The 115343-nt window shown below is 62.6% G+C and carries 99 protein-coding genes and 4 pseudogenes (2 of these 103 cut by a window edge); 66 read left to right on the top strand and 37 right to left on the bottom strand.

Features of this window, described 5'->3' with window-relative positions:
• Window positions 1–3967, bottom strand: the 5' portion of a protein-coding gene (locus tag ACYPXD_RS08950; protein WP_459709910.1) for a CheR family methyltransferase. 146 nt of this gene lie to the left of the window's left edge; 3967 of the gene's 4113 nt are visible here — the first part of the coding sequence; it begins with the start codon at window positions 3965–3967; its stop codon lies off the left edge, out of view.
• A 210-nt stretch (window positions 3968–4177) separates the two neighbouring features.
• On the opposite strand from ACYPXD_RS08950, the gene ACYPXD_RS08945 reads away from it, so the two are divergent.
• From ACYPXD_RS08945 to ACYPXD_RS08935, 3 genes are all read left to right on the top strand, one after another.
• A complete protein-coding gene (locus ACYPXD_RS08945; protein WP_459709907.1) occupies window positions 4178–5206 on the top strand; it encodes a chemotaxis protein CheB in 1029 nt (342 codons plus the stop codon).
• A gap of 74 nt (window positions 5207–5280) precedes the next feature.
• The gene (locus ACYPXD_RS08940) at window positions 5281–5880 is read left to right on the top strand and encodes a helix-turn-helix domain-containing protein (RefSeq protein ID WP_459709905.1); all 600 of its coding nucleotides are present in this window, start codon (window positions 5281–5283) and stop codon (window positions 5878–5880) included.
• Between the two features lie 157 nt (window positions 5881–6037).
• Window positions 6038–6721, top strand: coding sequence for a hypothetical protein (locus ACYPXD_RS08935; RefSeq protein WP_459709903.1), 684 nt, complete (start codon window positions 6038–6040; stop codon window positions 6719–6721).
• A gap of 435 nt (window positions 6722–7156) precedes the next feature.
• On the opposite strand, the gene ACYPXD_RS08930 is transcribed toward ACYPXD_RS08935, so the two are convergent.
• On the bottom strand, window positions 7157–7954 hold the full coding sequence (locus ACYPXD_RS08930; protein WP_459709901.1) for an EAL domain-containing protein: 798 nt from the start codon (window positions 7952–7954) through the stop codon (window positions 7157–7159).
• A 999-nt stretch (window positions 7955–8953) separates the two neighbouring features.
• Between ACYPXD_RS08930 and ACYPXD_RS08925 the strand changes: the two genes are divergently transcribed.
• The 3 genes from ACYPXD_RS08925 to tcuC all read left to right on the top strand — a co-directional run bounded on the left by ACYPXD_RS08925 (window position 8954) and on the right by tcuC (window position 13223).
• Window positions 8954–10546: a sensor histidine kinase gene (locus tag ACYPXD_RS08925; protein ID WP_459709899.1), complete on the top strand. Its 1593-nt coding sequence runs from the start codon at window positions 8954–8956 to the stop codon at window positions 10544–10546.
• Between the two features lie 241 nt (window positions 10547–10787).
• Window positions 10788–11501: a response regulator transcription factor gene (locus ACYPXD_RS08920; RefSeq protein ID WP_459709896.1), complete on the top strand. Its 714-nt coding sequence runs from the start codon at window positions 10788–10790 to the stop codon at window positions 11499–11501.
• 396 nt (window positions 11502–11897) lie between these two features.
• Window positions 11898–13223: a tricarballylate/proton symporter TcuC gene (tcuC, locus tag ACYPXD_RS08915; protein WP_459709893.1), complete on the top strand. Its 1326-nt coding sequence runs from the start codon at window positions 11898–11900 to the stop codon at window positions 13221–13223.
• A gap of 25 nt (window positions 13224–13248) precedes the next feature.
• On the opposite strand, the gene ACYPXD_RS08910 is transcribed toward tcuC, so the two are convergent.
• Complete coding sequence (locus ACYPXD_RS08910) at window positions 13249–14142, bottom strand: LysR family transcriptional regulator (protein ID WP_459709891.1); 894 nt, start codon at window positions 14140–14142, stop codon at window positions 13249–13251.
• Between the two features lie 135 nt (window positions 14143–14277).
• Here ACYPXD_RS08910 and ACYPXD_RS08905 point away from each other — a divergent pair, with 135 nt between their 5' ends.
• A complete protein-coding gene (locus tag ACYPXD_RS08905; RefSeq protein ID WP_459709888.1) occupies window positions 14278–15315 on the top strand; it encodes a TauD/TfdA family dioxygenase in 1038 nt (345 codons plus the stop codon).
• A gap of 124 nt (window positions 15316–15439) precedes the next feature.
• On the opposite strand, the gene ACYPXD_RS08900 is transcribed toward ACYPXD_RS08905, so the two are convergent.
• Complete coding sequence (locus tag ACYPXD_RS08900) at window positions 15440–16897, bottom strand: methyl-accepting chemotaxis protein (protein ID WP_459709885.1); 1458 nt, start codon at window positions 16895–16897, stop codon at window positions 15440–15442.
• Window positions 16898–17622: 725 nt separating this feature from the next.
• Between ACYPXD_RS08900 and ACYPXD_RS08895 the strand changes: the two genes are divergently transcribed.
• The 14 genes from ACYPXD_RS08895 to ACYPXD_RS08830 all read left to right on the top strand — a co-directional run bounded on the left by ACYPXD_RS08895 (window position 17623) and on the right by ACYPXD_RS08830 (window position 31256).
• The gene (locus ACYPXD_RS08895; RefSeq protein WP_459709883.1) at window positions 17623–18600 is read left to right on the top strand and encodes a zinc-binding dehydrogenase; all 978 of its coding nucleotides are present in this window, start codon (window positions 17623–17625) and stop codon (window positions 18598–18600) included.
• Window positions 18601–19034: 434 nt separating this feature from the next.
• Window positions 19035–20132 (top strand): BMP family ABC transporter substrate-binding protein, encoded by a 1098-nt coding sequence (locus ACYPXD_RS08890; RefSeq protein WP_459709881.1) that lies wholly within the window; start codon window positions 19035–19037, stop codon window positions 20130–20132.
• A gap of 76 nt (window positions 20133–20208) precedes the next feature.
• A complete protein-coding gene (locus ACYPXD_RS08885) occupies window positions 20209–21351 on the top strand; it encodes an ABC transporter permease (RefSeq protein WP_459709878.1) in 1143 nt (380 codons plus the stop codon).
• Window positions 21344–22270 carry an ABC transporter permease gene (locus tag ACYPXD_RS08880; RefSeq protein WP_459709874.1) on the top strand — a complete coding sequence of 309 codons (927 nt, stop codon included), beginning with the start codon at window positions 21344–21346 and terminating at the stop codon, window positions 22268–22270. Before ACYPXD_RS08885 ends, ACYPXD_RS08880 begins: the two co-directional genes overlap by 8 nt.
• 94 nt (window positions 22271–22364) lie before the next feature.
• Window positions 22365–23057 (top strand): biuret amidohydrolase, encoded by a 693-nt coding sequence (gene biuH, locus ACYPXD_RS08875; protein ID WP_459709872.1) that lies wholly within the window; start codon window positions 22365–22367, stop codon window positions 23055–23057.
• A 2-nt stretch (window positions 23058–23059) separates the two neighbouring features.
• The gene (locus ACYPXD_RS08870; protein WP_459709870.1) at window positions 23060–24667 is read left to right on the top strand and encodes an ABC transporter ATP-binding protein; all 1608 of its coding nucleotides are present in this window, start codon (window positions 23060–23062) and stop codon (window positions 24665–24667) included.
• A gap of 19 nt (window positions 24668–24686) precedes the next feature.
• Window positions 24687–25697, top strand: a complete 1011-nt coding sequence (locus tag ACYPXD_RS08865) for a formamidase (protein WP_459709867.1) — start codon at window positions 24687–24689, stop codon at window positions 25695–25697.
• 3 nt (window positions 25698–25700) lie between these two features.
• Window positions 25701–26366, top strand: a complete 666-nt coding sequence (locus tag ACYPXD_RS08860) for a cysteine hydrolase family protein (protein WP_459709864.1) — start codon at window positions 25701–25703, stop codon at window positions 26364–26366.
• 8 nt (window positions 26367–26374) lie between these two features.
• Entirely contained in the window at window positions 26375–26773 is a 399-nt protein-coding gene (hpxZ, locus tag ACYPXD_RS08855) for an oxalurate catabolism protein HpxZ (RefSeq protein WP_459709860.1), read from the top strand.
• 36 nt (window positions 26774–26809) lie between these two features.
• Window positions 26810–27559, top strand: coding sequence for a GntR family transcriptional regulator (locus ACYPXD_RS08850; RefSeq protein WP_459709857.1), 750 nt, complete (start codon window positions 26810–26812; stop codon window positions 27557–27559).
• A gap of 153 nt (window positions 27560–27712) precedes the next feature.
• Window positions 27713–28642: a non-homologous end joining protein Ku gene (gene ku / locus ACYPXD_RS08845; protein ID WP_459709853.1), complete on the top strand. Its 930-nt coding sequence runs from the start codon at window positions 27713–27715 to the stop codon at window positions 28640–28642.
• The gene (locus tag ACYPXD_RS08840) at window positions 28639–29481 is read left to right on the top strand and encodes a tetratricopeptide repeat protein (RefSeq protein WP_459709850.1); all 843 of its coding nucleotides are present in this window, start codon (window positions 28639–28641) and stop codon (window positions 29479–29481) included. Before ku ends, ACYPXD_RS08840 begins: the two co-directional genes overlap by 4 nt.
• Before the next feature lie 128 nt (window positions 29482–29609).
• Complete coding sequence (locus tag ACYPXD_RS08835) at window positions 29610–29951, top strand: hypothetical protein (protein WP_459709847.1); 342 nt, start codon at window positions 29610–29612, stop codon at window positions 29949–29951.
• Window positions 29952–30122: 171 nt separating this feature from the next.
• Window positions 30123–31256, top strand: coding sequence for a porin (locus ACYPXD_RS08830; protein ID WP_459709844.1), 1134 nt, complete (start codon window positions 30123–30125; stop codon window positions 31254–31256).
• A gap of 53 nt (window positions 31257–31309) precedes the next feature.
• Here ACYPXD_RS08830 and ACYPXD_RS08825 read toward each other — a convergent pair whose 3' ends face one another.
• The 7 genes from ACYPXD_RS08825 to ACYPXD_RS08795 all read right to left on the bottom strand — a co-directional run bounded on the left by ACYPXD_RS08825 (window position 31310) and on the right by ACYPXD_RS08795 (window position 39081).
• Window positions 31310–32104 (bottom strand): IclR family transcriptional regulator, encoded by a 795-nt coding sequence (locus tag ACYPXD_RS08825; RefSeq protein WP_459709842.1) that lies wholly within the window; start codon window positions 32102–32104, stop codon window positions 31310–31312.
• 31 nt (window positions 32105–32135) lie between these two features.
• Complete coding sequence (locus tag ACYPXD_RS08820) at window positions 32136–33068, bottom strand: SMP-30/gluconolactonase/LRE family protein (RefSeq protein ID WP_459709839.1); 933 nt, start codon at window positions 33066–33068, stop codon at window positions 32136–32138.
• Window positions 33065–33901 (bottom strand): citryl-CoA lyase, encoded by an 837-nt coding sequence (locus ACYPXD_RS08815; protein ID WP_459709837.1) that lies wholly within the window; start codon window positions 33899–33901, stop codon window positions 33065–33067. The genes ACYPXD_RS08820 and ACYPXD_RS08815 overlap by 4 nt, the downstream gene beginning before the upstream one ends.
• 29 nt (window positions 33902–33930) lie before the next feature.
• The gene (locus ACYPXD_RS08810; protein WP_459709835.1) at window positions 33931–35388 is read right to left on the bottom strand and encodes an MFS transporter; all 1458 of its coding nucleotides are present in this window, start codon (window positions 35386–35388) and stop codon (window positions 33931–33933) included.
• Between the two features lie 44 nt (window positions 35389–35432).
• Complete coding sequence (locus tag ACYPXD_RS08805) at window positions 35433–36644, bottom strand: CaiB/BaiF CoA transferase family protein (protein ID WP_459709833.1); 1212 nt, start codon at window positions 36642–36644, stop codon at window positions 35433–35435.
• Between the two features lie 205 nt (window positions 36645–36849).
• Window positions 36850–38427: an aldehyde dehydrogenase (NADP(+)) gene (locus ACYPXD_RS08800; protein ID WP_459709831.1), complete on the bottom strand. Its 1578-nt coding sequence runs from the start codon at window positions 38425–38427 to the stop codon at window positions 36850–36852.
• An 18-nt stretch (window positions 38428–38445) separates the two neighbouring features.
• The gene (locus ACYPXD_RS08795; RefSeq protein WP_459709829.1) at window positions 38446–39081 is read right to left on the bottom strand and encodes a cysteine hydrolase family protein; all 636 of its coding nucleotides are present in this window, start codon (window positions 39079–39081) and stop codon (window positions 38446–38448) included.
• Window positions 39082–39188: 107 nt separating this feature from the next.
• Between ACYPXD_RS08795 and ACYPXD_RS08790 the strand changes: the two genes are divergently transcribed.
• Window positions 39189–39881 carry a winged helix-turn-helix transcriptional regulator gene (locus tag ACYPXD_RS08790; protein WP_459709824.1) on the top strand — a complete coding sequence of 231 codons (693 nt, stop codon included), beginning with the start codon at window positions 39189–39191 and terminating at the stop codon, window positions 39879–39881.
• A 78-nt stretch (window positions 39882–39959) separates the two neighbouring features.
• On the opposite strand, the gene yghU is transcribed toward ACYPXD_RS08790, so the two are convergent.
• Both yghU and ACYPXD_RS08780 read right to left on the bottom strand, forming a co-directional pair.
• Window positions 39960–40835 (bottom strand): glutathione-dependent disulfide-bond oxidoreductase, encoded by an 876-nt coding sequence (gene yghU / locus ACYPXD_RS08785; RefSeq protein ID WP_459709821.1) that lies wholly within the window; start codon window positions 40833–40835, stop codon window positions 39960–39962.
• Window positions 40836–40951: 116 nt separating this feature from the next.
• Window positions 40952–41629, bottom strand: a complete 678-nt coding sequence (locus tag ACYPXD_RS08780; protein ID WP_459709817.1) for a dihydrofolate reductase family protein — start codon at window positions 41627–41629, stop codon at window positions 40952–40954.
• Window positions 41630–41786: 157 nt separating this feature from the next.
• Here ACYPXD_RS08780 and ACYPXD_RS08775 point away from each other — a divergent pair, with 157 nt between their 5' ends.
• Window positions 41787–42356, top strand: coding sequence for a TetR/AcrR family transcriptional regulator (locus ACYPXD_RS08775; protein WP_459709815.1), 570 nt, complete (start codon window positions 41787–41789; stop codon window positions 42354–42356).
• A 64-nt stretch (window positions 42357–42420) separates the two neighbouring features.
• Here the strand turns inward: ACYPXD_RS08775 and ACYPXD_RS08770 are convergent, their stop codons facing one another.
• The 3 genes from ACYPXD_RS08770 to ACYPXD_RS08760 are packed head-to-tail and all read right to left on the bottom strand — an operon-like array spanning window position 42421 to window position 48407.
• On the bottom strand, window positions 42421–43944 hold the full coding sequence (locus ACYPXD_RS08770; RefSeq protein ID WP_459711406.1) for an efflux transporter outer membrane subunit: 1524 nt from the start codon (window positions 43942–43944) through the stop codon (window positions 42421–42423).
• Between the two features lie 47 nt (window positions 43945–43991).
• Complete coding sequence (locus tag ACYPXD_RS08765; RefSeq protein ID WP_459709813.1) at window positions 43992–47138, bottom strand: efflux RND transporter permease subunit; 3147 nt, start codon at window positions 47136–47138, stop codon at window positions 43992–43994.
• An 18-nt stretch (window positions 47139–47156) separates the two neighbouring features.
• Complete coding sequence (locus ACYPXD_RS08760) at window positions 47157–48407, bottom strand: efflux RND transporter periplasmic adaptor subunit (protein ID WP_459709811.1); 1251 nt, start codon at window positions 48405–48407, stop codon at window positions 47157–47159.
• Between the two features lie 555 nt (window positions 48408–48962).
• Here ACYPXD_RS08760 and ACYPXD_RS08755 point away from each other — a divergent pair.
• The 8 genes from ACYPXD_RS08755 (at window position 48963) to ACYPXD_RS08720 (ending at window position 54925) form a co-directional block, all read left to right on the top strand.
• Window positions 48963–49382 (top strand): VOC family protein, encoded by a 420-nt coding sequence (locus tag ACYPXD_RS08755; protein ID WP_459709809.1) that lies wholly within the window; start codon window positions 48963–48965, stop codon window positions 49380–49382.
• Window position 49383: 1 nt separating this feature from the next.
• Window positions 49384–50292 (top strand): RNA polymerase sigma-70 factor, encoded by a 909-nt coding sequence (locus ACYPXD_RS08750; RefSeq protein ID WP_459709807.1) that lies wholly within the window; start codon window positions 49384–49386, stop codon window positions 50290–50292.
• Window positions 50293–50598: 306 nt separating this feature from the next.
• Entirely contained in the window at window positions 50599–51078 is a 480-nt protein-coding gene (locus ACYPXD_RS08745) for a carboxymuconolactone decarboxylase family protein (protein WP_459709803.1), read from the top strand.
• Window positions 51079–51160: 82 nt separating this feature from the next.
• A complete protein-coding gene (locus ACYPXD_RS08740) occupies window positions 51161–51565 on the top strand; it encodes a cupin domain-containing protein (RefSeq protein WP_459709801.1) in 405 nt (134 codons plus the stop codon).
• A gap of 107 nt (window positions 51566–51672) precedes the next feature.
• The gene (locus ACYPXD_RS08735) at window positions 51673–52713 is read left to right on the top strand and encodes a LysR family transcriptional regulator (RefSeq protein WP_459709799.1); all 1041 of its coding nucleotides are present in this window, start codon (window positions 51673–51675) and stop codon (window positions 52711–52713) included.
• Window positions 52714–52766: 53 nt separating this feature from the next.
• Window positions 52767–53177 (top strand): DUF3331 domain-containing protein, encoded by a 411-nt coding sequence (locus ACYPXD_RS08730; RefSeq protein ID WP_459709797.1) that lies wholly within the window; start codon window positions 52767–52769, stop codon window positions 53175–53177.
• Between the two features lie 337 nt (window positions 53178–53514).
• Complete coding sequence (locus tag ACYPXD_RS08725) at window positions 53515–54474, top strand: NADP-dependent oxidoreductase (protein WP_459709795.1); 960 nt, start codon at window positions 53515–53517, stop codon at window positions 54472–54474.
• Between the two features lie 187 nt (window positions 54475–54661).
• Complete coding sequence (locus ACYPXD_RS08720; RefSeq protein WP_459709793.1) at window positions 54662–54925, top strand: hypothetical protein; 264 nt, start codon at window positions 54662–54664, stop codon at window positions 54923–54925.
• Between the two features lie 15 nt (window positions 54926–54940).
• Here ACYPXD_RS08720 and ACYPXD_RS08715 read toward each other — a convergent pair whose 3' ends face one another.
• Together ACYPXD_RS08715 and ACYPXD_RS08710 are read right to left on the bottom strand one after the other, a co-directional pair.
• Window positions 54941–57391 (bottom strand): glucose/quinate/shikimate family membrane-bound PQQ-dependent dehydrogenase, encoded by a 2451-nt coding sequence (locus ACYPXD_RS08715; protein WP_459709792.1) that lies wholly within the window; start codon window positions 57389–57391, stop codon window positions 54941–54943.
• Window positions 57392–57849: 458 nt separating this feature from the next.
• Window positions 57850–59028 (bottom strand): porin, encoded by a 1179-nt coding sequence (locus ACYPXD_RS08710; RefSeq protein ID WP_459709791.1) that lies wholly within the window; start codon window positions 59026–59028, stop codon window positions 57850–57852.
• A 188-nt stretch (window positions 59029–59216) separates the two neighbouring features.
• Here ACYPXD_RS08710 and ACYPXD_RS08705 point away from each other — a divergent pair, with 188 nt between their 5' ends.
• From ACYPXD_RS08705 to ACYPXD_RS08695, 3 genes are all read left to right on the top strand, one after another.
• Entirely contained in the window at window positions 59217–61547 is a 2331-nt protein-coding gene (locus tag ACYPXD_RS08705) for an FdhF/YdeP family oxidoreductase (protein WP_459709790.1), read from the top strand.
• A gap of 70 nt (window positions 61548–61617) precedes the next feature.
• Window positions 61618–62148 (top strand): DUF488 domain-containing protein, encoded by a 531-nt coding sequence (locus ACYPXD_RS08700; protein WP_459709788.1) that lies wholly within the window; start codon window positions 61618–61620, stop codon window positions 62146–62148.
• A gap of 119 nt (window positions 62149–62267) precedes the next feature.
• Window positions 62268–62741 (top strand): hypothetical protein, encoded by a 474-nt coding sequence (locus tag ACYPXD_RS08695; RefSeq protein ID WP_459709786.1) that lies wholly within the window; start codon window positions 62268–62270, stop codon window positions 62739–62741.
• 67 nt (window positions 62742–62808) lie between these two features.
• Here ACYPXD_RS08695 and ACYPXD_RS08690 read toward each other — a convergent pair whose 3' ends face one another.
• From ACYPXD_RS08690 to ACYPXD_RS08665, 6 genes are all read right to left on the bottom strand, one after another.
• Entirely contained in the window at window positions 62809–64419 is a 1611-nt protein-coding gene (locus ACYPXD_RS08690; RefSeq protein ID WP_459709784.1) for an FGGY-family carbohydrate kinase, read from the bottom strand.
• A gap of 113 nt (window positions 64420–64532) precedes the next feature.
• Window positions 64533–65264, bottom strand: a complete 732-nt coding sequence (locus ACYPXD_RS08685; RefSeq protein WP_459709782.1) for an SDR family oxidoreductase — start codon at window positions 65262–65264, stop codon at window positions 64533–64535.
• Window positions 65265–65289: 25 nt separating this feature from the next.
• Window positions 65290–65433, bottom strand: coding sequence for a hypothetical protein (locus ACYPXD_RS08680; RefSeq protein ID WP_459709780.1), 144 nt, complete (start codon window positions 65431–65433; stop codon window positions 65290–65292).
• A complete protein-coding gene (locus ACYPXD_RS08675) occupies window positions 65430–65579 on the bottom strand; it encodes a hypothetical protein (RefSeq protein ID WP_459709778.1) in 150 nt (49 codons plus the stop codon). Before ACYPXD_RS08675 ends, ACYPXD_RS08680 begins: the two co-directional genes overlap by 4 nt.
• Window positions 65580–65763: 184 nt before the next feature.
• Window positions 65764–66741 carry an AraC family transcriptional regulator gene (locus ACYPXD_RS08670; protein ID WP_459709776.1) on the bottom strand — a complete coding sequence of 326 codons (978 nt, stop codon included), beginning with the start codon at window positions 66739–66741 and terminating at the stop codon, window positions 65764–65766.
• 207 nt (window positions 66742–66948) lie between these two features.
• Window positions 66949–68283 (bottom strand): aminotransferase-like domain-containing protein, encoded by a 1335-nt coding sequence (locus ACYPXD_RS08665; RefSeq protein ID WP_459709773.1) that lies wholly within the window; start codon window positions 68281–68283, stop codon window positions 66949–66951.
• Between the two features lie 95 nt (window positions 68284–68378).
• Between ACYPXD_RS08665 and ACYPXD_RS08660 the strand changes: the two genes are divergently transcribed.
• The 3 genes from ACYPXD_RS08660 (at window position 68379) to ACYPXD_RS08650 (ending at window position 72087) form a co-directional block, all read left to right on the top strand.
• A complete protein-coding gene (locus ACYPXD_RS08660) occupies window positions 68379–68993 on the top strand; it encodes a DJ-1/PfpI family protein (protein WP_459709770.1) in 615 nt (204 codons plus the stop codon).
• 417 nt (window positions 68994–69410) lie between these two features.
• Window positions 69411–71270, top strand: coding sequence for an FAD-binding oxidoreductase (locus tag ACYPXD_RS08655; protein WP_459709767.1), 1860 nt, complete (start codon window positions 69411–69413; stop codon window positions 71268–71270).
• 94 nt (window positions 71271–71364) lie between these two features.
• On the top strand, window positions 71365–72087 hold the full coding sequence (locus tag ACYPXD_RS08650; RefSeq protein ID WP_459709764.1) for a haloacid dehalogenase type II: 723 nt from the start codon (window positions 71365–71367) through the stop codon (window positions 72085–72087).
• Between the two features lie 26 nt (window positions 72088–72113).
• Here ACYPXD_RS08650 and ACYPXD_RS08645 read toward each other — a convergent pair.
• Window positions 72114–72320 (bottom strand): annotated as a pseudogene (locus ACYPXD_RS08645) (hypothetical protein); the annotation flags it as partial.
• On the bottom strand, window positions 72301–72693 hold the full coding sequence (locus tag ACYPXD_RS08640; RefSeq protein ID WP_459709762.1) for a hypothetical protein: 393 nt from the start codon (window positions 72691–72693) through the stop codon (window positions 72301–72303). The pseudogene ACYPXD_RS08645 and the gene ACYPXD_RS08640, both read right to left, overlap by 20 nt.
• Window positions 72694–73166: 473 nt before the next feature.
• Between ACYPXD_RS08640 and ACYPXD_RS08635 the strand changes: the two genes are divergently transcribed.
• The 4 genes and pseudogenes from ACYPXD_RS08635 (at window position 73167) to ACYPXD_RS08620 (ending at window position 74777) form a co-directional block, all read left to right on the top strand.
• Window positions 73167–73454, top strand: a complete 288-nt coding sequence (locus ACYPXD_RS08635; protein WP_459709760.1) for a hypothetical protein — start codon at window positions 73167–73169, stop codon at window positions 73452–73454.
• Window positions 73418–73843 (top strand): annotated as a pseudogene (locus ACYPXD_RS08630) (acetamidase/formamidase family protein); the annotation flags it as partial. The gene ACYPXD_RS08635 and the pseudogene ACYPXD_RS08630, both read left to right, overlap by 37 nt.
• Window positions 73844–73870: 27 nt before the next feature.
• Entirely contained in the window at window positions 73871–74398 is a 528-nt protein-coding gene (locus ACYPXD_RS08625; protein WP_459709758.1) for an AmiS/UreI family transporter, read from the top strand.
• A gap of 37 nt (window positions 74399–74435) precedes the next feature.
• A complete protein-coding gene (locus ACYPXD_RS08620; RefSeq protein WP_459709756.1) occupies window positions 74436–74777 on the top strand; it encodes an FmdB family zinc ribbon protein in 342 nt (113 codons plus the stop codon).
• 83 nt (window positions 74778–74860) lie between these two features.
• Here the strand turns inward: ACYPXD_RS08620 and ACYPXD_RS08615 are convergent, their stop codons facing one another.
• Window positions 74861–75025 (bottom strand): hypothetical protein, encoded by a 165-nt coding sequence (locus ACYPXD_RS08615; RefSeq protein ID WP_459709754.1) that lies wholly within the window; start codon window positions 75023–75025, stop codon window positions 74861–74863.
• A 250-nt stretch (window positions 75026–75275) separates the two neighbouring features.
• Here ACYPXD_RS08615 and ACYPXD_RS08610 point away from each other — a divergent pair, with 250 nt between their 5' ends.
• The 3 genes from ACYPXD_RS08610 (at window position 75276) to ACYPXD_RS08600 (ending at window position 78634) form a co-directional block, all read left to right on the top strand.
• Complete coding sequence (locus ACYPXD_RS08610; protein ID WP_459709752.1) at window positions 75276–75722, top strand: DUF2231 domain-containing protein; 447 nt, start codon at window positions 75276–75278, stop codon at window positions 75720–75722.
• On the top strand, window positions 75715–77034 hold the full coding sequence (locus ACYPXD_RS08605) for a PQQ-dependent sugar dehydrogenase (RefSeq protein ID WP_459709750.1): 1320 nt from the start codon (window positions 75715–75717) through the stop codon (window positions 77032–77034). The genes ACYPXD_RS08610 and ACYPXD_RS08605 overlap by 8 nt, the downstream gene beginning before the upstream one ends.
• Window positions 77035–77647: 613 nt before the next feature.
• The gene (locus tag ACYPXD_RS08600; protein WP_459709747.1) at window positions 77648–78634 is read left to right on the top strand and encodes a helix-turn-helix domain-containing protein; all 987 of its coding nucleotides are present in this window, start codon (window positions 77648–77650) and stop codon (window positions 78632–78634) included.
• 158 nt (window positions 78635–78792) lie between these two features.
• On the opposite strand, the gene ACYPXD_RS08595 is transcribed toward ACYPXD_RS08600, so the two are convergent.
• The gene (locus tag ACYPXD_RS08595; RefSeq protein WP_459709745.1) at window positions 78793–79197 is read right to left on the bottom strand and encodes a hypothetical protein; all 405 of its coding nucleotides are present in this window, start codon (window positions 79195–79197) and stop codon (window positions 78793–78795) included.
• 377 nt (window positions 79198–79574) lie between these two features.
• On the opposite strand from ACYPXD_RS08595, the gene ACYPXD_RS08590 reads away from it, so the two are divergent.
• The 8 genes and pseudogenes from ACYPXD_RS08590 to arcC all read left to right on the top strand — a co-directional run bounded on the left by ACYPXD_RS08590 (window position 79575) and on the right by arcC (window position 87795).
• Window positions 79575–80849 carry a multidrug effflux MFS transporter gene (locus tag ACYPXD_RS08590; protein WP_459709743.1) on the top strand — a complete coding sequence of 425 codons (1275 nt, stop codon included), beginning with the start codon at window positions 79575–79577 and terminating at the stop codon, window positions 80847–80849.
• A gap of 105 nt (window positions 80850–80954) precedes the next feature.
• Window positions 80955–81161: pseudogene (locus tag ACYPXD_RS08585) on the top strand (amidase family protein); the annotation flags it as partial.
• A gap of 73 nt (window positions 81162–81234) precedes the next feature.
• A complete protein-coding gene (locus tag ACYPXD_RS08580) occupies window positions 81235–81792 on the top strand; it encodes a carboxymuconolactone decarboxylase family protein (protein WP_459709741.1) in 558 nt (185 codons plus the stop codon).
• Window positions 81793–81831: 39 nt separating this feature from the next.
• On the top strand, window positions 81832–82707 hold the full coding sequence (locus tag ACYPXD_RS08575) for a helix-turn-helix domain-containing protein (RefSeq protein WP_459709739.1): 876 nt from the start codon (window positions 81832–81834) through the stop codon (window positions 82705–82707).
• A gap of 288 nt (window positions 82708–82995) precedes the next feature.
• A complete protein-coding gene (gene arcD / locus ACYPXD_RS08570; protein ID WP_459709737.1) occupies window positions 82996–84453 on the top strand; it encodes an arginine-ornithine antiporter in 1458 nt (485 codons plus the stop codon).
• A gap of 20 nt (window positions 84454–84473) precedes the next feature.
• Complete coding sequence (arcA, locus tag ACYPXD_RS08565) at window positions 84474–85727, top strand: arginine deiminase (RefSeq protein WP_459709735.1); 1254 nt, start codon at window positions 84474–84476, stop codon at window positions 85725–85727.
• A gap of 37 nt (window positions 85728–85764) precedes the next feature.
• Window positions 85765–86775, top strand: a complete 1011-nt coding sequence (locus ACYPXD_RS08560; protein WP_459709733.1) for an ornithine carbamoyltransferase — start codon at window positions 85765–85767, stop codon at window positions 86773–86775.
• A gap of 78 nt (window positions 86776–86853) precedes the next feature.
• On the top strand, window positions 86854–87795 hold the full coding sequence (gene arcC, locus ACYPXD_RS08555; protein WP_459711404.1) for a carbamate kinase: 942 nt from the start codon (window positions 86854–86856) through the stop codon (window positions 87793–87795).
• Between the two features lie 18 nt (window positions 87796–87813).
• Here the strand turns inward: arcC and ACYPXD_RS08550 are convergent, their stop codons facing one another.
• The 3 genes from ACYPXD_RS08550 to ACYPXD_RS08540 form a co-directional block, all read right to left on the bottom strand.
• Window positions 87814–88698 carry a hypothetical protein gene (locus ACYPXD_RS08550; RefSeq protein WP_459709731.1) on the bottom strand — a complete coding sequence of 295 codons (885 nt, stop codon included), beginning with the start codon at window positions 88696–88698 and terminating at the stop codon, window positions 87814–87816.
• Window positions 88699–88800: 102 nt separating this feature from the next.
• Window positions 88801–89724, bottom strand: a complete 924-nt coding sequence (locus ACYPXD_RS08545) for a DUF2950 domain-containing protein (protein WP_459709729.1) — start codon at window positions 89722–89724, stop codon at window positions 88801–88803.
• A gap of 11 nt (window positions 89725–89735) precedes the next feature.
• Window positions 89736–91178: a DUF3300 domain-containing protein gene (locus ACYPXD_RS08540; RefSeq protein WP_459709727.1), complete on the bottom strand. Its 1443-nt coding sequence runs from the start codon at window positions 91176–91178 to the stop codon at window positions 89736–89738.
• 145 nt (window positions 91179–91323) lie between these two features.
• Between ACYPXD_RS08540 and ACYPXD_RS08535 the strand changes: the two genes are divergently transcribed.
• The gene (locus ACYPXD_RS08535) at window positions 91324–91581 is read left to right on the top strand and encodes an RNA-binding protein (protein ID WP_459709724.1); all 258 of its coding nucleotides are present in this window, start codon (window positions 91324–91326) and stop codon (window positions 91579–91581) included.
• Between the two features lie 40 nt (window positions 91582–91621).
• Here the strand turns inward: ACYPXD_RS08535 and ACYPXD_RS08530 are convergent, their stop codons facing one another.
• Entirely contained in the window at window positions 91622–92020 is a 399-nt protein-coding gene (locus ACYPXD_RS08530; protein ID WP_459709722.1) for a hypothetical protein, read from the bottom strand.
• Between the two features lie 27 nt (window positions 92021–92047).
• Window positions 92048–92506 (bottom strand): glycine zipper family protein, encoded by a 459-nt coding sequence (locus ACYPXD_RS08525; RefSeq protein WP_459709720.1) that lies wholly within the window; start codon window positions 92504–92506, stop codon window positions 92048–92050.
• Window positions 92507–92732: 226 nt separating this feature from the next.
• On the opposite strand from ACYPXD_RS08525, the gene ACYPXD_RS08520 reads away from it, so the two are divergent.
• The 11 genes and pseudogenes from ACYPXD_RS08520 (at window position 92733) to ACYPXD_RS08470 (ending at window position 108943) form a co-directional block, all read left to right on the top strand.
• The gene (locus ACYPXD_RS08520; protein ID WP_219803374.1) at window positions 92733–92951 is read left to right on the top strand and encodes a DUF2964 family protein; all 219 of its coding nucleotides are present in this window, start codon (window positions 92733–92735) and stop codon (window positions 92949–92951) included.
• 339 nt (window positions 92952–93290) lie between these two features.
• Window positions 93291–95702: a phosphoketolase family protein gene (locus ACYPXD_RS08515; RefSeq protein WP_459709717.1), complete on the top strand. Its 2412-nt coding sequence runs from the start codon at window positions 93291–93293 to the stop codon at window positions 95700–95702.
• 78 nt (window positions 95703–95780) lie between these two features.
• Window positions 95781–98282, top strand: coding sequence for a glycogen/starch/alpha-glucan phosphorylase (locus ACYPXD_RS08510; RefSeq protein ID WP_459709715.1), 2502 nt, complete (start codon window positions 95781–95783; stop codon window positions 98280–98282).
• A gap of 25 nt (window positions 98283–98307) precedes the next feature.
• Window positions 98308–100380 carry a glycogen debranching protein GlgX gene (gene glgX / locus ACYPXD_RS08505; protein ID WP_459711401.1) on the top strand — a complete coding sequence of 691 codons (2073 nt, stop codon included), beginning with the start codon at window positions 98308–98310 and terminating at the stop codon, window positions 100378–100380.
• A gap of 113 nt (window positions 100381–100493) precedes the next feature.
• A pseudogene (locus tag ACYPXD_RS08500) lies at window positions 100494–100640 on the top strand (VOC family protein); the annotation flags it as partial.
• A 167-nt stretch (window positions 100641–100807) separates the two neighbouring features.
• Complete coding sequence (locus ACYPXD_RS08495) at window positions 100808–101716, top strand: LysR family transcriptional regulator (RefSeq protein ID WP_459709713.1); 909 nt, start codon at window positions 100808–100810, stop codon at window positions 101714–101716.
• A gap of 208 nt (window positions 101717–101924) precedes the next feature.
• Window positions 101925–102959 (top strand): PDR/VanB family oxidoreductase, encoded by a 1035-nt coding sequence (locus ACYPXD_RS08490; RefSeq protein WP_459709710.1) that lies wholly within the window; start codon window positions 101925–101927, stop codon window positions 102957–102959.
• An 89-nt stretch (window positions 102960–103048) separates the two neighbouring features.
• Entirely contained in the window at window positions 103049–104164 is a 1116-nt protein-coding gene (locus ACYPXD_RS08485) for a Rieske 2Fe-2S domain-containing protein (RefSeq protein WP_459709708.1), read from the top strand.
• 104 nt (window positions 104165–104268) lie between these two features.
• A complete protein-coding gene (locus tag ACYPXD_RS08480) occupies window positions 104269–105708 on the top strand; it encodes a short-chain fatty acid transporter (RefSeq protein WP_459709706.1) in 1440 nt (479 codons plus the stop codon).
• 242 nt (window positions 105709–105950) lie between these two features.
• On the top strand, window positions 105951–106334 hold the full coding sequence (locus tag ACYPXD_RS08475) for a DUF2946 domain-containing protein (protein ID WP_459709703.1): 384 nt from the start codon (window positions 105951–105953) through the stop codon (window positions 106332–106334).
• A gap of 122 nt (window positions 106335–106456) precedes the next feature.
• Window positions 106457–108943: a TonB-dependent receptor gene (locus ACYPXD_RS08470; protein WP_459709701.1), complete on the top strand. Its 2487-nt coding sequence runs from the start codon at window positions 106457–106459 to the stop codon at window positions 108941–108943.
• Between the two features lie 44 nt (window positions 108944–108987).
• Here the strand turns inward: ACYPXD_RS08470 and ACYPXD_RS08465 are convergent, their stop codons facing one another.
• Both ACYPXD_RS08465 and ACYPXD_RS08460 read right to left on the bottom strand, forming a co-directional pair.
• Entirely contained in the window at window positions 108988–110727 is a 1740-nt protein-coding gene (locus tag ACYPXD_RS08465) for an FAD-dependent oxidoreductase (RefSeq protein ID WP_459709697.1), read from the bottom strand.
• 141 nt (window positions 110728–110868) lie between these two features.
• Window positions 110869–111354, bottom strand: coding sequence for a MarR family winged helix-turn-helix transcriptional regulator (locus ACYPXD_RS08460; RefSeq protein ID WP_459709694.1), 486 nt, complete (start codon window positions 111352–111354; stop codon window positions 110869–110871).
• 190 nt (window positions 111355–111544) lie between these two features.
• Here ACYPXD_RS08460 and ACYPXD_RS08455 point away from each other — a divergent pair, with 190 nt between their 5' ends.
• Complete coding sequence (locus tag ACYPXD_RS08455) at window positions 111545–112954, top strand: MATE family efflux transporter (protein ID WP_459709692.1); 1410 nt, start codon at window positions 111545–111547, stop codon at window positions 112952–112954.
• A 19-nt stretch (window positions 112955–112973) separates the two neighbouring features.
• Here ACYPXD_RS08455 and ACYPXD_RS08450 read toward each other — a convergent pair whose 3' ends face one another.
• Window positions 112974–114029, bottom strand: a complete 1056-nt coding sequence (locus tag ACYPXD_RS08450; RefSeq protein ID WP_459709689.1) for an aldo/keto reductase — start codon at window positions 114027–114029, stop codon at window positions 112974–112976.
• A 215-nt stretch (window positions 114030–114244) separates the two neighbouring features.
• On the opposite strand from ACYPXD_RS08450, the gene ACYPXD_RS08445 reads away from it, so the two are divergent.
• Complete coding sequence (locus ACYPXD_RS08445) at window positions 114245–115147, top strand: LysR family transcriptional regulator (protein ID WP_459709686.1); 903 nt, start codon at window positions 114245–114247, stop codon at window positions 115145–115147.
• A 68-nt stretch (window positions 115148–115215) separates the two neighbouring features.
• On the opposite strand, the gene ACYPXD_RS08440 is transcribed toward ACYPXD_RS08445, so the two are convergent.
• Window positions 115216–115343 carry the end of an SDR family oxidoreductase gene (locus ACYPXD_RS08440; RefSeq protein ID WP_459709684.1) on the bottom strand. The gene runs 943 nt beyond the window's last position, so only the last 128 of its 1071 coding nucleotides appear in the window; its start codon lies off the right edge, out of view; the stop codon is at window positions 115216–115218.

Genomic DNA, 115343 nt, shown 5'->3' with positions numbered 1-115343 from the left:
AAATGACATGCTTCAAGCCCGGCCTTTTGCGGACTGCGTCGACGAGTTGAAAGCCGTCCATGCCCGGCATGCCGAGATCGGACAGGATCATATCGGGCGCTTCGCCGTCGGCGAGCATCGACAGCGCCTGTTCGCCGCTCGTCGCGGTCCGCACGATCGCGCCTTCGCTTTCGAGCAGCAGCCTGAAGGTCTCGACCGTTGCCGCGTCGTCGTCGACCATCATCACGCGCACGCCGTTGAGCGACGCGTGCGTGGCCTGCCCGGGTGAGCCGCTCGCCACGTGAAACAGCGGCCGGTGCGTCGGCAGCGTGACCGTGAACGACGCGCCGTGGCCAAGCCCTTCCGATTTCGCCTGCACGGCGCCGCCATGCACGTTCACGAGTTCGCGCACGAGCGTGAGGCCGATGCCGAGCCCCGTGCGGCGCCCGGCCATGCTACGCGTCTGCTGATACATGTTGAAGATATGCGGAAGCTGCTCGGGGGCGATGCCGCTGCCGGTATCCGTGATGCGCAGCACCGCGTTGCCGGCTTCCAGCTGCAGCGACACGTCGATGGTGCCGTGGGCCGTGTAGGTGAGCGCGTTGCTGAGCAAATTCCAGACGATCTGCTCGATGCGCGTGATATCCGCATGCACGACGACGGAGGCATCGGTAATCGAAACGCCGAGCGCGATGCCGCGTTGCGCCGTTTCGCTTTGCACCGCGCCTGCCACACGTTGCACGATCTCGCGCATATCGACGGCGGTGCGCACGATCGAAAGTTTACCGGTGCGCACGCGCGAAATATCGAGCAGGTCGTCGATGATCTGCGCCTGGCTCATTACGGTGCGGCGGATCGTATCGGCGGCGCGCGACAGGTTCAGGTTGCCGCTCGTCTGCGGCGCGCGCGCGATCAGCTCGGCGCTCGCGGCAATCAGATTCAGCGGGTGCTTGAGCTCGTGGGAGACGACCGCGAGAAATTCGTCGCGGCGCAGCTGCGCATCGCGTTCGCCGGTGTTCTTCGCGGCATCGCCGGGCTTGCGCAACGCGACCGCCTCGCCGCCCTGGATCAGTTCGCCGAGGTTGCGCGTGATCTTCGCAAAGCCGCCGACGTCGCCTTCGTTCAGGCGCGACAGCACGCCGCCCGCGAAAAAGCGCGAACCGTCCTTGCGCCGATGCCAGCGTTCCTCTTCGATGCGGCCGAAGCGGCGCGCTTCGTCGAATTCGTGCTGGGCGATGCCGGCCGCGCGGTCTTCGTCGGTCGACAGCGCATCGGCGCGCTGGCCGAGCATTTCTTCCTCGGCATAGCCGAAGATGCGCTGCGCGCCCGCGTTCCAGCTCGTGATGATGCCGTCGTCGTCGAAGGTGATGATCGCGTAGTCCTTCGTGCTTTCGGCGACCATGCGCATGCGCCGCTCGCCGTCGCGCAGACGGTCTTCGGCGATGCGCCGCTCGGTGATGTCGATAAACGACAGCACGGCGCCGTCGATGCGGTCTTCGGTCGTGCGATACGGCACGAAGCGCGCCAGATACCAGCGATTGTCGTTGCTGCGCAGTTCGCGCTCGATTAGCCGCAGCGAATCGAACGCCTCGGCGGCGTCGTCGGCAAGCTTGTCGTATTCGAGACGATGCGTAATGTCGAGCAGCGACCGTCCGATGTCCGACGGGATGATGCTGAATACGTCGGTCGCGCGCGGCGTATAGCGCTTGATGCAGATATTGCGGTCGACGAAGATGGTGCCGATATCGTTGGCGGCAATCAGATTCTGCAAGTCGTCGTTGATCTTGCCGGTTTCCTCGACCTTCGATTTCAGTTCCGCGTTGACGGTGGTCAGTTCCTCGTTGATCGACTGCAGCTCTTCCTTGCTCGTTTCGAGCTCTTCGGTGGCCGAACGCAATTCCTCGTTGATCGCCTGCAGTTCTTCGTTCGAGGCCTTCAGTTCCTCGGTCGACGTTTCCGATTGCTCGATCGTCGACTGGAGCTGCTCCTTCGTGCGCAACAGTTCGCGTTCGAGCTGGCTGACGACGGGGTCCGAATGCACGCTGCCCGGCGGCGTTTCCGCGCCGCCCATGCTGTCCTCGACCTCGTCGAACAGCACGAGCACGAAGTCGGCGCTCGTTTCCGGGTCGTGCACGGGCCGCGCGGTCATATTGACGAAATACGAGCGCCCGTCGCGCTCGATGCGCACGCGGCGCGCCTCGACGCTATGGTTCGTGTGCAGCGCCTGAAAGATCGCGGTACGCAGTTCGAGCCGCAACTCGGGCCGCACCACCGCGACGATGTTATGCGAGGGCTCGCCGCCCGAATATTGCAAAAAGCGCCCCGCGTGGTCCGACAGATGGACGATTTCCGAATCGCGGCTGACGAGCGCGCTCGGCGGCGCGTATTGTTCGACGAGGCGCTGGTGCAGGTCGCCGAACGAAAAGCGGCGCCGGCCCGGCGGCTGGATCGTCGAGACCAGCGGCCGCATGCTCATCGTGGCGCCGCCGCCGAGCGACACCGGCATCGGCGTATCGCCGCGCATGGCCGTATTCGCACGATAAATGCGGTTGCGCTTGTCGATCACGGTGAACATCGAACTGACGCTATCGGCCGATTCCGAGCTGCCGAGAAACAGGATGCCGCCCGGGCGCAGCGCGAAGTGGAACATGTTCAGAATGTCGATCTGCGCTTCGCGGTCGAGATAGATCAGCAGATTGCGGCAGCAGATCAGATCGAGCCGCGAAAACGGCGGATCGCTCAGCACATTGTGATGCGCGAACAGCATGTGCTCGCGCAGTTCCTTTTTCACGCGGTAGTGCGCGGCATCCCTGTTGAAGAACTGCCGGATGCGAACCGGCGATACGTCCGCGAGAATCGAGTCGGGGAAAAGGCCCGTGCGCGCGAACGAAATCGCGCGCTCGTCGATGTCGGTCGCGAACACCTGGAACGACACGCCTTCGGTCGATTTCTGCGCGTGTTCCTGCAGCAGAACGGCGAGCGAATAGGCCTCTTCGCCTGTCGCGCAGCCGACCGACCAGACGCGAATGCGGTCCAGCTCGCTGCGGCCTTCGAAAAGCTGCGGCAGCATGTCTTTGTCGAGCGCTTCGAACGCTTCCTTGTCGCGGAAGAAATTCGTCACGCTGATCAGCATGTCCTGCAGCAGCGCCTGGGTTTCTTCCGGATGCAGATGCAAGAAGTCGCGGTAGGCCTGCAGATCGATCAGGCCGTTCACCTGCAGGCGCCGCTCGATGCGGCGCAGGACCGTCGCGCGTTTGTAATGGCGGAAGTCGTGTGCGGTGCGCGTGCGCAGAATGACCATGATCTCGCGCAGCGCCCGTTCGGTGCTTTCGCTTACTTCGGCGTCGCGTTCCTCGGCTTCGGCCGCGTCGGGCAGATTGATCTGCGTCGCGTTGCGGGACAGGTCCATGAGCCGTTGCGGCATCTCGGCGGCGGGCAGCACGAAATCGACCATGCCGGTGGCGATCGCGCTGCGCGGCATGCTGTCGTACTCGGCTTCGGACGGATCCTGCGCGAACGTGATGCCGCCCAGCTCCTTCACGCGCGAGAGGCCGACCGAGCCGTCCGACCCCGCGCCCGACAGCACGATTCCGACGGCGCGCTCGCGGTGCGCCTCGGCCAGCGTGCGGAAGAACAGATCGATCGCCGCGCGGCGGCCTTCTTCGGGCGTCTGGTGATCGACGCGGAGATAGTCGTCGACCATCGTCAATTCGAGCGACGGCGCGATCAGATACACGTGGTTGCGTTCGATCGGCGTCGCGTTCGTCACCTGCACGACCGGCATGTCGGTCGCCTTTTGCAGGAGCGACGGCAGATTGCTCTCGCGGTCGGGCGACAGATGAACGATCACGACGAACGACATCGACATGTGGGCCGGCAACGCTTCAAAGAATTGCAATAGCGCATTCAAGCCGCCGGCCGAGGCGCCGATGCCGACGATCATATGGTCGGCCTGGCCTGGCAGCGTTTGCCCGCGTTTTTTAGGCATGTCTACATGTCCTGAAGTGGATCCGGTGCGCTCGTGCCCAACGCCGTGCGGCGCGGCGGCCGCCGTACAGGGCGCGGCCTCCATTATCCGTCGGCATAAGGGGTAAGCAAGCATTACGCCATGGCGAATATGACGCCAGCCGCCTGACAGGCCGGAGCGGGTCCGCGTCTTGCTGCCGATTGCTCTTCAAACCCGGGAAACGAGACCTTCATGAAGCGTCGCGACATCGTCGTGATCGCCGCGTCGAGCGGCGGGTTCCACGTACTGCGAACGCTGGTCGAACGGCTGCCTGCCGATTTGCCGGCCGTCGTTTCCATCGTAATGCACATTGGCCGGCACGCAAGCGCGCTGCCCGAACTGTTGTCCCGCTGGGGCCCCTTGCCGGCTCGCTTTGCGGCGCACGAAGAGGCGCCCGAAAACGGCCGCATCTACGTCGCGCCGCCCGACCGTCACCTGCTGATCGGCAAAGGGCGGTTTCGGCTGAGCGTATCCGCGGCGGAAAACTTCGCGCGCCCGGCGGCCGATCCCCTGTTTCGCTCGGCGGCCATGCACTTCGGCGAGCGTGTGGTCGGCGTCGTACTGAGCGGCGACCTTGACGACGGCGCCGCGGGGCTCGCGACGATTCGCGCGCACGGCGGCTACGGGATCGTTCAGGATCCGGCGCAGAGCGCGATGAAGTCGATGCCGCTTGCCGCATTGCAGGCGGCAGGCGCCGATGCGGTTGCCCGGCCCGAGGATCTTGGCGACGCAATCGTCGCGGCGGTGCAAGGCGCTGAACGCGTCGCATCGGATGTCGCGGGCACGGCCGATCTGGCCGCGTTGCGCAGCGAGGCGGAGATCGGCTTCGGCGCGCGTGCGGGACTGGACGAGCTCGACGGAATCGCGGTACGGTCGGCGTTGACCTGCCCGGAATGCGGCGGCGTGCTATGGCGCATACGCGATGCGCGGCCGCTGCGCTACCGTTGCCATACTGGCCACGCGTATTCGGTGCGCTCGCTCGACAAAGCGATCGCGCAACGCGCCGAATACGTGCTCTGGAAGGCGATCCGCACGGTCAACGAGCGCATGGTGTTCGCGCGCGAGCGGCGCCAGTGGGCGGTGAACAGCGGCGACCCGGGGGCGGTCTCGTTCGAGCAGGCGCGCATCGATGAGGCCGAGACGCTGGTCGACGTGCTGCGCGCGTCGATCGCGCGGACCGGCGCGTCGCACGGTCCGCAGCGAGCCGACGAGTTGGCGTAGCACCACGCAGTTCGACAGTTCGCACCTAAGGTACGCGGGTCGCGCGTTATGCATGCATCCAGGGCGAGGGCGAGTTGGGAAAAATTCATATCTATCTGCTTGGCGCTCCCGAGCCGCTTATGCCGGAGATGGAACTGATCCAGTTCGACAAGGCGGGCTATACGGTCGCCGTGAGCCGGCTTGCCATCGACAACCTGCCGGCCTACACACCCGCGCGCGAGCGGCCGGAACTGCAGAGCATGCTCAGGCGTCTCGCCCCGCGCGACACGCTTGTCGTGCTCGATCTGCCGGCGCTCGGCTGCAATGCGCGCGACATTCTCGCGACGCTGATGCACTGCCGCAAGTCGAAAATCCTTGTCAAATGCGTCGAGCTTGGCCATACCGATCTCGCCGGATTGCCCGAACCGTCGGCGGTCAAGACGCTGCGCGCACTCGTGCGCCTCGATGCGGCATGCCGCAGTTTGCGCAGCAGGGACAGCCTCGCGGCTGTTCGCGCGGCGGGCAAAAGCACGGGCAGGCCGCCGTCGCTTTCCGACCAGCAACGCCAGCGCGTGCTCCAGTCGCTGGGCAAGGGCCAGTCGGTCAGCGAGGTCGCGCGCCGGTTCAATACCTCGCGGCAAACCGTGCTGCGCATCCGCTCGGATGGGGAGCGCGCGGGCGCAGGCGAGGTGTGATGCCGCACGCCTTTACCACGCTCGCGTTCATGTGTCCGAAAGCCATGCCTTAAGAACGCGCACGCCATCCGCGGTTTGCTTACGATGGATAAGACGTGCTGCAGCCGCATCAAAACGGATTTTTCCGCATTGCGGCGAAGGGCACGAGGGACGGATTATGACTATAGAAGAACGCGGTCGCGCGGCGGGTTCGCCTCGCGATGAAGGCGTGCGAAGCCCACGCGCGCATGCAACCGGCGGCCGCGCTGTGGCGGCGCCGACCGGTATAAGCGGCAGGGCATGCCGCGAGTTCGAGGCGTCGCTCGCGAAGCTGCAGGCGGTTACCGAACGGATGCAACATACGGAGGACGCCGACGGCATCGATTCGATCGCCTTTGCGCGGGCGCTCGAAAACTATCAGCGCGCGAGGCTGGTCTGGTTGTCGAACGACATCATGCTGCGAAGCAACGCGGTGTGCATGCCGGTGCGCGCGCCGGCACCGGAGCGGGTGCTCTCGCTTCAATACGCCGAGCCGGTCGCCGCGTCGTACGAGATTCTGCTGCGCATCAACGGCTATCCGGTCATGTCGCTCGATGGACTGGCCGGGCTTGACGCGCTGCTCGACCGTTTCGCGCCGCAGGTGGTGCTGCTCGATCTCGACGAACGCTTCGGCATGAAGCTCGCGTGTGTCGTGCGTGCGCGGGAATGGCAGCGCCGGGAGCGACCGGAAGGGCGGGGCGATATACGTATTGTCGGGCTCGCGTCGCCGCGACTCGCGCAACTGCATGTTCCGCTGGTGGACGTCATGATCGGCAAGCCCGCGCAGTTCGGCGAACTCATCGATGCGTTTCACGTTAGCTAATAAACGGCCGCATGCGCTGCGTGCCCCGCGCGGTGTGGATGTACGAAATCATGGCGTTATGGACACGACACGCCTCTTTACGTTGGTGCCCCCCATTTCATAACCTCGTGGGAAGTTATTTTCGGTTCCTATGCGATGCCGCGGTTTGAGGACACGCTCTCGTCCGCCTGTCCTTGCGGCATAGCTTTTGAGCGGCCTTCGCGGCACAGCTCCGAGGCGGCCCTATGCGGCCGCTCTTTTTTTGCTGACGGGAATGTAAATCCTGCTTGTCGACGACGATGCCGATACTTCATGGACCTTCACTGAGCTCGCCCGGCGCGCGAGCCGGAAGTGCGCTGAGATTTGCCGCCGCTCGAGTGGCCGCAGTCGGCGAGTGGCTTGCGCAAGCGGGCGACGCGCGAAGTCGTGCATAGAAAAACGAAGTCGGAGAGGCCTTTATTCCGACCCCGCCGCTTTTGCCTCGTGACGGCAAATCACTTCGTCGACATCTTCTTCTTCCACCGGCTGGCAAATGAAAAACCCCTGACCTTCGATATCAGGGATGGTTTTCGCCCACGCGAACTGCTCTTCGGTTTCGAGCCCTGTCAGTACGATTCGCTTGCCGTGGTTCCGAGCGAGGCGCACCAGCGTTTCCACCATCCGCTGCGATTCGCCATTGGCCCGCACCTGCCTGATCAGCGAGCGATCGAACTTCACGGTATCGACGGGTAATTGCTGCAGCAGCGTCAGCGAATTGAACCCCGACCCGAAGTCGTCGAGCGCGACGCGTACGCCGACGGCCTGAATAGCCTGAATGACGTCGATAAGCCAGTCGAGCCGGTCCGGATGCACGACGCCGGTGAGTTCGATTTCGAAACGGCATGGGCTTACGCCAAGCGATGCAAACAGGGCCTTGAGGCGGCCGGGTAAATCTTTGCGGCCAAGTTCCGCGGCCGAGAGATTGATCGCAAGCGACAGATGCTCCCGGCCGTCCATCTTCCATTGGACGAGGGTTTGTATCGCACGTGAAATGAGCAGGTCCGTAAATCGGCCCGCAAGCGACGAGTCTTCGACGACGGTAATGAAGTACGCGGGCTCGAGCACGCCGCTTTCCGGATGCTGCCATCTGATCAGGTACTCGAAGCCGGACAACCGGTTTTCCTGCAATCTCAGCTTCGGCTGCAGCATGAAGAAAAACTCGTTCTGGCCTAAGCCGCGTTCCGCATCGCTGACCGGGGTGAATGTGTTTTGCATTGGCGAAGGTTGTCGCATTGGTGTTCCGCTTCGTCTGATGCGGTTAAATTGCGCAGCGAGCCGCGCACTGTCTCCCAAATCCAGTCGTGGCGCCCCGCCCGGCGCGTGATGCTCTTATCCTGGGGTTCGCTGGCCGCTTCAGGTTCTGTATAAAAGCCCGTTTCTTGCAAGTCGAGGCGCGCATTTTCACACGATTTTTTTAATGATTCGCCGCAGTGCAACGATAACCTGCTAGTGTTCCTCGTTGATCCGGTCTTGAATGAGCGTGAAAAGCGGAAAGGATGAGCGATTCGCAATTAACGCAGAAAACCGGCAAAGGAGCCTCGCAAACGTTCGTTTAAAATGATGCACGCGACCGTGGGTTGGATGAAGCATTTTACATGGAAAATTCCTCGAAAAACTGATGCGATCGGCCCGACTTTCTGTATTGGCGCATGCTACGGCCTGTTTGTCACAATTGTTCACATTTGTAAGATGCCGTATTCCGTATGGTACGTGCACTTGTCTAGACGACGGGGTGCAACCAGTAACTGCCGGTGATCGACTTCGGAGACCGACCGTGCCTGTAAGTATTGGTATTGAAAGGTTTTTGTCTGCGCGAGGGCGGGCGGAGACGTCGAGTCGGAGCGCCCGCGGGGCGACGTGCGGGAGGGGGGCAGCGCACCGGCCGCACGCAACCCGCTTATCATTTCTGTCAAACAACGGGAGAGTGGTGCATCGCGACGTTAATGACCTGATCTAAGACTTTAAAATATGTCCGCAATCATATAACGATGAAAAGATAAAACGACATATTATATTCTCAAGTTTCAAGAATAAATGGCAATAGAGCGGATAAAGAAAAGATTATGGAATTTACGGAAAAAGGCATCAGGTCCTGGCTCCGGTTTTTCGCATGAACCGTCACGCGCTCATGCATCGTCACCAGTAAACCGGCGTCCCAACCTGAAGCGCGAATGCTTCTGGCTGGCGGTGGCGCTCATGCTGTTGTGCGGGTACATGACTTCGACTCATGTGTTTCATCGTGCGGACCTCGCGTTCTTCGATGCGGCGTCGCACCTCGCACATCGGGATGCGGCGAGCGGGACGGTTCAACCCAACGACTACGCACTTCAGTTGATGTTCAACGAAGGCGTCGTCCCGCTGTTGTGCGTGCTGCTCTATCTGCTGAGCCCGCGCACCGGGCTTCTCATATCCGTGATGTTCGCGGCAATGCTGGTCGGCGGTTCGATTGCGATGTTGAAATACGAGCACTTTTTTCTGTCGCCGCTCGTGGGTGTTTTCGCGTGCGCCGTTGCCTATCCGCTTTGGGCATGGCGGCGCCAGGAAGCGCTGCTCGGTTATCTTTCGACCGAAGCGGAAAAGGGCGCGAAAGAACCGTCGCTGCCTGAAGAGCCCAGGCGGGCCAGGTTTTTCGACGATCCGGTCCAGCGGCGATTAAACGCCATGGCGTCGTTGTTCGACCGGGTTCGGCGGCATCGCGAGTTTATTTCCGAGTGGGTCGACAGCCTTCCCGAGGCGACACTCGTGACCAACGCCGCGGGAGAAATCATCCTCGCGAATGAGCGCGTCAACGCGCTCTGTCAACGTTCCGAATTGCGTATTGCGGAGCGCAGCCCGGTGGCGGGGCGGCCGGTATCGGACGTTCTGTTCGAGATTACGGCGTCCCACCGCGCAATCGAGTTCGCGTCGCAAGCGCTGGCGCTTTTTGCACGCTGGTCCAGCGACGACGATCCGCCCGCTTATGGCGAATCGATGTTCTCGCAAGGTATCGAGATTACGAATGCGCGAAACGGCCGCTCGCTGCTGATCAAATGCGCGCAGATCAAGCCGTCCGAGGGCCGCGACGGCGCGTTGATCTTTCATGTTGCCGATGTCTCGTCGGTCCGCATGGCCGAGCGTCAGCGCGATACCGCGCTGCGGTTCCTGTCGCACGACATGCGTTCGCCGCAGGTCGCGATTCTGGCGCTTGTCGAACAGATGAAGCAGGAGCCGCCGCGTTTCACCGCCGGCGAATTCGCGATGCTGGTCGGCCAGTACGCGACGTCCGCCCTGAACCTCGCTGACGATTTCCTTTTTCTGGCGCGCGCGGAAAGCTTGCCGGCGAAGTTGACCCAGGTCGATCCCGCGCTAGTACTTGGGGACGCAATCGACGACCTGTGGCCGCAGGCCACGGCCAGGTCGACGACTGTCAATCTGGCCGCGGAACCCGGCAAGCGCACCGTTGCCGACGTTCAGCTATTGCGCCGCGCATTTGCGAATCTGATCGGCAATGCGATCAAGTTCAGCCCGCGCTATTCCACGGTCGACGTGCAACTCGCGGAAACGGAACGGCATTTGAAGATCTCGGTGATCGACCGTGGTGTCGGCATTCCCGAGCATGAAAGGAAAGCGCTCTTTCGGGAATTCAGCCAGCTCGATGAAAAATTCTCGAGGTCGGGGCACGGCCTGGGGCTCGCCTTCGTCAAGACCGTGGTCGACTCGCTTGGCGGCACATTGCAGGTCGATTCGGCGCCCGGTCGCGGCACGACCTTCATGGTGTTCCTGCCCAAGCTGGTCGATCAGTTGAGCGATGAGCTAAACAACGGCTAGCCGGCCCCTGGTCCCGGGCCCCTGGTGTTTCGCGGCCTACCGTTTATTGTGATGCGCGACGCATTGAATACAAAATGCGCTTCATCCGTAGTTCACAAAAGTTCAAACATATTTATAGTGTGTATCCTACGATCATTGCTTGTGTCGACATTGCCCGGTGCGCAAACGTTTGCGCGATCGGCGAATGCTTCAACTGTATCCAGGTCGGACATAAGAACGTCACAATGCACGGGGGCATCACATGCGCATTCTGGTTGTCGAGGACGATCCCATTCAGGCGGAAGCCGTATCGACTGCGCTCAGTTCGCTGAGTCACGCGGTCACGATTGTCGATGACGGCGAGCGGGCGGTGCGTTGTTTGCGATCGGAACCGATCGATGCCGTCGTGCTCGATTGGCATTTGCCGCGAATGAGCGGCATCGAAGTGTTGCACTGGATTCGCGCACGCTCGAACGTCCGGTACGGTGTGCTGTTTTTGACCAGCCGTGTTCATGAGGTCGACGTGGTTCGCGCGCTCGATGCGGGCGCCGACGATTACATGGTCAAACCGTTTCGCGCCGAAGAACTCGCGGCGCGCGTGAACGCACTATTGCGCCGCGTTGCGCGGACGATGGTGCGCGACGAGCCGATCAGGGCTGGCGATTACGCGCTCGATCCGATCGAACGCACGGTCACCCTGCGCGGCGGCAGGATCGAGTTGACCACCAAGGAGTTTCAACTCGTTGCGGCGCTGTTCACCAACCTCGGCAGGATTCTTTCGCGAGATCAGCTTGCGATGACGGCGTGGGGCCGCGAGCTTAGCGTCGAATCGCGCTCGCTCGATACGCACATCTACCGGATCCGGCAGAAGCTCAAGCTAAGCCCCGAGAACGGCTTGCGTCTGTCCTCCATCTATACGCTCGGCTACCGGCTCGATCTCGCCAAGGCGTCGGTCGAAAGCGAATCCTGCGTCTAGGCGCTTTCCGCTAAAGCCTTTCCGCTAAAGCATCGCATTCCACATCAAGTAAGAGAATCGGCCTCGATGGGGCCGGGGTGTGCGCGCGCCTGCTCCGCGCACCCGGCAAGATTCCCTTCCCGTCTTGACTTGCCCTCGCATGCAAGCGATGACGAATTCATGTTTTCCTAAAGTCTTGTCTCGGCATACCGTTAACCTCCGGGCTTACGTTCGGAGCACTGTTTTTTTCGGTTTTCCGTTTCCTAAATGATAGGACTTGAGTAGCGATATTTGGGTTTACACATCTGGGCGATCGCTGCACAATGCGGAGCAATTGGCGTCGCAATCCGACAGGCATCAAACAATACGAATACGGGGTTTGACACAGCAGCATCAGCGAGAAAGGGGAGGCCACCCATGCAGGCGCAGTCCAGATCCGAACCGTGGGCAAGAACGATCTTCCGCGTCACGAGCGGAAACTTTCTGGAGATGTACGACTTCTCCGTCTACGGCTTTTACGCGGTGTCCATTGCGCACGCACTGTTCCCGCGCGGTAATGAATTCGTTTCGCTGTTGCTGTCGCTTGCCACATTCGGCGTTGGTTTTCTGATGCGGCCTATCGGCGCGCTCGTGCTCGGCGGATATATCGACCGCAGAGGAAGGCGCAAGGGTTTGCTGCTGACGCTCGGCCTCATGTCGATCGGCATGCTGATGATTACCTGCGTGCCCGGCTATTCGACCATCGGCATCGCCGCGCCGATCATCGTCGTGTGCGGACGTCTGTTGCAAGGCTTTTCGGCCGGTGCGGAACTGGGCGGCGTCTCCGTCTATCTCGCCGAGATTGCGCCGCCCAAGCAGCGCGGGTTTTTCGTCAGCTGGCAATCGGCGAGCCAGCAACTGGCCGTCGTCTTCGCGGCCGTGCTCGGGGTCGCGCTCAGATGGCAATTGTCGCCGGAGCAGATGGATTCGTGGGGCTGGCGCATTCCGTTCGTGATCGGCTGCCTGATCATTCCGGTGCTGTTTTCGATGCGCCGCCGCCTGCGCGAGACCGAGGTGTTCCAGGCGCGCAAAACGACGCCTTCGCCGCGGCAGATCGTCGAATCGCTGCGCGAGCATCGCCGTACGATCGGTGGCGCGGTCATGCTGGTGACGATGACCGCGGTGATGTTCAACCTGATCACCGCGTATACGCCGACGTACGGGCAGAGTGTGCTGAAGCTGCCCGCGATGGATACCTTTCTCGTCACGATGGCAGTCGGCCTGACAAACTTCGCGATGCTACCGATTATCGGCGCGCTGTCCGACAAGATCGGACGCCGTGCCGTGCTGACGGCGTGCGCGGCGCTGGTCATTCTCACTGCTTACCCGGCGATGTACTGGCTCGTTCAGGCACCGAGCTTCGCGCGGCTGATGGCCGTCGAAGTCTGGTATGCCCTGATTTACGGTTCGTATCAGGGCGGGATGGTCGTTGCGCTGACCGAGATCATGCCGGCCCATATTCGGAGTACTGGGTTTTCGCTGGTGTGGAGCGTTGCGCAGGCGGTGTTCGGCGGTTTCACGCCGGTCATCTGCACGATGCTGATTCATTTGAGCGGAAACAACGCGGTGCCGGCGGTATGGCTTAGTTGTGCGGCGGCCGTCGCGCTGATCGCAACGTTCAGGATGTTCCCGAAGGCCGTGGAGGCGCAGGCCACGCCTGGCGGCGTGAACTTCGAAGAGGGGCTGTCGCAACGCCATTCCTAAGCGCGCGGTCGCTATGCGATCGCGCTTATCGACCGCGGCTGACAAACTCGCTGATTTCCGTCGCCAATGCGGCAATGGCGCTTGTCAATGGATTGGTCGTGCTCGTGCGGTATAGCGCGACGAATTCCACGGGCTTGATATCGGGTGTCGTGTCGAGCACGGTCAGCATGCCCGCCGCGATTTCGGCCGCGTACGAGCGGCGCGGAAGCAGGCTTACGCCAAGCCCTGCAAGCGTCAGGTCGCCGAGCACGCGTACCGTGTTGCACGAGATGACCGGCTTGTATTCGGCGCCGCCTTCGCGAAACCAGCGTTCGATCACAGGGGCGTGATGCGACTGCGACGACAGGCCGAGCACCGGCCATCGCGCGAGGTCGACCGGCGTCATGCGTTCGGTCGGCACGTTAAGCGCGCGCGGAGCGATCCAGACGAATTCGTCGAATCCGAGCGGAACGGATGAGATGCCCGCTTCGGCGATCGGGCCCGTGACGATAGCGAGTTCGATCTCGCCGTCGCGCAGTTTATCGACCAGTGCTGCCGTGAGTGCGATATCGAGCACCACCATGACGCCCGGGTAGCGATCGCGTACCGCCGCCATCAGCTTCGGCAGCCAGGTCTGCGCAACGAGCCCCACCACGCCCATTCTGATCGTGCCGGTCAGCGCCTGCGCATCGCCGATCTGGTGTCGCACGCGCGCGGCCAGCGCGACGATTTCCTGTGCCGGCTTCAGCAGTTCCTGGCCTTTCGGCGTGAGCCGCGCACGATGCGACGAGCGATCGAACAGAGTCACGCCAAGCGAGCGTTCGAGCGCGCCGATGCGCGCGGAAATGGTCGATTGGGTCGCGGAAAGGGCGTCGGCGGCGCCCGCGAAGCTGCCTGTTTCGACGATGCGGATCAGAGTTTCGAGCTGTCGGATATCCATGGGCGGAAAGTGGGGAGTTCGTAGCGTTCATCGAGTTTTTCGATGTGGCCTGATCGAAATATATCGCTATTCGGCGGCACGCAAAAACCCTAGAGTTCATATGCCGTACAGACAACTTCGTAGAGGAGCGGGTGGATGGACCAGAGGGTGAACCATAACGTGGCCCGCGGCGCGTCGATACTCGAAGAGGGGACCGCGCCGGGGAAAGAGGACATCAGAACGTCGCCGTTCAACGGGCCGATTGCATGGACCGGCGAAAGCCTCGATCCGGACGACGGCATGATCGCGATCGATGCCGCATGCCGGACTGAACTCGACGAGCTTGTCGAGACCTTGAATGCGAATCCGATGCCCACGGCACTGCTCGACGCGGCGGAATTCGAGCTGCCGGCGTGCCGGCGGATGATGCAGCAAGCGAAGGCGACGCTCGAGGAAGGCCCGGGCTTTGTGATTATCGACAAGCTGCCGGTGAAAGAATACGGCGTACAGGCTTCGCAAGCCGTCTACTGGATTTTGTCGCAACTCGTCGCAAGGCCGGTTGCGCAAAGCTGGGACGGCAAGATGATCTACGACGTGCGCGACCTCGGCAAGCCGCCGGGCAATGGCGTGCGCCCCGATATCACGAATGCCGAACAGAATTTCCACACCGACAACAGCTATAACCTGTATCCGCCCGACTACGTCGCATTGTTGTGTCTGCAACCAGCGATGGAAGGCGGCGTGAGCAGCATCGTCAGCTTCTACACGGTGTACAACGAAATGCTCAAGCGCAGCCCGCATCTGCTGCCGCGACTTTACCAGCCCTATCTGTTCGATCGCCAGCGCGAGCATGCGCCGGACGATGCAACGGTGATCAGCCATCCGCTGTTTCAGGCTGCGAACGGGCAGCTGCTTTGCCGTCTCTCGCACCGCCATGTCGTCAACGGCTATGCCATGGCCGGCGTGGCGATGGACGAGGAAACGTCCGAAGCGCTCGAAGTGCTCGAGCAGACGATGCGCGAGCCGCAGTTGTGCCGGGAGTTTTTCTTCGAGCCGGGGCAGATCCAGATTGTCGATAACAAGCGCTGCGGACATCGCCGCACCGGTTTTGTCGACTATCCGGAGCCCGAGCGCAAGCGTCATCTCGTACGGTTGTGGTTGCGTAACGAGGGCCGCCGCTTTTATAACGGGTGATGGTGCAAGGGAAGTCGAGCAGTTGAACGGCTGTGAGATGTAACGCTTGATAAAAAAGGGGAATCTCGCGATTCCCCTTTTTTTGTGCGCTTGCAAAGCGTCGACGCGCCTTAAGTGTTCAATCTCAAGCCGCCGTCAAAGCCCCGCTTCCCACGCGAAACACGTTGACCGCCTCTCTCAAGCTACGCGCCTGTTCTTCCATCGACTGCGCGGCGGCGGCGGCCTGTTCGACCATCGCGGCGTTCTGCTGCGTCGTTTCATCCATCTGCGCAATGGCGATGTTGACCTGCTCGATGCCCTGAGTCTGTTCCGACGAAGCGGCCGAGATTTCGCCGATGATGTCGGTCACATGCCCGACTGCCTTCATGATCGAGTCGATGGTTTCGCCCGCGCGTTCGGCAAGCCCGCGGCCCGATTCGATTTCCTGAACCGACGCTTCGATCAGCGCCTTGATTTCCTTGGCGGCGTCCGCGCTGCGCTGCGCAAGGCTGCGCACTTCGCCGGCGACCACGGCGAAGCCGCGGCCGTCTTCGCCGGCGCGTGCGGCCTCCACCGCGGCATTGAGCGCAAGGATATTCGTCTGGAACGCAATGCCCTCGATTACCGAAATGATTTCGACGATGCGCGTCGAACTCGACGCGATGCTTTGCATGCGGTCCACGACCTGATGCACGACTTCGCCGCCTTCGCCTGCGATATGCGAGGCGTTCGCGGCCATCTGGTTTGCCTGCCGCGCATTGTCGGCGTTCTGTTTGACGGTGGCGGTGAGCTGCTCCATGCTTGCCGCTGTCTCGCTTAGCGAGCTTGCCTGTTCTTCGGTGCGCGACGAAAGGTCCTGATTGCCGGCTGAAATCTGCTGTGCGGCAACGGTAATCGTCTCGGCGCCGCCGCGAATTCGCGCGATCGTGTCGATGAGCCGCTGCTGCATGTTATGCAGCGCGAACAGCATGCTTTGCGTATCGTTCGCGCGCAGGTTCAGTGCGCTGGTCAGGTCGCCGCTTGCAATCGTCTCCGCAATTTCGACCGCGTACGACGGCTCGCCGCCAAGGCTGCGCTCCACGTTGCGGATGATCATCACCATCGCCAGCGAAATGAGGCCGCCCACCACGAGCACGACCATCAGATAGTTGCGCAGGTTTGCATAGAATGCGCTGTCGATGTCGTTCACGTAGACGCCGGACGTCAAATACAAGTCCCACGGCGCGAAGCGCTTGACGAACGCGATCTTCGTCGCGATGCCGTCGTTGAGGCGGCCTTCATACTGCACGAAGCCCTGGCCCTTCTCCTGCGCAAGCTTGATCATCTCGAGCCAGAACAGCTTGCCGTTGGGATCCTTGTAGTTGGTTACATCGCGATTACGCATGTCGGCCAGCACCGGATGCATGATCACCGTCGGATGCGAATCGCAGATGATGATGTAGCCGTTATTCGGGTAGCGCATCGCACTGATACGGGCGAGGGCTTCCGCGCGCGCCTGTTCGACCGGCATTTTGTGTTCGTCGGCCAGTTTTGCGTACTGGTCCGCGACACCGTATGCGGCTTCGACGACGTTTTGCACCGCGCCTTGCCGTTCCAAAAGCATCGTATTGCGTGATTCGCGTGCAGCCCAACCGCCCAGGATGAGGAGACCCAACCAGGTTACGACGAGCGCCATCCATAATTTTGTGTTTACGCTGAGACGGCTCAATTGCAACTCCTTGAGAGGCACGCATTTGAAGCGTGAGGTGAAAATGCAAAGTCGTTCTTTTCAGCTAACGGAGGGAACGGCGTGATAATGAATAAGGGTTAACACTTATTTGGTGTGGTTTATCTGGTTGTTTGACTTTTATTTGTCATTCCGCTCAATTCAATCGCCTCGAATTCCTAAATGTCAGGAATTGATTGGTTTATTTCTCGCCGGGAGCGCGCGGACGTCCGGCGCATGCTGCAGGGGATGGCGGGCCGAGAGATTGCGGATGGCGCGGAGCTTCGGATTGGATCGCTCATTGAGATTCTGTAATGCCGGCGAATATCCGATTCAGGCGTTCACGCGGTGCTCGACCTGATACGTCGCAGCGGATTGCAAGCCTTGACCGGCGCACCGCTCGCCCGCGTTGTGCAGCGCTCGTACCTGCCAGACCGTAGCCGCCCGACTTTGTTCGCATCGCACGGCATTCGACTATCCGTCGTCATGTAACCAATAAGATTAGATTTGAAAAGTTACATGACCTGGCTATCATGCGTTCCACGGGCCGACCGGATCGCAGGTTTTAGCGGTTACGTCTGAAGGTCGGTGAGCGGGTCAATTCGACGAGATAGGAGAGTGAAGTGAAGGCGATCGTTCTGGAAGGTTTTGGTGGTTTGGAAGCACTGGTGTACAAGGACATTCCGAAGCCCGAGCCGGAGGAGGGGACTGTCGTTATCAGGATCAAGGCGTTCGGCATCAACCATGCCGAGATGCATATGCGTCGCGGCGAATGGGCGGAAGCCGCGCCGGTCAGCGGAATCGAATGCGTGGGTATCGTCGATTCGTGTCCCGGCGGCGAGTTCGCGGTGGGTACGAAGGTCGCCACGATGATGGGCGGTCTTGGCCGCACGATTAACGGCAGCTATGCGGAGTACACGCGGGCACGTGTGAGCAATGTGACGCCGATCGAATCGAATCTGCCGTGGGCCGAGCTGGCCGCGATTCCTCAGTCCTACGCAACGTCATGGACGACGTTATTCCGCAACCTGAAGATTCAGCGCGGGCAGACCATTGTGATTCGCGGCGCGTCGTCGGCGCTCGGAATTGCCGCAGTCAACCTCGCGGTGAACGCGGGCGTCAAGGTGATCGGCACGACCACGAAGGAGTCGAGCTTCGAGCAACTGAAGGCGCATGGCGTGAGCCGCTGCGAAATCGAACGGCCGGACCTGTCGAAGCATATCGCGGAGCGCAAGCAGATCGACGCCGTGCTCGATCTGGTCGGCAATAGCACGATGCTCGATTCGCTGGACATGGTGCGCCGCGACGGCAAGGTGTGTCTCGCCGGCTGGCTGGGCGGCCTTGCGCCGATTGCCGATTTCAATCCGCTGCTGCAAATGCCGAGTGGTGTCGATCTGACTTTCTTCGGCAGCTTTGTATTCGGCGAACCGGGCTTTCCGCTTTCGGAGGTTCCACTGCAAGCGATTGCCGCCGACATCGAGGCGGGAAAATACTCGGCGAAACCGTGGCGTGTCTTTCGCTTCGACGAAGTGCCGCAGACGCACCGGATCATGGAGGCCGGCGAAGCGAGGGGCAAGATGGTGGTCGTGCACGATGAGTGAGCGGCGCCGGCCCGCCATTGCTTTGAGACCGCTCGCTGCATTCCTCGCCCGCAGGCGGTATCGACAGGCCTGACCGTGACCGCGCTTGCACGACCGGCTTCATGCAGGCGCGCCTCACCCAGGCGCCTCGTGCGATCTCCTCCTGTGAACTGCCCATGCGAGCTGCTCACGCACGCTCGAAGGGAACGCTGCACCAAATCATCGCTTCTCCGTTTCACGCTGGGTCATGCGAGCGACGCCGTTCGGATCGCTCGCCTATCTGATCGACAGCGGCGAACCGTTGTCCGGTATGGCCTGGCGCCGCCTTACGCGATGACCGGCACGAAAGCTGCAATCCCCCGCCTGAACTTGTATCCAAGATTGAACGCAAGATGCGCGATCGTCCGCGCGGCAGTCCATACAGCAGCCAACCACGACCGACAGGAATCCAGACCATGACCCATCGCCGCGACTTCATCAGACAGATCGGAGCGTTAGCGCTTGGCAGCGCACTGCCGTTCGACGTGGCGTTCGCCGCCGGCAATCTGACGGTCGGCGTGATCTACGTCGGCGCGCGCGGCGACTATGGCTATAACCAGGCGCAGGCGCAGGCCGCCGCGGTGATCAAGAAGCTGCCGAACGTGAAGGTGGTCGAGGAAGAGAACGTGCCGGAAACGGTGGCCGTTCAGAAAACGATGGAAGCCATGATCGAGCAGGACGGCGCGACGCTGATCTTCGCGACGTCGTTCGGTTACTTCGATCCGCATGTGCTGAAAGTGGCCGCAAAGTATCCGAAGGTGCGCTTTGCGCATTGTGGCGGTCTATGGAAGAGCGGCAATCCGGCCAATATCACGAGCTATTTCGGCTACATCGACGAGTGCCAGTATCTGAACGGCGTGGTGGCCGGTCATGCGAGCAAAAGCAAAAAGCTCGGCTTCGTCGCGGCCAAACCGATTCCGCAGGTGCTGCGCAATATCAATGCGTTCACGCTTGGCGCGCAATCGGTCGATCCGTCGATCACGACGCACGTGATTTTCACCGGCGACTGGTCGATGCCGATCAAGGAGGCCGAGGCGACCAACAGTCTCGTCGATCAGGGGTGCGATGTGATCACCTGTCACGTAGACGGGCCGAAGGTGGTGGTCGAAACCGCGGAGAAGCGCGGTGCGATGAGCTGCGGCTATCACGCCAGCCAGGCCGCGCTCGCGCCGAAAGGCTATCTGACCGGCGCCGAATGGGATTGGGCGACGCCCTTCAAGACCATTGTCGCGTCCGCGCAGAACGGGCAGCCGCAACAGAACCTGATGCGCGGCGGACTCAAGGAAGGCTTTGTGAAGATGTCGCCGTACGGCGCGAAGGTCAGTGCCGATGCGCGAGCGAACGCCGACTCGGTGAAGGCGAAGATGGTGGCCGGCGACTACCCGATCTTCAAGGGGCCGATCAAGGACAACAAAGGCGCGAGCGTGATCGCCGCGGGTGTGACGCATCCGCAAACCGATATCGCGCTCGAGAGCATGAACTATCTCGTCTCGGGCGTGGTGGGGCAGATCTGATCGTTGCGGCTGCCGTATTTGGGCGCTCGCCTCGCGCGGGTGGCGGTTTGGTTCGAGTCCCGGGCAAGGAGTGGCGATGCGTTTCGATGTTTCAACCAGCGCGAGCGCGACCGGTAGCCGTGCGAGACTCATGCTCGGTCTGCTGCCGGCCGTGCCGACACTATGCGCGTGCGTGTGCACGCTGTTGCTGTTTTCGCTGTTCCTGCTGGTGCAGGGGCAGCCTGCCGTACAAGCACTAGGGCTCATCGGCGAGGGTGCGTTCGGCTCGTGGTTCGCATGGCAGAACACGCTGCTGCGCGCTGCGCCGCTGATGCTCACGGCGCTGTGCGTTGCACTGCCCGCGCAGGTCGGGCTGATCGTGATCGGCGGCGAGGGCGCGCTCGCGCTAGGCGGCCTCGCGGCGGCCGTTGCCGCGCAGGCCGTGCCGCATGGGCTGCCGTGGCTCGTCGCGCTGCCGTTGATGGCTTGTGCCGGCATGGCCGCAGGCGGTATCTGGATCGGCGCGGTGGGCGCGCTGCGTCAGTGGCGGGGCGTCAACGAGACGATCAGCAGCCTGCTGATGTCGTATATCGCGATCGCGCTGTTCAAGCAGCTGGTCGAAGGGCCGCTGCGCGATCCGGCAAGCCTGAACAAGCCCTCGACGCCGCCGCTGCCCGACGCTCTTACGATCGGTTCGATACCCGGCCTCGACGTGCATTGGGGGCTGTTCTGGGGCGTGCTCGCGAGCGTCGCAGCGTGGGTGTTCGTGCGGCATAGCACGCACGGTTTCGCCATGCGTGTCGCCGGTGGCAACGCTCGCACGGCGCGGCTCGTCGGCTTGCCGGTGAACCGGCTCGCGTTTGCCGCCTGTGTGCTGGGCGGTGCGGCCGCGGGCCTTGCGGGCATGTTCGAAGTGGCAGCCGTGCAGGGCAGCGCAAACGCGTCGCTGCTCGCGGGCTACGGCTACGCGGGCATTCTCGTGGCTTTCGCCGCACGTCAGAATCCGCTCGCGATCATGCTGTGCGCCGTGCTCGTCGGCGGTATCGAAGCGAGCGGCAGCTTGCTGCAGCGCCGCCTCGGTCTGCCTGACGCGACCACGCTCTTTCTACAAGGCCTGCTGTTTGCCAATCTGCTCGCCTGGGAAGCCTTGGGCACGCGCGTCGCGGCGTGGCGCGCGAGGCTGCAGTCGGCCGCGCGTGCCGGCGAAGCGGGCGTGCAACTGGAGCGTACTCATGCCTGATCCGCATTCGACCTTCGCGGTGCTCGCGCTCTCGCTCGTGGCGGGCGCGATCCGCGTCAGCACGCCGTATCTGTTCGTGAGTCTCGGCGAATGCCTGACCGAGAAGGGGGGCCGTGTGAATCTCGGTCTCGAAGGCATTCTGGTATCGGGCGCCATGACCGGTTACGCTGCGTCGTTCCTGTCCGGTTCGCCGTGGATCGGCGTGCTCGCCGCCGGCGGCACGGGACTCTTGCTCGGTTGTCTGCACGGCCTTGTCTGCTCGTTGCCGCGCGTGTCGGATATCGCGTTCGGCATTGCCTTGATGCTGATCGGAACCGGCCTTGCGTTCTATCTCGGCAAGCCTTTTATCGAGCCGCAGGCGCCGATGCTCGCATCGCTCCATCTCGGCGATGCGTTCGCCTCGCCGCAGGTGCGCGAGGCTTTGCACGTGAACCCGTTGTTCGCGATCGGCGTCGTGCTCGCCTTCGGATTGCAATGGGGCTTGCGTCATACGCGCTGGGGCATGGTGTTGCGCCTTGTCGGCGAGAACGCGGAGAGCGCGCGTGCGATGGGCTATCCGATCACGCGCGTACGCGTCGTGGCGACCGCGGCGGGCGGCATGTTCGCGGGTGTCGGCGGCGCGTATCTGTCGCTCGTCTATCCGGGCAGCTGGAACGAAGGGCTGTCGAGCGGCCAGGGGCTGATGGCGGTGGCGCTCGTGATTTTCGCGCGCTGGCGACCGCTCGCGTGCCTGTGGGCTGCGCTGCTGTTCGGCGCGGCCGGCGCGCTCGGGCCCGCGCTGCAGGCGATCGGCGTGACGAGCGGCTACTACCTCTTCAATGCCGCGCCTTATCTGCTGACGCTCGTCATCATGATCGTCAACTGCAGGCCCGATCGCACGCTGGCCGGTGCGCCGGGCGAACTGAGCCTGACGCGATGATGCGCCAATTCGCCAATTCGCCAATTCACCCATTCACCCATTCGCCGATGCGACGAACACCGTTTGCCCTATCCACCCGCAAGAGAGCACGACCATGAACCGTTTCATCGAAGCCCGTCCGTACCCATGGCCCTACGACGGCTCGCTGCGCGCGGATAACACCGCGCTTGTCATTATCGACATGCAGACGGATTTCTGCGGCATCGGCGGTTATGTCGACAAGATGGGCTACGACCTGTCGCTGACGCGCGCGCCGATCGAGCCTATCCGGTCCGTGCTTGGGCTCATGCGCGAGCTGGGCTTCACGATCATTCACACGCGCGAAGGGCATCGCCCCGATCTGTCCGACCTGCCGGCGAACAAGCGCTGGCGCAGCCGCCAGGCCGGGACCGACGGCATCGGTATCGGCGACGACGGACCATGCGGACGCATTCTGGTGCGCGGCGAAGCGGGCTGGGAAATCATCGACGAACTGGCGCCGCTGCCAGGGGAAATCGTCATCGACAAGCCTGGCAAGGGCTCGTTCTGCGCGACCGATCTTGAGCTGATCCTGCGTACGCGCGGCATTGCGAATCTCGTGCTGACCGGCATTACCACCGACGTCTGCGTGCATACGACGATGCGCGAGGCGAACGATCGCGGCTTCGAATGCGTGGTGCTTGCCGACTGCTGCGGCGCAACCGACGCAGGCAATCACGCCGCGGCGCTGAACATGATCCTGATGCAGGGCGGCGTGTTCGGCACGGTCTCGGATTCGGCGGCCCTGCTCGCGGCCCTCGGGAGTTGATCATGTCGACGGCCGCACGCGCCCTTGGCATCGAAGTGCTGAACGCGACGAAGCGATTCGGCGCGTTCTGCGCGCTCGACGGCGTCTCGCTGAAGGTGCGTGCCGGCACGATACACGCGTTGCTCGGCGAAAACGGCGCGGGCAAGAGCACGCTCGTCAAGGGACTGGTCGGATACGGCGTGCTCGATGACGGCGAGATCGTCGCCGATGACCGTCAGGTGCAGATTGCCTCGCCGCGCGACGCGCAGGCGCTCGGCATCGGCATGGTGTATCAGCACTTCACGCTGGCCGCGGGGCTGTCGGTCGAAGAGAACCTGCTGCTTGCGCGCGGTCGGGTGCCGTGGCGCATCGACTGGGCCGCGGAGCGCGCGGCGCTCGGGACATTCATGCGCGGCATGCCGTTCCGGCTGCGGCTCGATGCGCCCGTCGCGGGCCTCGCGGCCGGCGAGAAGCAGAAGCTCGAAATACTGAAGCAACTCTACCTGCGCCAGCGCTTTCTGATTCTCGACGAACCGACATCGGTGCTGACGCCGCAAGAGGCCGACGAGGTGCTCGGTCTGATGCGCGAGCTGACCGCGCGCGGCGAACTGACGGTGCTGATGATCACGCACAAGTTTCGCGAAGTCGATGCCTATGCGAACGACGTGACGGTACTGCGCAAGGGTCGCTGGGTCGGCACGAGCGCCGTGTGCGACATCGATCGCGATCGGCTTTCCGCCTGGATGATGGGCGACGAGGGCGCGCGGGACCCGCGCGCGGCCGCGGAGCTCGATGCGCGCCGGCTGCCGCGCGGCGCCGTGGCGGCCGACGCGCCGGTCCGGCTCGATTTGCGTGAGCTGAGCGTGGTCGACGATCGCGGCCATCGTGCGGTGCGCGAGGTGTCGATCGCGGTGCGTGCGGGCGAAATTCTCGGCATTGCGGGCGTCTCGGGCAACGGCCAGAAGGAGTTGATCGAAGCGCTGGTCGGACAGCGCCGCGCGGAGGCCGGTGAAATGCGCGTGAAAGGCGAGCCGTATCGCGCCACGCGCGAAGCGATGACGCGTCTGCGCGTGTTCGCGCTTCCGGAGGAGCCGCTGCGCAACGCGTGCGTGGCCGGTATGAGTGTGGCCGAGAATCTCGCGTTGCGCGCATTCGACCGGGCGCCGTTCAGGCGCGGTGGCTGGCGTCTCGACCGCCGTGCGCTGCGGGCTCGCGCACAGAAACTGATCGATGAATTCAACGTGCGGCCGCCGGTGCCGGACCGCCCGATCGGCACCTTGTCGGGCGGCAACGTGCAACGTGCGGTGCTCGCGCGCGAGCTTGGCCAGCCGGTGGACGTGCTGATCGTGGCCAACCCGGTGTTCGGCCTCGATTTCGCGTCGGTTGCCGATATTCATGCGCGGATTTTGGCCGCGCGCGCTGCCGGCACAGCCGTCTTGCTGGTCAGCGAGGATCTCGACGAGCTGCTCGAGCTCGCGGATCGGATCGCGGTCATGGCCGATGGCCGCATCGTGTTCGAAACGGCCGCGGAACAGGCGGACCGGGTGTTGCTCGGCCGTCATATGGCAGGGCACGGCGCCGCCAGCACAGCGCCTGCGGAAGTGGCGGCTCCCCTGCATGCGGGTATCTGACAATGGAGATAGGACAGCAATGAGTTCGAGTGGATTGGGTGGATTGAACAGGTCACCGAATGGAATCGTCGTCGGCCTCGTGCAACTGCAGAACCCCGATGTCGGGACGCCGGCGCAACTGGCCGCGCAAACGCAGCGGATTGTCGAACTGGTCGGCAAGGCGCGGCGCAACAACCCGGCAATGGACCTCGTCGTGTTTCCCGAATACGCGCTGCACGGGCTATCGATGCGCACCGACGACGCGATCATGTGCAGTCTTGACGGCCCCGAAGTGGCGGCATTCAAGGCCGCCTGTATCGAGCATCGCATCTGGGGTTGCTTCTCGATCATGGAGCGCAATGCGGGCGGGAATCCTTATAACAGCGGGATCGTGATCGATAGCGAGGGGGTCGTACAGCTCTACTATCGAAAGCTGCATCCCTGGGTGCCGGTCGAGCCGTGGGAACCCGGCGATCTCGGCGTGCCGGTCTGCAAGGGACCGAACGGCGCGATGCTGTCGCTGATCATTTGCCACGACGGGATGTTTCCCGAGATGGCGCGCGAAGCCGCGTACAAGGGGGCGGAAATCATCCTGCGCACGGCCGGGTACACGGCGCCGATCCGTCACGCCTGGCGCATCACGAACCAGGCCAATGCGTTCCAGAATCTCGCGCAGACGGCGAGCGTGTGTCTGTGCGGCAGCGACGGCACGTTCGATTCGATGGGCGAAGGGATGTTCTGCGATTTTGACGGCACCGTGCTCGTCGAAGGCAGTCACCGTCCCGACGAGATCATCACCTGTGAAATGCGGCCTGATCTCGTGCGCGAAGCGCGCGCTCACTGGGGCGTGGAAAACAATATTTACCAGCTCGGCCATCGCGGCTATGTCGCGGTGAAGGGCGGGGCGCGCGATTGTCCCTATACGTTCATGCAGGACCTCGTGCGCGGCGAATACCGGTTGCCGTGGGAGCACGAGGTGCGCGTCACGGACGGCACGTCATGCGGTTTTCCGGCACCCGAACGGCATTACCGCAGCGGATCGCGAGGCTGAGCGATGCAAACGGTGAGCGGCGCGCAACCTTTTCCGTTTCATTTCGATCCGCACCGCAGCGCGCTTGTCGTGATCGACATGCAACGTGACTTTATCGAGCCAGGCGGTTTCGGCGAGGCGCTCGGCAACGACGTGTCGCTGCTCGCCTCGATCGTGCCGACGGTCGCGGCGCTGCTCGAGCATGCGCGGGCGCAGGGTTGGCTTGTCGTACACACGCGCGAGTCGCACGCACCGGATCTGTCCGATTGCCCTCCGGCCAAGCGCGCGCGCGGCGCGCCGCTTGCCCGCATCGGCGATCAGGGGCCGATGGGCCGGATACTGGTGCGCGGAGAGCCGGGCAACGCAATTGTCGATGCGCTTGCGCCGGCCCGCGGCGAGATCGTCATCGACAAGCCGGGCAAGGGCGCGTTCTATGCGACGCGCCTTGCGGAGGAACTGGCGTTACGGTCGGTGACTCACCTGATTTTCGCCGGTGTGACGACCGAAGTCTGCGTACAGACGACGATGCGCGAAGCGAACGACCGTGGCTACGAGTGCCTGCTGATCGAAGATGCGACGGCGAGCTACATTCCGGCGTTCAAGGAGGCGACGCTTGCGATGATGCGTTCGCAGGGAGCGATCGTCGGCTGGACGGCGACGCTTGCGAACCTGATGGAGGCAAAAGGATGACGGTTTCGATGAGCGAGTTGAATCGCCCGGACGTGATTGCGCAAGTCACGGCGGCGTTCGATGCCTATGAGCGCGCACTGGTCGACAACGATATCGCGACCATGAATGCGCTTTTCTGGCACGCGCGGCAAACCGTGCGCTATGGCATTGCCGAGGTGCAGCACGGCGGCGACGCGATCCGGCGCTGGCGCGAGACATGCGCGCCCGTGCCGCGCTCACGGCGTCTTCATCGCACGGTCGTGACGACATACGGTGACGATCACGCGACGGTGAGCACGGAATTCACCAGCGACGAGACGCCGCTCCTCGGGCGGCAGATGCAGACGTGGGTGCGTTTCGACACAGGCGGCGCGTTCGGCGGCTGGACGATCGTGGCCGCTCACGTCAGCCTGATCGATGCACGCTGATGCGACGCGATCGGGCCTATGAACGGCGGTGCGCACATGGCTGAGTTATCGGGTTGGCCGCTGCTCGCCGATGACGAGCATCCCGCGTCGGAAAAGGCCGCGTCTCGCGCGAATCCGCTCGCGGAGGAGGTCTATCAGCGGCTCAAGCACGACGTCTTCAGTTTCCGGCTCTTTCCCGGCGACCGCTTCTCGGAGAACGATATCGCGCAATACTACGGCGTGTCGCGCACACCGATGCGCGATGCGCTGTTCCGTCTTGCGCGCGAAGGCTACCTCGAAGTCGGATTCCGGCGCGGCTGGAAAGTGGCCGCGGTCGATTTCGAGCGGCTCGATCAGCTATACGACTTGCGTATCGTGCTCGAAGTCGCCGCGCTCGAGCGACTCACGATGAATGAGGCCACGCATCCGGTGCTCGGCGAACTCGATCGGATATGGTGCGTTGCCGAACCGGATCGCACCAGCGATGCGATCGATATGTTCCGGATGGACGAGCAGTTTCATCGCGGGCTTGTCAGGGCCGCGGGCAATCTCGAGATGCTGCGCGTTCATGACGAAGTGACCGAGCGTATCCGTATCGTACGGCGTCTTGATTTTCTGAAGCCGCATCGCACCACCGCGACATATGACGAGCATGCGGCGATTCTTCACCTTATCGAGCGCGGCAAACTGACCGAGGCACGGATCATGCTGAGCGCGCATATCACGCAAAGCAAGCTCGAGGTGCGCAAGATTACGTTGTCCATGCTGACATCGGCGCGGGACAGCAAATTGCCGTTCGTGACGTAGCGTACGTTGCCGCGGAACCGACGAAACCCTCAGCGGTGCTATTCTTTCGGAATCGGCCTCGTTTCGGGGTTGAACCGGTGCCGCCCGCCGTGACGCGGGCTGGTGTTGCCGTTCGAAGCCGGCGCGCTCGTGCCGGTTCATGAGGAGAAGCCCATGCCTGCGCGCTCGATCGCATCGCTTTCTCTGTCTTTCGGTCTCGTTTCAATACCTGTCAAGCTGTACTCCGCGACCGAAAGTTCGGCGGACGTCCGCTTCAATCTGCTTGCGCCGGACGGCTCGCGGGTCAAGCAGCAGTACATTTCCGAGGCGAGTGGCCAGATCGTCGAGCGCGGCGCGATGAACAAGGGCTACGAGTTTGAAAAGGACCGATTCGTCGTATTTACCGCGGACGAGTTGAAGGCGCTCGAGGATAGCGCGAGCCACGTGGTCGAGATTGTCGCGTTCATTCCTGAAAAGTCCGTCGATCCGCTTTACTACGACAAGGCGTATTTCATTGCGCCCGATAAACGCGGCGGCAAGCCCTATAGCTTGCTCCAGCAGGCGCTGCTCGAAAGTCAGCGCGGTGCGCTGGCCAAGTGGGCATCGAAGGGCAAAACACATATTGTGCTGATCCGCCCCGCCGAAGACGGCCTTATTTTCCAGCAATTACTGTATGCCGATGAAGTTCGCTCGCTGGCCGATTTGCATATCGAGCACCTGCCGGTGTCCGCGGCGGAACTCAAGCTCGCACTGCAGATTATCGAGCAGGGAACTGAAGATCGGTACGACCCGGGTGCGTACGAGAACGAGGAGAAGAAGCGCATTCTCGCCGCGATCGACCGGAAGATCGAGGGCAAGGAGATCGTATCGAACGAACCGGTGGAAAGCGAGTCCGGCGGCCAGGTGATCGACCTGATGGAAGCGTTGCGAGCGAGTCTGTCGAAAGGCGGCGGCGCGCGGCAAAAGCCGTCTGCGCGTAAGGTGGCGGAACAGGCAGAGGTTACCGAAATACCTGCGCCGCGCGCGAGGAAGCCCGCGCAGCGCGCGGCGAAGGCGCCCGCTGCTGCCGCTCCTGCTCCCGCCAGGGTCCGCGCTCGCAAGTGAAGCAGAAGAACAATCGCCACGACATCTCGGTACGCAAGCTCCAGTCGTTGCTCGGGGTATCGCGCAGCGTGCTCGCGGGCTTGATCGACGAGGGCTTCGTTACGCCAACGCGTGGGCCGCGCAACGAATTGCGCTTTACGTTTCAGGATGTCGTGCTTCTGCGTACCGCGTTTCAGCTGCAATCGGCGCGGATTTCTTCGCGCAAGATTCTTGCGGCGCTTGCGCGTTTGCGTGCGCAATTGCCCGATGAGATTCCGCTTTCCGGCATACGCGTGAGTGCGCTCGGCAACACGATCATGGTCAGGACCGGCCCGTCGCAGTGGGATGCGAATACAGGGCAGCTCGCGTTCGATTTCGAGGTTGCGGATATTAAAGGCGATGTGGTGTTTCTCGATGCGTCGCCCTCGAAGAAGGATGCGCGCGCACAGGCGCACGAATGGTATGCGCTTGCGGATCAACTGGCGGCGGACGGCGAGGGCGGCGAGGCAGAGCAGGCTTATCGCAGGGCGCTGGCGGTTTCGCCTTTGCCGTTCTACGGCGCTTATGTCGATCTGGGTGTGCTGCTGTGCGAGGACGAAGGGCGTTGTCATGATGCGTTAGCCGTCTTTGACGAAGCGATCGGGTACTTTCCTGAAGACGCGGTTCTCCACTTCAATCGCGCGGTTGCGTTTGAACTGCTTGGGAAGCTCAAGGATGCCGAGCAAAGCTACGCGCGGTGTCTCGAGATCAACCCGGGTTATGCCGATGCGCATCACAATCTCGCGCTCGTTAAGGAGCAGCTTGGCGACAAGCAGGGGCTGGTCCGGCATATGAGTGCTTATCGGAAGCTGAGTAGTTGATTTCCGACTCGGGCGTGCGATTCCTGGCGGCGCCTTCTCACCTCATTCCCTGCCGCAACGCATTGTAGAAATTCCTGCACGCTAAATCAGCGCGTTCGTAGATTCGAAACCCGTTTCTCTGGATATGTTTGACGTACCTGTTCACCACAGGGGACAACGAACAACGAATCTGGACAGGCCGTCCCGCCGTGTCATATGTGAACTCGATGTCGTTGCCGTCCGCGGCCTTGTCGGTCGGCAGATTTCCCGACGCATCCCACGTCGAGGCGGCGATGCCGGGGAAGATTCGCGCGTTCGTCTATGACGCGGCGGGCAACCCGACTGGCGTCAGCGAGTTGACGACCGACGATCCGACCGGCGCGCGCGGGTTCGATGCGTCGACGGCAAGCGCTCTTCACCAACCCGCCTTTATAAAATCTTTTCAAAAACCCCTCAACTCTTTTGATGATCCGCTGAGGCAACCTGCATAGAATCGTCGGGCTGTAGGTGCCGAAGCGGACCTCACGCAAGGATGGCCCACTCTCGCGGTCGTACGGGGCGGCCTTTCGTTGAACACGCTTGTCAAATAAGCCGGGCGTTATCCGGTCATCCTGCTGTATCCGGAGCGACGCGCGCCCGGCTTCATTTCTGTTGGGGATTCAGTGAAAAAGAAAATTATCGGCGCAGCTGCTTTGTCCGTCTTTGCCGTGGCGGCTCATGCGCAAAGCAGCGTCACGCTTTATGGTTTGATCGACACCGGTATCGTCTATACGAACAACCAGGGCGGCAGCAGCGCGTTCCAGGAACAAAGCAGCCTGCTGTCGAATGAAGTCTGGGGCCTGAAAGGCAGCGAAGACCTCGGCAATAACCTGCATGCGATCTTCCGCCTCGAAAACGGCTTCAATATCCAGAACGGCAAGACCACTTACGCGAACACGATCTTCGGCCGCCAGGCCTTCGTCGGCCTTCAGCACGACCAGTACGGCACGCTGACGCTCGGCCGCCAGTACGACCCCGTCGTCGACATGCTCGGCCCGATCGCGCTCGCCAACAACGGCGACGGCAATAACCTCGCCGCGCACCCGTTCGACAACGACAACGTCGACGACTCGTTCTACATCGACAACTCCGTCAAATATGTCAGCCCGACGTTCCACGGGCTCACGGGCGAAGCGCTGTACGGCTTCAGCAATACCGCCGGCGGCTTCTCGGACAATCGCGCCTACAGCTTCGGCCTCACATACAGCATCGGTCCGATCAACCTCGCCGCGGCTTATTTGCAGCTCAACAACGGTTCGCTCAACGGCGCCGGCGCAGTATCGAACAACGACTTCGTCAATTTCCCCGCTGCACGTCAGCGCGTGATGGGCGTGGGCGGCAACTATACGATCGGCCCGGCCGTCGTCGGCCTGCTGTGGACGCATACGCTGTTCGACAATACGCAGCCCGGTGCGAACTCGGTGATCCAGCAACCGTTCGATACGCTGCACTTCGACAACTACGAAGTCAACGTGCACTATGCGGTGACGCCGGCGATTTCGCTGGCCGGTGCCTACACGTTCACGCAAGGCGCGTTTAGCGGCGCGACCGGTTCAGCCGATCCGAAGTGGCATCAGGTCACGCTGATGGCCGACTACTCGCTCAGCAAGCGCACGGATGTCTATGTGGAAGGTGTCTACCAGCATGCGTACGGTGCGGAAGGCTCGGCGTTTGAAGGCGCATTTATCAATGGCCTTGCGCAGTCTTCAACCGGCAATCAGGTGGCGGCGACCATCGGTATGCGCACGCGCTTCTAACACACCGAGCGCCGGGAGCCTCAAAGGCCGTCGTGCGCTCGGCTTGCGCGTGGTTACTTTTGCCGGCTGCGCGCCTTCTTGCCATCGATCAATGCGAGCGCGGCGCGCAGCGGTTCTGCGTCGCCGCCGAGCAACTCGCTCGCTTTGATCGACGATTCGAGCATCGACGCGCGCATGCCCTTGAGCAAGGTCCCGTCGACGCGCGGGCGCGGGCCGGCTAGCGTGAATGAGCCCGCGAGCGGTGGAGCGGCGGAGAACACCGGCGTCGAAATGCCGGCCGTTTCGCTGTCACGTTCGCCGATCGAAATGTAATAACCGTCGCGGCGAATCCGTTCGTATAGCTCGCCGCGGGCGCCGCTGAATGCGTTCAGCACGCGCCCGCCCGAGCCTTTTTCCATCGGCAGCACATCGCCTTCGCGAACGTGGTCGCGAATCGTATGCGTCGTATCGACCCGATGCAGGCACACGCGCAAATCCTGACGCCGCACATAGAACGACACGCTTTCGTTGCATTCGTCGCGCAACGCGCGCATCAACGGCAAGACGACATCGGCCAGTTGCAGGCCGCGCTGATAGAGCGCGCCTAGTTGCAGCGCGGCAGGGCCGATCAGATAACGCCCGTCGTCGGAGCGCAACAGCATACGGTGATGCGTCAGCGACGCAATCAGCCGCAGAATCGTGCTTTTATAGAGGCCGGTTCGCGCCGCGAGTTCGGCAAGCGACAGTCCCTTGTCGTCAGGGCGGAACGCGAACAGGATGGCGAAAGCCCGATCGAGCGCGGCGACGCCGTCGGGGGAAGGCGAGGGCGGCGCAGTTGCATCGTCGGACGCGCGGCTGGAAGAAGCCATGAGTAGCGAAAGAAACGATAACGGCGCAATTCTACGCCGGCCGGGCGGCCGCGCTGCCCGCGACCGCGCCGCGCGTGCTCCAGTCCGCGCGCAACACCGAGCCGGTGCTCGAATCGGTGATGAAGAGCGTGCGCTGTTCGGGGCCGCCGAAAGTCACGTTCGTGATCGTGCGTCCCGCGCACGATTCGATTTTGGCGAGCGGCTCGCCATGCGGATTCAGCACGAATACCGCGCCAAGCGATGCGTGCGCGACGAACAGATTGCCGTCCGTGTCCATGGTTAGCCCATCGGGACCGCTAGTGCCATAGAACTGCGCGAACCGGCCAACCTTGCTCGTGCTGCCGTCCGGCAGCAGCGGCAGACGCCAGACCGCATTATCGCGCGTCATCGCGACAAAGAGCACTTTTTCCTTGCCGTCGAGCACGAGTCCGTTCGGGCTCGGGCCATTGTCGATCAGGCAGTCGAGACGTCCTTCAGCGGTCAAGCGAAACACGCGTCCAGTCGGATCGTGCAGGCCCGTTTGCCCCTGGTCCGTGAAATAGATGTCGCCGTTACGCGCGACGATCAGATCGTTGACGCCCTTGAAGCGCTCGCTATTGCGCCGCGCCAGCAGCGGTTTCACTTCGCCTTGCGCGGGATCGAGCTTCATCACGCCGTTTTTGTAGTCGGCCACGATCAACTGGTGCTGCGGATGCCATGCGAGTCCGTTCGGCTCGCCGTCGTAAGCGGCAATCGCGCGCCATTCGAGCGACGGTGTGATCTGGAAAATGCGGCCATGCGGAATATCGACGATATACAGATTACCGTGCGGATCGAAGCACGGTCCTTCAATAAAGCAATCGACCGGTTCGCCGCCTTTGTTTGCGCGCGACCATTCGGATACCACACCGTGTTTGCGCAGCGCATCCGGCATCGCCGTATGCACTGCCGTTTTGATGACCGGCGGCACCGCATTCCAGCTCATTGCTTCTCTCCGTCGAGGTGGCGCTCGGCAGCGCCCGTGTATCGATACGGCATCTGGCGCGGCATCGGCCCCTTGTTGCGCTCGGCGCGGCCACGCTGTTCCCATGCATGCGACAGAATGCCGACCGCGCGCGACAGGCAGAAAACGCCGCGCGCCAGCTCGGACTCGAAGCCGAGTTCCGCGTAGATCACGCCGGTTGCGCCGTCGATATTCATCGGAATCGTGCGGCCTTTGCGTGTTTTGAGCAACGCTTCGATGCCGCGCCCGATTGTGGCGTAACGGCCGGATACGATCTTGTCCGCGGCTGCTTCGTCGACCAGTTGCAGCAGGCGGCCCGCGCGCGGATCGATTGGATGGAAGCGATGACCGAAGCCCGGCAGATATTTGCCATGTGCGGCGTTAAACGCGTTGACTTCTTTTTCGACGGCTTCTTCAAGCGTCGTGCCTTGCGCTTGAGTACGCTCGATTGCATGAAACAGTTCGACCGCCTGCTGCCCGGCGCCGCCGTGGACGTCGTCGAGCGTGTTGAGCGCGGACGCCATTGCGCCGTTCAACGGCAGCCCGCAGCTGACCGCCATCCGCGAAATCGCAATCGACGGCGCATGCGGTCCATGATCGACCGACGCGACAAGCGCCGCTTCGAGCAGACGCGCTTCGCCGTCTTTCGGCAACTCGCCGCGCAGCATCAGCCAGATCATTTGCGGAAAGCTGATCGTGCCGATCAGTTCCTGAATCGGGTAGCCGCGTACCTTGATCGAGCCCGGATGAATATCGACGATCGATGTGCTCCAGTAGTCGGCGGCGAGTGCGGCGAAATCCTGCGGAGAAGTCATGGCGAAAAAATCCCTCGGCGATGCGTTGTTCAGCGATTGATGTCTTCGAGCGCGAGCCCTTTCGTGCGCGGTCCCATGATGCCGATCAGCAGCATCACGAACACCATGCATCCGGTGATCATGTAAAACACGCCTGTCGCGCCGAATTCGCGCAGGCAGAACGCAACGATAAAACCGGAAAAGATCGCACTCAGGCGGCTCCACGAATAAACGAAGCCGATGGCGCGCGCGCGGACTTCGGTTGGATAGAGCTCGGATTGATACGTCTGGAACGAATAAGTCAGCACGGTGAGCGCAAGGTTCATGCAGAAGCCGAAGACGATCAACCCCACCGTACCCGTCTGGTGCGCGAATGCGAGGCCGAATGCGGCCGCCACGCCAGATGCGCCGACAAGGCTCCATTTGCGCTCGATACGGTCTGCAAAGAAGAAGAACAGCGCCGGCCCGAGCGGCAATGCGATCGACATCAGGAACGAGTACTGCAAGCTATGAACAAGGCCGATGCCCTTGCTCGTCAGCAGCGACGGCACCCAGTTGCTGAAACCGTAGAAGCCGATCACCTGCACCGCGTTGAACAGCGACATCATGATCGTGCGTTTCAGATACGGTGCTTTGAGGATGTCGCGAAAGCGCCGCTCGACGGTGGGCGCGGCATGTTCGTGCGGCACGGGCGGCGGCAATGCGCGGCCGTACTGTCGTTCGACGACCTGTTCGATCTGCTTCGTCGCGCGTTCCGCTTCAGCCAGACGACCGCGCGAGACAAGCCAGCGCGGGCTTTCCGGAATGCCGAGGCGGATGATCCAGATCAGCGCCGCGCCGATTGCGCCCGCGAGCACGACCCAGCGCCAGCCGTCGAAGCCGAACGGCCGCTGCGGGACGAGCCACCACGACATCAGCGCGACAATCGGCACGGCGAGATAGGGAACGACCTGCGTGATCGCGAAGGCGCGCCCGCGCAAGTCTTTCGGCATCAGTTCGGCAACGTATGTGTTGATCGTCACCATTTCGATGCCGAGCCCGATGCCGGCCAGCAAACGGAACAGATTCACTTCGGCGGCGCTATGCTGGAACGCCATCAGCACGCTTGCGGCCGTATAGCCGAGCAAGGCAACCACGAATATCTTGCGGCGTCCAAAACGATCCGCGAGAAAGCCAAGGCCCATCGTGCCGATAAAGAGCCCGATAAACGTTGCGGCGACGAATGCGGCGATGCTGTTCATGGCGAAGATCGACGTCGACGTTTTCACAAACAGGCCGCTTTCCGTCAGGCCGGGCGCGATATAGCCGGTCATGAACAGATCGTAGAACTCGAAGCTGCCGCCCAGCGACAGCAGGAATACGATGGTCCAGATATGGCGCGTGGCAGGCAGCCGGTCGAGGCGGGCGACGATATCGCGCGCGGCAATATCGCGCTCGGTTTCGGCCCGCACGCTCGAAGTGGTTCGTGCGGGCTCGTGAATGGCGCCCGCGGTCAATGTCTGTTTCATGTCTGCCTCCAGTCTCCGGTCGGGTTTTGTTTGGCGTGCGACGATCAGATCGCGCCTTCGTTTTTCAGCCGCGCGATCGCATCCGCGTCCAGTCCCAACTGCTGCAGATGCGTCTGCGTATGCTCCGACAAGTAGGGCGCGCGTCTGGCGGGACCGCCTTCGACGGTCTCTCCACGCGCATCGAGAAAGCGATAGCCGGCACGCGTGACGCGCTGCACGCGCTCGCCATCGGGCAATTCGTGGATGAATTGCCGGCCGGCGACTTGCGCCTGCGAGACCGCTTCGGGAACGCTCAATACCAATCCCGCCGGCACACCGACGGCGGTCAACCGCGCTTCCCAACTGGCCGCGCTGTCGTTGCGCAGCGCGGTTTCGATTTCGTGCTTCAGTTCGGCGCGATGGCGCTTGCGTGTGTCGCGCTCGCGAAAGCGCTCGTCTTGTGCGAGTTCCGGCCGGCCGATCGCGTTGCATAGCGCGACAAACTGTTTGGTTTCGTTCGCTGCAATGTTGAGCTTACCGTCGCCGCAGTCGAAGGTGCCCGACGGGGCGGCCGTGAAATTTTCGTTGCCCATCGGCTTCGGTTCGACGCCGGCGTTCAGGTAGTTCGAGACGACCCAGCCCATGGTCGACAGCGACGCTTCAAGCATCGACACATCGATGATGCGTCCTTCGCCCGTGCGTTGCGCCGCGAGCACGGCGGCGCAGATCGCGAGCGCCGCGCTGATGCCGCCGACGGTATCGGTGACCGGATAGCCGACGCGCAGCGGCGCCGAATCGGCGTCGCCGGTCACGCTCATGGCGCCGGACATGCCCTGGATAATCTGATCGTAAGCAGGACGATGCGCTAGCGGTCCGTCGCTGCCGAAGCCGGAAATCGCGCAATAGACGAGGCGCGGATTCAATTCGAGCAGCGACGTCGCACCCAGACCGAGGCGATCCATCACGCCGGGGCGGTAGTTTTCGACGAGCACGTCGGCGTCGCGCACGAGCTTGCGCAGGATGTCCTTTGCCGCGTCGTGCTTCAGGTTCAGCGTGATCGATTCCTTACCCGCGTTGACCGCGACGAACGACGCACCCATGTTGCGTGCGGACGCGCCCGGGTCCGCGCCCAGGCGGCGCGCGAGATCGCCGCCGTCGGGGTTTTCGATCTTGATCACATGGGCGCCCAGCAGTGCGAGCTGATAGGTGCAGAAAGGCCCGGACAGGACATTAGACAGGTCCAGTACGCGGATGCCCGAGAGGGGAAGGGCGGTCATTGCGGAGACATTTCCTTGAGGCTTCGTGTCGTTCTATCTAACAGAACGACGTTCTGTAATTGCGTTGGCTGAATCGTAGGTCGCGCGCACACGCCGCAGAATTCGGGATTACCCGTATTTGCGGTGGCGGGTCGAGGGGATGGGGCAGATGTGAAAAAGGCCGCGTATGCGACGCGGCCTTTGAGGACTTCAAGATTTCAGCGCTTCAAGCCTTCGAAAGCTCACCGTCGGTGACGCGCCATAAGCCGAGCGGATTGTCACGCTTCAACGCCTCCGGCAAAAGCTCGTCCGGAAAGCCCTGATAGCTGACAGGCCGCAGAAAGCGCTCGATCGAACTCATGCCCACAGAAGTGAAGCGGCTATCGGACGTCGCGGGAAACGGCCCGCCGTGAATCGACGCATACGACACCTCTTGCGGATGCGAGAATGCGTTGATCACAATGCGCCCCGTGCGACGCTCCAGTATCGGCAGCAGGCGTGTGGCAAGCGAGTGATCTTCGCTGTCGATCTGCATCGTTGCTGAAAGCTGCCCGCGAAACTGCTTCGCAATCTCGATCAATTGCCCGGCGTCTTTCACGCGCACGAGCAACGCAGCCGGACCGAACACTTCTTCGGATAGCGAAGGTTGTTCGAGCATGCGCGCGCCATCTACTTCGAAGAGGAACGATTGTCCGTCCCACTTTCCTTGCGGCGTGCCGCCCTCGGCGATGCGCTCGGCACCGGCGTCGCGTTGCCGTTTAACGTTATTCCGATACGCGGTCGCGATTCCCGGCGTCAGCATCGTGCGTGCCGACATCGCACCGACGCGCGCGATCATCGCTTGCTTCAGTTCGTCGAAGCCGGGGCCGTCGATCGCGAGCAGGATGGCGGGCTTCAGGCACGCTTGCCCGACGGTGACGAGCATGCGCTCGGTAAAGCCATCGCCGATCGCGCCGCCGCGCGCCGCGAGCGCGGACGGGAGCACGAAAGTCGGATTGACGCTCGTCATTTCCGTGAAGACCGGGATTGGATCGGGGCGTTGTTGCGCGCGCCGGAATAGCGCCATGCCGCCAGCCTCCGAGCCCGTGAACGTGACGCCTTTGATTAGCGGATGATCGACGAGGGCCTCGCCGATTTCATTCCCCCCGCCACGCACCATTGAAAACACGCCTTCATGCAGGCCCGAATCTTTGACGGCTTGCTGAATGACGCGTGCCTGCAGTTCCGATGCACCCGGATGCGCATTGTGTGCCTTCAGGATCACGGGCGCGCCGGCGGCGAGCGCCGATGCGGTGTCGCCGCCCGCGACCGAATACGAAACTGGAAAGTTGCTCGCGCCGAAGATTGCGACCGGGCCGAGCGCGATCTTCTGCATGCGGTGATCCATCCGCGCGCGCGGTTGCCGTTCCGGCTGAGCGGGGTCGATCGTCGCGTTGCGAAAGCGTCCTTGACGCACGACAGTCGCGAACTGCCGGAACTGCGTTGCCGCCTTCGCGGTTTCGGCTTCAAGCTGCGCGGCGGGCAGCCCCGTTTCGAGCGATGCGCGTTGCGCAAGCTCCGGTTGAATCGCGTCGAGTCCATCGGCGATACGTTCGAGGAACGCCGCACGTTGCGCGAGACTCGTATGGTTGTAGCTGTCGAAGGCGTCGTCGGCGAGGCGCGCCGCGCGATCGACTTCGGCTGCACCGCCGAATGCGAACGACGGCTCGATTTCCGCGTTGGTGGCCGGGTTCAGCGCTTTCATCGTGCCGGCCGTGGCGGCCACTTCCCGGGCGCCGATCAGCAGATTGCCAGTGAGTGTCATGTTCGATCTCCTAGCGATTCACGCGGAACGCGCGGCAGGAAGCGCCGCGATCAGCTCGGCCGTCGTGAGAATTTCATGCGCGAAGGTCGGGCCGTTCAGTTCGTGCGCGGCGTGCATCATCTCGCGCGTGAACGCGGCGGTGGCATCGCGCACGAGCGTCACGTGATAGCCGAGCTCCATCGCGAAGCGGCTCGTCGATTCGATGCACGTGTTAGCGAGCAGGCCAATCGCGATCACATGGGTCACGCCTTGCTGCTTGAGCTGGAAATCGAGGTCGGTATTGGCAAAACCGCTTTGTGCCCAGTGCTCGTGAATGATGATGTCGCCGTCGTGCGGCACGAAATCCGGATGCCATTCGCCGCCCCACGAACCCTTCGCGAACGTTTGGCGCTTCTGGACGAGCCGCTGCGTCGGATTCGGATGATCCCAGTTCTCGTAGTCGCCTGGTTGCCAGCGGCGATGCGGCACATAGAACACCTGAATGCCCGCCTTGCGGGCGGCGGCGACGATTGCGCGCAGGTTGTCGAGCAGCCCCACGTCTTTGGCGATCGACTCGATCATCGGGAATATCTTGCCGCCGTGCGACAGGAAGTCGTTGTACGGATCCACCAGCAGCAGACCGGTGCGCTCCGCGCGATACACAGTGCCAGCCATTTTCGTTTCTCCTTTCGGAAAGTGTGCGAACAGGTACACGTCTCGCAGTCGGCGCCGGGCTGCTTCAGTTCTGACGAATCCGTGACGTCTCACGTCTCGTGACGATGATGGCAATTTATCACTATGAAAATCATATGGTCAAGCTCGGTGCGGGTTTCGAGGTACCGTTAGAGACAAGCAGACGGCGCCACGCATTGTGGCCGGAGGCCCGTCCAGCCGTCTTCCATGGATGCACGAACGCGAGATCAATGTGTTACTATGAAATTAATAGTTTCAGCGGGAGAAGGATTGTGGCGCGCATTGCAGACGGGAAACCAGACACCGTATGCCCAGTCGCACGGTCGCTCGATATCGTCGGCGACAAGTGGACGGTGCTGGTGCTCAGGGAGTTGTATATGGGCGTATCGCGGTTCGAGGAACTGCAGATTCAAACCGAAGCGACGCCGCAAATGCTGGCAGGGCGCTTGAAGGCGCTCGAGGCGGATGGAATGATCGAGCGGCATCCTTACAACGAGAAGCCGCTGCGGTACGAATATCGTTTGACGCGCAAGGGATGGGCGTTCTATCCGGTCATCTACGCGCTGCGGGCGTGGGGCGAGGGATGGTGCAAGGACGAAAGCGAGGGCGTCGCGGTGCGATTTGTTCATTGCGAGTGCGGCGCCGATGTCGGGCTTGCGAATGTATGCCCGAATTGCGGCGCGCCGGTGACGCGGAACGATTTGCAGCCCGTTGTGAGCGGCCATTACGCGAAAGAGCGTGAAGAACGGCGCGTTGCGTTCAAGAGCCGGCAGCAGGAGTGAATGCGGCAATGGCACGAAGGCGCTTGCTTCGAATGCCATTGCATCGCATGGGGTCGAAATATATCGAGCGTTAGTGCGTCAGGTTTGCGCGGACAACTTGTCTTGCGTGCGCGTCTCGAAGTCGGACGCGTCGTGACGTTCGTGCAACTGGCTCGAGGGATCGCCCGAAATACGGTTGACCATGCGCCCGCGCTGCACGGCCGGGCGTTTGTCGATTACATCGGCCCAGCGTTGCACGTTTTTATAGTCGCTTGCCGAAAGGAATTCGGCTGCATTGTAAAGCCGGTTTTTAACGAGGCCGCCATACCAAGGCCAGATTGCGATATCGGCAATCGTGTACTCGCTGCCGGCCACGTACTCGTTTTCCGCGAGGCGTTTATCCAGCACATCGAGCAGGCGCTTGGTTTCCATGGTGAAGCGGTCGATCGGGTATTCCATTTTCGACGGCGCATACGCATAGAAATGGCCGAAACCGCCGCCCACATACGGAGCGCTGCCCATCTGCCAGAACAGCCACGACATGCACTCGGCGCGTTTGGCCGGGTCTTTCGGCAGAAACTCGCCAAACTTTTCCGCGAGATACAGCACAATCGCGCCGGACTCGAATACCCGCACAGGCGCCGGGCCGCTGCGATCGACGAGCGCGGGAATCTTCGAATTCGGATTGATGTCGACAAAGCCGCTGCCGAACTGGTCGCTGTTGTTGATTCTGATGAGCCACGCATCGTACTCGGCGCCGCGATGACCGCGGGCCAGCAGTTCTTCGAGCATCACCGTGACCTTGACGCCATTCGGTGTGCCTTGCGAATAGAGCTGCAGCGGATGCTTGCCGACAGGTAAGGGCTTGTCGTGCGTCGACCCGGAGACGGGGCGATTGATGCTGGCGAAATGGCCGCCGTTTTCCCTGGACCATGTCCAGACTTTCGGCGGTTCGTACTCGGATGAGGGGGGCATTGTTTAAAGTCTCCTTACTATCCCGTTCGGGCCTTCAGGCCTTCAGGCAGATGTGCGGCTCAAGCTTAGCAAATCGCCGGATAACGCGCTGAAAGCCAATCAGGCGCGAACGGGATCTACCGGGATGCGCTGCCATAGCGCAGCCACACCACGTCGTTATCGAGCCGCTCGACGGAATCGAGCCGCAGATACGCAGGCTTTTGCCACTTTTCCATCGATACTTCGAACGAAGACGTGTGCGCCTCGCGGCCGTCGACGAGCGGTATCACGAGCACGCTGACTTCATCGACAAGTCCTGCATTGACGAATGCGCCGGACACGTGGCCGCCGCCTTCGACGATCAGCTTGCGTATCTTCAGCTCGCGCTCGAGCGTATCGACGACGCGCTTCAGTTCGATATCGTCGCGGCCGCCGAACAGATACGACGCGCCGATCGATTGCAGGTGCGCAAGGTAATCATCGTTCACACTTTCGGAAAGCACTTCCACGATGTGCGAATCGAGCGCGGTGTCGCTTTTCCACGCAACGCGTCCCTGTGGATCGATCGAAATCGCATATTGGCTCGCATCGCGTCGGGCAAAACGGTCGGTGCGCGCAATAGGCTGCTGCGCAAGGCCGCGCGGATAGTCGCCGCCGTGCGCAATTTCCTGCATCGTCACGCGGCCGCAGGCCCACGCGTCGGCCTTGAAGCTTGCAGCGGTTTCTTCATAGCAGGGGCTTGCGAAATCGAGGTGCCAGCCATCGGTCAGGCTGCGACCGTCGAGCGACGACATCATGTGACAGACGATATGCATGGTTTCTCCAGAAAAGCCGTTGAATGCCGCATTCAGATACGGGAGATCAGAACAGCACCGTGATTCGCAATTACTATGCCGCGCCGATTGGATGGTATATATAATCTAAGCAACGGGGGCATGGAGAACCCGGAAATTTGTTTGGAGATAGCAGGCAATGAGAAAGTCAAGACTGGAGACCGCAGAAACGCGGCAGCGGATCGTCGAAGCCGCGTCCAGCAAGTTCCGTCTGCAGGGTATCGGCAGTACGGGCCTTGCGGACTTCATGGGAGAGGCCGGGCTTACGCACGGCGGCTTTTACAAGCACTTTTCATCGAAGGACCAGGTCGTGCAGGAGTCGGTCGCGCTCGCTGCCGATGCCCTGCAGGAAACGCTCGAATCCGCCGTGGCGGCCACGCCCGCGAATCGTGGCGTCAAAGCGATTGTCGATCGCTATCTGTCGCCCGAGCACCTTCAGAACGTCGTCGACGGTTGCCCATTCGTTGCGCTGTCGGGCGAACTCGCGCGCGGCACCGAAGAGGTCCGTCAGGTCGCCACCCATTCGCTCGTCGATCTCGCCGAACTGATCGCCTCGCAACTGACCGACATGCCGGCGGCCGCGGCGCGAAAGAAGGCGTGGGTCATGCTGTCGACGATGATCGGCGCGATGAGCGTTGCGCGCATGGTCAACGACGAAGCGCTGTCCGCATCGATTTTGCGCGAGGCGCGCAAGTCGCTGGTTTCGTGAAGCATGTACAAAGGGGCTTCGACGATTCGAAGCCCCTTTGCTAAAGCATGGCGTGCCTCGATCGTCAGTGCGCGGGGTCGGCCTTTTTAGTGCCGTCGCCGCTTGCCAGCTGCGGCACCGCATCGACTTTCCAGCCACCGCCGAGCGCACGGAACGTCGTCACGGCCGCGCGTGCCGCATCGGCTCGCGTGCCGTCGAGATCGTCGCGTGCGAACAGCAATTCGCGGTCGGCATCGAGCACATCGGTCAACGTAATCGCGCCGGCCTTGTAGGCGCGCTCGGAAAGATCGCGCGACTTCGTCAGCGCCGCGACCTCGTCTTCGAGTTCGTGACGGCGCGCTTCGGTCTGCGTCAGCGACGTCAACGCGTTTTCGACGTCTTCCGCCGCTTTCAGCACCGTTTGACGATACTGCGCCAGCGCTTGCGCATTCGCGCCGCGCGCGTCGGCCACCTCGGCGTCGACCTTGCCGAAGTCGAACAGGCGCCAGCGCAAACCGCCCGTTACCGCGGGCTGGAATGCGCGCGCCGTGAACAGATCGCCTGACGTAATGCTGTCGACGCCCAGCAACCCGGAGATCGAGATCTTCGGGTAGTAGTCGGAAAGCGCCGCGCCGATCCGTTCATTCGATGCCGCGAGCCGGCGTTCCGCGGCGATCACGTCGGGCCGGCGGCGCAGCACGTCGAGCGGCTGGCTGCTGTCGTCGATCGACGGAATGCCGGGAATCTCGCTGGGCTGGGACAGTTCCTTCGCATAGGTGCCGGGCTGCGCGCCCATCAGCACGTCGAGGCGGTTCAGCTGCGCTTCGAGCTGGATACGCAGCGTGGGCACGATCGTTCTGGCCTGCTTCAGCAACGCGTCGGCCTGCGCGATTTCGCGTTCGGTCGCGGCGCCCGCGCGGCGCCGCACACGCACCAGTTCGAGCAGACGCGTATCGGTGTCGATCTGGTCCTGCGCGACCGCGAGGCGTGCCTGGAAGCCGCGAATCTGCATATACGCATCGGCGGCGTCGGCCGCCACGGTCACACGCGTGCCGAGCTGTTCCGCCTCCGCCGCTTGCGCCTCGTTTCGCGCGGCCGCCGCGTCGCGCCGCAAGCCGCCGAACAGATCGATTTCCCAGCTGGCCGCGGCGGCGACCGTGTACTCGCGCTGATCGCGCGAATAACCGGGGAACGTCTTCGCGACCGAACCGAACGGGCTCACGGTGCTTTGATGTTCGATCGACGCTGCCGCGTCGAGGTCGACGGTGGGCAGCAGCTGCGCGCCTGCAGCCGACGCGGCCGCGCGCGCCTGCTGCACACGGGCGAACGACGCCGCCAGATCGAGGTTCTGCGCAAGCGCTCGCTGGACAATCGTGACAAGCATCGGATCGTTGAAGCCGGTCCACCAGGTATCGAGCGGCGGGGCGGCGCTTTTCGCCTGCTGATCGGTCTCGATCCTGTTGTGGAACGGCGCGAGGTTGTCCGCCGGCTTCACATAGTCCGGTCCGACGGCGCAGCCCGCTAGCGCCGCGGCGAGTATCAGCGCAGGCGCGATGCCGCCGATGCGGCGCAGCCGGAAGCGCGCCGGCGAAGTGGATTCCGAGCCCATCGTTTCCAAAGCACGCGACGGCCTCGCATCAAAGAAGTCGATAGCCATCACGTGCGCTCCTTGCGGCCGAATTTGCGGATAAAGACATAAAACGCCGGGGTAAACAGCAAGCCGAAACCGGTCACGCCGAGCATGCCGAACAGCACGGCGGTGCCGAGCGATTGCCGCATTTCGGCGCCCGCGCCGGTGGCCACCGCAAGCGGCGCGACGCCGAGAATAAACGCGAATGACGTCATCAGAATCGGACGCAAGCGTGTACGTGCCGCGTGCACGGCAGCGTTGACCGCCGTGTCGCCTTCGTCCTGCTTCTGCCGCGCGAACTCGACGATCAGAATCGCGTTCTTCGCCGCCAGACCGACCAGCACGACGAAGCCGATCTGCGCGAGGATATCGATCGGCATGCCGCGAATCGCAAGGCCCGTCACCGACGCGAGAATGCACATCGGCACGATCAGCACGATCGAAAGCGGCAGTTTCCAGCTCTCGTATTGCGCGACGAGCACGAGGAACACGAACAGCGCAGCGGCGCCGAATACGAGCAGCGTCGGCGTGCCGCGCTGTTGCTGCTGGTAGGCGAGCTCGGTCCATTCGAAGCCGATGCCTTGCGGCAGCACCTGATGCGCGAGCTCTTCCATGCGGTGCAATGCCGTGCCGGTCGCCACGCCCGGTGCGGCCACGCCTTGCACTTCCGCGGCGGGGTACAGGTTGTAGCGCGGCACGCGGTACGGAATCGTGCGCGTTTCCATCTTCGCGACCGTGCCGATCGGCACCATTTCGCCCGCCTGGTTGCGCGCCTTCAGCCGCGTGATGTCCGGGGCGTCGCGCCGGTACTGGCCGTCGCCCTGCACGATCACCTCATACGTGCGGCCCAGATAGTTGAAGTCGTTCACATACTGCGAGCCGAGATACACCTGCAATGTGGAGAACACGTCGGTCGGCGTGAGGCCGACTTTTTCCGCCTTCACGCGGTCGATATCCGCGAATACCGAAGGCGAGCCGGCGTTGAACAGCGTGAATACGCCGGCAAAATCGGGGTCTTTGTTCGCCGCCGTGACGAGGTCCTTTGCCGCATGCACGAGTGCGTCGGGACCGAGGCCCGCGCGGTCTTCGAGCATCATCTTGAAGCCGCCCGCGTTGCCGATGCCCTGCACGGGCGGCGGCGGAATCGTCAGCACGTAGGCGTCCTTGATGACCGACAGGCGCTTGCGCAGATCCGCGAGCACCTTGTCCGCGGTCAGGCCCGGGATCTCGTGGTTGTACAGCGACGGCAAACCGGAAAAGATCGTTCCCGAATTCGAGGCGACCGTCAGCGTCGTTGCATCGAGGCCGACGAACGGTGCGACGTGCTCGATACCGCGCGTCGACAGGATGATGTCCGTCGCGCTGCGCACCACCTGCTCGGTACGCTCGAGCGATGCGCCCGGCGGCAATTGCACGACGGTAATCAGATAGCCCTGATCCTGCTCCGGAATAAAGCCGGTTGGCGTGTGCGCAAACTCGAGCGCCGCGACGCCGATCAGCGCGACGTAAATCGCGAGCATCACCGTCAAGCCGCGAACGAGACGGCGCGTGAGTTTGCCGTAGCCGAACGACAACCTTTCAAAGCCATGATTGAAGCGTGTAAAGCCCGCTTGCATCAGCCTCGAAGCGAAGTTGCCGCGGTGCTCGCCTTCGCTTCCATGCGGCGCATGCTGCCTGAACAGCACCGCGCACAGGGCCGGGCTCAACGTCAGCGAAACGAAGCACGAAATCACCGTCGATGCCGCGATGGTTACCGCAAACTGCCGGAAGAACAACCCCGAAATACCGCTCAGGAACGCGGACGGAACGAACACCGCGCAAAGCGTCAGCGCGATCGACAGCAACGCGCCGCCTACTTCGTCCATGGTGCGGTGCGCGGCTTCCGTTGGCGACATGCCCGCATGCATATTGCGCTCGACGTTTTCGACGACCACGATCGCATCGTCGACCACGATACCCACCGCCAGCACAAGGCCGAATAGCGAGAGGTTATTCAGTGAAATGCCAAACGTGGCGAGCACAATGAACGAACCGAGCAACGAAACCGGAATCGCGACCACCGGGATGATCGTCGCGCGCCAGTTCTGCAGGAACACGAACACCACGCCGACCACGAGCAGAATCGCGACGAAAATCGTGATCACCACTTCGTGCACCGATTTGCCGATGAAGATGGTCGGGTCGTAGATGATCCTGTACTCGACACCCGGCGGGAAATCCTTGCTGAGGCCGCGCATCGTCGACAGCACTGCTTCCTCGACCGCGAGCGAATTCGCGCCCGGTTCCGCGTAGATCAGCATCGTGGCCGCCTGGTTGCGGTCCATGAACGCGGTCGAGCCGTAGTCGGCCGCGCCCACTTCGACCCGGCCGATATCGCGGATACGCGTCACGCGCCCCTGCGGATCCGCCTTCACGACGATGTCGCCGAATTCGTCGGGGGTCGACAGGCGGCCGAGCGCTTCGACGTTGATCTGATAGGCCGCATCGCTTTTCGTCGGCGGCTGGTTCAGCACGCCGGCCGACACCTGCAGATTCTGCGCGCGCAGTGCGGAGAGCACTTCGCTTGCGGTCAGATTGCTTGCGGCGACCTTGTCCGGGTCGACCCAGATACGCATCGCGTACTCGCGGCCGCCGATGAACTGCACGTCGCCGACGCCTTGCAGGCGCGCGAGTTCATCCTTTACGTGCAGCGTCGCGTAGTTCGACAGATACAGCGTGTCGCGTGTCTTGTCGGGCGAATCGAGGTGCACGGCGAGCAGAATGCTCGGTGTCGATTTTCTGACCTGCACGCCTAGCCGCTGCACATCGTCGGGCAGGCGCGGCAGCGCATCCTGCACGCGATTCTGCGTGAGCATCTGCGCAACGTTCAGATCGGTGCCGATGCGAAACGTGACGGTGACGGTCAGCTTGCCGTCGCCGGTCGACTGGCTGCTCATATAGAGCATGTTTTCGACACCGTTGATCTGCTGCTCAAGCGGTGTTGCGACCGTTCGCGCAATCGTCTCGGCCGAGGCGCCCGGGTAAGTCGTCGTGACCTGCACGGTGGGCGGCACGATCTCCGGATACTGCGCGACCGGCAACACAAACATTGCGCCTAAGCCGATCAAGGTCAGGAAGGCGCTGACCACCGTCGCAAAGCGCGGGCGGTCGATAAAGAAATGGGCAATACGCATGGCTTCGTCCGGTCCTGGTCAGTCCTGCTTGGCCGTATAACGAAGCGTGCCGTCACGCGTCGCCACTTTAGCGCCGGGCGCAGCGAAGGGCAGTCCGTCGACGATCACGCGGTCATCGGCGCTCAAGCCCGAGCGGATCACGCGCAGACCGCCGCGCATATCGCCGACCTGCACCTGCTTCGGCACGACGGTGCCGTCCGCGCCGACCGTCAGCACGATGTGCTCCGACTGATCGGGCAGCACCGACGCGTCGGGGATCAGCAGTGTCGGTACCGGCCGCGCGACGGCGAGGCGCACCCGCGAGAATTCGCCGGGCGTGAGACGCAGGTCCGGATTCGCCACCGTTGCTCGCGCGTGAATAGTGCCGCTCGAGCGATCGAGCACGTTATCGACGAAGTCGAGCGTGCCTTGCCGCGTCAACACGGTGTCGTTGCCATTGCCTGACGTCAGCTCGACCTTGTTCGCAAGCGGGCTTCTCAAATCGCTGCGGTAGTGCGAAAACGTCTGGTAATCGGCCTCGCTCATGTCGAAATCGAGGTAGATCGGATCGAGCGACACAATGGTTGCCAATAGCGTGGTCGGGCTCGTCGCGGCGCGGCTGCCGGCTATCAGGTTGCCGATCGAAACGAGGTGCCGGCCGATGCGGCCCGCAAACGGCGCGGTGATCCGGCAATGATCGAGGTCGAAGCGCGCATCGCGAATCTGCGCCTGCGCGTCGTCGATCGCGGCCTGCGCACCGTTCAGGTCGGACGTGCGTTGCTGCACGTTTTCGACCGTGCCGGCGTCGTTGCGCTCGAGTTCCTGGGCGCGGCGCAGCTCCTGGTCTGCGAGCACTCGCTTCGCCGTCGCATTCTCGAGTTGAGCCTTGGCCTGGGCGAGCTTGATCTCGTACGGGACCGGGTCGATCGAGAACAGCAGATCGCCCTTATGAACGATGTCGCCGTCCTTGAAGTAGATGCCGGTAAGCGTGCCGCCGACCTGGGCGCGCAACTCAACCTGATCGACCGCTGAGAATTGCCCGAGAAAGCCGAGGCGCGTATCGAGGTTCTCGACGAGCGGCTTGCTCACCGTCACTTGCGGCGCCGCCGCGGGCTTCGCATTCGCAGCCAGCGCTTTGCTCTCGCGGTGCTGGTAAAACCACCAGCCGCCGCCGATCACGGCCATTACGACGAGCACCCCAGCCCAGCCCTTGAGCGGCGATCGTTTGCGCGTGCGCAGCGTATCGCGCTCTTTGACTTGACCGTCTTGCAGTTCCGTTTCGGTATCCACTTGCAGGCATCCCAGACTTGTTTGATGTGCGATATGAAATCGTGTTTCTTATAGATGTTGAATACACTCTAAGGCGGTAAAAGATTGCATGCGTAATCTAAATGGTCAAGTCAAAACTGATTGAGATTGCCGATGACGCCGGTCGCGAGCCGCGGGGACGCCGGCCCGGCTTGTGTTTGCGCGATTGTTAAGGCGTGTCGGTAAGTGAATTCATGCACGCCAGGTAGATCGGCGAAGGGCGATGCGCTAATCTTTGCCTCGCAGCAGAAGGACGGCTCCCTCCATACCTCGGCCTTTTGTTGTTGCGTTTGTTTGTCGCTTTGTAGACTACGCACGAGCCTTGCTCGTGCGTTTTTTTTGGGGCGCTTTCCTGCCGGTTTGAAGCGTGGACGCCTTGCGGAGCGCGGGTTGCGGCGCGATTTCCCCCGAATGCGAGCAAATCGGGCTATCCTGAGCATTGTTTCCTAAAGTCGAACGCTCGTTGTCGCGCCCCCCGATGCGCGTGCCCCCATTCGAACAATTCGAAGGCGTCGACTAGCCCTCGCAGGAGCCGTCATGCTTGCCCTGGAAGTCGTTTCGCTGCCGGTTGCCGATGTCGACCGTGCGCTTGCGTTCTATACGCAGAAGGTCGGTTTCAAATTGGACGTCGACTACCATCCCACGCCCACGTTCCGGGTTGTCCAGCTTACGCCGCCGGGCTCGTCGTGTTCGGTGCAACTGCTGACGGCCGATTCCGCGGCACGCGTACGTCACCTGTATCTGGTCACGACCGATCTCGCGGCCGAGCGCGCCGCGCTGGTCGCGCGCGGTGTGGCGGTCGGCGAGTTCCGGCACAAGGCGCCGATCGATGCATGGGAGGGCGGCTTTAGCGCCGGGCTCGATGCGAAGCGTCGCGATTACGCGAGCTTCGCCGACTTCGAAGACCCGGACGGCAATACGTGGACGCTACAGGAGCGCGGTTACCGTGCGCCCTGATATGGAAGAGGGCCTTCACGTCTTTAACCAGCTTCGCCCGCGCTTGCAGAAAATGGCGTACCGGATGCTCGGATCGGTCGCCGAAGCCGAAGATATCGTGCAGGAGGTCTGGCTGCGCTGGTATGCGGCCGCCCACGACACAATCGACAATCCTGAGGCATGGCTCGTTGCCGTGACGACGCGCATGTCGATCGATCGCTTGCGTGCGGCGAAGATCCAGCGCGAACACTATGTGGGTATTTGGCTGCCCGAACCGCTTCTGACCGAATCGCCGGCTACACCCGAGGAAGTCAAGGAACGCGCGGACGATGTGTCCGTTGCTTTTCTTTTGCTGCTCGAGCGGCTTACACCCGAGGCGCGCGCGGCATTTCTGCTGCGCGAGGTGCTCGATGCAGACTATGACGAAGTGGCCGAAGTGATCGGCAAGACGGAAGCCGCGTGCCGGCAACTCGTGAGCCGCGCAAAAGCGCAACTGCGCGACGAACGGCCCCGTTACGAGGTATCGCGCGAAGCCCATCGGCGTTTGCTGCAGAGCTTTACGCTGGCAGTCGAGCGCGGCGACTTCGCCGGCATCCATGCGTTGCTTGCGGACGAAGCGATGCTGTGCGGCGACGGCGGCGGCAAGGCGACGAGCTTTGCGAAGCCGATGCTCGGCGGCAGGCGCATTGCGCAGCTCTTTTACGCGTCGTCGCTGCGTTACCAGGGCGAAAATCGCTTCAGGCTTGTCGAGCTCGGTGGCGAATGGGCACTCTTGCGCTACCTCGACGGTCAGCTCGAATCGGCGATGTCGTTCGAAACGGACGGCAACCAGGTGGTCCGCATCCTCGTTCAGCGCAATCCCGACAAGCTCGCGCGCATTGCAAAAGCGCATGGAACGCCACCGGACCGCTTTGCCGCGTCTCGGGCCTAGGCTCGCCGCGCGGCAGGCGATCAAGCGTTAGCCGGTGCGTACGTGGCCTTGACCTGGACTTTGTCTGGTCTCCGAGTCATACCCGAGTCATACCCGATTCATACGAGATCAATGCCCGATTGATGTCCGATTGATGTCCGACCGGTACCTGATTGGTGCCCCAGGGGCAACGCCGTGAGTCCAATCGTCTATCTACCGGCGGGCGCTCCACATACCTACCATGCCCTCTTCGGTCCTCCGCCGCGTGTCATGCGCGCGGCGCGCACGGACCTATCGATGCACATTTCTTCATCGTGAGGGTAGGCTATGTCCCAACGCATCAACTATATTCAACAATCTCCAGAGCTTTTCAAGAAGTACCTCGATTTCAGCATGCAGCTGAACGATAGCGGCATCGAGCAGGCGATTCTCGACCTCGTTTCGCTGCGCGCGTCGCAAATGAACGGCTGCGGCTTTTGCTGCGATATGCACGTGAAGGAAGCGCGCATTCACGGCGAGCGCGAACTGCGGCTCCATCACGTCGCGATCTGGCGCGAGTCGACGCTTTTCTCGCCGCGCGAGCGCGCCGCGCTTGCATGGACCGAGGTGCTGACGAAGCTGCCGGAGCATGGCGTGCCCGACGAGATCTACGAACGCGTGCGCAGCCAGTTCTCCGAGAAAGAGTTGTCGGATCTGACTTATGCAGTGATGGCCATCAACGGCTGGAACCGCGTGAACGTCGCGTTCAGGACCGTGCCCGGTTCGTCGGACAAGGCATACGGTCTCGACAAGGCGAATCTCGCCTGAGCGCCGGGGCGCGCGTTTTCTTCCGTTATCCTGTTGTTGTCGCGGGCCCGCGGTTGCGGGCCGCATCCTTTGGGAGCGCATCATGTTCCGCTCGAAAGTCAATGCGATGACTTGGGTCACCCTCGTCGCACTGTCGGCGGGCGCCGCACACGCGGCGCCCGAGGCAATCGTCACCCCGCTGATGACGCAGCCGCTGCCCGACTATCCAGGCAAGGAGGCGCTCATGATCATGGTCGAATACCCGCCCGGTTCGGTCGATCCCGTCCACCGTCACAATGCGCACGCGTTCGTCTATGTGCTGGAAGGGACGATCGAGATGCAATTGAAGGGCGGCAAGCAGGTGACGCTCAAGCCCGGTCAGACCTTCTACGAAGGACCGAACGACGTTCATACCGTGGGACGCAATGCGAGCCAGACGCAGCCCGCGAAGTTTATCGTGCTGCTGCTGAAGGACAAGGGCGCACCGGTTCTCGTGCCCGAGAAGTAGCGCCGGGCCTGCATCGACCGATGCCCGGCGAAAAATAACAGCGGCCGTGTCACAAACGGCCGCGCTCATCCGTCTAGTCGGGTGTGGACCCAACTATTCGCGCATCCATGTCAGACTACGCCCTCCGCCGATCCGTTAGCGGCGCCGACGATCCGTTTGCCAGTAGTTTCGCAACCAGCTATGCCGGCGTCGTATCTTTTCTTGCCGTTGCCGATGAAGGAAGTTTTGCCAGAGCAGGGGATCGCCTCGGCATCGGGCGCTCATCGGTGAGCCGCAATGTACAAAAGCTCGAGGCGCAGCTCGATACGCGCCTCTTCCTTCGCACGACACGCAGCACGTCGCTGACGCGCGAGGGCGAGCTCTTCTACGAAAACTGCCGGCCTGGCGTCGAGCGCATCGTACAGGCACTCGACGAGATGCGCGAGTTGCGCAACGGTCCGCCGCGCGGGCAACTGCGCATCTGCTCGACGCCCGCGTTCGGCCGCAGGATCGTGGCGCCGCTCCTGCGCGGATTCCACGCACAATTTCCGGGCATCACGCTCGAGCTGCTGCTCAACGACCGTCTTTCGGACTTCACCGGCGATCGCATCGACGTGTCGTTTCGCGATGGGCGCATGGAAGACAGCGAAATCGTCGCGCGGCAGCTGATACCGATGCAGATGCTCGTATGCGCATCGCGCGACTATGCGCGTTCACACGGCTTGCCGCGCGAAGTCGACGACCTGGCCAAACACGGCTGCATCAACTTCCGGACCGCATCGGGCCGCGTCAGGGAGTGGGAGTTCAAGGTCGGCGGGATCGCGCTGCGGCGCCTGCCTGTTGCGCGCCATACGTTCAACGATGCGGACCTGATGCTGCAATCGGTGCTCGACGGGCAGGGCATGGCGCAACTGCCCGCTTATCAGGTGTGCGATCTGCTTCGCGAAGGGCGCCTTGTCAGCTGTCTGGCGCAGTATGTGCCGGACGACGGCGGCCACTATATCTGTTACCTGAGCCGCAAGCATCTGCCCGCGAGAATACGTGTGTTCGTCGACTACATGATCGAACATACGAGAAGGCTCGACCTCGATTGCCTGACCACCATGCCCATGCATCGGCAAACGGTCGCCGATGCATCCGATGACGAGAGAATGATCGATGCAGCTTGAGCAACCCCATCGGCACTTTCCATTCCCGCGTGCTTAGCTTGACGGGCAATGAAATGAAACGCATCGACCCCTGGTCGCACATTATCAAAGGCTTGCGCGGCCATCGCGCCGACATCGGGCGCGCGATTCGCAAGGCATCCTTTGCATCGCGCGATTACGACGACCCGCTGCCCGGCGCCATGGCGAACGTCGTATCGATCCGTCGCATCGAACGGCAGACTGAATCGACCCTGCTCGTTTCGTGGAGCGACCCGACACTTGGCCGATATCAGGACCAGACGTGGCGTGCAGGCTTTGCACGCGCGGCGGGCGTGTGCGGTTTGACCGGCATGCCGGTGCGTCGCGGCGACCCTGTGTTCAGACCCGTCATTCGCGGCGGCTTCCGGCCGTTAAACGCATTCGACATGATTCTCGCGGATACGGTGCTGCTCGCGAATGTGCGCATGGCCGATCCATTTGCTTAGCGCATAACCCGTCACACTTGCTGGCATGCCAGCATCCGCGCAGGACCTGATCTGTCTGCCCTGTGCTGTGAGGATCGGGCAAGCAGCAGGGTTCATTCCCGATGCCGACAGTCGCAAGGGAACATCGCTTGCGTGCCTGCGCTTAGCGCATAACCCGTCACACTTGCTGGCATGCCAGCATCCGCGCAGGACCTGATCTGTCTGCCCTGTGCTGTGAGGATCGGGCAAGCAGCAGGGTTCATTCCCGATGCCGACAGTCGCAAGGGAACATCGCTTGCGTGCCTGCGTAAAGATCGGCGCGCATCGATGCGGCCGTCAAACTCAGGCAGGAGCACACATGACCGAATCGCCATCCGCATCCACATCCGCTTCCACCATGCACGCGTATCGCATCCACCGCTTCGGCGCGGATGCCGTGCAACTCGACTCGGTACCGATTCCCGAGCCCGGCGCGAACGAAGTGCTGGTGCAAGTGCTCGCCGCGGGCGTCAATCCCGTCGACGTAAAAACGCGCGATGGCCGCTACCCGGCCATCCACAAAGATGCGCTGCCCTTCACGCTCGGACGCGATGTGGCGGGCAAAGTCATGCGCGTCGGACGCGATGCGGTGCAGTGGCGCGCCGATCAGCACGTGTACGCGTTCGTCGGTCAAGGGCAGGGGGCGTTCGCGGACTTCGTCGTGGTGGACGGCGCCGCGCTTGCCGAGCCGCCGCATTCCATCGACATCGCCACGGCCGGCGCGGTGCCGCTTGCCGCACTGACCGCATGGCAAGGCATCTTCGATCGGGGGCTGCTTGAGAAAGGCGACCGTGTGCTCGTGCATGCGGCGGCGGGCGGCGTCGGTCATCTGGCCGTGCAGTTCGCGCGCGAGAGGGGCGCCGAAGTCTACGCGACCGCATCGGGCGACGGCATCGACTTCGTCCGTTCGCTTGGCATCGATCATGTGATCGACCATCGGAGCCAGCGCTTCGAAGAGGTCGTGCGCGAGGTGGACCTCGTGTTCGACCTGATCGGCGGCGAGACGCAGACGCGTTCGTGGTCGGTCGTCAAGCGCGGCGGTGCGCTTGTTTCGACCCTGACGGAGCCCTCGCAAACCGAAGCCGCCGCGCGCGGCGCGCGAGGCGTGCGCTACACCGCGCGGCCGGACGGCGCGCAACTCGCTTCGATTGCCGCCCTGATCGATAAAGGCTGCGTGAAAGTGCGGGTGGCCGAACAGTTCGCGTTCGACGACCTGAAACAGGCGTTCGCGCGGCTCGAAGCCGGCCACGTGCGCGGGAAACTGGTCGTACGCGTGTAGCGAGGTCGAAGACGATTGAAGCTGCGGCGGCAGCCGGCGAACGCGGCAGGCTTGCGCAATCTGTCGCCCGTCCGAAACGCGCGCGATACGTACAAACCGCGACAGATCATCCTGGCATAGCCTTGCTCGTGTCGGCACATCGCACGCGATTGCACACGAATGGCATCGTCATCGAAGGTCGGGAAGTATGTTTCGACGCTATGAATACAAGGGCTTTGTCGTCAGCATCGCAGTGGAAACGACTTGCCGCGAACAACTGCGCACACCCTATACGCAACGCTTCCTCGCGACCGTACAGGTCGCGAACAGGAGCGCGGCCATTCCGTTGACGGCTCCGCTGCATCTGGCAGGCAGAACCGGAGAGGATTTCCGCAGCGAGGCCGACGCGCTGATGGGCGGTTATGCAGCCGGCCAGCGGCTGATCGACGAAATACTGCGCGTCCCTCACTGACTGCCCTCGCTCGCGTTATTGCCGGTCAGGCAACGCATAAGCAACGACGTAGTCGCCAAGCTTGGTCCCAAACGAGCCATGCCCGCCGGCCGCGATCACGACAAACTGCCTGCCGTTCGCCTCATACGTCATCGGCGTTGCCTGGCCGCCCGCGGGCAGCCGCGCGCGCCATAGCTCGCGGCCCGTGTCGGTGCTGAACGCGCGCAGGTAGTTATCGGCGGTTGCGCCGATAAAGAACACGCGGCCCGCAGTGGTCATCGGGCCGCCGAGCATCGGCATGCCCATGCGGAACGGCAAAGGCAACGGCGAGCTGTCGCGCACGGTGCCGATGCGCTTTTTCCACACGATCCGATTCGTCGTCAGATCGAGCGCGGCGACATAGCCCCAGGCCGGTTCCTTGCACGGCAGGCCGAGCGGCGACAGGAACGGGTTCAGCGTCACGCCGAAGGGCACGCCGTACTGCGGTTGCACGCCGGCTTCGGTGCCGGTGCCGCTTTGCCCCGCGCTTTGGCCAGCATCGGGTGGCTCGATCGGATTGTGCGGGCCGCGCGGAATCAGCTTCGATACAAACGGCAAGGCGATCGGATTCGCAATGGCGATACGCCGGTCCGTGTCGACGGCGAGGCCACCCCATTCGAACATGCCGAGATTGCCGGGGAAAACGAGCGTGCCTTGCTCGGACGGCGGCGTAAACGGCCCTTCATAGCGCAAGCGATGGAACATCACGCGGCATACGAGCTGGTCGTACATCGTGGCGCCCCACATATCGGCGCCGCGCAGATTCTGCGCGGGCCGGAAAGTCAGCTGCGAGTACGGCTGGGTGGGCGAAACGCGATCGCCTTGCGCGGCGCCTTGCGGTACCGGCTGTTCCGGGGCGGGCACGATCAGCTTGCCGGTGCGGCGATCGAGCACGAAGATATTGCCCGTCTTCGCCGGCGCATAAATGGCGGGCACCCCATTGCCGTTCGCATCCTTGAGATCGACGAGCGTCGGCTGCGCGGGCAAGTCCATATCCCACAGGTCGTGATGCACGGTCTGATAGAACCATGCGAGCTTGCCCGTCGATGCGTGCAGCGCGAGCAATCCGCTTGCATAGCGCTCCATATCCGGCGTGCGGCGGCCGCCCCAGATATCGGGCGTGCTCACGCCCATCGGCAAATAGACGAGGTCGAGCTTCGGGTCGTACGCGGCGGGCGCCCATGAGTTCGGCGAATTGGCCACGAAGCTGTGCTGATCGTCGGGTATCGCGTTCGGCGTGTGAGCACCCGGGTCGAACGCCCACAGCAGCTTGCCCGTTTCGACATCGAAGCCGCGAATCGCACCGGACGGCTCGTTGACCGAAAAGTTGTCGGTCACCGAACCGGCGACGACGATCACTTTATCGGTGACGACAGGCGGCGACGTCGGCTCGTATGCGCCCGATGTCTTGACGGGCTCGAGATGTTGCAAGTCGAGGTCGCCGCGATTGCCGAACCCTGCGCAGCGCTGGCCTGTCGCTGCATCGAGTTCGTAAAGATGGCCGTTGTTCACCGGCAAGATCACGCGCCGCGAGCACATCGGCAAGGCGGCTTGCGCTTGCGGCGTCGTCGCCGCGCTTGCCGCCGCGGTCTCGTGATACGACACGCCGCGGCAGGTTACGTGTTGAAAGCCGGGATCTGTCTTGAGGCCCGGATCGAAGCGCCATTGTTCCTTGCCCGTTGCCGCGTCGAGCGCGAACAGCTTCTGATGCGGCGAACACAGATAAAGCATGCTGCCCACCTTGATCGGCGTGACCTCGTCGGTGATTTCCACGGGATCGTTCTTTCCTTTGTGATCGCCGGTTTCGAAAGTCCACGCGACTTGCAGGTTTTTCACGTTCTGCTCGTTGATCTGCGCAAGCGGTGAATAGCGCGTGCCGCCCTGCGTGCGCCCATAAGCGGGCCAGTCGCTCGCGCGCGGATCGGAGTTCGGCGTCGGCGGCGACTGTTCCGCGGAAAGCGTGCCGTTGATCTGCTGCGGATCGTGGTACGCCGCGTAGACGAGTATCGCTGCGCTCGCGATCAGGCCAAGACCCGTCACGAGCGCGGCCGGCATCGCATTGCCGATGAACTGCCGATGGATAAACGGAAGAATGAGCCAAACGCCGAACACGACCAGCACATCGATGCGCGGCGCGAGTGCCCAGAAGTCGAACCCCGACTCCGCGACGGCCCATGCGAGCGTGCCGATCAGCAGCAGCCCATAGAGCGCGAGCGCCCACCGGTTTCGCAGGAAAACGAGCCATGCGACCGCGAGCATCGCGATGCCTGCGATCGCGTAATACGGCGAGCCGCGCACCGAGACAAGCCAGATGCCGCCGACCAGCAGGTACAGGCCGGAAAGCGCGGCAAACAGGATGGTGAGCCACTGGGTCCAACGGGCCCGTCGTGGAGCGGACCTCGGGTATTTATCGCGCGTATCTTGCTGTGATGGCGTATCGGGCGTCATGACAAAGAGTCTCTGGCTAATTCGCTTTTTCGGTTCTCGCATTGAGCATGCGGCGCGAAATACCGTCGCGTTGCGTTGCGTCGGCAAAGGCGGCCAAAGCATTGCGTTGCACACTTCGTTCCCGGCGGGAAATACGGAGGTGGAGGATTGACAGGCAGGCCCACGCAGGACGACGGGTATCGTCGAGGCATCCAGCTGCCTTGCAGGCCGCTTTGAAGGCAACGAGCCTGCCAGCAGGTTGCGCGATATGTCCTTTAGGGATGCGTTACGGACGCACGCAAGTCGTTGGCGCGTTGGCGCCGCTCCGATACGCTATGTTTGGGGGCGCGCTATGTATTTACCCTCCTTCAGCGTCGCCCTGCAAGCGGGGACTTGCCACCCCGTTGCGTGTTGCGCGGCCGGTAGCCTGACGCTGCCGGCCACTTTCTCGGCTGTATCGGTCGCCGTGCTTCACTGCATCAGAAGTTGCTCATTATCCCCATATAAGCACCGGTCTGCGACTCTCCGGCGAGCGGGCTCGTGTTCGGCGTCGAGCCGCGCGGATTGGCAAACACCGAGAAGGTCGCATTCGCGCTATTGCGCACATACGCGACGGTCGCATAGAAAAACGTGCGCTTGCTGAAGTTGTACGTTGTGCCAAGCGCATAGAGCGTGGCGTGACCTGCCGGATCGTGTGTCGCATCGCCGCTGCCGTTGCGCACGTTGACGTAGAAGCCGGCGGCGGTGACCGCCCAGCGGGTCGTCGCCTGGAGCGTCGCGCCGAGCCAGTAGTGGTCCGCGCTGTCCGCGAGGCCGGCCGGCGTGTCGGGCGCCGCGTAATGGGTCCATGCGGCCTGGACTTTCACCGGATCGACATTGATGTTCGCCCCGAGGAAGTATTCGCGCGAGGCCGTGAAGATGTTGTCCATCTGCCCGTTCGTGTTGCGCAGTTCGTCATAGATGCCGCGAAACTCGAGGGCCGGCGAATGCCACGTCAGCATCACGCCTTCGGAGCGGCCGAATTCGCCTGGCGCGCCCGTGTTGAAGCTGGTCTGGTTGCCGAACGCGAACTGCGTTTGCACATCGAACCCGGCGATGATCGGGCTGTGGTACTCCACATTGTTATTCGTCTGCTGCCAGTTGCGCCCACGCACGAGCGACGCCGACGACACCGCCTGCTGCACGAACGGATCGAAGGCCCAGACGCCGTCGCTGTCGATAAAGAGGTTGCGGCCGGCCTGGATCTGCCCGAGCGTCGTGTCGCTGAGACCGACATAGGCGCGGCGCGAGAACAGGCGCCCATTGCCGCCGGTCGTGCCGTTCATTACCTGGAAGGCCGTTTCGAGGTCGAACAGCGCATTGCGGCCACCGCCGAGATCTTCGGTGCCGCGCATGCCCCACATACTGGTGCCCCAGTCGCCGCCTTCGGCGCTCCAGCGCGTCGCATTGGCGCCGTTCGGCTGGGCCAGGTGGTTCAGGTATTCGACGCCGCCGTCGATCCGGCCATACATCTCGACGCTCGATTGCGCGCGCGCCGGGCGGGATGGGGCAACGCAGAAGGTCAGCGCAACGGCTGTTGCAGCGCAAAAACGCAGCACCTGCGTTTGCTGGCGGTGCTCGCGGCGGACATGCAGGCAGGAAGTGGCGGTGCTCAGCATCGGTTGTCTTGTTCTCTGTTGTTGTCCTGACTGAAGCGGCTGCCACAAAACTGGCCGCTTTCAATGTGCCGTAAACATACACCGCTTCGCCGTGCGGATTGGTGCGCCGGGCCGCAGCCCATGACGGAGCGTGGCTGGAACACTACATGCTGATCACGTCGTGATATTTCGGTAACAGGTGAATTCACATGGCCAGCGAGAGAAAGAGCAGTGCCTATCCATTCGCGTCGGGCGGTTGGGGATCGGTGAAGGCGGTAACGAGCATTCTGCTGCAGGAGAAGGCGCCGCTCGCGGACAGCCGCGCGTTGATGCATCAGAACAAGCCGGACGGTTTTATGTGCGTCAGCTGTTCATGGGCGAAACCGGCGTCGCCGCATCCGTTCGAGTTTTGCGAAAGCGGCGCGAAGGCGACCGCGTGGGACATTACGGCGAAGCGCATGACGCCCGAATTTTTCCGCGAGCATCCGGTCGGCGAACTGTTGACATGGCACGACCACGATCTCGAGGAAGCGGGACGCCTGACCGAGCCGATGCGCTACGACCCGGCCACCGACCATTACGTGCCCGTCTCGTGGCAGGAAGCGTTCGAGGCGATCGGCGCGCAACTGCGCGAGCTGGACCCGAACAGTGTGGTGTTCTACACGTCGGGCCGCGCGTCGCTCGAAACCTCGTACATGCTGCAGCTGTTTGCGCGCATGTACGGCACGAACAATCTGCCCGACAGTTCCAACATGTGCCATGAAAGCACCAGCGTCGGGCTCAAGGAAGCGATCGGCGTCGGTGTGGGCACGATTACGCTCGACGATTTCGAAAAGACCGACCTGATGTTTTTCTTCGGCCAGAACGTCGGCACGAACAGCCCGCGCATGCTGCATCAGCTGCAGGACGCGCGAAAACGCGGCGTGCCGATCATCACGTTCAATCCGCTGCGCGAACCTGGGCTGCTTCGCTTCGCGAACCCGCAGTCGCCGAAAGACATGCTTACGCCCAGCGATACGCAGATCAGCACGCAATACCACCAGGTTAAAACGGGCGGCGACACGGCCGCGATTCTCGGTATCTGCAAGCTTGTGATCGAGGCGGACGACCGCGCGTTAAGCGCGGGGGAGCCGCGCGTGATCGATGTCAATTTCATTCGCGAGCACACGAACGGCTTCGAGGAATTCGCGCAGTATGTGCGCAACGCGAGCTGGGACGACGTGCTCCGCGCGAGCGGCCTGCCGCGCGAGGCGATCGAAGCGGCCGCGAACGAATATATGAAGGCAAATGCCGTGATCGCGCACTACGGCATGGGCATGACGCAGCACCGCATGGGCGTGCAGAATGTGCGGATGCTCGTCAATCTGCTGATGCTGCGCGGCAATGTCGGCAAGCCCGGTGCGGGACCGTCGCCGGTGCGCGGCCATTCGAATGTACAGGGCCAGCGTACGGTCGGCATTACCGAAAAGCCCGAGCTCGCGCCGCTCGATCAGCTCGCGAAGCAGTTCTCGTTCGAACCGCCGCGCGACAAAGGCATGAATATCGTCGAGGCGTTCGAAGCGATGCTCGACGGCAAGGTGAAGGCCTTCGTCAATCTCGGCGGCAACCTCGTGCGCTCGGTGCCGGACCGTTTGCGCACCGAGCCCGCGTGGAGCCGCCTCGATCTCACGGTCAACATCACGACGAAGCTCAATCGCAGCCATCTCGTGCATGGCAGGAACTCGTATGTGCTGCCGTGCCTGAGCCGCATCGAAATCGACCGGCAGGCGGGCGGCGAACAGGCGGTATCGATGGAAGACAGCACCGCGTGTTTTCATGGGTCGCGAGGTGTGGCGGAGCCGGCGTCGCCGTCGATACGATCTGAGCCGTTCATCGTGGCCGGCATCGCGAAGGCGACCCTAGGCGTTCGCTCGACCGTCGACTGGGATGCATGGCGCGACGACTACTCGCGCGTGCGCCTGGAAATGACGAAGACGTGGCCCGAGATGTTCGACGATTTCGACAGGCGCATGTGGACGCCCGGCGGTTTCCCGCGGCCGTTGCCGGCGCGTGAGCGGAAATGGCAAACGAAAAGCGGCAAGGCCGAATTCATGCTGCCTTCGTCGATCGCCGAAGACCCCGACATGCCGGTGCGCGAGCCCGACTCGCTGCGGCTCATGACCTTGCGCAGCGATAGCCAGTTCAACACGACGATCTACAATCATGATGACCGCTTCCGTGGCATCAAGGGCACGCGCATGGTCATCCTGATGAACCCGTCCGATATGGAGAGGCACGCGCTTTCGCAGGGCGACACGATCACGCTGCAAACCATCGCGGACGACGGCGTCGATCGCCGCGTCGCCGGGCTGACTATCGTGCCGTTCGATATCCCGCAAGGTTGCATCGCCGGCTACTACCCGGAGTGCAATCCGCTGCTGCCGTTGTGGCACCACGCGAAGGAAAGCAAGGTGCCGGGCGCGAAGTCGATACCGGTGCGGGTCGTGAAAGGATCGGTGAACGAGGCGGCGAGGGAAGGGGCTCGGGAAGGGGTGGTGTGATAGCCGGCAACGCGCCGCAGTTGAGCACTTCGCGGATATCGATGCCGGCCGGCACGGTTCCAGGTCGATCATGGCGAATACGTTCTACACAATCGGGCATTCGACGCGCACGCTGGATGCGTTTCTTTCGCTGTTGCAAGGTGCGCGGATCGTGACGCTCGTCGACGTCCGCCGTATTCCGCGCTCGGGCACCAACCCTCAGTTCAATGCCGATACGCTGCCCGGCGCGCTCGCGCCTTCAATCGGCTATCGGCACATCGCCGAACTCGGCGGCCGGCGCAGCATGCGCAAGGATGTGCCGCCGTCGACGAACGCGTTCTGGCAAAACCGCTCGTTTCACAACTACGCCGACCACGCGATGAGCGACGAGTTTGCGGCCGGTTTTGCGCAGCTTCTCGAGCTGGGGCAGCACGGCCCTTGCGCGATCATGTGTGCGGAGACGGTATGGTGGCGCTGCCACCGGCGCATCATTGCCGACTATCTGATTGCGCGCGGCGAAAACGTTATGCACATCATCGAGGCCGACGATATCAGCGCGGCGACGCTGACGCCGGGCGCGCAGCGGCAAACGGACGGCACCTTGACGTATCCCGCGCAATGACGGGCGAGCGGCACGATCGTTTGTCGATCGTTTGTCGATCTTTTGTCGCCCGCTGAATCTGTGATCGCATCGGGCGCACGGCTATAATCGCGCTCAAACTTGGCTACGGAAGTTGACGCGTGAAAAAAATCACAGCCTTTGCGATTGTTATGTTTGCTGCGTTTGCGCTTGCCGCCTGCTCGTCGCCTGAAAAGGAGCAACGAGCGGAGCAGCGTTTAGAACGCAATCAGGCGGGCCTTTCAACCGCGCAACACGACGCGACGGTCGATTGCAGCGGAACGGCCCAGTGCGACGCTGCCTGGGCGCTGACGAAGCGCTATGTCGAGCAGCATTCGAGTACGTCGGTTACGCGTGCGGATGCGTTCGCGATCGACACCGACGTGCCGTCGGGTTCCGGCGACCCCGCTTATTCGGCCACGCGCGTGGCGAAGGGCAACGGCGGCGCGGCGACGCTTACGCTGTATGCGCAATGCCGCGGCATGTATGGACCTAACGATACGAAAGCATCCGACTATAACGAGTGCGCCGAGAAAATCATCAAGATCCAGAATGGGTATGTCGATTTTCTGCGGTCGCATCTGTCGGGGCAGTAAGGTCTCCCTCGGGTCACCATGGAGGCACCCGGCGGCGGGCGCCTCGAACGCCGCCGCTCATCGATTGCTATCTGATGTCTCGCGCCACGCTCTGCAACTTCGTGAACGCGAGATACCGCGCGTCGTGCAATGATGCGATATCTCCGGCAGCCGGCGCGTAGGTATTCGTGATGCGCGACATGCCCGTCATGGCCGAGCGCACGTCGTCGAAAAGCCCGCCCGCCACGCCGCCGAGCATGGCGGCCCCGAGCAGTACCGGTTCCTCCGCCTGAATCGCGAGCACGGGCTTGCCCGTTGCGTCCGCGAGCAGCTGGCGCACGAGGTCGAGCCGCCCCGCGCCGCCGCTAATCACAACCTGCTCGATCGGCGCACCGGCCTTTGCCTGGGTTTCGATAATCTGGCGCAGCCCGTAACCGATGCTGCAAATGCCCGCGATATAGAGCGCCACGAGACTGTCGAGACCCGTGTCCATCCCAAGCCCCGCGATCACCGCCCGCGCGTGCGGATCGGCGAACGGCGCGCGGTTGCCGAGGAATTCGGGCACCACATGCAAGCCTTCGGCGAGCTTCACCGCGCCCGACAAATCGTCCGACTGCTGTGACGCGAGCCCAGCAAGCATCACAGGCAGAGACTGACCGGCCTGTGCCGCTTCGGTTTGCGCGCGCGGCGTTTCAGGGTGCATGGCAAGCAGGCGCTCGATTGCCGCGCCCGCCACCGACTGGCCGCCTTCGTTGAGCCATGCTTCGGGCACCATCGCCGAGAAATACGGCCCCCAGACACCGGGCACGAACACAGGCTGCCGCGTGGTCGTCATCGTGCACGACGAGGTGCCGAACACGTAGCCAAGCGACGATTCGGGCTTGCCTTGCGCGCCGACCGTGCCGATGCCGCCGGCGTGCGCATCGATGATGCCGGCCGCGACCGGCGTGCCCGCCTGCAAGCCCAGTTCCGCTGCGGCGTCGGCCGTGAGTCCGCTGCCGAGCGGCGTGCCCGGGTCGACGACCTGCTGGCCGATCCGCGCGAAGCCTTCGTCCGCGAGCACGCCGAGGCCGACCGTACGGAAATACGTGTCGTCCCAGCGCTGTTCGTGTGCGAGATAGGTCCATTTGCAGGTGACCGTGCAGGTCGATCTAGACAGATCGCCGGTTGCGCGCCACGTCAGAAAGTCGGTCAGATCGAAGAACTGCCATGCCTGGGCGAACACGTGCGGACGATGCTCGAGCAGCCACAGCAGCTTGGGCGTCTCCATCTCGGGCGAGATCTTGCCGCCGACGAACTTCAGCACGTCATGGTTCGTTTTGTTGATCCGCTCGGCCTGCTCGAGCGCGCGATGATCCATCCAGACGATAATGTCGCGCCCGGCTTTTTCGGACGGACCGACCGGCAGCGGCTGTCCGCCTTCACCGAGCACGACGAGCGAACACGTCGCATCGAAGCCGATGCCGGCAATCTGCTGCGGCGACAGCGCGGCATGCGCAAGCGCTTCCTTCACCGAATGGCAGATCGCGCTCCAGATCTCGCCGCTCGACTGCTCGACGATCGAGCCGGTTTCGTGGAAGACGGTGATATCGCGTTTGGCCGAGGCCACCATATGGCCGGCTGCATCGAAGATGCCGGCGCGGGCACTGCCGGTGCCGACGTCGACACCGATCACGTAGCGTGGGTTCGCTGAGGTCATGATTCAAGGCCTCGCATCAAGGGAAAACATTTCAGATTGGCTCGTTACAACGGGTTGATGACGGGTCGACTGCAGGTCAACTAAAGGTCAACTAAAGGTCAACTGCAGGTTAACTAAAGGTCGACGCTGTTCGGCAGAATGACGAGGTCGCGGATCGTCACGTTGCGCGGCCGCGTCAGCATGAATACGACTGCCTCGGCAACTTCCACGGGTTGCATCAAACTGCCCGACGCGAGCGCTTCATCCATTTTCGCCTTCGGCCAGTCGTCGAGCAGCGCGGTGACGACCGGGCCCGGCGCAACCGCGCCGACGCGCACGCCGTGTTTCGCGACCTGGCGCCGCGTGGTGGCCACGAAGGCCTGCACCGCGAATTTCGAAGCAGTGTAGATCGGTTCCCACACCACCGGCACCAGACCCGCGATCGAGCTCGTGAAAATGATATCGCCGCTTTTCTGCGCGACCAGATGCGGCAGCACCGCATGCACCGAACGGAACGCCGCGTTGATGTTGAGGTTCAGCACGCGGTCCCAGTCGTCGGGGTTGCCGTCGACGACTTCGCCGCCGATATACGCGCCTGCGTTTGCATGGAAAATGTCGAGGCCGCCGGCGATGTCGAGAATTTTCGGCAGCAGTCGCGTCGACACTTCCGATGGCTTCAGCAGATCGATTGGCAGCGGCAGCGCGTTCGGCCCCAGTTCCGCGCAGCATTTCGCCAGCCGGTCTTCCGCGCGGTCGACGAGCACGACCTTCACGCCCTGCTCGACCAGCGCGCGCGCGCACGCGAAGCCGATTCCCGACGCCGCGCCGGTAATCGCGGCCACCTTTCCTTTGATCGATTCAGACATTGACTACTCCCGTTGATGGCTGAGATTACGCGCGTCCATGCGAGACGCGGGATTGCCGCGCCAGCGAGTCGACGATCACGGCGCTTGCGAGCACCGCGCCCGTGATCATGAAGCGCCGCGACGACGACAGATTCAGCAGCGTGAGGCCACTCGCGATCGACTGGATCACATAATGCCAGGCACGGCCGAGTACGCGCTGCCGCGGCCGCCGAACAGGCTCGTGCCGCCGGTCACGGCCGCCGCGATCGCGTTGAGGTTCACGTCGCCGGTGCCGGCCTGCTGGCTGGCCGATGCGAGCCGCGCCGCCGTCAGCACGCCGCCGGGCGCGGCGAGCCTCGCGCACAGGATGAACGAGCTCGTCAGGCCAAGGGCGAGCGCGATACGGCGATCAGGCGAGCGGAGGGTTGGGTCATCGAGTGTCTCCGTTTGTTAGCAGGACTTCTGTGTTGTGGTCGGGTGTTGCGCATTCGTCCGCATGCTTGCCAGCAACGATGTTGTGTCAGCCGATTGCTTCTTGTGTTTGCGCTTGTGCCTGTGCCGTCTCGGCCGATTCGTTTCTGCTCGCGGCATTGAGCTGCTGGTAAGCGCGCCATCGCGACGGCGACATCTCCTTGAGCAGCAGGAACTGGCGATTGAAATTCGACAGGTTGTTAAAGCCGACCCGGTAGCAGATATCGGTGATATTGAGTTCGCCCGACATCAGCAACTGGCACGCAAAGTTGATGCGCAGCCGGTTCACGTACTGAACGAACGGCACGCCGGTATGCCGGCGGAAATAGCGTGAAAACGCGCTGACGCTTTGGCCCGTCAGTTCGGCGAGCTCCGTTTCGCGCAGTTCCTGCGACAGGTTCTTGTCGATAAACGACAGCACATGATTGATGCGCGTCTCCGCGTAGCGCGTCGGGTCCGCGCGGTAGGCCGCGCTCGCGAGCTTGACCGGTTCGGCGCCTTGCGCGAGCAGGTCGAACAGTTCGATAAACAGCACGATGCGCCGCAGCCCTTGCGCGCCGAGCATTTCGCGCATGACCGGTTCGGCCGCCGCGCCCGTTTCGGGCGAAAACAGCAAACCCCAACGCGATGCATCGAGCAGCGGCTCGACGCGCCTGAACTCGGGGAACGCCGCGATCGCGCGCGCAACGAAACCGGAGTCGAATTGCAGCACGAGGCAGCGTTCGTCGACGCGCTCGCCGTGCGGCACATTGCTGACCCAGTTGTGCGGCAGGTTGGAGCCCATCATCACGAGATTGCGCGGCTCGAAGTTGCCGATATGGTCGCCGACGAAAAATTTGCCCGTTGTCGCGGTGATCAGATGGATTTCGTACTCGGGGTGGAAATGCCAACGCACGGTCCGATACGGATAGCCGTGCGACCAGACCTTGAACGATTCGTCGCGCGGGACGGCCACGAGTTCGAGGTCGGGCTCGGCGAGATTCGCGCGGCGGGCGTCGCGGGCCGTCGCTTGCGGAAGGGCCGGCATCGGTTTTCCTCCTGCGCCGGCTTTTGCCCGGTGGGCAGCTCGCGTTGTCGTGGTGGTTGCCATGATCGAAAAGTAAGCCTTGTCGGGGCTGTTTCACCACCGAAATTAAAGCCGCCAGCCGATACTTTTTTGCATTGGGATTAGCCCTAGGGGTAGCAAAGTCAATTTTTGTGCAAAGCAGCAGCGGTCCGGGTCGCGCGCCGCGCGCTAATACGTATGGTCCGCAATCACGCGTCTGACGCGCCTTAGCGCGGCCTTCAAGGTGTCGGGATCGACCGAGCCCAAGGCCAGGCGAATCGCGTGGGGCGCTTGCGGCGTGGTCGAAAACGGCTCCGCCGTCGATACCGATACCTGTTCCTCCAGCAGCGCTTGGGCGATCCGATCCGCGCGCGTTTCGGCAGGCAGCGGCAGCCACACGAAATACGAAGCCGGGTGGCCGATCCGCTTGAGCCGTCCGAGCGCTTCCGCAGCTATCGCTTGCCGCGATCGCGCGTCCTCGCGTTTCTCGTCTTCGAGGCGGTCGACGGTGCCGTCGTCGAGCCAGCCGCATGCGATCGACGTCATCACGCCGGGCGTATTCCATGTCGTCACCCGGATCGCGCGTTCGATCTTCGGCACGAATTCGCGTGGTGCGGCGACATAGCCGACCCGCAGGCCCGTCGCGACATTTTTCGAAAAACCGGACACATAGACGGTCAGTTCGGGCGCGAGTGCGGCGAGCGGTGGCGGCGCGTCGTCGGCGAGAAACGCGTAGGCGCCGTCTTCGATCACGAGCAAACCGTGGTGGCGCGCGATCGATGCCAGGGCGCGGCGCTTGCCCGTTTTCATGACCCAGCCGAGCGGATTGTGAAGCGTCGGCATCGTATAGACGGCGCGTACGCGTCTGCGTTTGCACAGTGCTTCGAGTGCGTCGAGGTCGGGGCCATCGCCTGCGGCGGGTATGGGCACGAGTTCGAGGCGATGTGTCTGCGCAAGCAGCTTGAACCCCGGGTAGGTCAGCGCATCCACCGCGACGACGTCGCCCGGCTGCAAAAACGCCATGACGGTCGTGGCGAGCCCATGTTGGGCACCGTCGACCAACATCACCTGATCTTCGGTGACCGAAAGGCCACGCCGTGCGAGATGCCGCGCGACCGATGCCCGCTCGTGCCTGCGGCCTCCATGCGGCTGATAGCGGAGCAGCGCTTCGAGGTCGCCTGCCTGAGACAACTGCCGCAATGCCGTTCTCAGCAGGTCGGCTTGGCCCGGCAGCGCCGGATAGTTGAAGTTCAGGTCGACCACATCCGCGGCGACCGATACCTGATCGATGCCATGCGCGCGTGGAAGCAAGCTTTCCTTGACGAAGGTGCCGCGTCCCGTTTCGCCGCTGACGAGGCCCATCGCGCCCAGTTCCGCATAGACGCGCGTGGCCGTGACGAGCGCGAGCCCCTCCTTGGCCGCGAGCTTTCGATGCGTGGGCAGACGCGTGCCCGGCGCGAGGCGGCCGGTGCGGATGTCGGCCGCGAGCCTGTCGACGAGCGGCTTGTAGCGGGGTGTCGGCACGATGCAATGTATCCATGACAATTTTTTGATTGTCTTTATTTTTGCCCGTAGCATCGGTGCCACGCAAGCATTCATTGTCGCGACAGGAGCACGCCATGCATATCGCCATTCTCACTTTCGAAGGCTTCAACGAACTCGATTCGCTGATCGCGCTCGGCATTCTCAATCGTGTGAAGAAGCCCGATTGGCGTGTGTCGATTGCGTGTCCGTCGGCCGAGGTGCGCTCGATGAACGGCGTCGTGCTAAAGGCGCAAGCGTCGCTCGAAGACGCATCGCGGGCGGATGCGGTGATGGTCGGCAGCGGCGCGCTCACCCGCGAAGTGGTCGCGGATGCCGCGCTGATGTCGCGCCTGAAGCTCGATCCCGCGCGCCAGGTACTGGGCGCGCAATGCTCGGGGACGCTCGTGCTCGCGAAACTCGGGCTTTTAGAGGGTGTGCCCGCATGCACGGATCTGACGACGAAGCCTTGGGTGGAGGCGGCCGGTGTTCAGATCGTGAATCAGCCGTTTATGGCGAACGGCAACGTCGCGACCGCGGGCGGCTGTCTTGCATCGCAGTATCTGGCCGCGTGGGTGATCGCACGGCTCGAAGGGGCGGAAGCGGCGCGCAGCGCGATGCATGAGGTGGCGCCCGTCGGCGAGAAAGACGTTTACGTCGAGCGTGCGATGCGCCACATCCTGCCGTTTCTCGAGCGGGCGACGGCCGACTGAAGGCCGACGGGGGGCAACTGAAGGTCGACGACGGAAGGCCGACCGAATACCTCGACCATGAGCGCGTTTCCGCACGGTCGTAGCAGGTCTTCCAGCGCGCTTGCACGGCGCACCCGGCCGCCACGCGGTCGCCGCGTTCGAGTGCGAGTTCGAGTTCGGCAAGTTGCCGGCCAAGGCCGCTCGATGCACCGGTAATCAACCATGCTTTCTGCAAGACTGCCTCCGTCGACTGTGCGCACAGGCTGTCGAAGCGACTGCCTCTGTTCGAAAGGACAGTCGACGGGCATCGCTTATTCCATATGGGTCGCTGGCGGAGCAGCGGTGGAAAGCAGGCCAGCTTTCGGATATTGTTTCGATGCTTTCGGGCGGTAAGCGGTCCTTATATCCTGAGCGACAGCAGCATGGAGACATTTGCGCATGGCTTCATTGAAAAGAAGAACGCTTATCAACGCTGCGATCGGCATTGCCGCAATGGGGTATATGCGCCGTCTGGTGCCGCTGGCTGCCGAGCAGGCGCCGCCCGCATCGGCGCCCGCGCAAGCGCTCCCCAAAACAATGCGCCGCGTACGGCCTTCGGATCCGGACTGGCCATCCGCAACCGACTGGGCATCGCTAAAAGAGAAGGTCGGCGGCCGCCTGCTCGACGTTTCGTCGCCGCTCGATGCGTGCCGGATTTCACCGCGCGAGGCAGCCTGCGAGAACGCGCTTGCGCAGATCAAGAACCCGTATTTTCTCGGCGACGAACCTGCCTTGACGCAATCGTCGGGCTGGATCGACGCATGGATTTCGTCGCCGAGCGTCTATGCGGTGGCAGCCGAGCAAGCGAACGACGTCGCCGAAGCGGTCAGATTCGCGCGCGACCATCAGCTGAGACTCGTCGTGAAGGGCGGCGGTCACAGCTATCAGGGCACATCGAACGCGCCCGATTCGCTGCTGATCTGGACGCGGCGCATGCGCGGCATCCGCATGTACGACGCGTTCGTTCCGCTCGATTGCGAAGGCGACATGCCACCGCAGCCTGCCGTGACAGTGGGCGCGGGTGAAATCTGGATGCACGTATACGAAGCGGTCACGACGCAGGGCGGCCGCTATGTGCAAGGCGGCGGCTGCGCGACGGTCGGCGTCGCGGGACTCGTGCAAAGCGGCGGCTTCGGCAGCTTCTCGAAGAAGTTCGGCACTGCGGCGAGCTCACTGCTGCAGGCGGAAATCGTGACGGCGGATGGTATCGAACGGATCGTCAATGCCCGTACCGACCCGGACCTGTTCTGGGCAATCAAGGGGGGAGGCGGCGGCAGCTTCGGCGTCGTGACGAGCCTCACGTTGAAGACGCATCCGTTGCCCGACCATGTCGGCGTCGTATCGGCAACGATCAAGGCCGCGTCGCCGGACGCGTTCCGCCGTTTGATCGACCGCTTTCTTGCGTTCTGCGCGGATAGCCTTCTGAGCGAACATTGGGGCGAGACGGTATCGATGCGTGCCGACGGCACGCTGCGCATTTCGATGCTGTTTCAGGGCCTCGATCGCGCGGAAGCCACGCGCATCTGGCAGCCGTTTTTCGATTCGGTTTCGGACGCAAGCAACGGCACGCGTATCGCCGAGCCGGCGCAGATTTTCGCGTTTCCCGCGCGTCACCTGTGGGATCCGGCGTTCATCATGAAAAATGCGCCGGGCGCGATGAAGGCGGATACGCGGCCGGGCGCATCCCGCAGCAATGTATTTTGGGCAACCGATGCAGTGGACGCCGGCCAGTTTCTATACGGTTATGAATCGATGTGGCTGCCGGCCTCATTGCTCGACCCGTCGGCGCGAGCGTCGCTGACGGATGCGCTGTTTCAGACGAGCCGGCAATGGAGCGTGACCTTGCACTTCAACAAGGGGCTCGCCGGTGCGCCGGACGAGACGCTCGCGGCGGCGCGCGATACGGCGACGAACCCCGATGTGCTCAATGCGTTCGCGCTCGCGATTATCTCGGGCGAAAGGCCGCCCGCCTTCACGGGCATGCCGGGCCAGCCTGTCGATGCGGCGGCGGCCCGGCGCGCGGCGACGCGCATTCATGACGCCGCGCAGAGTTTGCGCGTGGTTGCGCCGCGTGCAGGCAGCTACGTCTCCGAAAGCAGCTACTTTCAGCAGGACTGGCCGCGCGCATATTGGGGCGAGCATTACCCGGCGCTCAGCGAAGTAAAGCGCAAGTATGATCCCGATGGTCTGTTCTTCGTGCATCAAGGCGTGGGCTCGCAGGAATGGGACCGCGAGGGGTTTGTCCGCTTGTCGACGTGAGTGGCGGCATAAGTGTCGACATGAAGAAGCCGGCCACGTCTGCTATAAAACGGGAGCAGCAACCGGACCCACTCGACTTCGCAGGGAACGCACGATGAAAGATGTGAAAGCTTTCGTATTCGATGTTTTCGGCACGCTCGTCGACTGGCGAGGCGGCGTGGCGCGTGACGCGGCGCCGTTTCTGCAAAGACACGGCCGCGGCGCGCACGAAGCCGAAGCCTTTGCCGATGCATGGCGCGCGCTGTACCAGCCCGCGATGGAGAAAATCCGCAAAGGCGAGCGCCCATTCGTGAAGCTCGACCTCCTGCACCGCGAGAATCTCGAACAGGTGTTGCCGAAGTTCGGCCTCGACAGCCGGCAGGTGCCATCGTCGGAACTCGATGAGCTGAATCTCGCGTGGCATCGGCTCGATCCGTGGCCCGATACCGTTGAGGGTCTCACGCAGCTCAAATCGCGCTATATCATCGCGCCGCTTTCCAACGGCAATATCCGGCTGATGATCGATATGGCGAAACGCGGCGGCCTGCCGTGGGACGCCATTCTCGGCGCGGAGGTCGCGCAGGCCTATAAGCCGTCGCCCGAGGCTTATCTGCGGACTGCGGAGGTGCTCGCATTGCCGCCCGAAAGCATCTGCATGACGGCGGCTCACAACAGCGATCTCGCCGCCGCGCAGAAGTGCGGTTTCAGGACCGCGTTTATCGCGCGGCCCCGCGAGCATGGCCCTGCGCAAACGACCGATCTGAAGCCCGAAGGCAACTGGGATTGGGAAGCGAGCGACCTCGTCGACCTGGCGAAGCAAGTGGGCTGCAACGGGTAACCGGCTAGTAGCGCGCGAACGAGGTTGTCCAGCGTGCGTAGCGTTTCTTCGAGCGGCGTCGGCACATCGTAGCCGTGCAGCCAGTAGACGTCGATGTAGTCGGTGCGCAGCCGGCGCAACGAGCCTATGTCATCGCTTCCGGCCGTGCAGGCTACCCACGCGAAGCGAGGCAAAACGAGGCGAATGCGCGGCGGGGCTGCGATTGCCTTCACCTTACTCCTGACACTGCACATCCTTCTTCGGCACCGCGATGATGACCGGATACGTGCCGTGTTCGAGCTCGACGCGTGCGACCACGGACACCAGGGTGCTGTCGATGTTTTCGTAGATGCTGACTTTTTCATGGCTCAGGCTGGTCACGCCCGTGCACGCGGATGCGCGGCCTTCATCGGACACCTGGCAGTGGATGTCGTTGTCCTTCAGGAAGCGGAACTGGTCGAGCCGCGGTGTGGCGAGATACTCGCGAAGGCTCGGCACCGATCCGCCGACGCCCGTGACGTATCCGATGTCGCATTGCAGGGCGGAGGCATCGGCCATCGCGGCGGTGCTGGTGGTGACGGCCAATGCGGCAATCGCCGCGACTGCTGTTGCATGGAGAGATTTCATGGCGCCATTGCGTTTTGTCGGATCAGGACCTCGGATTGTAGTGGCAATCGGGTCCGCGGGCTTCGGCGTGGACATTTCATTCGTTCAGGCTGCTCATCGGGCTGCCTCGATCTGACATTACGTCTGACCTAAGCGGCGTACATGCAACCGCGTGCAACCGCGGATGCGCATCTTCGTGGCCCATCTCCTGGCAGAACGATCCGTTCGTTTATAGAATTCGCTGCGCAGACCTCGAATTTGCGCGTCAGCGTGAAAGGGACGCGCCCGCATCGAGTGACGATAGAACATTGCCATGGTTTGGATCCGTCCACCCGCGTTTGGCAACCCGGCGGCTCCGCTGGAGACGCTGCTGTACACGATCCAGATGGCCGCGACGCATCTGGACCTGTGGCGCAGCGTGCTCGATACGCTCAATCACCATATCGGCGGCTTTTGCAGCGTACTCGCGAAATACGATTTCCAGGCCGCGCGCGGTGCTGGTCGGCTCCGAGACGATCAGCGACAGCGATTTGATCCGCACCGACTACTATCGCGAGCTGCTGCGTCCGCATCGGTTGTTCAGGCGCCTCACCGGTGTGCTGTCGGTTCGCGAAAGCGATGTGACGCTCGTATCGATCCACCGCACGCGTGAACAGCCGGACTTCGACGAACGCGAACAGCAGGCGCTCGCGAAAATTCTGCCGTACCTTGCGCTCGGGCTCGAAACGCAGGACGGCTTCTTCACAAAATGGCGGGCTTCCTCGACATACGCGTCGATGTGATCAAGGATGGCGTCAACAAGTATGGCGTGACGAATCCGATTTTCCGGCCAAGCCCGATCGAGCCGCATTTCGACGAATACCTCGTTTTCGAAGGCATATCCGTTGATGAGCACACGGGCGAGCAACTGTATCTCGACGCGCATGTCGCGTATCGCCGCGCGTGCCTGAACGCGATCGAATATCTGAAGAAGTTCGGCTACACGGGCGAGCAGGCGTACATCATTCTCGGCACCGCGCCGGTCGAAGGCCGCATCAGCGGCATTGTCGATATTCCGAACGCTTGCTGCACGCTGGCCATTCCAACCGCGATCTTCGATTTCGACATACGGCCCGATGCGAAAGGGCCAGGCAAGAAGGTCAATGCAGCGAAAGTTGCAACCACCAGCTAAACGAAAACCTGTCGCGGGAGGTGCGCCATGCTGCTCGGTCTATCGCTGCTATACGTGGGAGCCGTGCTGTTTCTGAACGGGCTGTGGCTGCTTGGCCGCATCGGCGACAAGGAGATCTGGATCATCAACGTGTTTTCGGGCGGACTGACGCTGCTCGTGGCGCTGCGGCTCGCCTTTTCCGCCGATGCCGATGCGGCATCGATCAGGGCCGCAGCGCTCACGCTGCTCTTCACGTTCACGTACTTCTGGGTCGCGATCAACCGCAATAATGCGCAGGCGGACGGCCGCGGCCTCGGCTGGTTCAGTCTCTTCGTCGCGATCACGGCGATCACGGCGATCCCGGTGGCCATCGATACGCTTGTCGGTTCGCATAGCTTCTGGGGCATCTGGTTCGGCCTGTGCTGGGCCGCGTGGGCGATCTTGTGGTTTCTGTTCTTCGTGCTGCTCGCGCTGCAAAAGCCGATCGTGAAAATGACAGGATGGCTAACGGTTCTGGAAGGGATTTTCACCGGCTGGATACCGGGCTATCTGCTGCTTTCGGGAGCGCTCAAGTAGCGTGTCGCGCGGTGAACCTTGCAGGACGAACACGACCATGCCCCTTTACGACTACACCTGTTCCAATTGCGGTCCGTTCCGGCTGATGCGTCCGATGGCGCAGTCCGATGCGCCAACCGCGTGTCCCGCATGCGGGCGCCTGTCGACGAAAACGGTCACAGCGCCGTTTCTCGCCGATATGGCGCCGCAGAACCGGATTGCGTGCCAGCGTAACGAAAAGAGCGCGCATGTACCGCGTGTGATGTCGCGCGGCGAATTCGATCTGCACGACAGCCATAGCCACGGACATGGCGATGCCGATCATGCGCACGCCGGGAAGACTTCGCTTGGCGAAGGCCCGTGGGTGCGTTCGCGACATCGCAGCATGCTTGGCCATTGACGAAAGCGTCGCGCCCGCGCTGCGCTGCATGGCGCACGGGGGCGAGACACGGGCATCGCATATTCGGGCATGCAATACGGACTCTACTGGCTTGCGCCCGACGTCCTGACGCCGCTTGAGGCGGCGGCCGAAATGACGCTGTGGCCCGCGTTCATGCTGTCGTTGCCGGCGTCGTGGGCTTTCTTGCAGGCGCCGACACCGAAGGCAAGTGCAGCGGCTGCAATGGCAACGTAAGCGAAGCGTTTCATCGTTCCTCCTCGCGTGGTGCGCGTTGATCGTTGATGTGCGTGGTCGGCTGAGGCTGAGGTGGAGGCAGAGGCAGGCTGGCAATTCACTCTCACGCCTTCTTGTCACGCAGCAGGTGTTGTGCCCGCCAGCGGCGCGCACAGACATGACCGACGCGTCCGCGCCCGGCGTTGCCACTGACGGCAATTCGAATGGCTCGGGCATGGTGTGTGCGTACGCATTGGCATCTCCACCCCAAGGACATGCCGATCCATGACTACGATCACTCCCACTTACCGGTCGAGGTTCGCGACGGCGATCTTCGATCTGCTGAACCCCATTCCCTATGGCCTCTTTGTCGGCACGCTGATCTTCGACATCACCTACGCGACCACCCGCAATGTGTTCTGGGGAAAGGGCGCCGCGTGGCTTGTCACGGTCGGGCTGTTCTTTGCGATCATTCCGCGCCTGATCAATCTGTGCCATGTGTGGCTTGCGCCCTCGCGCGCTCCCGTCACGAGCATCGAGAAGCTCGACTTCTGGCTGAACCTGCTCGGCATCGTCGCGGCTATCGCCAATGCGTTCGTGCATAGCCGCGATGCATACGCAATGGTTCCACTCAACATGATTCTGTCGATTATCACCGTCGCTTTGCTAAGCATCGGGCATATTGCGAGCGCGATCGACAAAGCCGGTTTCCGGGAGGTGGCGCATGAATAAGCCTAGCCTGAGCGGCACGCTTGTTATTGCTGTCGCGGCGCTCGTCAGCGGATGCAACGACCACGCGCAATACGACGACAAGCATCAGTACGGCGCGAATCCGCCGTTGCCGGCCGAGCGCAATTTCCTCGCGCCACCGATGCAGGTGCCGAAGTTCGTCGGCTGGAAGAACGGTCAGGCGCCGAAAGTGGCAGAGGGCCTGAAGATCGAGAAGATCGCATCGGGACTCACGCATCCGCGCCAGGTTTATACGCTGCCGAACGGCGATATTCTTGTCGCCGAATCGAACAGCCCGAATGAAGAAGCGGTGACGACGCCGAAGCAGTTGATCGCAGGCCTTATCGAAGCCCGATCCGGCAAAAAGGCCAAGGGCGCAAACCGCATCTCGCTGCTGCGCGAACGCAACGACGGCAGCGGGCAATGGGACAAGTACGTGTTTATCGACAATCTGCATTCGCCGTTCGGCATGCAACTGATCGGCGACACGCTTTACGTTGCCGATACCGATGCGATCCTGAAGTTTCCGTACAAGACCGGCGAGACGCACATTGCGGAGCGCGGCGTCGAGCTTGCCGATCTTCCCGATACGATCAATCACCACTGGACCAAGGCGCTGCTCGCGAGCCCGGACGGCAAGAAGCTGTTTGTCGGCGTCGGCTCGAACAGCAATGTCGGCGAGAACGGTCTCGATGTCGAATACCGGCGTGCGAACGTGCTCGAAGTGGATATCGCGACCGGCGGCAGCCGTATCTATGCGGCGGGGATACGCAATCCGACGGGGCTGCAATGGGAGCCGAAGACTGGCCAGTTGTGGGCCGTCGCGAACGAGCGCGATGAAATCGGCGCGGACCTCGTTCCGGACTATTTGACTTCGGTGCAGGAGAACGCTTTCTACGGCTGGCCGTACAGCTACTATGGCCAGCACGTCGATCCGCGTGCGCAGCCGCAACGCCCGGATCTCGTCGCCAGGGCGATCAAGCCGGACTATGCGATCGGCTCGCACGTCGCGCCGCTGGGGCTGCTGTTTTACACGGGCAACGATCTGCCCGCACAGTATCGCGGCGGCGCGTTTATCGGCGAACACGGCAGTTGGGACCGTTCGCCGCTAAGCGGCTATCAGGTCGCTTATGTCGCGTTCGATAACGGCAAACCGGTCGGCGACCCGAAGCCTGTCGTCACGGGCTTTGCGTCGGGCGACCAGAAGGAACTGCGCGGTGCGCCGGTTGGGCTCGCACAGGGCAAGGACGGCGCGCTCATCATTGCAGACGACGTCGGCAACGCTGTCTGGCGCGTGACGAAAGCGGGCAGTTAAAGAAGGGGACGGGGACCTCGGTGTTCGCGCACGCGCGCCGGGCAGCGAGGTTCCTTCGGTCGCGGACGATACGCTTGCGCTTCGCGGCCGGTTGCAACATGCAGGCATGCACGGATCGCACCGCGTTACTCAAATCGATCAATTGCAAGCGTTAGTCAATTTCTGGCAGTGCCCAGTCAAAAGCAGATCAAAGACGAATCAGTAGCGTACTCGCGCCACGCGTAATCGCATGCGTGTATCAACGATCTGCCATCCATACCAATATAAGCCTGAATGCTTATGCACTCTTAAAACTCTTTACCGCGAGTATCGGTACGTCACGCATGAGCTAATGGCAATGGCTTCTCCGTTGACAGCATATCTATATGGCCGCTAGTCTTCGCCCGTCAACTGCGTTGTGTTGACTTGCAGCAGTTTTTTCCCACTCGGATCTGTTGCATTGGCGCTAAGGTGAAGCGGGTATTACCGCTTGCCGCGCGAATGAAACCGGATTTGCCTGATCGTCGCAGCGCATTGACTGATTCCATCAAAAGTCAGGTGTGCTGCTTCTTACAAATGGATCGAATGCCCAATATCGCTATTCAACAGCCGTGCATTGCTCCCGTTGAGGCTCATGGACACTGAGCGCACCGCAATCGGCCCATTCGAGCTGAGCGGTGTTCGCACTGGCGCAGACCCGGTCGATCGCCGGCACCAGGAAGCGTTGCGCGTCGACGGCATGCTGGTTCAGTTCGGTCCGGGCGGCCCCGGCGATTCGACCGTGCGCAACTGGAGCCTCGGCCCGCTCGGGCTGATGCTGCTCGAAGTCGGCAATCTGTCGCTGACGCCCGATTCGACCTACACCGAGCGATTCGTGTATCTGGCCTTGATCCGCTCGGGCGGCGTCGCGATCGAAGCAAATGGGCAAAGGCATAACCTCGGCGCCGACAGCATGCTGCTGATCGATCTGGACGTGCCGCATATCCAGCACTTCAATCAGCATTCCGAGGCCATCGTGCTGAGGATTCCGCGCAAGGTTCTCGCGGACCGGGGCGGCTTTCGCGAACGGCGGCTCGGGTTGCTGACGCCGGACATGGCGGAGCCGGACGTACGCGCCGTGTGCGAAACCGTTGCGCTGATCAGCCGGCAAAGCGGGCATACGAGTATCGAGTTGCGTCGCCGGCAAGGCGAGCATCTGCTCGACATCTTCAGCGTGATCATCGACGATCCTTACGGGCTCGCGAGCCGGCGCAGCAGCAGTGCGACGCTGCTGCGCGCGAAGCGGTTCATCTCGCAGAACATCGGTAACGTCGACCTTAGCGTGAGACTCGTTGCGACTGCGGTGGGGACCTCGGAAGCGCATCTGCATCGTCTGTTTCGCGCGGATGGCCATTCGCTGATGCGCTATGTGCTGTGTCATCGGCTCGAACTCGCCGCCGAACTGCTGACACGTTCGAGCGAACGTCGCTTGCATATCAAGGAGATCGCTTACCGATGCGGCTTCCTGAATGCCGCGCATTTCAGCCGTGCATTCAGGCAACGCTTCGGCGTCTCCCCGAGAGTCGCGGCGACGTCGGGCCTCAAGATAGAGCGCAAGTTCGAAGATGATCCGGCTAACTGATCATCGCATTTCCCCTGTCATTTCCAGGTTTCTTCCACATCGATCTTCATAGCCGATCGGTGCGCTTTGCACGTCTCAGGCCAGTGATGAAATAGTCCTGATTTCGTCGGGCAAGAACAGAAAAAAAATTAGCTGGCCAATGATTCGGAATAGCCGCCTTATTCCGCCTGTTCTGGTTTCAGGTGCGCCGATCGTCTTTGACGTGTTTCCTTCCGCGCACCCCGGAGTACGCCTGATCGAATGTCCGGTTCGATTCGGCGACCGGTCGCCTTGTCCGAATGTCGTGCGGTGTGCCCGGCAAGGCTTTCTGCGCGTAAGAACTGTATAGGGCCGGCAATGCGTTGCTCATGCCGGCTACGTTCAAACAGGGAGGTGGGTATGGAGAAGATGATCAGCCGGCGCAGTGCCGGTATTCCGGTTTCGTTGCGCGCGGCGGTGCGGCCGACGCCTGGCGGCAGCGCATCGAGGTCCGCGTCGACAGCGACGGAACTGTCCGATTTGCAGCGTGTCCCGGCGTCGCCGGAGACTTGCGCGGCCGACTCGACGAGGTCGGTAAGGCTCAAGGCAACATGGATGCGAACCGTCGACGGTGCGCTCGTGTGCCGCTGGATCGAAAGCGCCGAACCCGAGCGTGGTGAGTGAAACAGAGCGCCACATTGCCCGCCTTGGCGAGCAGTTGAATGCGCAAGGACGGCTCGCCGCTGAACATTGGGAAAGCGCGATGCGGAAAATGCGCGTTCGCCGTGAGTCGGAAAGCATCCTGCGGAAATCCTGGCGGAGGACATCGCGCGTCTGATCGAAATCCAATGACCGTGCCGTGGGGACTCGCATCCGTTTGCGAAAGCTCAGGCACAATGTTGGTGTTCGACGCTAACATGCGGCTTTCAATGCTCAGGCCGCGTGTCACGCCGTCGCCGCGATCCGCTTCCACGATGCTTTCATGAAAGACGACCATCCCTCCAGCCGTTCCCCTCACCGTGCCTCATCCCCGCGCTCAAAGAACTCGCAACGCTTCCTGATCTTCCTGACCTGCCTGTTTACGTCCGCCGGTCAGCTTGCAATCGATATCTACGTGCCGGCGCTACCGGCGATGGCGCGCTTCTTTCAGACTTCGCCTCAGGCGATTCAATCGAGCGTGTCCGGCTTTATGGCGGCCTACGCATTCGGTCAGCTCGTGTTCGGACCGGTCGCCGACGCCTACGGGCGCAAGCGCGTGCTCGCGTTCGGGTTGATCGTGTACACGATCGGCTGCCTGCTGTCGCTTGCCGCGACGAATCTCGAAACTTTCGTGCTTGCGCGCTGTTTGCAAGGTTTCGGCATCGCCACGACAAACCTGCTCGCAAAAGCCATCACCACCGATTCATTCTCCGGTCAGGCGCTCATGCATGCGTTCACGTATCTTTCGATCGCATGGGGGCTTGCGCCGATCATTGCGCCCGTCATCGGCGCGCATCTGCAGACATGGTTCGGCTGGCAGGCGTGCCTCGTTTTTCTGCTCGTCTATTCGCTTCTGATGTGGGCGGTGTGGTGGCGCTATCAGGAAACGTTGCCGCAGCCCGTTCATCTCGAGGTGCGCACGCTCATGGCCAATGCGCGCAAGGTGCTGTCGAGCCCGGTATTTCAGAGCTGTTTTCTCGCGCAGGGCATCTGCTACAGCATCCTGCTCGTCTTCAATATCGTCGGTCCGTTCATGGTGCAGAACACGCTGCATAAGCCGCCGACGTATTTCGGCTATCTCGCGCTCGGCATCGGCATGGCCTACTTTATCGGCGGGCTGTCGAATCGAATTCACGGTCCGCGTCTGCCGACTCCCGAGCAGCGCTTGCGTATCGGCGCGCGCGTCATGGCGGGCACGTCGGTGGTCATGTTGCTGCTTGCGTTGACGGTCGGGCTGCGTGTGTGGACACTCGCGATACCGGTGGTCGTGATGGGCCTGTGCGCCGGCGCGATGTATCCGACGCTGATGGCCAAGGGCAATTCGCTGTTTCCGCATATCGCGGGCTTGACGGCTGCCATTCTCGGCTGCGCGCTGCTGCTCGTGTCGGCCGCGATGATGGGGCTCGCCGGTTTCGTCTCGGTGCATGTACTGACGCCGCTCGCGGTGTTCTTCGTGATTCTCGCGTTCACGGTCGTCGCGATGGTCACGAAGCTGCTGCGGCATCTTGCGCAATTGCAGAACGAAGGCATCGGGCGCCGTAGCGGCGAGGCCGTTTAACCGGCACAGCGGGCGGACATCAGGGCATCAGCGATTCAAGCAATTCAAGCGGCCGATTCGAAGCAATGCAGGGGACGTAACAGTCATCGATGGCGTAGCCGGTGTACCGAAATCGGCGGCTCGGTCCGCTATCCGGCGTATGCCTGCCGCGTGCACGGCATCAGGCCCGGCATCAGGCCCGGCATCGGGCGCGTGCCGGCGTTCAATGCGTCGTCGCCGGAGCGTCCGATCGGCGCGCAGTCAATGTCATCTGCGGGGCCGATCGCGCGCACGCTTGCGCCGCGCGCCGATTACATCCGGTGTAATTGGCGTACCGAACGATGGTCTCTACTCTCTGGTTTGTCGCGCCACCTGTCCGGTGGCGCTCATCGCCAAAGGAGCGACCATGTCCCGCTATCCCGTTCATACAATCGAATCCGCGCCCGCCCAGTCGAAGCCCGTGCTCGCGCAACTGCAACAGACGTTCGGGCTGGTCCCGAACGTCGCCGCCGCGATGGCCGCTTCGCCGGTTCTGATCAACGGGTTTATCGGGTTGTTCGAGCGCGTGCATTCGAGCAGTTTGAGCGAGCCGCAGATCCAGACCTTGCTGCTGACCAACGCGGTTGCGAACGCGAGCGAGTGGCCGGTCGCGTTTCACACCGCGCTCGCGCTGAAGCAGGGCGTTTCTCCCGCCGATGTCGATGCGATCCGGCACGGCCACCTGCCTGCCGACGCGAAACTCTCCGCGCTGTCGGCGCTCGCGCGCACGCTGATCGAAAAGCGCGGCCGTCTTGCCGAAGCGGACCAGCGGCGCTTTGTCGAAGCGGGTTTCAGCACGGAGCAGATACTCGAGGTCATCGCGGTGGTTGCCGCATCGACCATCACGAACTACGCGAGCGGCGTGACCCGGCCAGCACTCGAAGCGCGGTTCGAGGAATTCGCATGGCATGCTCCGAGCGTGTGAGTTCGCTATAGTCGTTGTTCTTCAACGAGAGGAAAACGAATGAGCGCGAGCAGCCGCGATCCGAAAGCGCCGGCGGGCGAACTCGGTAACCTGTTGCGTTATTGGCGCGACGTGCGCGGCATGAGTCAGCTCGATCTGTCGCTCGAGGCCGGTGTTTCGCAGCGTCAGATCAGCTTTATCGAAAGCGGACGCAGCGTGCCGGGCCGCGATACGCTGCTGACGCTCGCGCAAACGCTCGACGTGCCGCTGCGCGAGCGCAATGCCTTGCTGCTCGCGGCGGGATACGCGCCCCTCTATTCCGAGGCGCCGTGGAACGCGCAGGAAATGCATGGCGTGATTCGCGCGCTCGAGCGCGTGGTTCGCCAGCACGAGCCGTATCCGGCGATCGTGATGGACCGGCACTGGAACGTGCTGATGACGAACGACGCGGCGCCGCGCTTTTTCGGCTGCTTCATCGACATGGCGTCGCGCCAAGGCCCGCGCAACATGCTGCATCTGATGTTCGACCCGCGCGCCATGCGGCCGTTCGTGGCCGACTGGGAGACGGTTGCGCGAAGCCTGTTGCAGCGCGTGTACCGCGAATCGGTTGGCCGCGTGATAGACGGCGATACCGGCCGGCTGCTCGATGAACTGCTCGCGTATCCCGATGTGCCGCGCGACTGGAAAACCTGGAACGCACCGGGCGCCACGCCGGCGATGCCGGTCATTCCGCTCGGCTTTGTCAGCGACGGCGTCGTGCTTCGCTATTTCTCGATGGTCACGAGCGTCGGCGCGCCGCAAAATGTGGCCGCGCAGGAACTGCGCCTCGAATGCCTGTTTCCCGCTGATGAGGAAACCGAAGCACGGCATCAGGATCTGCTCGCGGCGCATTCGCGAGCGGTGCGTCGCCCGCAGGGTTGGACCAAAGGCCAATAGGAAATCGAATGACGGCTATCTATAAGTTAACTGTGAATCGTTCTAAACCGGATTTAACAAAATTTATTGAGATGTTTAACGAATCAGCTTCGTTTTAACAAGATTAATACTGCTTGTGGAGGGCGAAATTGTTTCCTATAACAAACAAACGAGTCAAAAATTTCCCTGATTAATTGCATTTTTATTAAAAAATAAAGTGCATCAGGATCGTGAAACTCACGATGTGTGAGGTCTTTCCATGCAGGGTTCGGCGCAACGGCTTTAAGTGTTTTCCGCAGGAGGGTAAACATGAACGAAGCCACAGGAATCAGCCACTCGGAGCCCACCACGCATAATCTGCGACTCGGCGCTTTGACTGCGCTGGTGATCGGATCGATGGTCGGCGGCGGCATATTTTCACTTCCCCAGAACATGGCCAACAGTGCCGATGTCGGCGCTGTATTGATCGGCTGGGTCATTACCGGCATCGGCATGCTGATGCTCGCGTTCGTTTTCCAGACTCTCGCGATTCGCAAACCCAATCTCGATGGCGGCGTCTATGCCTATGCGCAGGCGGGCTTCGGCGACTACATGGGATTTTCATCGGCATGGGGGTACTGGATCAGCGCATGGCTCGGTAATGTCGGATATTTCGTCCTGCTGTTCAGCACACTCGGCTACTTCTTTCCCGTGTTCGGCGAGGGCAACACGGTTGCCGCCATTGTCTGCGCATCGGTGGTGTTGTGGTGCGTGCATGCGCTCGTCTTGCGCGGCATCAAGGAAGCGACTTTCGTCAATCAGATTACGACGGTGGCCAAGATCGTTCCGATCGTACTGTTTATCGTGATCTGCGCATTCGCCTTCAAGCTGGATATCTTCACCGCGGACATATGGGGAAAATCCAATCCGAATCTGGGCAGTGTGATGAACCAGGTTCGCAACATGATGCTCGTCACGGTGTGGGTATTCGTCGGCATCGAAGGCGCCAGCATCTTTTCGGCGCGCGCGGAACGACGTAGCGACGTCGGCAAGGCCACCGTGATCGGTTTCGTGACGGTGCTGCTCGTGCTGGTATTCGTCAACGTGCTGTCACTCGGCATCATGACGCAACCTCAGCTTGCAAAACTGCAGAACCCGTCGATGGCGGGCGTGCTCGAAAGCGTCGTCGGTTACTGGGGCGCGCTGCTGATCAGCGTCGGTCTCGTTATCTCGCTCGCCGGCGCACTGCTGTCATGGGTGCTGCTGTGTGCGGAAATTCTGTTCTCCGCAGCAAAGGACCGCACCATGCCAGCGTTTCTTCGCAAGGAAAACGCGAATAACGTGCCCGCCAACGCGCTGTGGCTCACCAATGCGATGGTGCAGATATTCCTCATCATCACGCTGTTTTCGAAGGGCACGTATCTATCGCTGATCTACCTGTCGACATCGATGATTCTTGTGCCGTATTTCTGGTCGGTCTCGTATGCGCTTCTGCTCGCCGCGCGCGGCGAGAGTTACGAGCAGCCTGCGGGGCAGGGGCGGAACAAGGATCTGATCATTGCGGCGATCGCAGTGATCTATGCGCTCTGGCTGCTCTATGCGGGAGGCGTGAAGTACATCCTGCTCTCTGCGCTGCTCTACGCGCCGGGGGCCATTCTCTTTGCAAAAGCCAAACGTGAAAACAGGGAACCCGTTTTCACGACCATTGAAAAGCTGGTATTTGCCGCTGTCGTGCTTGCGGCAGTGGTTGCGGCATTCGGGCTTTACAGAGGGTTTCTGACGCTCTGATGCGGATAGGGGAGAACGCGATGAATACGGAGGTCAACCAGCTCGGGGCCTATTCCGAGGTCGGCAAGCTACGCAAGGTGATGGTGTCGTCGCCGGGGCTGGCGCATCAACGCTTGACGCCCGGCAACTGCGACGAACTGCTGTTCGACGATGTGATCTGGGTGAGCCAGGCGAAGCGCGATCATTTCGACTTCGTCACCAAGATGCGCGAACGCGGTGTCGAAGTGCTCGATGTGCATAACCTGCTGACGCAGATGCTCAACAATCCGGAAGCGCGCAAGTGGGTGCTCGACCGGAAAATCAACGACAACAGCGTAGGTATCGGCTTGAGCAACGAAGTGCGCGCGTGGATGAACGAAATGGAGCCGCGCAAACTCGCGGATTTCCTGATCGGCGGCGTATCGATCGACGACATCCCCGCGAGCGATGCACCGGCGCTGAAACTGTTCCGCGAATACGTCGGCTATTCGAGCTTCCTGCTGGCGCCGTTGCCGAACATGGTGTTTACGCGCGACACGACCTGCTGGATTTACGGCGGGGTGACGCTCAACCCGATGTACTGGCCCGCGCGCAGGCAGGAGACGTTGCTCGCCTCGGCCATCTACAAGTTCCACCCGAGCTTTGCCAACGCACAATTCGAAGTCTGGTGGGGCGACCCCGATACGGATCACGGCGCGTCGACACTCGAAGGCGGTGACGTGATGCCGATCGGAAAGGGCATCGTGCTGATCGGCATGGGCGAGCGTACGTCGCGCCAGGCGATCGGGCAAGTGGCGCGGGCGCTGTTTGCCAAGGGCGCCGTTCAGCAGGTGCTCGTGGCGGGGCTGCCAAAGTCGCGCGCGGCGATGCACCTCGATACGGTTTTCAGCTTCTGCGATCGCGATCTGGTCACGATCTTTCCCGAAGTGGTCAAACAGATCGTGACGTTCTCGCTCAGACCCGACGAGAAGAGCGGTTACGGCATGAGCATTCAGCGCGAAGACAAGCCGTTCGTGCAGGCGGTCGGCGATGCACTCGGCCTGAAAACCCTGCGCGTCGTCGAAACGGGGGGCAACAGTTTCGCCGCGGAGCGGGAGCAGTGGGACGACGGCAACAACATGGTCTGCGTCGAACCGGGCGTCGTGATCGGCTACGACCGCAATACGTTCACCAATACGCTGCTGCGCAAGGCCGGCGTCGAGGTGATCACGATCACGGCCAGCGAACTTGGCCGGGGCCGCGGCGGCGGCCACTGCATGACGTGCCCGGTTTTGCGCGACGCGGTCGACTACTGAAGCGCGGCAGCGACATCTCAATCGACGGAGACGACTCATGGCCTTCAATCTGCGAAACCGTAGCTTTTTGAGCCTGATGCACCACAGCACACGCGATTTGCGCTATCTGCTCGACCTGTCTCGCGACCTCAAGCGCGCCAAGTACGCGGGCACCGAACAGCAGCACCTGTGCCGCAAGGAGATTGCACTGATCTTCGAAAAGACCTCCACGCGTACGCGCTGTGCATTCGAAGTCGCGGCACACGACCAGGGGGCAAACGTGACCTATATCGACCCGACGTCGTCGCAGATCGGTCACAAGGAGAGCATGAAGGACACCGCCCGCGTGCTCGGCCGCATGTACGACGCCATTGAGTATCGCGGCTTCAGTCAGGCGACCGTCCAGGAACTGGCAAACTATGCCGGCGTACCGGTTTTCAATGGGCTGACTGACGAGTATCACCCGACGCAGATGCTCGCCGACGTGCTCACGATGCAGGAGCACGCCGATAAGCCGCTTCATGAGATCAGCTATGCGTATCTCGGGGACGCGCGCAACAACATGGGCAACTCGTTGTTGCTGATCGGTGCGAAGCTCGGCATGGATGTGCGCATCGGCGCACCGAAGTCACTGTGGCCGAGCGAGGAACATATCGCGGCCTGCCAGCAGTTCGCCAGTGAAAGCGGCGCGCGAATCAAGTTGACCGAAGACCCGAACGAGGCTGTCAAGAGGGTCGACTTCATTCACACCGACGTCTGGGTGTCGATGGGCGAACCGGTCGAGGCGTGGGACGAGCGGATCAAGGAGTTGCTGCCCTACCAGGTGAACCTGGCACTGGTGAAATCGACCGGCAACCCGCGCACGAAGTTCATGCACTGTCTGCCTGCCTTCCATAACAGCGAAACCAAGGTCGGCAAGCAGATCGCGGAACGCTATCCGCATCTGGCGAACGGGATCGAAGTGACCGAAGATGTGTTCGAGTCCGACTACAATATCGCGTTCGAGCAGGCTGAAAACCGGATGCATACAATCAAGGCAATTCTGGTTTCGACACTGGCCGATCTTTAGTCGCGTCGAGCGAGCGTTAAAGCAGTGCAAGCAGCTGCGGGAAGCGAAACCGTGGCTGCGCGTCTTCGGGAGGAATCTATCGTGCGCCTGGTCATTGCTTTGGGTGGGAACGCGTTATTGCAGCGCGGTCAGCCGATGACGGAAAACCAGCAGCGTGAGAACGTCAAGGTTGCGGCCGCGCAGATCGCGCGCGTCGCGACCGGCAACGAGCTCGTGATCGCGCATGGCAACGGGCCGCAGGTGGGCCTGCTGGCCCTGCAAAGCGCGGCCTACAAGGAGGTCGCGCCGTATTCACTGGATGTCCTCGGCGCACAGACCGAGGGCATGATCGGCTATCTGATCGAACAGGAATTGGGCAACCTGCTGCCCTTCGAGGTGCCGTTCGCCACGATCCTGACGCAGGTCGAAGTCGATCCCGCGGACCCGGCATTCAGTCATCCTACGAAGCCGATTGGGCCTATCTACACGAAAGAGGAAGCGCTGCGGCTCGCGGAAGAAAAAGGCTGGAGCATTGCGCAGGACGGCAACAGCTACCGCCGCGTGGTGGCAAGCCCAAGACCACAGCGGATTTTCGAAATCCGGCCTGTGAAATGGCTGCTCGAAAAGGGCACCGTCGTGATCTGTGCGGGCGGCGGCGGCATTCCGACATGCTACGGGGACAACCGCCAGCTGCGCGGCGTGGAGGCGGTGATCGACAAGGATCTCTGCTCCGCGCTGCTGGCGCAAGAGCTTGGCGCCGATCTGCTGGTGATTGCGACGGACGTCGATGCGGCCTATGTCGACTGGGGCAAGCCGTCACAGAAGGCCATTTCGCGCGCGCATCCCGACGAGCTCGAGAAACTCGGCTTTGCGTCCGGATCGATGGGGCCGAAGGTGGAGGCGGCGATCGAATTCGTCCGCAAGACCGGGAAAGATGCCGTGATCGGCGCGTTGCCGGATATCGTGGCGATCGTCGAGGGCGCCGCCGGCACGCGGGTCACCGTGCAGAGCGCCGGAATTCAATACCAATCGCGTGCCTAGTGTGGCCCTGATGCGATCCTAGCGCGGTATCGGCCGCGGCGCGCGGCCCGGCTGCGTGGACGCCGGCGACGGCACGACAGGCGGCGGGGCGTCGCGAGCCGGCGTTTCGCTTTCGTCGATCGCATGAAGGATGGTCAGAAGCAGAATGAAATCGCGGTCGGGATCGGGCATCGACAGGATCGCGTGCAAGGTCACGCGCGTTGCCCAGCATGCATCGCCAGGCGTCGCCTGCGCAGGGTTGGACGTATAGCTTTCGAAGCGCGCAATGCTGTATGCGTCGCCGCCCAACTGGGCAAAGAGTGCGCGCGAGAGATGATATTGCGCCGATGCGTACTGCGCGCGCGTCGGCAAAACAACAGGCGCGTTGAGCGCATCGCTTACCAGCACCTTCGAGAGCAGTTCGAAATATTGCGCGACGTCGGGTTCGGACATCTCGCGCAGCGAGATCCGCGCCATGACGTCGCTCAGACTGGTCAGCCCGAAGCAATTGACCGGCACCAGTTCATCGAGAAACTTCGTCATCAGCGCAACGTAGCGGAGCCTGTCGGCGGCGGGAAGCCGCACGAGCCCGTTCGTCATGATGATTTCGCGCAGTTGCGGATCGAGAAAGATCCGGCCCACGCCCTCCGCACCGCCTGGGATGGCCGACGTGATAAGCGGGTCTTGCCGGATCCGGTCGACCCACACGCGAACGATCTGCGCCTTGTTCGAAGCGGGATCGACGCCCTGTGCGCGAAACATCCGATCGAAAAAGCGCTGCTCCGGTTGCGACGATAGCGTCGGAAGCGCCGCATCCTGCGGTAACAGCACGGTGTCCCAGTTGTAGCGCAGTGCCGCGTCGGCCGGGGCGGGCGCAACGAGCGCGAGGATGAACGGGATGAGGCAGACGGCGAACCTGATCATGTGTTGCCTCCCCGAAGCGAGCGAGGCGGCGTGGAGCGTGGCCAATGCGGGGCCGTCAGTGCAGGAGGGCGGTCAATGCCGAGCCGTTCGCATCGGTTCGCCTCAGGGCGCGACTTTCTTCCAGCCGGGTCCGGGGTCGAACGACTTCATCGCACTGGCGGTGGCCGCGCCATCCGGGCCCAGGTCGCGCTCGTAGACCTGTCCTGCATGGCTCACCATAAAGCTCTTGATGCCGGTGTCGTCGTAGCGCGCGGGCCACGCGATGACCGCGAAGCCGCCGAACAGGCGGCCGTGCGTAAGGTAGTCATAAGCGCCGCCCGGTGCGTGCGGGCCTTGCGATGTCAGCAGCTTGTAGTGGTAGCCGTAGTACGTGCCTTTTTCGGCGCTGCGCGAACTCGCCTTCATAAACGCCGGGCCCAAGGGACTTGGCGGTTCGCCCGGCTGCGTCGGCCAGTACAGGCCGTCCTGCTTGCCCGGCGAACTCGACAGCTTCGACGCATAGGCGAGCAAACCGTCACCGTCGTGATCGGTCGTTGCGTATTCGCGCTGTGCGTCGTAGACGGCGAGCATGGCCTGGATCACCGCGAGTTCATTGCGCCCGATGCGGCGCTGGCGCATTTCCTCCACGCCCGCGCGCGTATCGAAGCGCCACCCTTGCGCGGATTTCACGAGCGGAATCGGGAAGGTCCAGCCGTCGTTGCCGACGGCGATCCGGGCATGGGTGTCGTCGACCGTCTGAACGGTATGCGATATGCCCCATTCGTCGACGAAGCGGTCGCGCACCTCGGCGCCGACCGGTGGAATCAGCTGGCGAAAGTCGTTGCCGAAGATCGCTTGCAGCGAACTTTCGCGGTTGTCGATGATCGCCTCGCCGAAAGCGTCCATCGCCGCCTCCGGAGTACTGAAGATTTTTTCCGCGTGAGCGGCGGACATCGTCATGGCGCCGAACGCGCATGCCGCAGCGAACACGCGAAGCGTGCCGGCAAGTGCCGCGCCCAGCATGCTGAACCTTGACCATCGCTTCATGCCGTCGTCTCCTAGCGTCTGCCGCCGCGCATTCCGCCGCCACCGCGCATTCCACCGCCGCCGCTCGGCCGGTTGAAACTCGAGCCCTGCATGCTCGAACGTCCGCGGTCGGCGCTGCGCTGCGCGGAGCCGCCGCCTACACCTTGGAATGCACCGTCGCGCCCGCCGCCGCCACCACCGAACCCTCCGCCACCGACATGGTCGCTCGCGCGGCTGACGTTTCCTGTGCCCGCGCCGCCGCGGTTCGAGACGCCGCCGCGGTCGCCGAGGCTCGAATTGTCCGCGACCGACGCACGGCTGTTGCGTCCGCCCGACCGGTCCACGGTCGATGCGCGATTGCCCGCGCCTGCGCCGGCGCGGTCAGCCGTCGCTGCACGATTACCCGCACCCGCCCGATCGGTCGCCGCCGCACGGTTGCCGGCTCCGGCGCGATCGGCGGCGCTTGCGCGCTGATTCGCTGCGTCGCGGCCGCGGAATTCGTTGCGCGCTTCGGCGCCGGGCACATTGCCCGCATACCGGTTGCGCGTCGCATTGTCGCGATACGCGACGCCCTGGCGGTGGCTCGCGTCGTGCTGCCAGCGGTTGCCGTTGCCTTGCACTTTCGTGCGATCGAAGTTGCGGTCGATATTCGCGGCCTTGTTCACGTTGATATTGACGTCGCCGCCGCCCCAGTTGCAGTTGCTGAAAATCGCACCCGCGGCGGCAAGGCCGACGCCCCACGCGAAGCCGGTGGCGAGCGCGGCGCCCGGATAGTAAGCCGGCGGCGGCGGCCAGTAGTACGGCGGATAAGCGGGATAGCTCCACGCGCCATAGACGACTGTCGGGTTATAGGCCGGCACGTAAATGACCTGCGGATCGGCTGGCTCGATGCGCACGATGCTCTGTCCGCCGCTCGCGGCCGGAGGGTCGACGACCACATTCTGCTGTTCGGTCGACTTGAGGTTGCCCGAATCCTTCGCCCGCGCGCGCAAACGCTGAATCGCGGCGAATACGTCCTTTTCCTGCGCGAGGAAGGCGTCGCCGAGTTTCTGCGTCCAGTCGAGCTTTTCGTTCATCGGCTCGAGAATTTGCGGAAACGCAACGAGCGACTTCACGCTGACGTCCCACGGTTGATTCTCGACAGCCTTGACCGCGGCGTCGCCCTTCACTTTAGGGTTCGCTTTGACCCAACGCGCGGCATGCACGATTTCGAGCGGATAAGTCGAGGCCATCAGGACTTGCGATAGTACGGAGTCCGGGTAAAGCGCGATCGGTGCGACCAGCGCTTCGATTTCTTCGGGTTTGAACGGGGCGGGCTGATTGGCTTGCGCCGGTGGCGCCGGTTGAGCGAGCGGCGCCGGCTGTGGCTCCGCAGGCGAGGCGGTTTGCGCGCATACGATACCCGAGGCCGACGTCAGCATGACGAACAGCCACATGTGCACGGTTCTTATCCGACGTTCGATATGCGAGAACATTGCCGCTCCTTGGTGGGGCGCCAACTCACTATGATGTTAGGTCATTCGCCGCCGTTTTGTGATGCGTTGAAACACCAAACAGCGCACTACAATGAAACGAGGTCCATCCGAGAGGGAAAGGGCCATTGTCAGAAAGGAGGCCGAGATGGGAGAACTCTGGTTATCCAATATCCAGAAGGAAACGTCCGACGACGAAATCAGGCAGTTTTTGTGCGGATACGGGTTTCCTTCGTTCGACTGGATTCAGCGTATCGACGGAACGGGCACAAGTCCTGCGGCATTGCTCGGCTTTAACGAGGTGCAAGGGTATGCGCTGCGCAGTCTGCAATCGCGCGTGCACAACCTGTTCTGGAAAAACCGCAAGGTCACGGTTCAGATTCTTCCGGAACGCTACGAGTACTGATCCGCTGATGGTTGTTCTGCGCGATGCATGCGCACGGGTTTCATCTGGGCGTACAGGCCCCGAACATCACATACGTGCGGTCGCGGTTGGCGATGGTCGAGGTCATTTCACCGGTCGTCGAATCGAGCACGAGCGTCCACGCAAAGCCGAGTTCGGTGCCCTGCATCAGGATCTGGCCAGGCGTTTTCTCCATCGAATCGATCGGTGTCGAGCGTGACGTGCCCTGAATCGTCTTTTTCGCGAAGTCGATACGCATGAATTGCGGCAAGCCGATATCGGCCGGCAACGCGCGTTCGCAGATCTCGCCGGGATCGCACGAATGCGCGTCGACGGTCGCGCAGATCAGCGGGGTCTTGCCGTCGAAATCCGCGGCGGCGCCCGCTAGCGGTATCAGCGCGCAGGCAACGGCGCATGAGATTGCAGTGCGTGTTCTTGTCACGATGTCCGCTCCCGTAGCGTGGCAGCACTAATTGATCGTGTAGCCTCGTCCGCTCATGCACGCCGAAATGGCGCGATTGTATGTAGCCATTTGCTGCGATGTGTCCTGCGCGACGTACTGTTGTTGCTGCTGCGCAGCGGCTGCGTTGCGGCGCTGGCGAATGCCGCCGCCGACCGTGCCCGTAATGGCGCCGATTGCGGCGCCTTTGCCCGCGTCGCCCGCGATTGCGCCGATGGCCGCGCCCATTGCGGCGCCGCCCGCCGCGCCGCGGACGCGTTCGCCTTGCGGCCCGGGCGGCGGAGGCTGGTTGGCCGCGCGCTGGGCAAGCGCGGAAGGGTTCACGCCAGTTGTTTGCTGTGCCCACGCTTCGCATTGGCCCATATCGCTGGCTTGCTGCTGCGGGCTTTGGCCCCTCGCGGGATAGATGATGGGTTGCTGTGCCGACGCGTGGCCGGCAAGGAGCAGGACGGCCAGCGCCGAAGCCATTCGTAACGTTCGAGTCATGGATCGATCACCGTTAAGACAGTTGGCCTCAGGCCCGCGTGGACGCTTCGCCGAAGCAAGCGGCGGCCGTTTGCCATAGTCGAGTATCGGACGCGGATGCGGTAAATGATATTGGACCTTGATCCAATAGCAGGTCACCGCATGCGTGTACTAAGCTGAATCGGCCGTTGGAAAACCGCTTGAAGTTCAAGAAGCGCTAGAGGTATTCATGAAGAAATCCGAGAGGCGTGTAGCGATCGCGCTGGTGGGCGTGGCGATCTGGCTCGGCGGACTTTATGCGGCGATTCACGGGCTGGTCTACGACAAGACGATGGAATTCCGCTACGGGGCGCTCGCCATTTTTGTCGGGGTGGCAATCGCGGTGATTGCGATGAATCTGATATCGCTTCGAAGATCGAACGAAAAGAAAGAAAAGGGCGCACTGTAACCAAAGCGCCGTGGCGATGCCGCGCAAGCGCGTTAGCGTCACGGGTGTTCGAAGAACTTCGTTGCGTGCCCAGCATTGCGCATTCAATGCGCATCGGACGCCGATGCGGGCGATGTTTCCCTTTGCGTTTTCATCTGATTTTGCGCCGTGCTGCCTTGCGCTGCGCAAGCTTTTTTTGCGCGACCCGAACGGTGTTGCGCAGGTGCGCACATCCATCCGAATAGCGCCTTGCATTCCATGGATAGTAACGTATGCTGCGTTGAGGTAAAGCGCCTGTGCAGCACACCGAGCGCGATCCACGCTCCTCGGGATGAGGCTGCAAGGACAGGAGGCGTCGGTATGAGCAAGCAACCTATGACGGGCGCGGCGCAAACCGCGCCCGGCGGCGAGGAACTCCGGCTGATCGACGCCTGGTGGCGCGCATGCAACTACCTGTCGGTCGGCATGATCTATCTGCTCGACAACCCGCTCTTGCGCGAGCCGCTCAAGGCAGAGCACATCAAATACCGTCTGCTCGGGCACTGGGGGGCAAGCCCGGCGCTTTCGTTTGTCTGGGCGCATCTGAACCGCGTGATCAAACGCGACGATCTCGACGTGATTTTCATGGCGGGACCCGGTCATGGCGCGCCGGGCGTGCTCGGCCCCGCGTATCTGGAAGGCACATACTCGGAGGTCTATCCGGACAAGAGCGAGGACGCCGAGGGCCTGCAGAAATTCTTCAAGCAGTTCTCGTTTCCAGGCCATATCGGCTCGCACGTCACGCCCGAAACGCCGGGCTCGATACACGAAGGCGGCGAGCTCGGTTACAGCCTGTCGCATGCCTACGGCGCCGCACTCGATAACCCCGATCTGATCGTTGCCTGCGTGGTCGGCGATGGCGAATCGGAAACCGGCCCGCTTGCGACGGCGTGGCATTCGAACAAGTTCATCAACCCCGCGCGCGACGGCACCGTGCTGCCGATCCTGAATCTGAACGGTTACAAGATCGCCAATCCGACCATCCTTTCGCGCATCAGCCACGAAGAACTCGAAGCGCTATTCGTCGGCTACGGCTATCGGCCGTATTTCGTCGAAGGTTCGGATCATGCGGAAATGCACGAGAAGATGGCGCGCACGCTCGATGAAGTCCTGGCGGAAATTCGCGCGATCCACGCCAAGGCGCGCACAGCGGGAAACGCAGCGGGCAACGTCGAGCGCCCGCGCTGGCCGATGATCGTCTTGCGTACGCCGAAGGGTTGGAGCGGGCCGAAGGAGATCAACGGTCACAAGGTGGAAGGCTCGTGGCGCTCGCATCAGGTGCCGTTTGCCGACGTGCGCGGCAATCCCGCGAATCTCGAAGTGCTCGAGCACTGGATGCGTAGTTACAAGCCCGAAGAGCTGTTCGACGCGAATGGCCGGTTGATCGACGAACTGAAAGCGCTCGCGCCCATCGGCCCGCGGCGCATGAGCGCGAATCCGCATGCGAACGGCGGCACCTTGCGCCGTGAACCGAAGCTGCCCGACATTCGCGCGTACGCGGTGGATGTCGCGGATGCCGACGCCGGCAAGGTGCTGCACGAAAACACGCGGCCGCTTGGCGACTATCTGCGCGACACGATGCGCGAGAACATGCACACGTTTCGCGTGTTCGGCCCCGATGAAACGGCGTCGAACCGGCTGCAGTCCATTTACGAAGTCAGCAAAAAGGTCTGGATGGCCGACATGCTGCCCGAAGACGACGACGGCGGCGAACTCGCGCGCGACGGCCGGGTGATGGAAATGCTGTCGGAGCACACGCTGATGGGCTGGCTCGAAGGCTATCTGCTGTCGGGACGCCACGGCTTGTTCCATACGTACGAGGCGTTCGCGCACGTCATCGATTCGATGTTCAACCAGCACGCGAAGTGGCTTGATATCTGCAAGAACCATGTGCCGTGGCGCGCATCGGTGTCGTCGCAGAACATCCTGCTTTCGTCGACCGTATGGCGGCAGGATCATAACGGCTTCTCGCATCAGGATCCGGGCTTTATCGATCTCGTTACGAACAAGAGCCCGTCGGTCACGCGCGTATATTTGCCGCCCGACGCGAACACGCTGCTCGTCGTGGCCGACCAGTGCCTGCGCTCGACCGACTGCATCAATGTGATCGTCGCCGACAAGCAGAAGCATCTGCAATTCACGACGATCGACGAGGCCATCGTGCACTGCGCGAAGGGGATCGGCGTATGGGCGCGCGCAAGCACCGACGAAAACGAAGATCCGGATGTCGTGCTCGCTTCGTGCGGCGATGTCGCGACGCAGGAAGCGCTCGCGGCGGCGGCGATTCTTCGCGAACGCCTGCCCGAACTGAAGCTGCGCTTTGTGAACGTAGTCGATCTCTTCAGGATGCAGCCCGCGAGCGAGCATCCGAACGGTTCGACCGAGCGCGAATTCGACAGCCTGTTTACCGTCGATAAACCGGTGATCTTCAATTTCCACGGTTACCCGTGGCTGATCCACAAGCTTTCCTATCGCTTCCGCAATCACGAGCACCTACACGTACGGGGCTACAAGGAAAAGGGCAATATCAACACGCCGCTCGAACTGGCCATTCTCAACCAGGTGGACCGCTTCAACCTCGTTATCGATGTGCTCGACCGTGTGCCGCGTCTGCAAGGGCGGACCGCGCATCTGAGGGAAGACATGAGAAACGCGATCATCAGCAACCTGCAATACGCGCACACACACGGTACCGATCGCGCGGAAATCTCCGACTGGGTCTGGCCGTTCTGAAAGCGAAGCGCCGCGCGGGGCCTTGCAATCACGCGGCAATCGAACAGCACACACGCGCAACGACGATAAGGACAGCCCATGGGTGACGCAGCAACCATCAAATCGACACCGGGCGCGGAACCGGCGCGCAGCGGTCTTGGCGTCGACGCGCTGCAGCGCGATATCGTCGATAACCTGATCTGTTTGCAGGCGGGGTTCCCGGAGACCGCGACGCTGCACGACTGGTACATGGCGCTCGCGTATTCGGTGCGCGACCGGATGATGACGCGCAGGGTGGCCACGACACGTGCGTATGTGGCGCACAATGCGAAGGTCGCATGTTATCTGTCGGCGGAATTCCTGATGGGTCCGCAGCTCGGCAACAATTTGATCAACCTCGGCATCGAGAGCCATGTGCGCAACGCGCTGCAGCCGCTTGGCGTCGACCTCGACGCGCTGCTGGCGATCGAGGAAGAGCCGGGCCTTGGCAACGGCGGCCTGGGGCGCCTTGCCGCCTGCTATATGGACTCGCTGTCGACGCTTGAAATTCCCGCTATCGGTTACGGCATCCGCTACGAGTTCGGCATTTTCGACCAGGAGATCCGCGACGGCTGGCAAGTCGAAGTGACCGACAAGTGGCTGCAAAAGGGCAACCCCTGGGAGATTCTGCGTCCGGACGTCGCGTTCTATGTGAACTTCGGCGGCCGCACGGAAAGCGAAACCGACGATCAGGGACGTCTGCGCGTGCGCTGGGTTCCGGGGTACACGGTCAAGGGTGTCGCGTGCGATACGCCGCTGCCCGGCTTTCGCGTGAACACCTGCAATACGTTGCGGCTGTGGAAAAGCGAGGCCGTCGAATCGTTCGATCTGCAGGACTTCAACGCCGGCGACTATTACGAGGCCGTGCACGAGAAGGTGAAGTCGGAAACGCTGTCGAAGGTGCTCTATCCGAACGACGAGCCGGAAGCCGGCAAGCGCCTGCGTCTTGCGCAGCAGTACTTTTTCGTGTCGTGCTCGCTGCAGGACATGCTGCGGCTGCTCGCGCTCAAGGGCGAACCGGTCGGTCGCTTTGCGTACCTGTTCACGGCGCAGTTGAACGACACGCATCCGTCGATTGCGGTCGCCGAGCTGATGCGCCTGCTGGTCGATGAAAAGCTGCTGCCATGGGACGAAGCGTGGGAGATCACGCGGCGCGCACTCGCTTATACCAACCACACGCTATTGCCCGAGGCGCTCGAAACCTGGGGCTTGCCGCTGTTCCAGAGCTTGCTGCCGCGGCCGCTCGAAATCATCTACGAGATCAATCGCCGCTTTCTCGACGAAGTGCGGCATCGCTACCCGGGCGACGACGCGCGCATCGCGCGTATGTCGATGATCGACGAGAGCGGTGCGAAGCGCGTGCGCATGGCGCATCTGGCGACGGTCGGCAGCCACGCGGTCAACGGTGTGGCCGCGCTGCATACGAAACTGCTCGAAGAGACGGTGTTGCGCGATTTCGCCGAACTCTGGCCCGAACGCTTTCATAACGTGACCAACGGCGTCACGCCGCGGCGCTTCGTCATGCTCAGCAATCCGGGCCTTGCGGCGCTGCTCGCCGAAGCGGTCGGCGAGCGCTGGTCGAGCGACCTCTCGAAGCTGCGCAAGCTCGACGAACAGGCGGACGATGCCGCGTTCCAGGACCGCTGGCGCCGCGTCAAGCGCGCGAACAAGGAACTGCTCGCGGCGAATATCCGCAGCGCGACCGGTATCGCCGTCGATCCGGCCGCACTGTTCGACATTCAGGTGAAGCGTATTCACGAATACAAGCGGCAACATCTGAACGCGCTTTACATCATCACGCTGTATGAACGGCTGCGCCTCGATCCGCATCGGGAGGTGCCGCCGCGTTGCTTCGTGTTCGGCGGCAAGGCGGCGCCCGGCTACGCCATGGCCAAGCTGATCATCCGCCTGATCAACGGTGTGGCCGAGGTCGTGAACAACGATCCGGTGGTGAACGGGCGGCTGAAGGTGGTGTTCTTCCCGGATTTCAACGTGAAGAACGCGCAGTTCATCTATCCGGCCGCGGACCTGTCCGAGCAGATCTCGACGGCCGGCAAGGAAGCGTCCGGCACCGGCAATATGAAGTTCATGATGAACGGCGCGCTGACGATCGGCACGCTGGACGGCGCGAACGTGGAGATTCGCGAGGAAGTGGGCGACGAAAACTTTTTCCTGTTCGGCCTGACCGCCGACCAGGTGGAGCGGGTCAAGCGCGAAGGCTATCGGCCTGCCGATTACGTACGCGACAACGACGACTTGCACGGCGTGATCGAGGCAATCGGCAGCGGACGCTTCTCACGCGGCGATCGGGAGATGTTCCGGCCGCTGCTCGATAATCTGCTCAACTACGATCCGTTTCTCGTGCTCGCCGATTATGCGGCGTATGTGGCTCGCCAGCAGGACGTCAGCACGGCATGGCAGGACACGCGGCGCTGGAGTCGCATGTCGATCCTCAATACCGCGCGCTCCGGGAAGTTTTCGTCCGATCGCGCGATTCGCGAGTACTGCGAGCAGATCTGGAAGATCGACCCGGTGAGGATCACCCTTGAGCGAAGGCTCTGAAACACCAGCGGCGCGCATCTATGCGGTGCGCGCCGGATCACGATTTCCGCCGGGTGCGACTGCGTTGCCCGAGGGGGTCAATTTCTGCATTTTCAGCCGCCATTCGACGCGCGCCGAACTGCTGCTGTACGACGCGCCGGATAGCGCGGAGCCGTTTCAGATCGTCAGGTTGGAACCCCAGCGCAATCGCACGTTTTTCTACTGGCATGTGCTGGTCGAGGACCTTCCGCCGCATACGTGCTACACATGGCGTATCGATGGTCCGCACGACACGCAGTTCACGGGCCGCGCGTTCGACGCGACGAAAGAGTTGCTCGATCCGTTCGCGCGCGCGGTCGATCACCGCTTGTGGGTTCGCCGTCCTGGCGTCGATCAGGCCGGCAAGGCGCACGCAACCCATCGCGCCATCGTCACCGCGCCGCTCGCGCCTTCGCCCGCCACCACGGCGCAACGCCCGGCTGGCGGGCTCACCGACGCGGTGATTTACGAACTGCATGTCGGCGGCTTCACGCGCGATCCGTCGAGCGGCGTCACGCACGCCGGAACCTTTGTGGGGCTGATCGAAAAGATTCCGTATCTGAAGGAACTCGGCGTGACGCACGTCGAACTCCTGCCGGTGATGGCGTTCGACGAACAGGACGTGCCGCCCATCGCAGCCGGGCGAGGGCTCGTCAATTTCTGGGGTTACAGCACGCACAGTTATTACAGCCCGCATCCGCGTTATTGCCGCGACCCGGCGCGCGCGCCGCAGGAATTCCGCGCGCTGACCGATGCGATGCATGCGGCCGGCATCGCGGTGCTCGTCGATGTCGTGTTCAACCATACGGCCGAAGCGGGCGCAACGGGGCCGGTCATCAACTTCAAGGGCCTCGCGAACGACGTCTTCTATCAGCACGATGCGGGCGATCGACGCCAGTACCTCGACTTCACCGGCTGCGGAAATACGGTCAATTGCAACCATCCGCTCGTCACCGCGTTCATTATTCACTGCCTCGAATACTGGGTGGAAGAGCTCGGTGTCGACGGGTTTCGCTTCGATCTGGCGAGCGTGTTCGCGCGCGGCCCGCATGGCGAACTGATGGGCGATCCGCCGCTGCCGTGGTCGCTCGAAGCGTCGCGCGTGCTGTCTCATGTGCCGTTGATCGCCGAGGCGTGGGATGCGGCCGGCCTCTATCACGTCGGTGCGTTTCCCGGCATGGCATGGGCCGAGTGGAACGGCCGCTATCGCGATGTGATCCGCCGGTTCGTGCGCGGCGAGTCGGGGCTCGTCGGGCAGGTCGCCACCTGTATCGCGGGCAGTTCGGATATCTATGCGGATGACGGCAGGCTCCCGACCAACAGCATCAACTTCGTGACGTGCCACGACGGCTTTACGCTCTACGATCTCGTCAGCTACGACATGAAGCACAACGAGGCCAACGGCGACGACAATCGCGACGGCAGTAACGACAATCTTTCGTGGAATTGCGGAACGGAAGGCGACACGCAGGATGCGGCGATCATGGCATTGCGCTACCGTCAGGCGCGCAACCTGATCGCGATCGTGCTGCTAAGCCAGGGTGTGCCGATGATGCTTGCCGGTGACGAAGCGCTGCGCAGCCAGCGTGGCAACAACAACGTCTACTGCCAGGATAACGCGCTGGCGTGGTTCGACTGGAAGCCTGCAAAAGCAGGGGCGGACATGACGCGCTTCGTGCGCGAAATGATCGCATTGCGCAAGCGTCACGCGAGCCTGCGGCGGACCCGGTTTCTGACCGGAACGCCTTCGCCCGGTCAGACGCGGCCCGACGTTGCATGGCACGGCGAGCGTCTTGATGAACCTGCGTGGCACGACCATGGCGCGCGGCTGCTCGCGTGGACACTCGGCGCTGAAGCGCCGGGTGAACCGTCGTTGCATGTGGTGCTCAATATGAATGCGTCGCCTCGCGAGGTCGCGCTGCCCGCGCTCGACGGGCGGCGTTGGCGTCGCATCGTCGACACTGCGCTCGAGAGTCCGCGCGATATTGCTTGCGCGGCGGCCGCGCCGATCGCGATGGAAAGCGGGCATTGCCGGGTCGAAGCGCGCAGCGTCGTGGTTCTCGAAGAAGGCGAGGCGTAGACGCGGAACACGGATACGCCCGGCATGCCTCGCGTTCACACGCGCACAATCGAGCCGTTTGTGCGTCGTCAGTCCGCTTGCCTGGTCCCACTGCCCAGCTCGCCGAGGGCGAAGACATCGACACGCATTGCGCGCATGCGCGTGCGGCCAGCGCGACGATCGTAACGGAGCCGGCCACGCAGTTTTACGGCGACCGTACCTATCGCGCGCAGGATCCCGAAGGCCATATCTGGACCTTTGCGTCACCGTGCAAAAAATGACGTCCGAGCAGCGGTCATCGCGCTCCTCCTGTCTCATTGCCTAAGGGTATGACCTGGTCAGTATCGAAATAATCGCCGCGCGATGCAAGTCGTAGGGGCTTTCCATTGCAGACCCCTTTGGGGCGACTCCTTAAACTTCTACGCACAACGATCGACGTAGAGGTCCCATGACCCTTCAGCAGCTGGAGACGTTTTTCTGGACCGTCAAGCTCGGCAGTTTCGCGGCAGCCGCCGAGCGTTTGTACGCAACGCAATCGGCGGTCTCGATGCGCCTGCGCGAACTCGAGCGGGCGCTCGGCGTCGAGCTCTTCGACAGAACGCACCGGACGGCGCGCCTCACCCCGAAAGGCCGCGAGCTGATGGACTACGCGAGCCGGATCCTGGACCTGTCGACCGAACTCGAACACCGCCTCGGCGCGCCCGAGGCGGTGTCGGGCGTCGTGCGTTTCGGCGTGGCGGAGGTCGTGACGACGACCTGGCTGCCGCGGCTCATCACCGTGATTGCGGAGCGGTACCCGAATGTGCGGCTCGAGATTGAAGAGGCGTTGACCGCCGAACTGATGGCGAGCCTGCGCCTGGCCGAGCTCGAACTCGTGCTGGCGCCGGGGCATACACGAACGCCGGAGCTGTCGACGCTGTCGCTCGGCGTCGTCGACTTTCAATGGATGGCGAGCCCCGCGCTCGGCCTTGGCGAGCGTACCTACCGCCCGCGTGACCTGGCCGGTTATCCGATCATCGGCATGAAGCAGTCGTCGTTTCACTATGCCGCGCTCGAAGACTGGTTCATGAGCGAGCATGCGCGCTGCCGGTATCTTGCGCGCTGCAAAAGCGTCGCGGTCGCCGCATCGATGACGATTGCCGGCATGGGCGTGTCGTATCTGCCGGTGCGGTCGTACAGGCAGGAGATCGCGCAAGGCAAGCTGGCCGTTGTCCACGTGACGAATCCGCTCGAGCCGGTCGAGTTTATTGCGGCTTGCCCGGCGGGCCATTCGTATTCGCTCCCGCGGGCAATCGCCGAACTGGCACGCGAGGTCAGCGATTTCGAGTGTGCCGAGAGCCCATCCGACAGTCCGTGACCCGTTTGTACGACAACAAGGAACTGACGAAACCGGCGGTCGATCTATGCTGCGGTGCATAACGACAGATCAACAATCTTGATGCTTTTCGGCGTGAATTACTCGTTTGAGTTCATGCGTTCGCTTGCCTAATCTTCCTTTCAAGCACAGCGCATGGCCCAGCAAAAGGGCCTGGTACAGACTGTCGCTGCGATTCAAGGAGGAAGACATGGAAGCGGTCCTCGTGCGGGAGGAGACCCCCGTTCGCGCCGACGCAGAGCGGCACGCAAAGCTTGAGGTGCGTCTCAAGTCGATCACGGCGCTTGCCGACGATATCAACGCTTTCGAGTTCGTGAAGGCCGATGGCGGCTTGCTGCCGCAGTTCACGGCCGGTTCGCATATCGACGTCCATCTCGCGGGCGGCGTGATCCGCCAGTATTCGCTGTGCAATTCGCCTCAGGAACGGCATCGTTATGTGGTGGCCGTGCTGCGCGATGAGCGGGGCCGCGGCGGCTCGATCGCCATGCACAACGAACTGCGCGCGGGCCAGAAGCTCCTGATTTCCCCGCCACGCAATCATTTCGCACTGTCGAGCGCGGCTGGCCCGCACGTTTTTATTGCCGGCGGGATCGGCATTACACCGGTCATGGCGATGATCGACGAGGTGCGCAAACGCGGACAGGCGTTTCATCTCTACTATTGCGCGCGCACGGCGCAACGCGCCGCGTTCCTTGACGAACTGCAGCCGCTTGTCGAAAGCGGCGCAGCGTCGCTTCATTTCGACAATGGCGACCCGCGTAACGGTCTCGATCTCGTGTCGACCTTGCGCGGCTACTCGTCCGGCACGCATCTCTACTATTGCGGCCCCGGCCCGCTGATGGACGCCATCGAAGCGGCGAGCGCACACTGGCCGGCCGCGACGCGGCATTGCGAGCGCTTCTCCGCCAGCGCCGCGGCATCCGCTGCGCGAACCGACGGTGCCGATAGCGGCGTTGAAAAAGATGCTCCCTTCGACGTCGAACTGCGCCGCTCGCAGAAAACGCTGACCGTGCGGCCCGGCGAGTCGATTGTCGACGTGCTCCGCGGCCATGGTGTCGACGTCGATACATCGTGTTGCGAGGGTTATTGCGGCACCTGCATGACGCGCTATCTGGCAGGCGAACCGATCCATCGCGACACGGTGCTCGACGACGAAGACCGCGACGAGTTCGTGATGATCTGCTGTGCGCGCGCGAAGAGTCCGACGCTCGTACTCGACATCTGACTAGCCGGGAAGGCCACGTTTTCGTCACACACCGGAGCGCAATGTCCGGTTGCATCAACGTCCCCATTCTTCTGGAGAGGATGCTCGCCATGAGTACATTCGAATACGTCAAGGATTGCTGGTATCCGATCGGATTTTCGTCGGAGTTTGCCGCAGGCCAGCTGCAGGGCCACAAGATCGTCAACCGTCCGATCGTGATGTGGCGCGCGGAAAGCGGCGAGGTCGTCGCATTCGACGACCGGTGCTGTCATAAGCGCTTTCCGCTGTCGCAAAGCAGGCTGCTCGACGACGGCCATCTCGAATGCGCTTATCACGGCTTGTGCTATGACACGTCGGGCCGCTGCGTGGCGATTCCGTCCGCACCGGACAAGCCGATTCCGCCGCAGGCGCGGCTCAGTGTCGTTCCGGTCTGCGAGCAGGACGGCGTGGTATGGGTATGGCCCGGCAGTCCGGCCGGCGCGCAGCGATTCGCGCCTCCGCGTACGCCCGAACTGACCGACGCCGGCAATCTGTCGATCGGCTCTCCCGAACCGCTGCACGTGCCGGCGAACTATCTGTTGCTTATTGAGAATCTGCTCGACATCACGCATTTTTATCCGCTGCACGACGGCAATATCGGCGACAAGGAAAACAGCCGGATTCCGGTGGAACTCGAGGAAGGGGACAGCGAAGGCCATACGTTCGTGCGCACCACGCGCCACGTGCATGGCTACCGGCAGCCGCCGTACCTGAAGGAGTGGTTCCTGTACGACACGGTCGAGCGGATTCACACGCACTGCATGGTGAGCCCCGGGCTTACGCGCGTGGTCATGCGCGTCGCGCCCGAGGGCGAACTGGGCACGGACAAGGAAAGAGGCTACACGCTGCTGCATCTGCACCTGCCGGTCGACGAGCGCAATCTGGTGTGGCGCTGGAACGTGTCGTGCAAAGCGTGGCATATGACGCTTAGCGATCCGGACATGCCGACCGCGCGCAAGGTTGCCGAGATGTTTCCGGCCGTGGTCGAGCAGGACCAGTGGGCGCTCGAACGCCAGCAACGGATGATGGAATATCCGGACGACGGTTACTCGGAACTTTTCCTCAAAACCGACAAGGCCTTGCGCCGGGCACGCCAGATTCTGATGACGCTGCAGCGCAAGGAGCGCGAGTTGCAGATCGCGCCGGTTGGAGAGACGTCGTCGGCAAAGGTGTCGGCGTTGGCATAGATCGAAGCCCGATGCGTGGCTGCCGTATTCAAGAAGCCGGACATCAACGGCATCCCGGTCGACCCTGGCAGCCCTGATAAAGACCCATGGTCAGGAGACACATTGTGGAAACCCATGATACTTCGCCGCTCGCGGTCCGGCCGCAGCCCGCGCCCCGTTCCGAGGGCGACCACAAGACCTTGCTGCAGCGCGCGGTGTCGTCGTGCGTGTACGTTTTCGAGCGCGTGATGCCCGATCCGTTCGTGATCGTGATCCTGCTGACCGTGCTGGTCGCGGCGCTGTCACTCGCGTTTGCACCGAAAGGCACGCCCGAAACGATACTCACCGGCTGGTACAAGGGCATTTTCGGCATCTTCACCTTCGCGTTCCAGATGGTGCTGGTTCTGGTCACCGGGTACGCGCTCGCGAGCGCGCCGCTGATCAAGGCGGGCCTGCGCAGCGCGAGCCGGCTGGCGGTCGGGCCGGTATCGGCGGTACTGCTCGTGTTCGGCGTCGGCGCCGTTGCGACGTTCCTGAACTGGGGCTTCGGGCTGGTCGTCGGTGCGCTGCTGTCGAAGCAGGTTGCGAGGCAGGTGCGCGTCGATTTCGCGTGGCTCGTGGCCGCCGCTTACAGTTCATGGGTGCTGTGGGCCTTTACGGGCATGTCGAGTTCGATTGCGTTGTCGATTGCGTCGCCCGGCAATCCGCTCAATATCGTCGAGCAGCACACGCACGCCGCGGTTCCGCTGACGCATACGGTGTTCACCGCATGGAACCTGCTCGCGGGCGTGGCTGCGATGGTGCTGATTCCAATTGTGTTCATCCTGATGCGTCCCGCGGACAAAGACGTCATCGCAGCCGATGCGAGCCTGATCGAGGCTGAGGAGAAAAAGATCGAGCAGGCCGACGATGCGCGCGCGGGAACCTTTGCGGGCGTGCTCGAACGCTCGCGTATCTGCGCGCTCGTGTTCGTGCTGGCCGGCGCCGGCTATCTGGCGATGCAATGGATTCGCCATGGCGTGAATCTCGACATCAACACGGTGATCTTTATCTTTCTGCTTGCCGGGCTGTGTTTGCACGGTAGCCCGCGCCGGTATGTCGGGGCGGTGACCGAGGCGGCGAAAGTGACGGGGCCGATGCTGCTGCAATACCCGTTTTACGGCGGGATCATGGGGATCATGGGCGCGACCGGCCTCGATGAAACGGTTGCGCATGCCTATATTCATGTCGCGTCGGGCAATACGCTGCCGTTTCTCAGCTATCTGGCCTCCGGCGTGATTACGTTGTTTATTCCAAGCGGCGGCGGCCACTGGGCCGTGCAGGGTCCGTTCACGATACCGGCCGCGATGCAGTTGGGCGCGTCGCTGCCAGGCACTTCGATGGCGATCGCCGCGGGCGAGATGGCCGGCAGCCTGCTCCAACCGTTCTGGGCGATTCCGGTTGTGGCGATCGCCGGACTCGGCGTGCAGCGTGTTTTGGGCTTTACGCTGGTGATTTTCCTGACCGCCGGCTCGCTGCTGGGGCTCGTTTATCTGCTCGTCGTGCCGGCGTGGGCGGGAGCTTGAGCCTGAGCCTGAGCCGTTAAACGTCCGCCGGCGCCGCTGGAAGGCCGGTCTTGCACGCACGCGTTAAAACAAGTGTCGGATCGAACTTGCGCTGCGTGTTGATGTGATCTTCAAGCGCCGCCGAAAAATGGGCGCGACGTCGCCGCGAGACCGTAGCAGGCGCCGCGCTCAGCGCACGTCACGCAGGTTTCGCGCGCGCGGAAGAGGTGCTAAACTCGCACCCGCTTATCCGCTTCGACACCATGATCCCTCGCGCACATAAACGGCTAACCGCATGGCTTGGCATCTTTGCCATGTGCCTTGTCGTGTTCGTGCCGCTTGCGAGTCAACTGGTCATGGCAGCGCATGCGAACGAGCCCAATGCAGCGCTCTGTTCCGCGTTCGACACCCGCGTCGATCATTCGCAATCGCACGCCATGAACGGCGACTCGCTCGCCGCATGCGCATACTGCGATCTGCTTGCGAATCATGTCGCCGTGACCGCTGTGCCGCCTGTCATGCCGGTGCTGATCCTGCTAGTCGCAATCGCAGCGGCGCCCGTGCTGTCCACACGCTTCACGCCGCTTGGCGCATTTCCCTCGGGCCGTCCGCGCGCCCCTCCCGTTCTCTTCGCATCGAGCCTGTAAAAGAATCGCGGCGCCTTCTTTAGCCTTTGGCCTTTGAGCCTTTGAGCCTTGAAGCGCGCATCGCGACCCTGCCGCGCCTTGATCGGGATCGCGGCCAGCCTTGCTTCGAGGGGAAGTTTCACATGTTCAATCCGCACCTTGCGGGCGTTGCGCACGCCGCGCGGCGTGTGCCTGCGCGCGTGCTGTGGCTGTTTGCCGCAGCAGGTCTGAGCCTGACGCATGGAATCGCCGCTGTCGCGGCAAGCCACGACATAGACGCATCTGCGACTGCTGCCGCGCCGGCATCTTCGGCCAACACCGCCAACCTGGACCCATCCGCTTCCGGCCAGAACACCGCGGCCGGCGTTCCCAACGACACCAGCTCGTTGCCGGCCGTCCAGATAACGGGTTCACGCTCGTACGCGGAAAAGAACCAGTTGCCGCAGACGACCGAGAGCATCACCGCGCAGCAGATCAACCAGACAATCAATGCGACGGACGCCTCCGACGCGCTCAAGTATCTGCCCGACGTGCTCGTGCGCAAGCGCTATATCGGCGACACGAACGCGCCGATGTCCACGCGCACGACCGGTATCAACGCAAGCGCCCGCAGCCTGATCTATGCGGACGGCGTGCTGCTCAGCACGCTGATCAATAACAACAACCAGAACGGCTCGCCGCAATGGTTCATGGTGTCGCCGCAGCAGATCGAGCGCGTCGATGTGCTGTATGGGCCATTTGCCGCGCAATTTCCCGGCAACTCGTACGGCGCGGTGACCGAAATCACGACGCGCATGCCGAAGCAGTTCGAGGCGAGCGTCGACGTGCTCGGTTCGATCCAGCACTTCGGCCTCTACAACACGCACGAGAACGAACCGGCGCAGCAATACAGCGCGACGCTTGGTGATAAGGTCGGCAAGCTGTCGTGGTTCCTCAGCGCGAGCCACCTCGATAGCTTCAGCCAGCCGATCACGATCGGCGAGGTCACGCAGTCGACCACGCCGGCGGCCGCCAATCTGCCTGTCGTGACCGGCGCCATCGCCGATCGCAACCGCACGGGGCAGCCGGTTCAGGTGATTGGCGCGGGCAACTTCGTCCATACGATTCAGGACAACGCGGCGCTCAAGCTCGCCTACGACTTCACGCCGACCTTGAGTGCGACGTACGCGCTGGGCTACTGGCAGAACAGCCAGAAGGCGCGCGCGCAGACCTATCTGCAGACGGCGAACGGCACGCCGTTCTACGGCGCGACAAGCGGCAACGTGAATATCGGCGGCTTTTCGTACAACGCGGCGACGATCGCGGGGCAGTTCACCGCGAATAATGTCGAGCAGGAACATCTGATGCAAAGCCTGACCGTCGATAGCCATACGAACGGGCCGTTCGACTGGCAACTGGTGGTCAGCAACTTCTATTACCTGCAGGACCTGAGCGGCCTGTCAACGGGCGTCTATCCGGCCGCTCTGGCGGGCGGCCCGGGCCGCACGACCGATATGGGCGGCACGGGCTGGACCACGGTGGACCTGAAAGGCACGTGGCGGCCGCAAGGCGTTGCCGGCGCGAATATCGCGAGCTTCGGTGCGCACTTCGATCAGTTCAAGCTCGTGAGCCCGACCTACAACACGTCGAATTGGGCCTCCGAAGGCGAGGACGGCTCGCTCTTCAGCAATTCGCTCGGCAAGACGCAGACGCTCGCGTGGTGGGCGCAGGACGTGTGGCGCATCACGCCTTCGCTGCAGGCCACACTCGGCGGGCGCTACGAGATGTGGCGCGCGTATGACGGCTTCAACTTCGCGACCGGCAGCAATGGCGTGGGCGTGTCGATCAACCAGCCGAGCCTCGATCGCAATGGTTTTTCGCCGAAGGCGTCGCTGCGCTGGGATCTTTCGGACATCTGGTCGATTACCGGGTCGTTCGGCAAGGCCTTGCGATTTCCGACCGTCGGCGAGCTGTATCAGACCGTGCAGACCGGCTCGACTTTCGTGCAGGCGAACCCGTTTCTGAAGCCCGAAAGCGTGCTGTCCGGCGAACTCGCGCTCGAGCGCGATGTCAGCGACGGCAAGCTGCGGCTATCGGTGTTCGACGAATATGTGTCGGATGCACTGATCTCGCAGACCTCGACGGTGCCCGGTTTCGCGACGCCGGTATCGGTCACGCAGAACGTCGGCAGGACCCGCGAGACGGGCGCCGAAATTGCCGGGACGCAGGACAATGTGTTGATCAAGGGACTCACGCTGTCCGGCAACCTGACGTACGTGAATGCGCGCATTCTCGAGGACGACGGTTTCGTGTCGGCCACGGGCAGTACCGCGGTCGGCAAGCAGGTGCCTTACGTGCCGACGTGGCGCGCGACGCTCGCGGCGACGTACCGGCCCGATAACCGCTGGGCGTATACGCTTGCCGCGCGTTACAGTACGCGGCTCTTTGCGACCGTCGACAACAGCGACAGCAACCCGGCCACGTATCAGGGTTTCCAGAGCTTCTTCGTGATGGATGCGCGCGTGCATCTGCAAGTCGACAAGCACTGGGGCGCGGCGCTCGGCGTTGACAACCTGAACAACCGCAAGTACTTCCTGTTCCATCCGTTTCCGCAGCGCACGTTCTATGCGGAGCTGAAATACGATCTGTGATGTTCGACAGCGTTGACCAGAATCGGCGGCGGTTGCGCCCGGTTCTAGCGCGCGGCCGCCAGAAAGCTGTGAATCTGCGCGACGACCGCCGCGCCTTCGCCGACTGCCGACGCCACGCGCTTGGTCGACCCCGAACGCACATCGCCGATCGCGAACACGCCGTCGACGCTCGTCTGCAACGGCATCGACGGCACGCCGGCGTCGGCCAGATCGGTGCCGGTCAGCACGAAGCCGTTGCTGTCGCGCAGCACGCCGCAGCGGCTTAGCCAGCCCGTATTCGGCTGCGCGCCGATAAACACGAACAGATGATGCGTTGTCATGCTGCCTTCGATGCCGCCTGCGCCGCGGTAATGCACGCGCTCAAGACGCGCGCCGCCTTCGAGCGCGGTCAGTTCGATACGCGTATGCACGGTCACGTTCGGCAGCGACGTCACGCGTTCGGTCAGATAGTGCGACATGCTGTTCGCGAGGCTCGCGCCGCGGATAAACACGTGAATATGCTCCGCATGCGCGGCGAGAAACACGATCGCTTGCCCCGCCGAATTGCCGCCGCCGACGAGCAGCACGGGCTCCTTGCGGCACAGCCGCGCTTCGATCGGCGTGGCCCAGTAGTAGACGCCGCTGCGCTCGAAGCGCGCGAGTCCATCGACGGCGGGGCGCCGGTATTCGGCGCCGCTCGCGATGACGACCGTGCGCGCGGTAATGCGGCGGCCATCCGCCAGTTCGACGACGGGCGGCTGTTTGCTGCAATCGAGCGCGGTGACTTCGCACGGAATGCCGATATGCGCGCCGAACTTCTGCGCCTGGATAAAGGCGCGAGCCGCGAGCGCCTGGCCGGTGATGCCGGTTGGAAAGCCGAGGTAGTTTTCGATGCGCGAACTCGTGCCGGCCTGGCCGCCGGGCGCGCGACAGTCGAGCGCGGCAACCGAGAGCCCCTCGGAAGCGGCATAGACGGCCGTCGCGAGTCCCGCGGGTCCCGCGCCGACGATCGCGACGTCGTACACATGGGTCGGATCGAAGTCCGGGATCAGGCCGAGGCACGACGCGAGCTGTCCTTCATCGGGATTGCGCAACACCGTGCCGTTCGGGCATACGACAAGCGGGAAATCGTCGGGCTGCGGCGTCAGGCGTTCGAGCAGCGCAATGGCTTCGGCATCCTGAGCGGCGTCGAGCGTCGAATTCGGAAATGCGTTGCGCCGCAGGAAATTCTGCAACGCAAGCAGTTGCGCGTCGCTCGACGAACCGACCAGTACCACGCCGTGACCGCGCTCGATCACGAGCATGCGCCGCAGAATCAGTGCGCGCATGATCTTTTCGCCGATGTCGGCCTCGCTGATCATCATGTTGCTGAGGCCGTCGGGCCGCAGCAGGATCGCTTCGACATCTTCGATGACATGCGCGTCGACCACCGCGGGCTTGTTCGATAGCTGGGTGACGTCGGACGTGAAGTCGCCGCGATGCGTATACGTGTGAATAATCCGTTCGTGACCGAGCCCATCGCGGCCGACAATCCGCACCTTGCCCGCGAGCAGCACGAACATGCCAGGGCACAGGCTGCCCGCGCGATAGAGCAGTTCGCCTTTGGCGAAGCGGCAAAGGCTACCGAAGCGGCGTACGCGTTCCATTTCCGCCTCGGCGAGCGCCGGAAACATCTGCGCGAAACGCGGATGGGCGAGTACCGACGGGTCGTCGACCGTCGATTGATCGTCGGGTCCGGACGCGTCGTCGACCGGCTCGTCGGGTCCGGAAGCACCGCCTGGTGTGGAGCTTGACTCGTTGCTCATCGCGAATCGTCCTCCGGCGGCGAGTCGGCGCCGCCATTGATACCAGCGCCGCGGGGCGCAACGACACCCCCGCTGGTTTTCAGTTGGCTTCCAACAGCGTAGACGAATTGTTGCGGTGCAGTCGGAGATTCGCGCTGATGCTTACTGGGCGGGGCGCGACGCGCGGTCGTCCGCGCCGGCAAATGCATCGGCGAATGCATCGGAATAGAGTTCGGCGAGCGCAACGCGCAGCGCGGCCGCGCGCTTTGCGCCATACACGTCTTCGAAGCGGCTCTGCGCTTTGCGCCACAGGCGGTTCGCCTGGATCAGTTTTGCTTTGCCTTGCGCCGTGAGTTCGACGCGCTTGCTGCGGCCGTCGAGTTCGTCTGGAACCTGCACCAGATACCCGGCGCGTTCGAGTGGCTTGATATTGCGTGCCAGCGCGGAACGGTCCAACACCATCGCGTACGCGAGTTCGCTCATCGTCGGACTGTGTGCGCGTTCGATATGCACGAGGATCGATCGCTGCGACACGCTAAGCCCACATGGCAGCAGGAACGCGTCGTAGAGCTGGCTGATGCGCCGCGTTGCCTTGCGCAGCGCGGCGTTATTGCAGACGAGCGGATCTTTCGGAACGGACAGCGGCACGGGCTTGGCTCCTTGCAGGCAGGCGCGATGCACAAGCTCGGCGCAAGCGCGCTGCGGATCTGATTCGCGACAAGTGTACTGCAGCTTGACCGATATTGGCATATGCAAGTAAATTGCGAACATCGATTTGCTTGCATATGCCAATATATTTGCTCGATTCTTTTCGTGAGCTTTTCATGAGCTGTCATCCATGAGCAGCAATTCCACTTCGCCCGGCGTGCTGCACGCCGACAACCCGCGCCTGCGTTCGATGCTCGCTGCGCCGATCGCGCCGACACTGATCCGCATGGCGTGGCCGAACATGCTGATGATGCTCGCGCAATCGTCGACGGGCCTCGTCGAAACCTGGTTTCTCGCGAAGCTCGGCACCGATGTGCTCGCGGGCGTCGCCGTCGTCGTGCCGGTGCTGATGCTGATGCAGAACATGTCGCAAGGCGCGATGGGCGGCGGCATTTCGTCGGCCGTCGCGCGTGCGCTCGGCGCGGGGGATGCATCGCTCGCCGACCGGTTGCCGCGTCATGCGGTGGCGATGAACGCGGCGATCGGCATCGTGTTTTCAGCGGTGCTCGTGTCGATTGCGCGGCCGTTGTTTGCATTGCTCGGCGCACGCGGCGCGGCGCTCGATGCGGCCGCTACCTATGGCCATGTGCTATTCGTGGGTCTCGTGTTCATGTGGATCATGAACGCGCTTGCAAGCGTGATTCGCGGCACCGGCAACATGATGATGCCGGGCGTGGTGATTTGCGGTGGCGCCGTGCTGCTGATTCCGCTATCGCCATGCCTGATTTTTGGCATCGGCCCCCTGCCGCGCCTTGGCGTGGCGGGGGGCGCGTATGCGCTTGTCGCCTACTATGCGGCGGGCACGGCGATCCTCGCGTGGTACTGCATCAGCGGGCGCAATGCGGCACGCCTGATGCGAGGCCGGTTCGAATGGGCAACGCTGCGCAATATCCTGACGGTCGGCGGTCTTGCGTGCGTGAACCCGATTCTCACGAACGCGCTGATTGCGGCGACCACCGCCGCGGTCGGTGCGCATGCGGGCACGGCTGCGCTGGCCGGCTACGCGACCGGTGCGCGCCTCGAGTATCTGTTGATGCCGATCGCGTTCGGTCTGGGCGCGCCGATGGTCGCGCTGGTCGGTGCGAATATCGGCGCCGGCCAGATCGACCGCGCACGCCATATCGCCTTGACGGGCGGCATGATCGCGTTCGCGATTTCGGAAGCCGTCGGTGTCGCGGCGGCGCTTTGGCCGCATGCGTGGCTGCATCTGTTCGGAGGCGACGAGCGCCTGCTCGAGACCGGCACGCTGTATCTGCACATCGTTGGCCCGTTTTACGGATTCTTCGCGCTTGGCTTTTCGCTGTATTTCGCGTCGCAGGGCGCCGGCCGGCTCGGGTGGCCGCTGACGGCCGGCGCTCTGCGGCTTGCCCTGTTTGCGGGCGTGGGCTCGCTGGTCCTCGCGATCACGTCGTCGCTGACGGTGTTCTTTGCGATCGGCGCGTGTGCGATGACGCTCTATGGCGTCTGCGTGACGTGGTCCGTCGCGTCGGGGCGCTGGCTGCCGCGCCGGATGCGCCCCGTACGCCGAGGCCCGCTTTGAGGCCCGCTTTGAGGGCCGTCTACGAGCGCGTGCGCCCGCCCCACACATCGGCGGGCCCGAACCGGTCCGCGCTTTGCGTGGCGAGCATCCAGCCCGGATATTCGGGCGGCAGCGCGCTCGCCTTGTCGATTGCGCTGAGCTCTTCGTCGGTCAGCGTCATATCGATCGCGGCGAGATTGTCGTCGAGTTGCGCGCGGCGCTTAGCGCCGACGAGCACCGACGTCACGACGGGCCGCGACAGCAGCCACGCGAGCGCGACGCGTGCCGGGCTGCATTGACGCGCTTTCGCGATCGGCGCGATCGCGTCGAGCACGTGCCACGCGCGTTCCTTGTCGACCACCGGGAAATCGAACGACGACCGTCGCGAGCCCTCGGGATTCTGATTGTCGCGGCTGAATTTGCCTGAAAGCAGACCGCCCGCGAGCGGGCTCCAGACGAGCAGACCGAGCTTTTCATATTCCATCAGCGGCGCGAGGTCGCGTTCGAGATCGCGGCCCGCCAGCGAGTAATACGCCTGCACGGTCGCGAACCGCTCGTAGTTTTTCAGGTTCGATACGCCGAGCGCCGTCGCAATGCGCCAAGCGGGCCAGTTCGAGACACCGATGTAGCGCACCTTGCCCTGGCGGACCATATCGTCGAGTGCGCGCAAGGTTTCTTCGAGCGGCGTCAGGATATCTGTTGCATGGATCTGATAGAGATCGATGTAATCGGTCTGCAAGCGGCGCAAGCTGGCATGCACCGCATCCATCAGATGACCGCGCGATGCGCCGACCTCGTTGCGGCCCTGGCCCATCCGTGTGTAGCCCTTTGTTGCGATGACCACTTCGTGTCGCGCAACGTCCAGATTCCTGAACGACTGGCCGAGCGTCGTTTCGCTTTCGCCAAACGAATACACATCGGCGGTATCGAAGAAATTGATACCTGCTTCGAGGCTGGCGCGCACCAGATCGTCCGCTTCTGCCTGTCCGACGTTGCCGATATGCTTGTACACGCCCTGGCCGCCGCTGAACGTCATCGTGCCAAGACATAGCTGGGAAACCAGCAGGCCGGTGTTGCCTAAAGGTTTGTATTTCACGTTGGGACTCCGTAAGGTGTATCTCGAAGGTATGCGAGTGACTGCGTGGCATGGCGAGCGGCGCAGGTCGCAGCGATGAGCTGCTGCCTGTACGTCCCGCTTGTGGTCAATTGTGGTTGCAGGCCGCGCATAAATAAATGGAACAATCGGGCATTTAAAATTCCTCGATGAGGAATTAAACTGAGCATGGCTTTTCACCGCACACCGAGGCTGGCATGCTCAATCGACTCGAGATCCTGAAAATTTTCGCCGCCGCGGCCGTGTCGCCGACGTTCCGCGAGGCCGCGAAACGGCTTGGCGTGTCGCCGCAAGTCGTCACGCGCGCGGTGCGCGAACTCGAAGAGACGGTCGGCGAGACGCTGTTTCACCGCAGCACGCGGCGCATCCAGATCACGGCGTTCGGGCAGTCCTTCGCACAGAATGCGCAAGCGGCGTTATCGGCGGTCGATCATCTCTTCGGGCCTCATATCAACCGTGCCGACGAGGCGGCCGGCATCGTGCGAGTGACGGCGCCGTCCATGGTCGGTCGGCGTTTCGTGCTGCCGGTCCTCGTCGATCTGATGAAACGATATCCGGGGCTTGTGCCCGACCTCAGACTGTCGGATGCGTATGTGCCGGTCGTCGACGAGCAGATCGATATCGGCGTGCGGGCCGGTGCGATCGGCGACAACCGTTTCGTTGCCCGTATGGTCGGGCCGCTGCCGATGTGGGTGGTCGGCGCGCCGTCGCTGATCGAAAGCGCGGGGGAGCCCAAGAGCCTCAAGGAACTCGAGTCGATGCCGATGACATGCCTGATCGACCGTGCGAGCGGACGGCCGTGGCCGTTGATATTTCGAGGGGAGCGGCAGCTTCAGCCCGTGTCGCCGGTCTTCGTTACCGACGATACCGAAGCGGAAATCGAGGCGGCTTGTGCGGGGCTTGGCTTTAGTCAATCCGCGGAGTATCTGTTGCGCCCCTATATCGAAGCAGGAAAGCTCGTGCGTGTGCTGTCCCGCTTCGAACCCGAACCCTGGAAGTTGCACGTCTACCGGCCGCAGCGCGGGCCGGTTCCTCGACGCATCCGGGTTGTCTATGACGAACTGGTGAGCAAGCTGGGCGAAGCGACATCGCGCGCATAGCGTGACCTCGCATGTCGCGGTGCTTGCCGCGACATATCCGTACCGCGCGATTGCAATTCGCCTTGCTTTCAGGCCGGAATAATCTTCTCCGCCTTCAACCGGTCGAACAGCGCAAAGAACGCATCGGGCGTGCTTTGATAGTCGAGAAAGCCCGCTTTGCGGCTTTTGCTCATATCCGTCAGCACTTCCATCGGCC

The organism is Paraburkholderia sp. 2C (assembly GCF_054589215.1).
Note: the sequence above shows the minus strand (reverse complement) of the source record. Positions and strands in the feature narration are given on the sequence as shown.

Coding starts and splice junctions, on each gene's coding strand:
- ACYPXD_RS08545 (WP_459709729.1), bottom strand. CDS start 89,724: ATGAAGCGATGGTCAAGGTTCAGCATGCTGGGCGCGGCACTTGCCGGC.
- ACYPXD_RS08750 (WP_459709807.1), top strand. CDS start 49,384: ATGGAAGAGGGCCTTCACGTCTTTAACCAGCTTCGCCCGCGCTTGCAG.
- ACYPXD_RS08715 (WP_459709792.1), bottom strand. CDS start 57,391: ATGACGCCCGATACGCCATCACAGCAAGATACGCGCGATAAATACCCG.
- ACYPXD_RS08805 (WP_459709833.1), bottom strand. CDS start 36,644: ATGACCGCCCTTCCCCTCTCGGGCATCCGCGTACTGGACCTGTCTAAT.
- ACYPXD_RS08735 (WP_459709799.1), top strand. CDS start 51,673: ATGTCAGACTACGCCCTCCGCCGATCCGTTAGCGGCGCCGACGATCCG.
- ACYPXD_RS08730 (WP_459709797.1), top strand. CDS start 52,767: ATGAAACGCATCGACCCCTGGTCGCACATTATCAAAGGCTTGCGCGGC.
- ACYPXD_RS08755 (WP_459709809.1), top strand. CDS start 48,963: ATGCTTGCCCTGGAAGTCGTTTCGCTGCCGGTTGCCGATGTCGACCGT.
- ACYPXD_RS08495 (WP_459709713.1), top strand. CDS start 100,808: ATGACCCTTCAGCAGCTGGAGACGTTTTTCTGGACCGTCAAGCTCGGC.
- ACYPXD_RS08825 (WP_459709842.1), bottom strand. CDS start 32,104: ATGGCTTCTTCCAGCCGCGCGTCCGACGATGCAACTGCGCCGCCCTCG.
- yghU (WP_459709821.1), bottom strand. CDS start 40,835: ATGCCCCCCTCATCCGAGTACGAACCGCCGAAAGTCTGGACATGGTCC.
- ACYPXD_RS08885 (WP_459709878.1), top strand. CDS start 20,209: ATGCGTTTCGATGTTTCAACCAGCGCGAGCGCGACCGGTAGCCGTGCG.
- ACYPXD_RS08910 (WP_459709891.1), bottom strand. CDS start 14,142: ATGGATATCCGACAGCTCGAAACTCTGATCCGCATCGTCGAAACAGGC.
- hpxZ (WP_459709860.1), top strand. CDS start 26,375: ATGAGCGAGTTGAATCGCCCGGACGTGATTGCGCAAGTCACGGCGGCG.
- ACYPXD_RS08890 (WP_459709881.1), top strand. CDS start 19,035: ATGACCCATCGCCGCGACTTCATCAGACAGATCGGAGCGTTAGCGCTT.
- ACYPXD_RS08655 (WP_459709767.1), top strand. CDS start 69,411: ATGGCTTCATTGAAAAGAAGAACGCTTATCAACGCTGCGATCGGCATT.
- ACYPXD_RS08865 (WP_459709867.1), top strand. CDS start 24,687: ATGAGTTCGAGTGGATTGGGTGGATTGAACAGGTCACCGAATGGAATC.
- ACYPXD_RS08485 (WP_459709708.1), top strand. CDS start 103,049: ATGAGTACATTCGAATACGTCAAGGATTGCTGGTATCCGATCGGATTT.
- ACYPXD_RS08795 (WP_459709829.1), bottom strand. CDS start 39,081: ATGGCTGGCACTGTGTATCGCGCGGAGCGCACCGGTCTGCTGCTGGTG.
- ACYPXD_RS08945 (WP_459709907.1), top strand. CDS start 4,178: ATGAAGCGTCGCGACATCGTCGTGATCGCCGCGTCGAGCGGCGGGTTC.
- ACYPXD_RS08445 (WP_459709686.1), top strand. CDS start 114,245: ATGCTCAATCGACTCGAGATCCTGAAAATTTTCGCCGCCGCGGCCGTG.
- tcuC (WP_459709893.1), top strand. CDS start 11,898: ATGCAGGCGCAGTCCAGATCCGAACCGTGGGCAAGAACGATCTTCCGC.
- ACYPXD_RS08465 (WP_459709697.1), bottom strand. CDS start 110,727: ATGAGCAACGAGTCAAGCTCCACACCAGGCGGTGCTTCCGGACCCGAC.
- ACYPXD_RS08935 (WP_459709903.1), top strand. CDS start 6,038: ATGACTATAGAAGAACGCGGTCGCGCGGCGGGTTCGCCTCGCGATGAA.
- arcD (WP_459709737.1), top strand. CDS start 82,996: ATGAACGAAGCCACAGGAATCAGCCACTCGGAGCCCACCACGCATAAT.
- ACYPXD_RS08810 (WP_459709835.1), bottom strand. CDS start 35,388: ATGAAACAGACATTGACCGCGGGCGCCATTCACGAGCCCGCACGAACC.
- ACYPXD_RS08685 (WP_459709782.1), bottom strand. CDS start 65,264: ATGTCTGAATCGATCAAAGGAAAGGTGGCCGCGATTACCGGCGCGGCG.
- ACYPXD_RS08490 (WP_459709710.1), top strand. CDS start 101,925: ATGGAAGCGGTCCTCGTGCGGGAGGAGACCCCCGTTCGCGCCGACGCA.
- ACYPXD_RS08740 (WP_459709801.1), top strand. CDS start 51,161: ATGTTCCGCTCGAAAGTCAATGCGATGACTTGGGTCACCCTCGTCGCA.
- ACYPXD_RS08765 (WP_459709813.1), bottom strand. CDS start 47,138: ATGCGTATTGCCCATTTCTTTATCGACCGCCCGCGCTTTGCGACGGTG.
- ACYPXD_RS08620 (WP_459709756.1), top strand. CDS start 74,436: ATGCCCCTTTACGACTACACCTGTTCCAATTGCGGTCCGTTCCGGCTG.
- ACYPXD_RS08815 (WP_459709837.1), bottom strand. CDS start 33,901: ATGACTTCTCCGCAGGATTTCGCCGCACTCGCCGCCGACTACTGGAGC.
- ACYPXD_RS08580 (WP_459709741.1), top strand. CDS start 81,235: ATGTCCCGCTATCCCGTTCATACAATCGAATCCGCGCCCGCCCAGTCG.
- ACYPXD_RS08525 (WP_459709720.1), bottom strand. CDS start 92,506: ATGGCTTCGGCGCTGGCCGTCCTGCTCCTTGCCGGCCACGCGTCGGCA.
- ACYPXD_RS08790 (WP_459709824.1), top strand. CDS start 39,189: ATGGCAATTTATCACTATGAAAATCATATGGTCAAGCTCGGTGCGGGT.
- ACYPXD_RS08860 (WP_459709864.1), top strand. CDS start 25,701: ATGCAAACGGTGAGCGGCGCGCAACCTTTTCCGTTTCATTTCGATCCG.
- ACYPXD_RS08535 (WP_459709724.1), top strand. CDS start 91,324: ATGGGAGAACTCTGGTTATCCAATATCCAGAAGGAAACGTCCGACGAC.
- ACYPXD_RS08520 (WP_219803374.1), top strand. CDS start 92,733: ATGAAGAAATCCGAGAGGCGTGTAGCGATCGCGCTGGTGGGCGTGGCG.
- ACYPXD_RS08705 (WP_459709790.1), top strand. CDS start 59,217: ATGGCCAGCGAGAGAAAGAGCAGTGCCTATCCATTCGCGTCGGGCGGT.
- ACYPXD_RS08660 (WP_459709770.1), top strand. CDS start 68,379: ATGCATATCGCCATTCTCACTTTCGAAGGCTTCAACGAACTCGATTCG.
- ACYPXD_RS08600 (WP_459709747.1), top strand. CDS start 77,648: ATGGACACTGAGCGCACCGCAATCGGCCCATTCGAGCTGAGCGGTGTT.
- ACYPXD_RS08690 (WP_459709784.1), bottom strand. CDS start 64,419: ATGACCTCAGCGAACCCACGCTACGTGATCGGTGTCGACGTCGGCACC.
- ACYPXD_RS08700 (WP_459709788.1), top strand. CDS start 61,618: ATGGCGAATACGTTCTACACAATCGGGCATTCGACGCGCACGCTGGAT.
- ACYPXD_RS08725 (WP_459709795.1), top strand. CDS start 53,515: ATGACCGAATCGCCATCCGCATCCACATCCGCTTCCACCATGCACGCG.
- ACYPXD_RS08455 (WP_459709692.1), top strand. CDS start 111,545: ATGAGCAGCAATTCCACTTCGCCCGGCGTGCTGCACGCCGACAACCCG.
- ACYPXD_RS08650 (WP_459709764.1), top strand. CDS start 71,365: ATGAAAGATGTGAAAGCTTTCGTATTCGATGTTTTCGGCACGCTCGTC.
- arcA (WP_459709735.1), top strand. CDS start 84,474: ATGAATACGGAGGTCAACCAGCTCGGGGCCTATTCCGAGGTCGGCAAG.
- ACYPXD_RS08930 (WP_459709901.1), bottom strand. CDS start 7,954: ATGCAAAACACATTCACCCCGGTCAGCGATGCGGAACGCGGCTTAGGC.
- ACYPXD_RS08610 (WP_459709752.1), top strand. CDS start 75,276: ATGACTACGATCACTCCCACTTACCGGTCGAGGTTCGCGACGGCGATC.
- ACYPXD_RS08800 (WP_459709831.1), bottom strand. CDS start 38,427: ATGACACTCACTGGCAATCTGCTGATCGGCGCCCGGGAAGTGGCCGCC.
- ACYPXD_RS08605 (WP_459709750.1), top strand. CDS start 75,715: ATGAATAAGCCTAGCCTGAGCGGCACGCTTGTTATTGCTGTCGCGGCG.
- ACYPXD_RS08880 (WP_459709874.1), top strand. CDS start 21,344: ATGCCTGATCCGCATTCGACCTTCGCGGTGCTCGCGCTCTCGCTCGTG.
- ACYPXD_RS08775 (WP_459709815.1), top strand. CDS start 41,787: ATGAGAAAGTCAAGACTGGAGACCGCAGAAACGCGGCAGCGGATCGTC.
- ACYPXD_RS08625 (WP_459709758.1), top strand. CDS start 73,871: ATGCTGCTCGGTCTATCGCTGCTATACGTGGGAGCCGTGCTGTTTCTG.
- ACYPXD_RS08920 (WP_459709896.1), top strand. CDS start 10,788: ATGCGCATTCTGGTTGTCGAGGACGATCCCATTCAGGCGGAAGCCGTA.
- ACYPXD_RS08475 (WP_459709703.1), top strand. CDS start 105,951: ATGATCCCTCGCGCACATAAACGGCTAACCGCATGGCTTGGCATCTTT.
- ACYPXD_RS08670 (WP_459709776.1), bottom strand. CDS start 66,741: ATGCCGGCCCTTCCGCAAGCGACGGCCCGCGACGCCCGCCGCGCGAAT.
- ACYPXD_RS08515 (WP_459709717.1), top strand. CDS start 93,291: ATGAGCAAGCAACCTATGACGGGCGCGGCGCAAACCGCGCCCGGCGGC.
- ACYPXD_RS08900 (WP_459709885.1), bottom strand. CDS start 16,897: ATGCTTTTGGAACGGCAAGGCGCGGTGCAAAACGTCGTCGAAGCCGCA.
- ACYPXD_RS08925 (WP_459709899.1), top strand. CDS start 8,954: ATGACTTCGACTCATGTGTTTCATCGTGCGGACCTCGCGTTCTTCGAT.
- ACYPXD_RS08470 (WP_459709701.1), top strand. CDS start 106,457: ATGTTCAATCCGCACCTTGCGGGCGTTGCGCACGCCGCGCGGCGTGTG.
- ACYPXD_RS08590 (WP_459709743.1), top strand. CDS start 79,575: ATGAAAGACGACCATCCCTCCAGCCGTTCCCCTCACCGTGCCTCATCC.
- ACYPXD_RS08540 (WP_459709727.1), bottom strand. CDS start 91,178: ATGTTCTCGCATATCGAACGTCGGATAAGAACCGTGCACATGTGGCTG.
- ACYPXD_RS08780 (WP_459709817.1), bottom strand. CDS start 41,629: ATGCATATCGTCTGTCACATGATGTCGTCGCTCGACGGTCGCAGCCTG.
- ACYPXD_RS08745 (WP_459709803.1), top strand. CDS start 50,599: ATGTCCCAACGCATCAACTATATTCAACAATCTCCAGAGCTTTTCAAG.
- ACYPXD_RS08820 (WP_459709839.1), bottom strand. CDS start 33,068: ATGAGCTGGAATGCGGTGCCGCCGGTCATCAAAACGGCAGTGCATACG.
- ku (WP_459709853.1), top strand. CDS start 27,713: ATGCCTGCGCGCTCGATCGCATCGCTTTCTCTGTCTTTCGGTCTCGTT.
- ACYPXD_RS08905 (WP_459709888.1), top strand. CDS start 14,278: ATGGACCAGAGGGTGAACCATAACGTGGCCCGCGGCGCGTCGATACTC.
- ACYPXD_RS08560 (WP_459709733.1), top strand. CDS start 85,765: ATGGCCTTCAATCTGCGAAACCGTAGCTTTTTGAGCCTGATGCACCAC.
- ACYPXD_RS08550 (WP_459709731.1), bottom strand. CDS start 88,698: ATGATCAGGTTCGCCGTCTGCCTCATCCCGTTCATCCTCGCGCTCGTT.
- ACYPXD_RS08615 (WP_459709754.1), bottom strand. CDS start 75,025: ATGAAACGCTTCGCTTACGTTGCCATTGCAGCCGCTGCACTTGCCTTC.
- ACYPXD_RS08710 (WP_459709791.1), bottom strand. CDS start 59,028: ATGCTGAGCACCGCCACTTCCTGCCTGCATGTCCGCCGCGAGCACCGC.
- ACYPXD_RS08870 (WP_459709870.1), top strand. CDS start 23,060: ATGTCGACGGCCGCACGCGCCCTTGGCATCGAAGTGCTGAACGCGACG.
- ACYPXD_RS08640 (WP_459709762.1), bottom strand. CDS start 72,693: ATGAAATCTCTCCATGCAACAGCAGTCGCGGCGATTGCCGCATTGGCC.
- ACYPXD_RS08850 (WP_459709857.1), top strand. CDS start 26,810: ATGGCTGAGTTATCGGGTTGGCCGCTGCTCGCCGATGACGAGCATCCC.
- ACYPXD_RS08770 (WP_459711406.1), bottom strand. CDS start 43,944: ATGGGCTCGGAATCCACTTCGCCGGCGCGCTTCCGGCTGCGCCGCATC.
- ACYPXD_RS08575 (WP_459709739.1), top strand. CDS start 81,832: ATGAGCGCGAGCAGCCGCGATCCGAAAGCGCCGGCGGGCGAACTCGGT.
- ACYPXD_RS08510 (WP_459709715.1), top strand. CDS start 95,781: ATGGGTGACGCAGCAACCATCAAATCGACACCGGGCGCGGAACCGGCG.
- biuH (WP_459709872.1), top strand. CDS start 22,365: ATGAACCGTTTCATCGAAGCCCGTCCGTACCCATGGCCCTACGACGGC.
- ACYPXD_RS08720 (WP_459709793.1), top strand. CDS start 54,662: ATGTTTCGACGCTATGAATACAAGGGCTTTGTCGTCAGCATCGCAGTG.